We start from the raw sequence: 115,343 nt of genomic DNA, 5'->3' as shown, positions 1-115,343 counted from the left end.
GTGACGGCCGACCCGACGGCCCAGGTATGGACGTTCTTCGGACCACGGTCCGCATTGTTCTGGTTGCGGCGGATGGTGTCCGACGTGACGATCCACCACGCGGACGCAGCACTGGTGGACGGGGACGCGCCGGAGATCTCGGCGGAGTTGGCCGGGGAGGTCGTCACGGAGTGCCTGGAAATCTTCTCGGACCCGATCACGCCGTCGCTTCGCCCGGTCCTTCTTGAGTTGCGGGGAACAGGGCAGACGATTCTGTTCCGGACAATCGAAGGTGAGGGGTGGTTGGTCACCCGGGAGCCTGGGGAGATTCGGGTTGGTCGGACGTCGGAGGAGGGGGCCGATGTGGTGGTGACCGCGCGGAGTCATGACCTGGTGTGGTTGTTCTCGCGGCGGCTGACAGCGGATGACCCGCGTGTCACTGTCACGGGCGACCGCGCGTTGCTGGACCACTGGTTGGAGCGCACCGCGTTCTGACACGCCTGGCTCTTGGCGCCACACCGCTCCAGGTCGTGGCGCCTTCCACAGCTCCGCACACACACCGGATAACTCCGAGACCTCGGGGACCGGAACATCCACTATGGACTAGAAGGTCACGGGTGGCGGTACGGGTGGGTGAAAGCGTGCAGGGCCGTTTGGGCTGCGGGGGCGAGGATCTGTGTGTTGATCGGGGTTCCCGCCGGGTGCAGGAAGTGGTCGATGCCGTCCAGGGTCACCAGGCCGGGGCCGCTGACATGGGCCTTCCGCAGTGCGGTGACGAACGGGCCCGTCGTCTCGCAGGGGACCTGTACGTCGGCCGTGCCACAGGTGACCGTCACCCGGGTGCCCGCCCGGACCTGGCGGGCCACGTCCGGTGGGTAGATGTTGTCGTCGCTGCGGACGAACCGGGCGTTGACGGGGCCGAGGATGCTTTGCAGGAAAGCCGCGAGGGGCGGGATCAGGCCGGTGGTGTCGATGGGGCGGCCCGCTCGGAAATCCGTGATGGCGGTGGCCACGGCGGTCTTGTTGGCGGTGGCCTGGTCCTCGGTCAGCTGGCCAAGCTGGACCGCCGCGTCCAGTTGTTGGTCGAGTTGGAGGCGGACGAGGTCGAGCAGGCGCAGGTCCTGGGGTGCCAGGAGGGCCAGGCCGGATGGGCGGGGATGGGCCTGGCGGGCGACGAGCAGGGCCTGGAGGCCGCCCTCGCTGTGGCCGACGATCAGCAGCGAGTGCGGGTCCGTCTCGGGTTGGCGGCGGAGGGTGTCGTAGGCGGCCAGGGCCTGGCGGGTGAACGCGGGCAGATCGATGCGGCTCGGGTCGTCGCGGTATGCGCCGGGGCCGGTGGTGCCGGTGAAGTACTTGTCGAAGCGCAGGGTGAGTACGCCGTCCTGACCGAGTTGGTCCGCGATCAGGCGCAGGGTGTCGGGGGTGATGGTGGGCGGCTCGTTGCCATTGCGGTCGGTGGGACCGCTGCCGGGGATCAGCAGTGCGGCGGCGAGTCGGGCACCACGGCGGTGCGCGGGGACGTGGACGGTGCCATAGGCGGTGGTGCCGTCGACCACGAACCGGATCTCGCGGTCAGTGGCCGGTATCGAACCCGGCTCCGCGACCGCCGGTACCGCCGTGCCCGCCACGAGTGCCACAGCCACCGCGATCGCGCGCCAACGCATGATCCCTCCCCCGTCTCGGCCTGACGCCATTCTCCCGTCGGAAATCCTTACCGTGCAACAAAATCCGCCATCAGCGAAATCGGGATCAGTCCGCGCGCAGGTGGGCGACCAGGTCGTCCGGCAGTGGGTACGGACGTTCGACCGGCAGGAGCGCGCTCGCCTCGGCGGTGCGGCCCTCGTCCACCAGATCTCCCACCGCGTGCATGACCTCGGTGACGTCCGAGATCTCGGTGATCCATTCGTCGATGTAGCGGCGGACCGCGTCCCCGCGCAGTCCGATCTGGATCGAGCGGTGCGCCAGCGGCTGGTGGCGGAGGCCGCGTTCCGGATCCCATTGCACGCGGACCGGCGACGCTTTCACACTCGCGGACCACGTTTCGCGATCTCCGTGGACATCGGCGACAAAGTGGCTGAGGGCCGCGTGCGCGAGTGCCCAGTGGAATCCGTCGCGGGTGATGTCGATGGCCAGGACCTTTTCCTGATCCGGTTTGCGCGCGTACCCGCAGCGATAGGCCATCCATAGGAACGAAGGCTTGATCCAGGTCATGCGTTCACGTTTGAACGGCGGCACGAACGTCCCCGCGGCCAGCGCCGGTTCGGCGATCGACGGCGAATATGCCTGGTAGACGCGGATAGTGTCGTCGGTGTAGTGGGCGCGTACGGCACGCGCGGGCTGGTCTGTCGACGCCATGGCGACATGGTGCCGGATCGCGCTCGGACGGACACGGGAATTTCCCGCGGCGCGTGATCGACAATTCGCGTGGGCGCCGGTCGCTTTCGGGTCCCGAGTCCCATTCACACCCCCGACCGGGTGTGAGGTTCGCGGCATGGACAGCCCGCACAAGGTGTGCCTCAGATCGACATGACCAGCGGTCAACCAACGCTTTAGGCGCGGTCACTACACTCTGCCCGGTCAGGGTCAACTACACTCAGGGGTTCGGTCGCGTGTTCAGTCGCATCGCCATCGTCAACCGGGGTGAAGCCGCGATGCGGCTCATCCACGCCGTACGGGACCTCGCCGCGGAGAGCTCGACCAGGATCGAGACCGTGGCCCTCTACACCGACGTCGACCGGACCGCGACGTTCGTGCGCGAGGCCGACATCGCCTACGACCTGGGGCCCGCCGCCGCGCGCCCCTACCTCGACCTCAAGGTCCTGGAGCGGGCGCTGGTCGACACCGGCGCGGACGCCGCCTGGGTCGGCTGGGGCTTCGTCGCCGAGGACCCCGCGTTCGCCGAGCTGTGCGAGAAGGTGGGGGTCACCTTCATCGGGCCGAGCCCGGACGCCATGCGCAAGCTGGGCGACAAGATCGGCGCGAAGCTGATCGCCGAGGAGGTCGGGGTGCCGGTGGCGCCCTGGAGCCGGGGCGCGGTGGAGACGCTGGAGGACGCGACCAGGGCGGCCGCGGAGATCGGCTACCCGCTGATGCTGAAGGCGACCGCCGGTGGCGGCGGGCGCGGCATCCGGGTGGTGCGCAGCGACGCCGAGCTGGCCGACGCCTACGAGCGCACCAGCCAGGAGGCGGCGCGCGCGTTCGGCAGCGGCATCGTCTTCCTTGAACGGCTGGTCACCGGAGCCCGGCACGTCGAGGTGCAGGTCATCGCGGACGGCCAGGGCAACGCGTGGGCGCTGGGCGTGCGCGACTGCTCGGTGCAGCGGCGCAACCAGAAGATCATCGAGGAGTCGGCGTCGCCGGTGCTCGACGCCGACCAGACCAACGAGCTGAAGACCTCCGCCGAGCGGCTGGCCGTCGCGGTCGGCTACCGGGGCGCGGCCACCGTCGAGTTCCTCTACCACCCCGGCGACCGGCTGTTCGCCTTCCTTGAGGTCAACACCCGACTCCAGGTCGAGCACCCGATCACCGAGTCGACGACCGGGTTCGACCTGGTCAAGGCCCAGCTGCACGTCGCGTCCGGCGGCAGGCTGGACGGCGCGCCGCCCGCCGAGCGCGGCCACGCCATCGAGGCCCGGCTCAACGCCGAGGACCCGGACCGCGACTTCGCCCCCTCCCCCGGCCGGATCGTCCGGCTGGACCTGCCCGCCGGGCCGGGCATCCGGGTGGACACCGGGGTCAGCGAGGGCGACACCATCCCGGCCGACTTCGACTCGATGATCGCCAAGATCATCGCCTACGGCCGGGACCGCGCGGAGGCGCTGGGCAGGCTGCGCCGGGCCATGGCGCGCACCACCGTGGTCATCGAGGGCGGCGCGACCAACAAGAGCTTCGTGCTCGACCTGCTCGACCAGCCCGAGGTCATCGACGCCAGCGCGGACACCGGCTGGATCGACCGGGTCCGCGCCGATGGCAGGCTGATCTCGCACCGGCACTCCGCGGTGGCGCTGGCCGCCGCCGCCATCGAGGCGTACGAGGAAGAGGAGCGGGCCGAGCGGCAGCGGCTGCTGTCCACCGCGTTCGGCGGCCGACCCCAGGTACGGCACGAGAGCGGCCGCCCGCTGGACCTCAAGCTGCGCGGCGCGGGCTACCGGGTGCGCGTGGCCAGGGTCGGCGCGCACCGGTTCCGGGTCGGCATCGAGGCAGGCGAGGACGTGCGCACCGCCGACGTGGAGCTGGAGCGGTTCGACCGGCACACCGGCCGGATCACCGTCAACGGCAGCCGCTACCGGCTGCTCACCGGCACCCACGGCCCGATCCACCTGGTCGAGGTGGACGGGGTGACGCACCGGGTGAGCCGGGACGAGGGCGGCGTGGTCCGCTCCCCCGCGCCCGCGCTGGTGGTGGCCACGCCGGTCGAGGTGGGCGCCGAGGTCGAGGCGGGCGCGCCGGTGCTGGTGCTGGAGAGCATGAAGATGGAGACGGTGCTGCGCGCGCCGTTCAAGGCCCGGCTCAAGGAGTGCGCCGTGGCCGTGGGCAGCCAGGTGGAGACGGGCGCGGCGCTGCTGCGGCTGGAGCCGCTGGCCGACGACGCCGACGCCGACGACGCCCAGGACGAGGCCGTGGAGCTGGACCTGCCGGTCGCCCCGGCGGCGGCGCCAGCGCTGCAGCGGGTGGTGCGCGGCCGGGAGAACCTGCGCAGCCTGCTGCTCGGCTTCGACGTCGACCCGCACGACGAACGCCGGGTACTGGCCGACTACCTGGCCGCGCGCGCCGAGGTCACCGAGGACGGGCACCGGCCGGTCGCCGAGGAGCTGGACCTGGTGACGGTGTTCGCCGATCTGGCCGAGCTGAGCCGCAACAGGGCGACCGGCGAGGACGGCGGTGCCGGGCACGTGCACAGCCCGCGCGAGTACTTCCACACCTACCTGCAGAGTCTCGACGTGGAGCGGGCCGGGGTGTCGGAGCGGTTCCAGGCCCGGCTGGCGACCGCGCTTGGTCACTACGGGGTCACCGACCTGGAGCGCACGCCCGAGCTGGAAGCCGCGGTGTTCCGGATCTTCCTGGCCCAGCAGCGGGCGACCACCGACGCCGCGGTGGTGTCCACGCTGCTGCGCGCGTGGCTGCGGGAGGCACCGCCGGACGAGGCGCTGCGCGAGCCCGCCGGTCTGGCGCTGGAGCGGCTGGTGTCCGCGACCCAGGTCCGGTTCCCGGTGGTGGCCGACCTGGCGCGCGGTGTCGTGTTCGCCTGGTTCGCCCGGCCGCTGCTGCGCCGCAACCGGGCCCGCGTGTACGCGGACGTGCGCCGGAACCTGCGTTACCTGGACGCGAACCCGGCCGCCGCCGACCGCGGCGAGCGGATCGCCGAGATGGTCCGCAGCACCGAGCCGTTGGTGCGGCTGCTTGGCCAGCGACTGGATCGGGACGAGCTCGACAACACCGCGATGCTGGAGGTCCTGACCCGCCGGTACTACGGCAACAAGGGCCTCACCGACGTGCGTGCCCGCGAGGTGTCCGGCTGTACCTTCGTGGTCGCCGAGCGCGCGGGCTCCAGCCTGGTGTCCGCGGCGGTCGGTTTCGAGAAGCTGGGCGACGCGCTGCGCGGTCTGGCGGAGCTGGCCGCGGGTGACGACGCCATCGACGCGGACATCTACCTGGCCTGGGAAGGCCAGCCGGACGACTCGGACGCGATGGTCGCCGCGCTGCAGGACGTCGTCTCCGCGCACCCGCTGCCCGGTCAGGTCCGCAGGCTGACCACCACCATCGCGGGCAGCCGCGGCGCGGTCATGCACCACCACGTCACCTTCCGGCCGTTCAGCGTGGGGATGACAGAGGAGCGGCTGATCCGCGGCCTGCACCCGTACATCGCGCAGCGGATGCAGCTGGAGCGGCTCCGCAAGTTCGACCTGACCCGCCTGCCGTCCTCGGACGAGGAGGTCTACCTGTTCCGTTGCGTCGCGCGGGAGAACCCGTCCGATGAGCGGCTGGTGGCGTTCGCGCAGGTCCGCGACCTGGCGGCGCTGCGCGAGCACGACGGCAGGCTGGTGTCGCTGCCGACCGCCGAGGACGTCATCGCCACCTGCCTCGACTCGATCCGGCGCGCGCAGACGCTGCGGCCGTCGAAGAAGCGGTTCCCGACCAACCGGATCGTGGTCTACATCTGGCCGCCGAGCGACCTCACCCGCGCCGAGCTGGAGATGATCGCCAACCGGGTGCTGCCCACCACGGCGGGCGCGGGCCTGGAGGAGATCCAGTTCATCGCCCGGGAGCGGGACGCGGCCACCGGCGAGCTGACCAAGATCTCGGTCCTGGTCCGCTACGACGCCACCGGCGGCACCGAGCTCAGCGTCGGCGAGCCGACGAACGACCCGGTCGAGCCGCTGGACGACTACCGGCTGAAGGTGCTGCGCGCGAGCAGCCGCAACACCGTCTACCCGTACGAGCTGACCGGCCTGCTCGGCGACTTCGTCGAACACGACCTGGACGAGCACAACGCGCTCGTGCCGGTCGAGCGCCCGAAGGGCCGCAACAAGGCGGCGATGGTGGCCGGTGTGGTGACCACGCCGACCGAGCGGCACCCGCAGGGCGTGACCCGGGTGGTGCTGCTCGGCGACCCGACCAAGTCCCTCGGCGCGCTGTCCGAGCCGGAGTGCCTGCGCGTGATCGCCGCGCTGGACCTGGCCGAGCGCACCCGGGTGCCGGTCGAGTGGTACGCGCTGTCCTCCGGCGCCCGGATCTCGATGACCTCGGGCACCGAGAACATGGACTGGGTGGCGGCCGCGCTCAAGCGGATCGTCGAGTTCACCCAGGCGGGCGGCGAGATCAACATCGTGGTGGCGGGCATCAACGTCGGCGCGCAGCCGTACTGGAACGCCGAGGCCACCATGCTCATGCACACCAAGGGCGTGCTGGTGATGACGCCGGACTCGGCCATGGTGCTGACCGGCAAGCAGGCGCTGGACTTCTCCGGCGGCGTGTCGGCGGAGGACAACTTCGGCATCGGCGGCTACGACCGGGTCATGGGCCCGAACGGCCAGGCCCAGTACTGGGCGCCGAACCTGCCCGCCGCGCGGGACGTGCTGATGGCCCACTACGACCACACCTACGTGACGCCGGGCGAGTCGGCGCCGCGCCGGGCGGCCACCACCGACCCGACCGACCGGGACGTCTCGGACTTCCCGCACGCCATCCCGGACAGCGACTTCGCCACCGTCGGCGAGATCTTCTCGGCCGCGGCGAACCCGGACCGCAAGAAGCCGTTCGACATCCGCACGGTCATGCGCGCCCTGTCCGACCAGGACCACCCGGTGCTGGAGCGCTGGGCGGGCATGGCGGACGCGGAGACGACCGCGGTGCAGGACATCCACCTGGGCGGCATGCCGGTGTGCCTGATCGGCATCGAGTCCCGGGCGGTCCCGCGCCGCGGCTTCCCGCCCACCGACGGGCCGGACACCTACACCGCGGGCACGCTGTTCCCGCGGTCGTCGAAGAAGGCGGCGCGCGCGATCAACTCGGCCAGCGGCAACCGGCCCCTGGTGGTGCTGGCGAACCTGTCCGGCTTCGACGGCTCGCCGGAGTCGATGCGCAAGCTGCAGCTGGAGTACGGGGCCGAGATCGGCCGGGCGATCGTGAACTTCCATGGACCGATCGTTTTCTGCGTGATCTCGCGCTACCACGGCGGCGCGTTCGTGGTGTTCTCCAAGGCGTTGAACCCGAACATGACGGTGCTGGCGTTGGAGGGCTCGTTCGCGTCGGTCCTCGGCGGCGCCCCGGCGGCCGCGGCGGTGTTCGCCGGTGACGTGGCGGCCAGGACCGCGGCGGACCCGCGGATCGTGGGGCTGGAGGCCCGGGTGGCGGCGGCTCCCGGTGGTGACCGGGGGGCGTTGACGGCCGAGCTGGACGAGCTGCGGGTGTCCGTGCGCGCGGAGAAGCTGGGCGAGGTGGCCGCGGAGTTCGACAAGATCCACAACATTCAGCGGGCGGTCGAGGTCGGCTCGGTGGACGCGGTGATCCGGGCGGCCGAGCTGCGGCCGCGCATCATCGAGGCGATCGAGACCACGCAGGCCCGATTGGGCTGATCTCGTCAGGGTTATCGCACCGAGCCCCGTCGCGGAATTGTTCCGCGACGGGGCTCGGTGCATTCCGGGAATCGGGGTTACGTCAGCACGTGGGTGATCGGTACGACCCGGTCGCGGCCGTCGGCTTTCGCGGTGAGCAGGGCGTGGTCGGCGGCGGCCAGGACGTGCAACAGGTCGTCGCCGTGGTCCGGGAAGGTGGCGACGCCGATGGAGGTCGTGGTGGCGAGGGGTTCCGGTCCGCGATCACCGAGCACGGCGCCCGCCGGTATCTGCACCCGGAGATCTCGGATCACTCGGCACAATCGCTCGGCGACCTCGATGCCCTCGCGGTAGCCGGTGTCCGGCAGCAGCACGACGAACTCCTCGCCCCCGTATCGGCCGCAGAGGTCGATATCCGCGCGGACGCCCCGCGAGATCTCCCCCGCCACGGCGCGCAACACCTCGTCGGCCGCCACGTGCCCGTAGCGGTCGTTGAGCCGTTTGAAGTGGTCGAGGTCCAGCATCAGCAGGGTGGCGTTGTCGTTGGCGCGGATCTCCTGTTCGGCCTGGTTGTGCCAGGTTGCCGCGTTCAGCAGTCCGGTCTTCTGGTCGGTCGATGCCGCTCGTTCCAGTTCGCGCAGCAGGACGGCGCGGTGCGGGACGAAGATGGGCGGCAGCACCAACACCAGCACGAACGCGTTGGACACCAGCGCGATCGCGGTCAACGCGCCCATGCACAGGGTGGCCAGTTCCAACGCGTTCTCGCGGCGGCCGCCCACTGCGCAGGAGAGAGAACCGCCTGCGCGGAGCATGACCATCGCGGTGGCGGACAGGAGTGAGTTGATGGCGACGTAGGTCGCGATCGCGAGTACCGCGCCTGCCGGCTGCCACCAGCCGGTGGCGCCGACCAGGCCGGTGGCGCGGGCGACGAAGCCGGTGGCCACGCAGCACAATGCGGTGTTCGCGGCCGAGAAGACGGCGCGGTAGGGCTGGGGACGCTGGCTGCGTAGCCACAAGTGGGCGTACAACACGGCGACAACGGTCAGGGAGAGTGCGGGTGGCAACACGATCGCGCCCGCGAGTGTCCACACTGAACTCATGTTGACGTGCACACCTGCCGCGTAGCGCCTGCGCACGCGCTCCGCCCGGCGGCCGCACTCGGCGGCGGTCATGCCCAGCACGACCAGCGCGGCACAGCGGATCCAGGCCAGGCCGGGGCCGAGGTCTCCGCCTGCGATCTCGATCGCCAGCGCGGTCGTGGCGGTGGTGTCGACGGCCAGTAGGAACAGCAGGCCCGGTCGCGGCAGCTGCCAGAGGCGCCACGCGCTCGGTCGCGCCGCCCGTGGTCCGGCGATCCGCGACCTCGCGGGGACCGTTCGCCCGTCGAACACCAGCATTCCCCCTGACAAGCACCGACCAGTGCCGCTGACGGTAAGTCTCCGGATGGAGAGGAATCCGCGCAGTCGGGGAAGATCACCCTGCTGTACCAACGCGTGGCGCGCACCGTGCGGTCGGTGTGGCTGAACGCGTGCGGTTCCGGAATCGTCCGCGGACCGTGGCTGAGACGAGCACTCCCCCGTGGTCGACTTTACCGGGTGTGAGTGGGTGTCTCGGGATGGCGCTTGACGGGGACCGGGCCGTGTTATCGAGGGCTGCGCGGGCTAGACGCAGGAGATTCCACGGTGGTTTCGGCGTTGGGCCGTGGGATGTGGGGGTTGAGCGAGGTTGCTGGGTGGCGGGCTGGGGAGTAGCCCGATCCGGTGATCTTGGTGTGCTCTGCCGGGGATCCGCTTTGCCTGACCTGTCACCGACCAGGCCACGGAAGACTCAATGCCAGGTGATTGACAGGCAGGCAGTGGGGTCGCCGGGTGGTGCGATGGATCCGAGGATGTAACCGGATCCGGTGATCCGGTCGATGCCCGTATCGCCCGGTATCCCGGGGAGGGTGGGCAGGTCGGTGGCGTGGCCCGCACGGTCCCAGACCACGGGGTGCGATGTGGTGCCATCGCCTACGGTGCCCGCGGACATGCCGCGGTCATCGATGCCGACCGCGTTCCACGAGCCAGTCGGGCTCCCTTCCAGCTTTCGGAGGGTGCCGTCGGCGTCCCAGCGGAGGCCCACTTCGCGGTCGACGGGTATGCCGATGACCCAGCCGGTGGCTTCGCCGTGCTCGTTGACGTGCGACGCGACCGTGTACAGGTCGTCCCCGCCGCCGGGCAGGCGGGTGGGGTGGCCGTCGGGGGACCAGCGAACCGGTACGGCAAGCCTGTCGACCTGTTCGTACCCCACCGCGACGCCGTGTTCGTTGATGTCGGAGATGGAGTCGTCGCCGCCCGGGGTCAGGGTGGGCAGGATGTGCGGGACGCCGTCGAGGGACCATAGAACGGGGACGCTCGGGCCGCGGTCCGACGCGCTGCCGTACACGATGCCGTGGCGGTTCATGCCCTGGATGTTGAGGTACGGATAGCCGTCGGGTGCCCGGAGTCGCTCGATCCGGCCGGATGGGCTCCACCGCACGGGGATGGACGGCCGCGAGTGCCGGGCGATGGACACGCCGAGTACCCAGCCGTTGTCGCTGATCTCCTCGGCCTGGCTGGTGCGGTCGTCGGGGAGCGTACCCAGGTCGTGCACGCCCGACTTGTCCCAGCGGACGGCGTGTGCGTCGCGGCCCGCGGCAGACTGCCCCACCACCACATGTGCGGAGTTGACCCCGTACGCGATGGCCCCGTCGCCGTCGAGAGGTGGCAGGGCGGTCGGGTGACCGTCGCGGTCCCAGCGGACCGCGGTGACCGGGCTGTCCGGCGAGGTGGCGAAACCGACGGCGGTCCCGTCCTCGGCGATGTCGTAGGCGAAGGTGCTCCGGGCGCCCGGCACCGGCGCCAGGGTCGTGATCTCGTACCGATGTGCCTGCCCGGTCGTCGCGACCGCGGGCGACGCGGTGATCAGCGACATGAGCAGGGCGGCCGCGAGCGCGCTTCTCCTGGACATCAATCCCCCGTCTCCTCCGGGCCGGGTCTCGACATTTCCCTGAGTTCCGTTGCCGGACAAGGGAACTAGGACCTGTGAACGCGGCACCCCCGAAGCTCCTGGGCCGTTCGCCGTAGTCGTGGTGGTGCCAGGGCCACCGGCGCGGGTCCCGGGTAGGCCACCGGTGATCGGGGTGCGGCCGGCATGGGAACGACGGCCGGGAGTTCGTACCGTGATGGCACCGGGAAAGAATCCACAATGGATCGAGGGGAACGACCATGCGCAGGACCAAGTCCGTGCTCGCCGCCGCACTGGCGGGCGTCGGGTTGCTCACGAGTGCGGGAGTGGCGACAGCCGACGCGGGGAAGTCGGGCCTGGAGAGGTTTCAAACCCAGCGGCTCACCTGGAAGCCTTGCGGCATCAAGGCTCTCGATGAGGCGGGGGGCCAGTGTGCCGATGTGACCGTGCCATTGGACTACGCGCGCCCGCGCGGGCGGACCATCACCGTGGCCATCTCGCGGTTGCCGGGTACCGCGCCCGAGCGGCGGGTCATGCTCGGCAACCCGGGTGGTCCCGGCGGGCAGGGGATCGACTTCATGGTGACGATCGGCAAGACGCTGGCGCCCGATGTGCGGGCGCGGTACGACCTGATCGGCATGGACCCGCGCGGTATCGGCCGGTCCACGCCGGTCGACTGTCACGCGACCTCCGGTGTCTCGCTGCTGTCGGCGGGAGTGGACCGGGCCGGGTTCGACGCGCAGGTGCGGTTCCAGGCCGACCTGGCCAAGCGGTGCGCGGCCAACGCGGGTGACCTGATCCCGTACATCTCCACCCGCAACACCGCCCGCGACATGGATGTCGTGCGGGCCGTGCTGGGGCAGCGGAAGATCAGCTACTTCGGCTGGTCGTACGGCACCTATCTCGGCGCCGTCTACACCCAGATGTTCCCCCGGCACAGCGACCGGGTCGTGCTGGACAGCGCCATCGACCCGAAGACGTACTACGTGGGGATGTCGCAGCTGATGGGCACGCCGAACGAGGCCGCGCTGGACGAATGGGCCGCGTGGGTCGCCGCCCGCGACAAGCAGTACCACCTCGGCGGCACCGCGAAGCGTGTGCGGGCGTCCGTGGAGGACCTTCAACAGCGGGTCGCGCGGCAGCCGATCACCATCGGCGGGTACCGGGTCGACCAGCACCTGCTGCCGGTCCTGTTGTTCATCCCGCTCGCCGACAGCCAGGGCAACGCGGGGCTGGCGGACGACGTGCGGGCCCTCACCGACGCGGCCGACGGCAAGAACCCGCCCATCACGTCCGGTCTGGCATTGGCCCTGGGACTCATCGACCGTCCGGTGCCCGCGAACCTGGGGTCCGCGCAACCGGCGGTGTTCTGCGGTGACGCGCCCGCGCCGCGTGACCCGGAGTGGTACTGGCGGCAGATCCAGCAGCACCGCAAGGCGCAGCCGGTCTTCGGTCCGCTCGCCTACGCCCCCTCGGCCTGCGCATTCTGGGCGCCGCCCCGCGAGCCGCGCACCGAGGTGCACAACTCCGTGCCCGCGCTGATCGTCCAGGCGACCCGGGACACCCGCACCGTCTACGAGTCGGGCGTGGCGCTGCACCGGGCCATGGACCGGTCACGGCTGGTCACGCTGGACACTCGCATCCATGTCGTGTTCGGCCACGTGGCCAACACCTGCGTGGACACGACCATCAACGGCTACCTTCGCGACGGGAAGCTGCCCGCCACCGACAAGACCTGCCGCTGAGTGATCCTCGAACAACGCGAACACGGTTCCGCCGCCCGCTCGGGGGTCTCCCGGGTGGGCGGCGGAGGTGTCAGGCGACGCGGTCGGTGGTCGGTTCGCCCCGGTACCAGGCGCGGGCCTCGGCCAGGCGCTGTCGGAACGGGGCCGGGGTCACGCCGGTGCGCGTCCAGATCCGGTCGGTGTCGTACCAGTGGTCCCGGGTCGCCAGTGACCACTGGTGGTCGGTCACCCCGGGTGCGGCCGCGCGGACGCGGGCCCGGTGCTCGGTCAACGACAGGTCGACGAGCGGTGTCGGCAGGTCCAGCAGGTCGCACACCGCGGTCAGCAGGTCGCGCATGACGACCGGTCGCGGGTCGGCGACGTGGAAGACCTCGCCCGAGGGGAAGTCCTCGGCCAGTGCCAGTGCGGCGATCGCGGCCGCGAGGTCGGTCACCGACACGATCGAGGTGCGGGCCGAGCCGCCCGCCGCCCATGCCGGGACCGCGCGCAGCAGTCCGGCCAGCGCGGGTACCACGTGCCGGTCGCCCGGTCCGAGGACGAGGTGGGGGCGCAGCACCGCCCCGCCCGCCGCGCGGACCAGGCGCTCGGCGGCCAGCCTGGTCGTGCTGGTGGCCGATACCGGGTCGGTGACCAGGCCGTCGCCCGGTTCGCCCGGACCGCGCACGGACTCCCGCGCGCCGCGGTGCTCGCCGTCCCGGTAGACCGCGCAGGTGCTCAGGTACAGCACTCGGGTGGTGCCCGCGCGGCGCGCCTCCGCGAGGAGGTTGGCCGTTCCGGTCTCGTTGACCTCGGTGCACAGCAGCGCGTCGCCGCCGATCCGGGACGCCAGGTGCACCAGGGTGTCGGTCTGCTCGCAGAACCCGGCGAGGCTGTCCGGCCCGGTGAGGTCACCCGGCCAGACGGCCACTCCCGCGTTCGTCATCCACTCCGGCACCGGCCCCCGCGCCAGCACCCGGAGCCTCGGTCCGGCACCGCGGGCCACCAGCGCGGCCACCGCGGCCGCACCGATGAACCCACTCGCCCCGGTCACCGCGATCCGGTTCACGCGCGCACCACGCCGCGCCCGTCGAACGCCCCCGGCACGGGGCTCCCGACAACACAGGCAGGCGCGGATCCCCGCGTCCCGCCGGTGGCACGACACGCACTGCCCGGTCGCGGTCCGGTGGTCACAGCGACCGCATCGCCAGGGTGCCCGCGGCGACCACGGCGCCGCCTTGCCGGAAGGACACGCGCACCTCGCGCACGCCGTCCTCGACATCGCACACGCCCTCGACCCGCAGCAGGCACTCGGAGTCGAACTCGACGTAGGACCGGTACTCGAAGTCGGTGCGCACGGGCAGCGCGTAGGGGTCGCGCACGGTGAGCAGCGCGGCCTGGCGGGCGGCCTCGGTCAGCACCATGCCGGGCACGTGGTCGACCGGGTGGTCGAACATCACCTCGTGGTCGGGGTCGATCTGCAGCGACCAGACCCCGTAGGTCTCGGTGGCGGCCACCAGCACGTCGCGCCCGAGGGCGCGGCCGACCAGGGCCGGGTAGACGGTGGCCCGGGTGCGGGCCCGGCGCGGGGTCGCGCCGTGGTGCTCGCCGCGCAGCCTGCGGTAGACCGCTGGCGACATGCAGCGCCAGGACTCGGACGCGGCACCGACGCGGTGGCCGTCGCGGAAGCACTCGAACTCCATCCGCCCGCCGACCACGTTCCGGCCGCGGCGGATCAGGTCGTGTGCGGCGATGCGCAGCACGACGTCGACCGGTTTGCCCACCGTGACCAGGCCCGCGACGTCGACGGTGCACTGCTTGCGGTCGGAGAGGAAGCCGTGGCCCAGCGGCACGCCGTAGGCGCGGTGGGCGATGAGCAGACCGGCCTGCCTGCACGTCTCGGCGTGCAGCATGGGGTCGTGGGTGTGTGGGGCGCCCGGCCCGAAGAAGCTGTGCCGCCGCGGCCATTGCGCGGCGATCTCGAACCGGTCCGGTCCGAGGGTGTTCATGTCGGTGACGAAGACCTCCGAGACCGCCGCGCGGTGCACCACGGCCCGCGGGATGGTCTGCTGGAAGTCGAGCGGTCGCGGGGCCGTGATGGGCTCCGCGCTGCCTAACTCGTAGGTTCCGTGGACTGGCTCCTGAAGTAACGTGCCGACCATGTCGGTCCTCCCAGAAACTGTGTAACCCCCGTGTCTCCCGGTTACTGTTGTAGCTGAAACGGAGCAACAAAACCATACCTACCTACCGGTTTTTTTTTGCTGGTCACCAGGGGTCGCAGCGGCTACACTGGCCACTTGACGCCATCGACTACCCCCGGGGCACGCACCGTCCGGTGTGGACCAGCACCCGGCTGCGAGAGGAGTGGGACGTGGCCCGCCAAGAGCGCGCGGAGCAGACTCGCAAGACCATCCTGGACGCCGCGGCCGCACGGTTCGACGCGGTCGGCTTCCTCGGCGCGAGCCTGTCGGACATCCTGGCCGAGGCCGGGGTCACGAAGGGCGCGCTGTACTTCCACTTCAAGTCCAAGGAGGACTTGGCGGACGCGCTGGTGCACGAGCAGTTCGAGGTGCTCGAACCCACCACGGTCCTGGAGAACCCCGGGCTGCAGACGCTGATCGGCTGGTCGGAGAACCTGGCCGCGGCGCTGCAGACCGACGTGCGGGTGCGCGCCAGCATCCGGCTCGTCATCGAGCAGGGGTCGTTCATCCGGCCCGCCAGCAACGCCTACAAGCAGTGGATCGACTCCGCGCACGCCTGCCTGCTGGCCGCGAAGGCCGCGGGCGACCTGCGCAAGGAGGTCAACCCGCACGAGCTCGCGCAGTTCGTGGTCGCCTCGTTCACCGGCATCCAGCTCAGCTCCGAGGTGCTGACCGGCCGGACCGACCTGCTGGAGCGGATCGGCTTCATGTGGCGCACGATCCTGACCGCGGTCGTGCCGCCGCGCAGGCTGCACCGGTTCACCCTGGCGGGCGGCGGCCTGACGAGCCCGCGGATCGAGGCGGTCTGAGCCTGGGGCAAGCGCTCGGACGACCGCTGCACCGGAAAACGCTGTACCCGGAGAACGGAGCGGGGCACCCGGATGGGGTGCCCCGTTTGTCTTTCCCGGCCACGGAGACCCGCGCCGCGTGAGCCCTCGTCAGTCCTCAGTGGATGGACGAGTCACGGCGTGCGGCAGGCCGGGTGCGAGAGGTCGACCAACCGCCAGAGCGCGGCCAGGGTGTCCACCAGGTCCGACTCCAGGGTGACCGTGTGCGAGGCGACCACGGACTCCAAGCCGACGCAGGTGACCACGAGCAGCAGCGTGACGATGTCCAGCGGCGCCGTGGCGGCCAGCTCGCCGCTCGCGCGGGCCTCCGTCACGTACCGGTGCACCTGGGCCAGCCAGGCCCGGGTGAAGGCCACGAACCGCACGTCCTGGGCGCCCATCTCGCGGGCCAGCCGGAAGCTGGCGCCCACCCTGGCGTCGGTGTCGATCCAGCTCATCAGGGCGTAGCCGAGGTCGGCGAGCCTGCGTAACGCGGGCGACGGGGTGGTCAGCTGACGGGCCACGAAGGCGTGCAGGACGGCCACGGCGGCGTCCTGCACCTCGTCGCAGATCTCGTCCTTGGACGAGAAGTGGAAGTAGAGGCCGCCCTTGGTGACCCCGGCGGCCCGGGAGATGTCCACCATGCTGGTGTTCGCGTAGCCGTCGCGGTGCAGCAGGTCGGCCGCCGCGTCCAACAGCAGACTCCTGGTCTGTTCCGCCCGCGCCTGCTTGGTCACCGTCGTCCCCATCCCTCGCGTCGAGCCCGGGGCACACCCGTGCCCCGGTCACACAAGGTCGACTTTACATACCAACCGCCCGGTTTACAACTGACCGTCGGAACGAACTGTTGTCAAGAAGGGGTTCCAGCAACCTACCTCGAAGTAAACAGACCGACCCCCCGGTTTTGTGTTGAAAACCGGGGGGTCGGTTTAGTACGCTCCGCTGCGTGGGGACCGGCGCTCGGCAGGCCACAGGCCGGGGCAAGAGGGCACCGGCGCCTGGCCGATCCACCGACGCGGACACCGGAGGGGCACGGGAATGTACTACGAGATACTCGGGCAGATCAGAGTCAGCGGGCGGCCGGGGGTCAGCGCGCCGCGGGCGCGCAAGGTCGAGACCCTGCTGGCGGTCCTGCTGGCCAAGAACAACCAGGTGGTCACCACCGAGCACCTGATCGGGGCGATCTGGGGCGACTCACCGCCCGCGCGCGCCAGCGCCGCTCTCTATGTGTACGTCTCGCAGCTGCGCAAGCTGCTGCGCGGCACCGAGGACGGCGAGAGCCCGCTGGTGACCAGCCCGCACGGCTACACACTGCACGTGGACGCGGACGAGCTGGACGCCGACCGGTTCACCCGGACGTACCAGCACGGCCGCGCGCTCTACCGGGACCGCCGCTACGGGCAGGCCGCCACGGTGCTGCGCGAGGCCTCCGACCTGTGGCGCGGCCCGGCGTTCGGCGGGTTCGTCGACTCCGCGGACGTGCAGACCTACGCCGCGCTGCTGGACGAGTCGCACCTGGAGTGCCTTGAGCTGCTGATGGAGACCGAGCTGCTGGTCGGGCGGCACCGGGAGATCGTCGGCCAGCTCTCCGCGCTGGCCAAGGAGCACACCCTGCGCGAGACCTTCTACGAGTACCTGATGACCGCGCTGCTGCGGTCCAACCGGCGGGCCGAGGCGCTGGAGACCTTCGCCTCCGCCCGGCAGCACCTGGTCCGGCAGCTGGGCATCGAGCCGGGCGTGTCGCTGCGCAGGCTGCACCACAGCATCCTGGTCAACGAGATGTCCGACGCGGTGTGAGCCCGACCCGATCGTCGGCCCGGCCTCCCTGGTGAAGGGGAGCCGGGCCGATCCGATTCTGGTTCCCTCAGCTTCGGTAGACCGAGACCACCGCGCCGCCGCAGCGAACGGGCTCGCCGTACCAGCCGCCCCAGCGGGCGTCCAGGGCCAGCTCGGCCAGCTCGGCCAGCAGGTCCAGCTCGGCGGGCCACACGTAGCGCAGCGGGCCGGGGTGGTCGGCGAGCAGCAGGCTCTGCCGGGTGGCGTCGAAGCCGACCACGGCCGGGTCGCCGTCCCACTCGGCCGGGTCCGGGTGCCGGTGCTGGATCACGAGCGCGCCGCCCGGCCGCAGCAGGGCGGCCAGCCTGCGCACCAGGCGCAGCTGGTCGCGCTGATCGCCCAGCCGGGAGAGCCGGTCGGCGCCCAGATACACCACGTCGACCCGACGGCCGCGCGGGCCGGTGCGCACCGTGTCGAGGCCGGTCACGCTCGCGGGGTAGCCCAGTCGGGTCAACCCCTCCCCCACCCCGGGGTCGTCGCCGACCACCAGAACGTGTCCGGCGGCCCGGCGGGCCACCCGGTCGGCGACCTCGGCCAGGAACGCCGCGGTCCCCGCCGGGTCGGTCACCAGCCCGGCGAACCAGGAGGGTCGGACGGCGGACTGCTCGGCGACGCGGGTCGACATGACGGCACCTCACTCCAGGCGGGCTCCGGAGTCACGGAACGCTCCGTGCTTCCATACGCAGAGTGCCGGATCGACCTAAAGCAGACCCAAGGAACACGAAAAAGGGCGGCTCGTACGGGTTGACCGCACGAGCCGCCCGCGGGGGGTGGGGAGTATCAGGACTTGGCGCGCTGGTGGAACTTGCGCACCGCGAGTGCCGCCGCCGCCACGGTGATCACCGACCACCAGGCCAGCGCGAGCCAGCCGTCGGAGCCCGCACCGGTGCCGTTGACCAGGGCGCGGACCGCGTCGATAAGGACCGTCACCGGCTGGTTGTCCACCACGGCCCGCAGCACGCCGGGCATCGAGCCGGTGGGCACCAGCGCGCTGGAGGCGTACGGCAGGAACACGATGATCATGCCGAGGCCACCCGCGCCCTCGACCGTCTTGGCAGTCGCGCCAAGCCAGGCCGCGACCCAGAACACGCCTGCCGCGAACAGCGCCAGCAGGCCGATGGCGCCCAGCCAGCCGACCAGCCCGCCCGCGGGCCGGAAGCCGACGGCCAGCCCGATCGCCACCGTGATCACCAGCGAGATCCCGGCCCGCAGCACCCCGGAGACGACGTGCCCGACCAGTACGGCCGGGCCTGCCATGGGCATCGACCGGAACCGCTCGACCAGACCGCCGGTGAGGTCGGCGGCGACCCCGATGACGGTGGAGGTCGCGTTGAACCCGATGGCGATCACGATCAGGCCGGGCACCAGGTAGTCGACGTAGGGCAGGTCCGGGACCGTGATGGCGCCGCCGAACATGAAGCGGAACAGCAGCAGCAGCACGATCGGCAGCGACACCGCCTGGAACAGCATCTCCGGGTTCCGGGCGATGTGCTTGACGTTGCGACCGATCAGCACCCGCATGTCGGACAGCGTCTGCCCGAGCACCGACCCCTGCGGCGCGGGCGGCGGCGTCGAGGGTGTCTCGGTCGGCTTGGACAGGGTCTGGGTCATGACTTCGCTCCAGCGGTTCCGGTCAGCGTGTGGAAGACGTCGTCCAGCGTCGGCTCGGCCAGCTCGACCGCGCTCGGCTCGAACCCGGCGTCGTGCACCAGGTTCAGCACCCGCCGCACCCGCGCCTGCTCGTCGATGGCGACGCTCACGGTGGCACCGAGCAGCACGCCACCGATGATGTCCGCCGCCCGCACCGCCTCGTCCGCCGAGCCGAAGGTCAACTTCAGCCGCTCGGTGCCGACCTTCCGCTTCAGCTCGGCCGCGGTGCCCTCGGCCACCACGTGCCCCTTGTCGATGACCGCGATGCGGTCCGCCAGCTGGTCGGCCTCCTCCAGGTACTGGGTGGTCAGCAGGATCGTGGTGCCACCGTCCAGCAGCTCCCGGATCGCCGCCCACATGTCCGCCCGACTGCGCGGGTCCAGCCCGGTGGTCGGCTCGTCCAGGAACAGCACCGGCGGCGCGGTGATCATGCTGACGGCCAGGTCCAGCCGCCGCCGCATCCCACCGGAGTACGTCTTCACCGGCCGCGTCGACGCCTCGACCAGGTCGAACCGCTCCAGCAGCTCGGTCGCCCGCGCCTTCGCGGCCGACTTGGACAGGTGGAACAGCCGAGCCATCATCTCCAGGTTCTCCCGGCCGGTGAGCAGCTCGTCCACCGCCGTGTCCTGCCCGGTGAGCCCGATCTGCGCCCGCACCGCCCGCTTGTTCCCGGCGACGTCGTGCCCGTTCACCGTCACGGACCCGCCGTCGGCGTCGAGCAGCGTGCTCAGGATCCGCACCGTGGTGGTCTTGCCCGCGCCGTTCGGGCCGAGCAGCGCGAACATCGTGCCGCGCGCCACGCTCAGGTCGACACCCGTCAGGACCTCGTGGTCGCCGTAGGACTTGCGCAGCCCCCGGGCTTCGATCGCGTAGCCTGTGACCATCGGTCACCCTCTCCTTGTTCGAATCTGGCCGGAATCTGGCCGGAAACTGTGTGCTCGCGACGGTCACCCGGCCGCTTTGTCTCCACTCCAGTTGGCCAGATGGGCCGGTGGGGCGGCAATAATGGCGGGGTGGGGCCGGAATAGGGGTGGTGGGCGGGCGGGAAAAGGAGTGGCGGGGCGGGCCGCCCCGGAACCATCAACCCGCCGAATCAGCCGATGGGCAGGCGGGTTCGGACGGCTGTCGGATGACAGCCGTCCGAACCCGGATCCCGGGATCAGTCGTCGTCCCCGCCACCGATGGCCATGCTGATCAGGGCATCCGCGTCGAGGTCGTCGATGCTCTCCGAGTCGACGGCCGGGACTTCCTCCGCCACCGGCTCCGAAAGACGAATACCGGCGAGATCCAGCAGCCCGTCCAGCAACCCGGCAGCGCGGAGCCTGTCCAACGGAATCTCCGCCAACGCCTTCCGGACGTCCTGTTCGGAAGTCCCTTCCGAAACCACGACGGCGGGCTCGGCGTCCGCGGGCACCAGCTCGGCGACCAGATGCTCGGCGAGTACCCGAGGCGTCGGGTAATCGAAGATCAAGCTGACCGGAAGCTTCAACCCGGTGACAATGCTCAACTTGTTGCGGAACCCGGTAGCCGACAGCGAGTCGAACCCGACCTCGTTGAACGACCGATCCGGCTCCACCACCTCGGTCCCCGAATGCCCGAGCAACGTCGCCGCGTGACTCCGCACCAACGTCAGCACAGTAGGAATCCGCTTGTTCACCGGCAACCCGGCCAGCTTCACCGCCAACGACTCCGTCGACTCGGCGGCCTCCTGGGCGGCCCGCCGACCAGGAGCGCCTGCAAGGCCACGCAGCACAGCAGGCAGGTCATCCGAACCGGTCAGCACCCGAGTGTCCAGCGCGATCGGCACCAGGAACGCCTCGGGAGCTCCGGCGGCGGCATCGAGCAGGCCCAATCCATCCTCAGTGGACAGAGCGGTGATCCCGGTATCGCCGAGTCGAGCGGTATCGGCGTCGGCCAAGGCCGCACCCATACCGCCTGCATCGGCACCCCACAGCCCCCATGCCAGCGACGACCCGGCCAGACCCGAGGCCAGACGCCGGACCGCGAGCGCGTCGAGATAGGCGTTGGCAGCGGCGTAACTCCCCTGCCCCGGCGAACCGAGCACGCCTGCGGCGGACGAGAACAGGACGAACGCCGTCAGGTCAAGGTCACGAGTCAGCTCGTGCAGGGTCCACGCGGCGTCCACCTTCGGCCGCAGCACCGTGTCCAGCCGGTCCGGCGTCAGCGAGGTCACGATGCCGTCGTCCAGCACACCGGCAGCGTGGATGACCGCGCGCAACGGAGCTTCCTGAGGCACCAAGGCCAGCAGAGCGGAAACCGAGTCGCGATCGGCGACATCGCACGCGGCCAACGTGACTTCCGCGCCTGCCGCGGTCAGCTCATCCCGCAACGCGGACGCACCGGGGGCATCAGCGCCACGACGGCTGGTCAGGAGAAGACTCCGCACGCCGTGGGTGGTAACCAGGTGGCGGGCGACGGCGGTACCCAGCGCACCGGTGGCACCGGTGATCAGCACTGTGCCCTCGGCGTCCCACACCGGCGCCGCCGACGTGCTCTCCTCGTCCGCCCGCGCCAAGCGCGGCACCAGAACCGTGCCCATCCGCAGAGCCGCCTGCGGCTCATCGGCAGCGGCCACGGCGGCCAGGGTACGGCCGCTCGGGGTGCCGGGACCGAGGTCGACCAGCGTGATCCGGTCCGGGTGCTCGGCCTGGGCCGAGCGCACAAGACCGGCGACCGCCGCACCGACCGGGTCGGGGTTCTCACCGGGTTCGGTGGCGACCGCGCCTCGGGTGACGACCAGGAGGGAACCGCCATCGGACCGGGTCAGCCAGGTGGTGAGCTGGCCCAACACGCGATGCAACTCGGCGCGGGCGGCAGTGGCATCCTCGCCCACCGCACCAGCCGACAGGACCAGGAGGCCACCACCGGCTTCGGCGAGATCAGCGACTGCCGTGGCGCCCAAGGCGTCGGTGAGGCCGTAGGGGTCGGGCCCCACCACGGTCCAGTCGGTCACCTCCGCGACCGCGTCGAGATCAGCCCGTTCCCAGGTCAGCCGGAACATCGAGTCGGTGCCGGTCGGGGCCGCCTGCGGTTGCGCCGACATCGGGCGCAGCAGCAGGGAGTCCACCGAGGCGACGGGCGCGCCCGTGGCATCGGCGATGTCGAGTGACACTGTACTTCCTTCCCCCAGTCCTCCCACCCCGGATCCTCCTGTCCCCGAAGGGCGAACATGTACGCGCAAGGTCGTTGCGCCGACTGCGTGCAGTCGGACGCCCGCCCAGGCGAACGGCAGGGACGGCTCGGTCCCGGCCGCGCCCGCGACGCCGATGGTGTGCAGAGCGGCGTCGAGCAGGGCCGGGTGGACGCCGTAGTGGTCGGTGTCGGTGACGGTCGTCGGAAGTTGGATCTCGGCGAACGCCTCGCCGTCGCGCTTCCAGGCGGCGACCAGGCCGCGGAAGGCGGGACCATACGCCAGACCGTCGGCGGCCAGCTCCTCGTAGGTGCCTTCCAGGCGCACCTGCTCGGCACCGGCGGGCGGCCAGGCAGAAAGGTCGAACGCCGCCGCGGTGGCCGACTTGGTGAGCCTGCCGATGGCGTGTCGGGTCCACGGCACGCCATCGGCGGCGCCTTCGGGTCGCGAGTGGACCGTGAAGGACCGGGCCCCGCCGTCCTCGGGACCCGAGATCGCGAACTGCACCCGCGCGCCGGAGCGGTCCGGCAGCACGAGCGGGTACTCCAGGGTCAGCTCCTCCAGGTGCGGGCAGCCGACCCGGTCGCCTGCGCGGATCGCCATCTCGACGAAACCGGTGCCGGGGAACAGGACCGAGCCGCCGACGACGTGGTCGGCCAGCCACGGCAGGCTGCCCGCGGACAGGCGTCCGCTGAACAGCAGGCCGCGCGAGTCGGCCAGTTCGGTGGCCGTGCCGAGCAGCGGGTGGTCCTCCTGGCCGGGCGCGCCGGTCGTGCTCTCCAGCCAGAACCGGCGCCGCTGGAACGGGTAGGTCGGCAGTGCGACCGTGCGTGCCCCGGTCGGCGAGTAGACCGCCGTCCAGTCGACGTCGACGCCGCTGACGTGCAGCTTCGCCACGCCGGTGAGGGCGGCGACGGCCTCGTCCTGTTCCTTGTGCGACAGCGCGGCCAGGACCTTGGGCTCGTCGAAGCAGTTCTCGGCCATGGCGGTGAGCGTGGTGTCCGGGCCAAGCTCCAGGAACCGGGTGACGCCGTCGGCCGCGGCCCTGGTGACCGCGTCGGCGAAGCGGACGCAGGCCGGGACCTGGGCGACCCAGTACTCGGCGGTGGCCAGGTCGGCAGGCTCGCCGGTCACGGTGGAGATCACCGGCAGCCGGGACTCGGCGTAGGTGAGGCTCTCGGCGACGGCGCGGAACTCGGCGAGCATCGGGTCCATCAGTCGCGAGTGGAACGCGTGCGAGACGCGCAAACGCTTGACTCGCTCGAACCTCGCCGCGATCTCGGTGACCGCCGCCTCGTCCCCGGAGATCACCACCGCGCTTGGCCCGTTCACCGCCGCAATGTCCACCGTGTTGCCCAAGGTGGAGTTGTCCAAAGCAGACTCGCTGAAGGCCGAGCGCACCGCTTCCGGTGTGGCGTCCAGGGAGACCATGGCGCCGCCTGTGGGCAGTGCCTGCATGAGGGCGCCGCGCGCGGTCACCAGTCGGGCCGCGTCGGCCAGGGAGAGCACGCCCGCGCAGTGCGCCGCCGCGATCTCGCCGATGGAGTGGCCGACCAGCACGTCCGGCTTCACACCCCAGGACCGCACCAACCTGAACAGCGCGACCTCGATGGCGAACAGCGCGGGCTGGGTGTAGCGGGTCTCGGCCAGTTCCGGACCGTCGCCGTCGATGACCGAGCGGATCGGGCGGTCAAGGTGGCGATCGATCTCGGCGCACACCTCGTCGTAGGCGGCGGCGAACACCGGGAACCGGGCGGCCAGCCCGGCGCCCATGCCGGTCCGCTGCGAGCCCTGGCCCGCGAACAGGAACGCCGTGCGCCCACCGGCCGTCGCCACACCGGTGACGACCCCGCGCACCTCCTCCTCGTCCACCAGAGCCGCCAGCCCCCGCACGAACTGCGGCGACCGGTTCCCGATCAGCACCGCCCGACGCTCGAACGCGCTGCGGGTGGTGGCCAGCGACAGGCCGATGTCGGCCAGGCTGCCGTCCGGCTCCTCATCCACATAGGACATGAGCTGTTCGGCCCGCGCCTTCAATGCGGCCGCACCGCGCCCGGACACCGGCCAGACGACCGGACCGTCGTAGTCCGTCCCGCCGGTGACCTCGCGCCGGTCGCCCTCCTCCAGGATGACGTGCGCGTTGGTGCCGCTCACGCCGAAGGAGGAGACGCCCGCGCGTCGGGTGTGCCCGTTGGGCAGCCACTTCACCGGCTCGGCCAGCACGCGCACGGCCCCGGACGCCCAGTCGATCTCGCTGGACGGGGTGCCCACGTGCAGGGTCGCGGGCAGCTCGCCGTGCCGCATGGCCATGATCATCTTGATCACGCCCGCGGCACCGGCGGCGGCCTGGGTGTGGCCGAGGTTGGACTTGACCGAGCCGATCCACAGCGGCGCGTCCGCGTCGGCGCGGTTGCCGTAGGTGGCCAGCAGGGCCTGGACCTCGATGGGGTCGCCGAGCTTGGTGCCGGTGCCGTGCGCCTCGACGGCGTCCACGTCGGTCGGGACGAGGCCCGCGTCGGCGAGCGCGGCCCGGATGACCCGCTGCTGGGCGGGGCCGTTGGGGGCGGTGAGGCCGTTGGACGTGCCGTCCTGGTTGACCGCGCTGCCCTTGAGCAGGGCGAGCACCGGGTGGCCGTTGCGGCGGGCGTCGGACAGGCGCTCCAGCACCAGCACGCCGACGCCCTCGGACCAGGTGGTGCCGTCGGCGGCGTCGGAGAAGACCTTGCAGCGGCCGTCGGCGGCCAGGCCGCGCTGACGGCTGAACTCGACGAAGGTCTCCGGGGTGGCCATCACCGTGACGCCGCCCGCCAGGGCCAGGTCGCAGTCGCCGCCGCGCAGGGCCTGGGCGGCCATGTGCATGGCGACCAGCGAGGACGAGCACGCGGTGTCGACGCTGACGGCCGGACCCTCCAGGCCGAGGGTGTAGGAGACGCGGCCGGTGACGATCGAGCCTGCGCTGCTGGCACCCACGTAGTCGTGGTACTGGACGCCCGCGTAGACGCCGGTGGAGCTGCCCTTGAGCGAGAGCGGGTCGATGCCGCCGCGCTCCAGCGCCTCCCAGCAGGCTTGCAGCAGCAGGCGCTGCTGCGGGTCGATGGCCGGGGCCTCCTTGGGCGAGATGCCGAAGAAGCCGGGGTCGAAGTCGCCCGCGTCGTGGACGAAGCCGCCGCGCGCGACGTAGGTGGTGCCGGGGCGGCGGCCGGTCGGGTCGAGCAGGCCCGCCACGTCCCAGCCGCGGTCGGTGGGGAAGTCGCCGATGGCGTCCCGGCCCTCGGCGACCAGCGCCCACAGCTGCTCCGGCGAGGTCACGCCGCCGGGCAGGTGGCAGGCCATGCCGACGATCGCGATCGGCTCGTCGTCGTTGGTGCGGACCTTGGTGGCCACGACGGTTTCCTCGCCTGCCGTCTCCGCGAGCAGGTGCGCGGCGAGAGTGGCGGGCGTCGGGTAGTCGAAGATCAGCGTGGCAGGCAGGCGGCGGCCGGTGGCGGCGGTGAGGCCGTTGCGCAGCTCGATCGCGGTGAGCGAGTCGAAGCCGAGCGTCTGGAACTGGGCGGTGGGCTCGATGTCGTGCGCGCCGCCGTAGCCGAGCACGGTGGCGGCGTGGCCGCGGACCAGTTCCAGCACGGCGTCGGCGCGGTCCTCGGCGGGCAGCGCGCGCAGCCTCGCGGCGAACGAGTCGACCGGGCCGTCACCGGCGGCGCTGACGGCGACGCGGCGGGTCGAGCGGCCGGTCAGGTCGGTGAGCGCCCGCGGGACGCGGTCGAGCCTGCGCAGCGCGGGCAGGTCCAGCTTGGCCGCGACGATCGCCGCGCCACCCGCGACAAGCGCCCGGTCGAACCGGACCAGGGCGTCCGAAGTGGACATCGGGACGATACCGCCCGACGCGAGCCGGGCCAGGTCCTCGGCGGACAGCGTGCCGCCCATGCCGCCGATCTCGCCCCACAGGCCCCAGTCGATCGACAGGCCGGGCAGGCCTGCGGCGACGCGGTGCACGGCGAGGGCGTCCAGGAAGGCGTTGGCGGCGGCGTAGGCGCCCTGGCCGGGGCCGCCGAGCACGCCGGAGACCGAGGAGAACAGGACGAACGCGGCCAGGTCGGCGTCCCGGGTCAGCTCGTGCAGGTTCAGCGCGCCGTCGACCTTGGGGCGCAGTACGGTGTCCACGCGCTCCGGGGTCAGCGAGGTCACGATGCCGTCGTCGAGGACACCGGCCGCGTGGATCACGGCGGCCAGCGGCGCGTCGGCCGGGATGGCGGCGAGGGCCGCCGCGAGGGCGTCCCGGTCGGCGATGTCGCACCGGGCGATCGTGACGGTGACGCCGACCTCGCCGAGCGCGGTGGCCAGCCGGGCCAGCTCCGGGGTCTCGCGGCGGCCGAGCAGCAGCAGGTTGCGGGCACCGTGCTCGGTGACCAGGTGCCAGGCCAGCTGTCCGCCGATCGCGCCGGACGCGCCGGTGATCAGGACGGTGCCCTGGGTGTCCAGGCGGGCGGGCTCGGCGTCGGTCGCGACCCGGACCACGCGGGGCGCGAACAGCTCGCCGCCCCGGGCGACGACCTGCGGTTCCCCGGTGGCCAGCACGCGCGGGAGCAGGGTCTCGGCGGGCGTGCCGTCGGTGTCGAGCAGCACGAACGCGTCCGGGTTCTCCTCCTGCGCCGACCGCACCAGGCCCCAGGCGGCGGAGGCGGCCAGGTCGGTGATCACGTCACCTGCCGCACCCCGGGTGACGATCACCAGTCGGGCCTGTTCAGGGTGCGCGCGGCCGAGCCAGTCCTGCACGGCGGCCAGCACGCGGTGGGTCAGGGCGTGCGTCTCCTCGGCCGTGCCGGTGGACCCGGTGACGTCCAGGATCTCCACACCGGCGGTGTCCACAGTGGAGTCTGCGGTGACCGGCCGCCATTCCACCCGGTAGAGCGGGTCGGTCGGGGCGGCGACGGGCGTGGTGAAGGCGCGGAAGACGGTCTCGGCGACGGTGGCGACCGGGGCGCCGGTGGTGTCGGCGAGGGTGACGCGGAAGTCGTCGCCGCTGGTCGGGGTGAACCGGACGCGCAGCGCGGACGCGCCGGTCGCGTGCAGCTCGACACCGGTCCAGCAGAACGGGACCCGGCCGACGCCACCGTCTCCGCCGCCTGCCACGCGCAGGGCGTGCGTCGCGGCGTCGAGAGCGGCGGGGTGCAGGAAGTATCGATGGACATCACCGGCAGTGTCACTATCACCAGGCAGCACGACCTCGGCGAACACCTCCCGATCCCGCTGCCACACGGCACGCAGCGACCGGAACAGCGGCCCGTAGCGCAGGCCGGTGTCGGCGAAGTCGTCGTACAGCCCATCGATCGCCACGGCCTCGGCACCGGCGGGCGGCCACTCGGTCAGCGCCTCGCCACTGTGCGTCTGGGGCGCGAGGGAACCACCGGCGTGCGAGGTCCACGGCTCGTCGGCCTCGGCGCTCTCCGGTCGTGAGTGGATGGTCAGGGAACGGATGCCCCGCTCCCCCGCCGCGCCCACGGCCACCTGCACCTGGACGCCGCCACGCTCGGGCAGCACCAGTGGCGCGCCGAGCGTCAGTTCCTCGATCCGGCCGCAGTTCACCTGGTCGCCCGCGCGGACCGCCAGCTCCAGGAACGCCGTGCCGGGAACGGTGACCAGCTCGCCCAGCCGGTGCTCGGCCAGCCATGGGTGGGTCTCGACGGACAGGCGCCCGGTGAGCACCACGCCGTCGGTGTCGGCGAGCGTGACGGCCGCGCCGAGCAGCGGGTGACCGGCCATGACAAGACCGGCGGCGGTGAGCTCGTCGCGGTTGGCGCGGGCGTCGATCCAGTAGCGCTTGCGCTGGAACGCGTAGGTGGGCAGGTCGACGCGCCGGGCGCCGCTACCGGCGAACAGCGCGGCCCAGTCGGGGGTGAGTCCGCTGACGAACAGCTCGGCGACGGCGGTGAGCGCGGCGCTTGCCTCCGCGCGGTCCTTGCGCAGCACCGGGACGGCGAGGCCGTCGATGTGCGGGCGGGCCAGCGCGGTCAGCACGCCGTCCGGGCCGACCTCGACGAACCGGGAGACGCCCTGGGCGGCCAGCGTGCTGATGCCGTCGTGGAAGCGGACGGCGGCCTTGACGTGCTCGACCCAGTACCCGGGCGTGGCGATCTCGGCCCCGGCGACCGTGCCGGTGACGTTGGAGACGATCGGGATCGTCGGCGCCTGGTAGGCGAGCGTGCCCGCGATGGCGGCGAACTCGGCCAGCATCGGCTCCATCAGCGGCGAGTGGAACGCGTGCGACACCCGCAGCCGCGAGGTCTTCCGGTCCGCGAACCGCGCGACCACGGCCTCCACGGCCTTCTCGTCACCGGACAGCACGACCGAGTCCGGCCCGTTGATCGCCGCCAGGCTGACGCCCTTGGTGAGCAGCGGGGTGACCTCGTCCTCCGTGGCCTGCACGGCGATCATCGCGCCGCCGGTCGGCAGCGCCTGCATGAGCCGGGCGCGCGCGGTGACCAGGGTGGCCGCGTCGGCCAGGGACAGCACCCCGGCGACGTGCGCGGCGGCCAGCTCGCCGACGGAGTGGCCGATCAGGAAGTCCGGCCGCACGCCCCAGGAGGCCAGTAGCCGGAACACCGCGACCTCGATGGCGAACAACGCGGGCTGGGTGTAGCCGGTCTGCGCGATCAGCTCCGGCTCGGCCGCGATGACAGTCTTGAGTGGACGGTCCAGGTGCCGGTCCAGCGCCGCGCACACCTCGTCGAATGCCTCGGCGAAAACCGGGAATGCGGCCGCCAGCCCCGACCCCATGCCGCTCCGCTGGGCGCCCTGGCCGGTGAACAGGAACGCGGTGAGCCCTTCCAGCCGGGTGCCGGTGACCAGCCCCGGGGCGACGCTACCCGTGGCCAGAGCGGCGATACCGTCCCGCGCCTCGTCGGCGGTCTCCGCCAGCACGACCGCGCGGTGAGTCAGCGGGGAGCGCGAAGTGGCCAGCGAGAACCCGAGGTCCAGGGTGGACGCAGCGACCTCGGACAGGATGCCCGCCTGTGCCGCCAGAGCCGTGGAACCATGGCCGGACAACGGAAGCGGGACCGGCACGTCCTTGGGCCAGCCCGCTTCCGTCTGCTTGGTCGGCTCCGTCGCCGGAGCCTCCTCGACGATCACGTGCGCGTTGGTACCGCTCACGCCGAACGAGGAGATACCCGCCCGCCGGGGCTTCTCCCCCGCCGCCCACGGTCGGGCGTCGGTCAACAGCTCGACATTGCCCGCCGTCCAGTCGACCGCCGTCGACGGCTCGGTGACGTGCAGGGTCTTGGGCAGCAGGCCGTTGCGTAACGCCAGCACCATCTTGATGACACCGCCGACACCGGCCGCCGCCTGCGCGTGCCCGATGTTGGATTTGAGGGAACCCAGGTAGAGCGGGCGTTCCCGATCCTGCCCATAGGTGGCGAGGACGGCCTGCGCCTCGATCGGGTCGCCCAGGGTGGTGCCGGTGCCGTGGCCCTCCACCGCGTCCACATCGGACGCCGACAGCCCCGCGTTGGCCAGCGCCTGCCGGATGACCCGCTGCTGGGAAGGGCCGTTGGGGGCGGTGAGGCCGTTGGACGCGCCGTCGGAGTTGACCGCGCTGCCCCGGATGACGGCGAGCACCGGGTGGCCGTTGCGGCGCGCGTCGGACAGGCGCTCCAGCAGGATCGTGCCCGCGCCCTCGGCCCAGCCGGTGCCGTCGGCGCTGTCGGAGAACGGCTTGCAGCGGCCGTCTGGCGCGAGGCCGCGCTGGCGGCTGAACGCCAGGAACGGGCCGGGCCGCGACATGACCATCACGCCACCGGCCAGCGCCAGCGAGCACTCGCGCTGCCGCAGTGCCTGCACGGCCAGGTGGATCGCGACCAGCGACGACGAGCACGCGGTGTCGACGGTCAGCGCCGGGCCCTGCAGGCCGAGCGCGTAGGCGACGCGGCCGGAGATGACCGAGCCCGCGTTGCCCGTGCTCAGGTAGTCCTCGACCTCGCCCGCCAGCACGGACGCGGGCAGCTCGTCGTAGTAGTCCTGGTCGCCGCTGCCGACGAACACGCCGACCTGCGCGCCCGCCAGCGAGTGCGGCGCGATGCCCGCCCGCTCCAGGCTCTCCCAGGCCAGCTCCAGCGCCAGCCGCTGCTGCGGGTCCATGGCCAGCGCCTCGCGCGGCGAGATGCCGAAGAACGGGGCGTCGAAGCGGGCCACCTCGTGGACGAACCCGCCCTCGCTGACATAGCTGGTGCCGGGGTTGTCCGGGTCGGCGTCGAACAGGGCGTCGAGATTCCAGCCGCGGTCGGTGGGGAACGGGCCGACCGCGTCGCCGCCGCCCGCCACCAGCTCCCACAGGTCCTCCGGCGTGCGCACCTCGCCGGGGTAGCGGCAGGCCAGCGAGACGACGGCGATCGGCTCGGCCGCCGCGGCCTCGACCTCGCGCAGCCGCGCCTGGGTCTGCTGGAGGTTGGCGGTCACCCGCTTCAGGTAGTCGACCAGCTTGCTTTCGTCAGTCATCGTGAACGCCTTCTTGTCGCTTCCGGGCGGGTGGTGCGGGCGGGCGGGGGAAGGAGAGCGTGGTGCGGGCGGGGGGAAGGAGAGCGTGGTGCGGACTGGGGAACCGGCGGGTGATGGCTGGAAAGCCGTCAGGCGCCGAGCTCGCTGTCGATGAGGGCGAACAGCTCGTCGGTGGTGGCGGTGTCGAGTGCGTCGCCCGCGCTGGTCTCGCCGCCCGCGAGGGTCTTGTGCACGGCGGAGACCATGGCCTGCAGGCGGGCCAGCACGCGGGCCCGGTCGATCTGCTCGGCGTCGAGCCCCGCGGTGAGGGCCTCCAGCCGGTCCAGCTCGACCTCCAACGGCACCTCGGTGGGGGCGTCGCAGAGGTGGGTCGCCAGGTGGTCGGCCAGGGCCTTGGGGTTGACGTGGTCGAAGGCGACGGTGGCGGGCAGCTTGAGGCCGGTCGCGGCGCCGAGCCGGTTGCGCAGGTCGACGGCGGTGACCGAGTCGAAGCCGAGTTCCTTGAACGCGCGGGTCGGTTCGACGGCGGACGCGCCGTCGTAGCCTGCGACGGCGGCGACCTGGCCGCGGACCAGGTCCAGCAGGGTCCGCTGCTGCTCGGGCGGGGTGCGCCCGGCGAGCTTGCCGCGCAGGTCGCCCGCGTCGGCGCTGTCGGTCTCCGGCGCCTCGTCGGCAGCCACCTCGGGCAGAGCGCGCAGCAGCGGACGCGGCCGGGCGAGCTGGTAGACCGGGGCGAACGCGGCCCAGTCGACGTCGGCGACGACCAGGTGCGCCTCGTCGTGGTCGATTGCCTGGCCCAGTGCGCGGACGGCCAGCTCGGGGGCCATCTCGGCGAGGCCCATGCGGTTGAGCATGGCGCTCGCCTCGGCGTCGACCATGCCGCCGCCACCCCAGGCGCCCCAGGCCACGGCGGTCGCGGGGCGCCCGGCGGCGCGGCGACGGCGGACCAGGGCGTCGAGGTAGGCGTTGCCCGCGGCGTAGGCGGGGCGGCCGGAGCTGCCCCAGACGGCGGCGCCCGAGGACATCAGGACGAACGCGTCCAGGTCGGCACCCAGCAGTTCGTCCAGCAGCGCGGCGCCGACGACCTTGGCGCGGGTGGCGGCGGCGAACTCCGCCGCGGTGACCTCGGCCAGCGGCGACTCGGCGGTGAGCACCCCGGCCGCGTGCACGACGGCGGTCGGCGGGTGCTCCGACAGCAAGGACTTCAGCGCCTGCTCGTCGGCGACATCGCAGGCCGCGACGGTGACGCGGGTGCCCACCTTGGCCAGCTCGTCCACCAGTTCGCGAGCGCCGTCGGCGTCGAGACCACGGCGGCTGGTGAGCACGAGGTGCTCGGCGCCGCGCTCGGCCAGCCAGCGGGCGACATGCCCACCGACCGCGCCGGTACCGCCGGTGACCAGTACGGTTCCGCGCGGCCGCCACGGTTCGACCGCCGTGTCCGGGCGCGGGGCGTGGACCATGCGCTTGCCGAACACCCCGGACGGCCGGATCGCCACCTGGTCCTCACTGTCCACACCGGACAGCACGGCGGCCAGCCTGGCCACCTCGTCGGGTGCGGCGGTGTCGCCGAGGTCGACCAGGCCGCCCCAGGTGCCGGGCCGGTCCAGGGCCGCGATCGTGCCAAGGCCCCAGACCGCGCCCGCGTCGGGGTCGGCGGCGGAGAACGGGTCGACGGCGACCGCGCCCCGGGTGACGACCCAGGCGGGGACGCCGAGTCCGGTGTCGGCCAGGGACTGGAGCAGGGTGATGGTCGCGGCGACCGGGGTGCCGAGCGCGGGGCCCAGCGGGTGTTCGCGGGTGTCGAGGGCCAGCAGCGAGAGCACGCCGTCGAAGGAGCCCGACGCGGCGGCGCCCGCGAGGAGGCCGGAGAGGGCGGACCGCTCGACCGGGGTCTCGGCGGTGACCGTGACGATGTCGCCCTGGTCGGCGAGCGCGTCTGCCAGGTCCGCGGCGGCGGGGACGTCGGACGGGACGACGACCAGCCAGCGGCCGGTCAGGCCGGAGGCGGGCACGCCGGTGAGCGGGACCCAGGAGACGCGGTAACGCCACGAGTCCACGGTGGACAGTTCGGTGCCCTGTCGGTGCCAGGCCGCCAGCGCGGGCACGACCTCGGCCAGTGGCGCGGCCTCCACGCCCAACCGGACGGCGAGCGCGTCCACGTCACCCTCAGCCACGTCCTGCCAGAAAGCCTGGTCGGTTGCGGCGGCCTCGGACAACACGGCCAGCTGGTCGGCGCCCTCGTCGTCGAGCCAGAAACGCTTGTGCTGGAACGGGTACGTGGGCAGCTCGACCGGGCGGGCACCCGGGACCAGCGCGGCCCAGTCGGCGGCCCCGCCGCGCACGTGCAGCTCGGCCAGCGAGGTGGCGAACCGGGGCAGGTCGCCCTCCGCGCGGCGCAGGGTGCCGACGACCACGCCGGTGTGGCCGCCATCGTCGAGCGTCTCCTGGATGCTCATGTTCAGCACCGGGTGCGGGCTGATCTCGACGAACCGGGTGTAGCCCGCCGCCGCGAGGCGCGCGACGACCGGCGCGAAGCGGACCGTGCGGCGCAGGTTGTCGAACCAGTAGCGGGCGTCGACCGTGTCCGCGCCGATCGGTTCCTCGTTCACCGTCGAGGTCATGGCGACCGCGCCTGCCTGCGGCGTGATCGGACCGAGGTCGGCGAACAGGCGGTCGGCGAGGTGCTCGACGTGCGCGGAGTGCGAGGCGTAGTCCACCGGGACCCGCTTGGCCCGTAAGCCCTCCTCGACCAACTGGTCACGCAGTTCGTCGAGCGCGTCCCCGTCGCCGGAGAGCACGGCGGAGGACGCGCCGTTGTCGGCGGCGATCGAGATCCGACCGTCCCATGCGGACAGTCGCTTGGCCAGTTCGGTCGCGGGCAGGCCCGCTGCGAGCATGCCGCCACCCAGACCGCCGAGCTTCTCGCCGATCGCCTTGCTGCGTAGGGCGACCACGCGCGCACCGTCCTGGAGGGACAGGGATCCGGCGACGGTGGCGGCGGCGATCTCGCCCTGCGAGTGGCCGATCACCATGTCCGGCTCGACGCCGTGCGCGCGCCAGACCTCGGCCAGCGACACCATGACCGCCCACAGCATCGGCTGCACGACGTCGACCCGGTCCTCGGGCGGGGTGCCCGGCTCGCCGTGCAGGACGGCGAGGACGGACCAGTCGGTGAACTCGCGCAGCGCGGCGTCGCACTCGGCCATGCGCGCGGCGAACACCGGCGACTGGGTGAGCAGTCGGGTCGCCATGCCGGTCCACTGCGAGCCCTGGCCGGGGAAGACGAACACGGTCTTGCCGCGCGTGTCGGCGGTGCCGGTGACCACGTCCGGGCGCGACCCACCGGCGGCCAGCTCGCGCAGTGCGGCGGCGGCCTGGTCGCGGTCCTGGGCGATCACGACGGCACGCTGGTCGAAGCGGCTGCGGCCGGTGGCAAGCGTGTGCGCGATGTCGGGCAGGGGGTCGGCCGAGCCCTCGATGTGCGCGGCGATCCGACCGGCGGCGTCCGCCAGCGCGGCGACGGTCTTGGCAGAGATCACCAACGGGCCGACCACGGACTCGATGGCCTCGGGTTCTTCGGTTTCCGGCGCCTGTTCGAGGATCACGTGCGCGTTGGTGCCGCTCACGCCGAACGACGAGACGGCGCCGCGCCGAGGCCGGTCCACCGCAGGCCAGTCACGGGACTCGGCCAGCAGCTCGACCGCGCCTGCCGACCAGTCCACGTGCGACGACGGGGTGCCCAGGTGCAGGGTCTTGGGCAGCCGGGCGTGCCGCAGCGCCTGGATCATCTTGATCACGCCCGCGACCCCGGCGGCGGCCTGCGGGTGGCCCATGTTGGACTTGATCGAACCGAGCAGCAGCGGCACGCCCGCGGTGCGGGTGCCGTAGGTCTCCAGCAATGACTGTGCCTCGATCGGGTCGCCCAGCGCGGTGCCGGTGCCGTGCGCCTCCACCGCGTCCACATCGGACACCGTGAGCCCGGCGTCGGCCAGCGCGGCCTCGATCACCCGGACCTGGGACGGGCCGTTGGGGGCGGAGAAGCCGTTGCTGGCACCGTCCTGGTTGACCGCAGAACCGCGCACGACCGCCAGGATCCGGTGGCCGTTGCGCTGGGCGTCGGACAGGCGCTCCAGCACCAGCACGCCGACGCCCTCGGCCCACGAGGTGCCGTCGGCGTCGTCGGAGAAGGACTTGCTGCGCCCGTCGGCGGCCAGGCCGCGGCGGCTGCAGAAGTCGATGAACATCTCGGGCGTGCCCATCACCGCGACACCGCCCGCCAGCGCGAGGGTGCAGTCGCCGCGGCGCAGGGCCTGGGCGGCGAGGTGCAGGGCGACCAGGGAGGACGAGCAGGCGGTGTCGACGGAGATCGACGGGCCCTCCAGGCCGAGCGTGTAGGAGACCTGGCCGGAGACGAGGCTGCCGTCCGGGCTGCCGCCGCTGTAGTCGTGGTACATGACGCCCGCGTAGACGCCGGTCGGGCTGCCCTTGAGCGAGCGCGGGTCGATCCCGGCGCGCTCGACGGCCTCCCAGGACGCCTCCAGCAGGATCCGCTGCTGCGGGTCGGCCCGGCGGGCGTCGCGCGGGCTGATGCCGAAGAACTCGGCGTCGAAACCGGCCGCGTCGTAGAGGAAGCCGCCGTGCCGGGTGTAGGTCTTGCCGGGCCGCTCCGGGGTCGGGTCGTAGACGCCCTCGACGTCCCAGCCGCGGTCGGCCGGGAACTCGCCGATCACGTCCCGGCCCTCGTCGACCAGCCGCCACAGCTCGTCCGGGGTGGCGGCACCGCCTGGGTAGCGGCAGCTCATGCCGACCACGGCGATCGGCTCGGTGTCCCTGGCCTCCAGCTCGCGCAGCCTGCGCCGGGCCTGCTGCAGATCGGTGGTGGCGCGCTTCAGGTAGTCGCGAAGCCTGTCCTCGTTGCCCATGGCGTTCCCGTTCATGCCGTGCCCAATTCGTCGTCCAGCAGGGCGAAAAGCTCGTCGTCGGTAGCGCTGCCCACATCTGTCTGCTGCTCGGTATTGCCGTCTGTCCATTTGCGAACGAGCGCGTCGAGCCGGGCCGTGACCTTGGCGGTTGATCCGTTGAGCGACCCGGTGACCTGGGCGAGCAGGACCTCCAGGCGGTCGATCTGGGCCAGCACCGGATCGGCCGCGCCGCCGACGGCACCGAGCAGCTCGTGCAGCCTGCGGGCCAGCGCGGCGGGCGTGGGGTGGTCGAACACGACGGTCGCGGTCAGCTTCAGACCGGTCAGCGCGCCCAGGTGGTTGCGCAGCTCGACGGCCGTGAGCGAGTCGAAACCCATCTCCTGGAAGGCCCGGTCCGGCTCGACGACCGCGGCCGACGCGAACCCGAGCACGGCCGCGACCTGCTCGGCGACCACGTCCAGCAGGTAGGGCTCACGGGCCTGCGTGGGCAGCGCGGCGAGCCGGGCGGCGACCGCGCCGTCAGGCCGCCCGGCCGCCCGCCGCGGCGCCGCAGTCCGGACCAGACCGCGCAGTGCCTGCGGCAGGTCGGTCCGGGCGCGCAGCGCGGCGAGATCGAGGGTCATCGGCGTCAGCACCGGCTCGCTGCTGACGAGCGACACGTCGAGCAGCCGCAACGCGTCCGCGGTGGCCATGGGCGGGGTGCCCAGGCGCCTGAGCCTGCGCCGGTCGGCGTCGTCGAGCTCGCCCGCCATGCCGCCGTCCTCGGCCCAGGCGCCCCAGCCGAGCGAGGTGGCCGGGAGGCCGTTGGCGCGGCGGTGGCGGGCCAGTTCGTCGAGGAAGCCGTTGGCGGCGGCGTAGGCGGCTTGTCCGGCGGCGAGGATGGTGCTCGCGGCGGAGGAGAACAGGACGAAGGCGGCGAGGTCGTGGTCCCGGGTGGCCTCGTGCAGGTGCCAGGCGCCGTCGACCTTGGGGGCGAACACCCGGTCGACCTCCGTGTCGGTGAGCGACTCGACCCGGCCGCCGGAGGGCACGCCCGCCGCGTGGATCACGGCGGTGAGCCGCGTGTCGGCGACGAGGGCGCGGACCGAGTCGGCGTCGGTGACGTCGCAGGCCGCGACGGTGACGTCCGCGCCCAGGTCGGTGAGTTCGTCGCGCAGGGCCTGGGCCCCGGGGGCGTCGATGCCACGACGGCCGGCGAGGAGGAGGTGCCGGACGCCGTGCTCGGTCACGAGGTGACGCGCGACGACGGCGCCCAGGCCACCGGTACCGCCGGTGATAAGGACGGTGCCGTCGGGATTCCAGTTCAGGTCACCCTCGGCGGCCTGCGCGGGACGCAGGCGGGGGACGTAGGCGCGGCCTTCGCGGACCGCGACCTCGGGTTCGCCGGTGGCCAGGCCCGGAGCGGGGTCGTCGTCGGTGTCGACCAGCACGAACCGGCCCGGGTTCTCCGCCTCGGCGGCCCGCACCAGGCCCCACACGGCGATCACCGAGGGGTCGACGTCCTCCCCGGCGACGGAGACCGCCCGGCGGGTGATCACGGCGAGCCGGGGGCCGTCGGGCTCGGCGAGCGCGTCCTGGATGGCGGCGAGCACCTGTCCGGCGGCCGCGCGGGCCGCACCCGGCACCGGTCCGTCCTGAGTGGACACCGCAAACCTGCGGAGGTCGGCGGTGGCGTCGGTGCCGGTCGCGGGTTCCCAGTTCAGGGTGAACAGGGAGTCGCGGCGGGCGGCCAGCTTGTCGGCGGTCAGCGGGCGGGCGGCGAGTTCGGCGACGGTGAGCACGGGGGCGCCGGTGTTGTCGGCGATCCGGAGCGAGATCGTGTCCGGGCCGGTGGGCGACACCCGCACGCGGACCGAGCCCGCGCCCGACGCGTGCGTGCTGACGCCGGAGAAGGAGAAGGGCAGCATGGGCGCGGCCTCGCCTGCTGTGTCGTTTTCGGACGCCGGGCCGAGCAGGTTGGCGTGCATGGCGGCGTCGAACAGGGCCGGGTGCAGGCCGTAGTCGCGGGCCTCGGCGCCGTCCGGCAGGGCCACCTCGGCGAACACGTCCTCGCCCGCCCGCCACATCGCGCGCAGGCCCTGGAAGGCGGGGCCGTAGTCGTAGCCGAGCTCGGCGAGCAGCTCGTACGGGTCGCCCAGCGGGACCTCGGCGGCACCGGCGGGCGGCCACTCGGCGAAGTCGAAGTCGGCCTCCGCTCCCCCGCCCAGGAAGCCGCTCGCGTGCCGGGTCCAGATGTCCCCGGTGCGGGAGTGGATGGCAAAGGGGCGGCGGCCATCGTCCTCGGCCTCCACGCTGATTTGCACCGACGCGCCCTCGGCCAGCACCAGCGGGGCTTCCAGCGTGAGTTCGTCGACGCCCGCGCAGCCTGCCTCCTCGGCGGCGCGGCGGGCGAGTTCGACGAACGCGGTGCCCGGCAGCAGTACCGATCCGAGCACCACGTGATCGGCGACCCACGGCACGGTCGCGGCGGAGAGCCTGCCGGTCAGCACAAGCGTGTCGGCATCCGGCACACGCACGACGGCGCTGAGCATCGGGTGATCGGCCGGGAGCTGGCCGTGGCCGGAGGCGTCGCCGGACGTGGTGATGGCGGGGAGCCAGTAGTGGTCGCGGCGGAACGCGTAGGTGGGCAGGGCGACGCGGCGGGCGCCCGGGTAGAAGGCCGCCCAGTCGACGGGGACGCCGCGTGCGTGCAGGGCGGCGAGGGCGGCGACGACGGTCGGGGCTTCCTCGCGGTCCTTGCGCAGGGCCGGGATGAACGCGACCTCGCAGTCCTCGGTGTCCAGCGCGGCCCGACCGGCTGCGGTGAGCACCGCGCTCGGGCCGATCTCCACGAACGTCCGGACCTCGTCGGCGACCAGCGCGCGCAGCCCCTCGTCGAACCGGACGGCCGACCGGACCTGGCGCACCCAGTACTCCGGGTCGGTCATGTCCACGCCCGGGGCGACCGTGGACACGATCGGGATCTCCGGCCGCCGGTAGGTGAGCTTGCGCGCGATCACCTCGAACTCGGCCAGCATCGGCTCCATCAGCGGCGAGTGGAACGCGTGCGACACTCGCAGCCGCGAGGTCTGGCGGCCGGTGAACTGCTCGACCACCGCCTGCACGGCCTCCTCGGTCCCGGACACCACCACCGAGTCGGGGCCGTTGATCGCCGCGATGCCCACGCCGTCGGTGAGCAGCGGCGTCACCTCGGCCTCGGTCGCGCGGACCGCCACCATCGCGCCGCCGGTCGGCAGGGCCTGCATGAGCCGGGCACGGGAGGCCACCAGCAGGCTCGCGTCGTCCAGCGACAGCACACCGGCGACATGCGCGGCCGCGATCTCGCCGATCGAGTGCCCGAGCAGGCAGTCCGGCCGCACGCCCCAGGACTCCAGCAGCCGGAACAGCGCCACCTCGATCGCGAAGATCGCGGGCTGCGTGGTCCCGGTCTGCTCCAGCGCTTCCGCGTCGTCGAAATCCAACGGCTCGTCCAGGTGCGGCGCGAGTGCCGCGCACACCTTCGCGAACTCCTCGGCGAACACCGGGTACGCGGCCGCCAGGCCCGCTCCCATGCCCGCGCGCTGGGCGCCCTGGCCGGTGAACAGGAACGCCGTGCGTCCGATCCCCCGCCGGTCCCGCACCAGGTTCGCCGCGTCGGCGTCCTCCGCCAATGCCGCCAGACCGGCGCGCAGCTCGGTCTCGTCGGCGCCCACGACCACGGCGCGGTAGTCGTGCTGCGACCGGGTCGTGACCAGCGACAGAGCGATGTCCGCGGCCGATCCGTCCACTGTGGAATAAAGCAGCGCGCGAGCCTGCGCGGCCAAGGCGTCCGGCGCGTCTGCCGACAACGCCCACGCGGCCACCGGCACGGTCCCGGAAGCCTGCTCCGCCTCGATCGGCTCGGCCTGCTCGATGATCACGTGCGCGTTGGTGCCGCTGATGCCGAACGACGACACCGCCGCCCGGCGCGGCCGGTCCACCTCGGGCCACGGCCGCGCCTCGGTCAGCAGTTCGACCGCGCCCGCCGACCAGTCCACGTGCGGCGAGGGCGTGTCCACGTGCAGCGTCCTTGGCATGACCCCGTGCCGGATGGCCTGCACGACCTTGATCACGCCGCCGACCCCGGCGGCGGCCTGCGTGTGCCCGATGTTCGACTTCAACGACCCCAGCCGCAGCGGCTCGACGCGGTCCTGCCCGTAGGTGGCCAGCAGGGCCTGTGCCTCGATCGGGTCGCCCAGTCTGGTGCCGGTGCCGTGCCCCTCGACCAGGTCGACATCGGCGGTGGTCAGCCCGGCCACCGCCAGCGCCTTGCGAATCACCCGCTGCTGTGCTGGTCCATTCGGGACGGTCAGGCCGCTGGACGCGCCGTCGGAGTTCACCGCGCCGGAGCGGACGATCGCGAGCACCTCGTGGCCGAGTCGATGCGCGTCGGAGAGCTTCTCGACGACCAGCACGCCCGCGCCCTCACCCCAGCCGGTGCCGTCGGCGGCGCCCGCGAAAGCCTTGCAGCGGCCGTCGTCGGACAGGCCGCGCTGCTCGCTGAAGTAGACGAAGGTGTCCGGGGTGGCCATCACGGTCACGCCGCCGACCAGGGCCATCGTGCAGTCGCCGCGGCGCAGCGCCTGCGCTGCCCAGTGCAGGGCGACCAAAGAGGACGAACAGGCGGTGTCCACCGAGACCGCCGGGCCCTCCAGGCCGAGCGCGTAGGCGACCCGGCCGGACACCAGGTTCCCGGCGGCCGCGTGGCCCGCGTAGTCGTGGTACATGACGCCCGCGAACACGCCGGTCGCGCTGCCGCGCAACGACTCCGGCACGATCCCGGCGCGTTCCAGCGCGGTCCACGCGGTCTCCAGCAGCAGCCGCTGCTGGGCGTCCATGGCCAGGGCCTCGCGCGGGGAGATGCCGAAGAACAGCGGGTCGAACTCGGCGGCGTCGTGCAGGAACCCGCCCTCGCGGGTGTTCGTGCTGCCCGGCCGTTCGAGCGTCGGGTCGTAGAGGGAGTCCAGCGCCCAGCCGCGGTCGGTGGGGAACGTGCTGACGGCGTCGGTGCCGGTGGCGACCAGGTCCCAGAGGTCCTCCGGGGAGCGCACCCCGCCCGGGTAGCGGCAGGCCATGCCGACGATGGCGATCGGCTCGGTGTCGCGCTGCCGTTCCCGCCGCAACGCCAGTTTGGCCTCACGCAGGTCGGTGGTCGCACGCTTGAGATAGTCGAGCAGCTTCTGCTCGTTCTCGGCGTTCGGATTCCCGGTACTCACGTAATCGACCACCTAACCGCGGAAGGGGTGGAACGTGTCACGCCGAAAACGCTACCTAGGGCTGATAAGCCGCCCCACCCCTAACGCGGGAGGGACGGCCCCACAATCGCCCACCCCGATCACCGTGCGAGTTCGGCCACCACCGCGCGTGGCGCGGGCAATGCCTCGATCTCACCACGCAGCACGGCCGCCGCGTCCCGGACGGTCTCACCGAGAAGCTCGGTCATGTGCTCGACACCCACGAATCCGGCGCCGGAACCGGCGATCCGGGCGGCGAAGGCGTTGTCGGCGAGGGAAAGCTGCGGGAGTCCATAGGAGACGGCCGCGTGCGCCAGGGCGACATCGCCGTCATGCACGACGGCGGCGCAGGTGGGCAGCAGCGCGGCGGGCGGGGCAGCGTCGACGATCTTCACATTGGCGGGCACGGTGATCCCGTCCGGCAACCGCTCCGGGTCGGCCGCACACACGACCTCGGCCGGGACCTCACCGATTGCCGCGAAAGCGGCCGTGAGCGGCTCGGGATCCCCTACGGACAGCAGCACACGCGCGCGCCGGGTCTTGCGCCGCAACCAGTCCGGCACCTCCGCGGGCCCGAAGTGCGGCACATGCCGGACAGCCCGCACACCCTCGCCGCCGCGCAGCGAGACGGGCACGGTGTCCAGCGTGATGTCCGCGTCGAACTCGTTGTCCCCCAGCACATCCGACGCGCCCAGGAACCGGACCGACTTCGCCCCGACAGCCCGTGCCGCCTGGACTCCGGCAGCGGCCTGCCCGTCCGCGACCACCACATCCGGCCGCCACAGCTCGGCGAACTCCACCAACGCCGTGGACTCCGACAACGAGCCTGCGTCACCGTCCTCCAGCTCGACGGCGACACAACCGGTGTCCAGGATGTCCCCGACGAAGGCGGACCGCCCGGCCACCTTCACGTCATGCCCCGCGACGCGCAACGCGAAAGCGAGCGGGACCAGGTTGCGCAAACGCGTGGGCGACGGGGGAACGGCCAGCAAGACGCGCATGGGAAACACTCCAGAAAGAGACCGGGCCGACCCGGTGCGGAATGGCCTCGTTCGAGGCTATCCACACCGGATCGGCCCGCACACCCCTATCGGTCGGGGTACTGCCTCGGCGCGTATCCGGGTCTATTGACCGGGCGCGCGCACTGCCTCCATCGGGCTGAGCCGCATGGCCAGCCGCGCGGACAGCGCGGTGACCGGCCAGACGATCAGCAGGATCGCCAGCACCACACCGAGGAACACCCAGACCGGTCCGGACGGGATGATCTCCCCGGTCGAGATCGCCATCGGCAGCACGGTGAACAGCGAGATCGCCGTGCCCAGCGCCAACCCGGTGACGCCGACGATGCCGCCCTCGACCATCAGCATCCGGCGCACCTGGCCGCGCGAGGCGCCCGCCAGCCGCTGCGCGCCGAACTCCCGGCGCCTGGCCAGCACGGCCACCGCGATGGTGTTCACCGCGGCGATCGCGGCATAGGCGATGGCCAGCACCGCCAGCAGGTAGTTGATCATCGCCTCGACATCGGCGCTGGCCTGGAAGTCCTGGGTCAGCGCGGCCGAGTCGCCGACGGTCACCCCGGGCCAGGCGGCGGCCTTGGCGGCGATCGCCGGGCCCACGTCGTCCGGGTCGCCGGAGGTCTTGACCAGCAGCTGGCCGGGCATGCCCGCGGTGCTGTGCGCGGCGAGCAGGTCGGCGGGCAGCACCATGCTGGCGTAGCTGGACGGGCTGTCCAGCAGCGCCACCACGGTCACCCGCGCCTGCGCGCCGTCGCCGAGCCGCATGGTGACCTGGTCGCCGAGCTTGATCTCCAGGTCGTCCGCGATGGCCTCGGGCAACGCCACCGTCTCGCCGGTCAGGCCCTTGAGCGAGCCCTGGGTGACCTCGGTGGCCAGCACGGTGCCGCCCTGGTCCTCGGCGGCCACGCCGAACAGCCGGAGCGGGTCGCTGCCGTTGCCGTCGTAGGGCTGCTCGATCCAGCCGGAGCTGACCACCAGCGGGGACACCGTGGCCACGCCCGGCGTCTGGCGCACCGCGTCCACCAAGTCCGGCCCGATGCCGCCCGCGGTGGTGTCCACCACGACATCGGCCTTGAGCTGGTCGGCGTAGGCGGAGATCTGCGCGGACTGCGCGGTGGTCTCGGCGTAGATGTTGCCCAGGGCGACCGCGCTGGCCAGCGTGATCGGGGTCAGCGCGGCGGCGAAGGCGACCGCGCGGGCCCGGGTGTTGATCACGGCCAGGGTGGCGTCCCGGCCTGCCAGGCCGCGGATGAACGGGCCGAACCGGTCGGCCACGAAGGTCATGACCTCCGGGGCCAGCAGCGCCACCGCGATCGCGCCGGTCAGCACGGCCGGGCCGCCGATGGCCGACGCGGTGTCCGCGGGCATGAACATCGTCGTGCCCGCGAGCAGCACGGTGGCGATGCCGAACAGGCCAGCGCCGGTGCGCCGCAACGGGTTCACCTTCGGGTTCGGGATCGATGCCTCGGCCAGCGCCTGGATCGGTCGCGACCGGGCCGCGGCCAGCGCGGAGAACCAGGCGGCGGCCAGCGTGATCCCCAGGGTGACCAGGATGCCCGCGGCGAACGCGATGATGTCCTGTTGGAACACCAGCTCCTCGGGCACAATGCCGATCGACGCGCTGGTGTCGAAGATCGCGTTGCCGAGCAGCACGCCCAGCACCGCGCCGAACAACGCGGCGGCGGCACCGACGGCCATGGTCTCGGCGACCACCATCCGGTGCACCTGCTTCGGCGTGGCACCGGTGGCCCGCAGCAACGCCAACTCCTGCTGCCGCTGCCGCACGGTGAGGCTGATCGTGGCGGACACGACCAATGCCATGACCACAAGGACCATGCCGCCGAAGACGGCCGCGAGCAGGATCAGCGGCAGCACGCTGGCCGTCACGCCGTGGAACTCGGCCGAGCCGCGGTCGTCACCGGTCAGCGCGGTGACCCCGGGGACCTGCGCGGCGATCCGCTCGGCCAGCCCCTCGGCGTCGACGCCGTCGGCGGGGAACACGCCCGCCAGGTCGACCTCGCCCTTGTGGGTGGCGAACTGCTGCGCGTCCGCGGGCGAGAAGAAGAACGCGGGCGCGTCCACCTGCCGCGCGGGCGTGGCGACACCGGTGACCGCGAACGTCTCCTTGCGACCGTCCACCGCCAGCTCGACCTGACCGCCCGGACCCACACCGGCGGCCTCGGCCGACGACGGGTCGAGCACGACCTGGCCGGAGCTACGCGGCTCGCCGCCCGCGACGGTGTAGCCGCCGAGCGCGGCGGACTCCCAGCCGTGCCCGGTGAGGGTGGGCACGCCGGTGCTCACCTGCTTGCCGTCACGCAGCAGCACGACCGGGAACGACACGTCCCCGACCACCCCGCGCACGCCCTCCACCTCGCGGATCCTGGCCAGCTGGTCGGCGGTCAGCCGCGCGCGCTCGGCGAACGGCACGACCTCGGACTCCTCGTCCGGCAGCTTGAACCCCGCGGACCCGCCGACGACCACCGGCGCGGACGCCAGCCGTTGCGGGTGCGCCTGGGCGACGATCGCGGTCTCGAACAGCCCCGCGCAGGCGATCAGCAGCCCGCACCCGATCAGCACCGCGACGAACGACGCCAGCGACGCCGCCGCGCGGTACCGCAGGCTGGACAGCGCCAGCCCGAGGATCACCCGCCGTGAGTTCACCGCTGCCCCCGTGCCCGCTTGGCCTTGGCCTGCTCGCCGAGGTGCGCCAGGGTCGCGGCGACCTGCTCCACGCCGGGCGAGTTCAGCTGGTTGACGATCTGGCCGTCGACCAGGAACAGCACGCTGTCGGCGAAGGAGGCGGCGACCGGGTCGTGGGTGACCATGACGATGGTCTGGCCCGCGCTGACCAGCTCGCGCATGAGCGTGAGCACCTCCAGCGCGGTGTTGGTGTCCAACGCGCCGGTCGGCTCGTCGGCGAACACCACGGAGGGCCGGGTGGCCAGCGCGCGGGCGATCGCCACGCGCTGCTGCTGGCCGCCGGACAGCTCGGCGGGCCGGTGGTGCACGCGCTCGGTCAGCCCGACCCGGTTGATCACCTGGTTCACCCAGGCCTGGTCGGGCTCGCGGCCCGCGAGCAGCGTCGGCAGGTTGACGTTCTGCTCGACGGTGAGCGCGGGCATCAAGTTGAAGGACTGGAACACGAACGCCACGTGCTGCCTGCGCAGCTCGGTCAGCGCCGTCTCGTCCTTGCCTGCCAGGTCGGTGCCGACCAGGGTGACCCGGCCGGAGGTGGGCGTGTCGAGACCCGCCGCGCAGTGCAGCAGGGTGCTCTTGCCGGAGCCGGACGGGCCCATCACGGCGGTGAAGCTGCCCGCCGGGAAGGTGATCGAGACGCCGCCCAGCGCCTCCACCGCGCTCGGGCCGGAGCCGTAGGTCTTGCGCACCGCGTCCAGCTGGACGGGCGACTGTACGGGGGTGGTCACGGGCACCTCGTTCACCTGGTCCCTTCCCCGCGCCGCGATGACCCGAAGTACCACCAGGCCAGCAGCACGACACCGCCGATGCCGACCGTCCACAGCCAGAACGGCGACTTCACGGACATGCTGATCAGGCTCATGAGCAGCCAGATCACGAATTGGACGCCGCTGACGATCGCCCACACGATCGTCACCACGCGACGGGCGAGGCCGCTGGACGAGCGGCTCTGTTCGGCGCTCTCCTGCATGGAGGCCCCCCATACTCGGCTCGGGTGGAGCGGGACGGATTAATTGTGCAAGTCTTGCACAGTTTACCCGATCCGGACCCGCCCGGTAAACCACCCCCGTACGGGTTCAGGGGGTACCCCTGCTCCGCATCCGGCGGTCCCGGTGCCGGGCGCCCCAGACACCCGCGCCGAGCAGGGCGCAGCTCATCAGCACCCACACCAGCCACTCGGGGTCCCACTGGCCGCCGATCAGGCCGATGGACAGCCAGATCAGGAAGTTCACCAGCCCCGCGACCAAGCAAAGCCCGCCGACGTAGGCGGGCGCAGCCTCCAGAACGGGTGGGATCAGGTCCACCCGCCCCACCACGGCCACCCGCAGCTCCGCGTGCGACCCCGCCACCCGCACCCGCGCCAGCCTGCGCGCGGCCTCGGTGCGGTCGTACTCGCCGTGCGAGCGCGCGTGCGCGATCTCGCCCGCGGCCAGCTCCCGGTCGAGCTCCGTCACCCGCCCCAGGCCGAATCGGTTGGTCTTACCCACACCCACTCGCCCCCAACGTCGATCAGTGCAAGACTTACACAGTTTACTGCCCGCGACCTCGGAGCGAAAGATGCCGACCGAACCAGACCCCCGGGACTTCCCCGAACTGCCCCCCGGCCTGGCCCCAGCCTGGATCGACACCCCGAGGCCCCGGCGCGGCCCGAAACCCGCGCACACCGTCCCCGGCATCGTCGCCGCCGCCGTCACCATCGCCGACACCGACGGCCTGGCCGCCGCGTCCCTGCCCAACATCGCCGCCGCGCTCGGCCTGACCACGAACGCGCTGTACCGGTACATCGGGTCCAAAGAGGAACTACTGGTCCTCCTGGCCGACGCCGGTTTCGGCCCCCCGCCCGCCGCGCTGGAGGGGTCCTCCTGGCGCCCGGCCGTGCGCGCCTGGTCGCGGGCGGCACTCGGCCGCTACCGGGGTCGCCCGTGGCTGCTGGACATCCCGTTCCGCGGCGATCCGGTGACACCCAATCGGCTGGGCTGGACGGAGTTGTTGCTGTCCGTGCTACCCGACCTGAGCGGCCCCGACGCCTTGCGCTGCGCGTCGCTGATCTCCGACGTCACAAGGGCGACGGCCGAACGGCAGCGGTCGTTCGCGGACCCGGACTCGGTGGACTCGCCGGACCGGGCGGCGGACATCCGCGCGTTCCTGCGCCCACTGCTGGTGGAACGCGGATACGCGCTCGTGGCCAGCCTCACCGCCGCGACCGGTTTCCCGGCGGCGGACGAGGACTACGGCCTGGAACGCGTGCTGGACGGCATCGCCACCCGCCTGCCCTGAAGATCGCTCACGCGGGTGGTATCACTGGCCTGAACGAGTGACGCCTCACTCACCCGGGGTAACGCGCCTGTCGACGCCATCGAATGCCTCTCGGTCAACCGAAACCACGGGAGGCGCCGTGAGGTTCGAGGACGTGGCCACCGCATCCGTCGACCAGGTGGCCGAGATGCTGACCCGCCGAGCCACCAACACCATCGACCACACCACCGACATCGTCGCGGACACCGTCCACCAACTGATCACCCAACGCCTGTCCCCCACCGCCACCGGCAGGCGACTCCTGGCCCGACTCGCCCAGGACCCGACCGACCGCGCGAACCGGACCCGACTCGCCGAAATGCTCACCGACGAGGCCGACAGCGACCCCCACTTCGGCGACACACTGGGTCGGTTCGCCGCCCAGGCGGGAATCCTCCCCCGGCCGACGCACAACTCGTCCGGCGACATCCACCACCTGCACGCCGACCACGGCACGATCCGGATCCGGCAACGCAAGTTCCACATCGGCCACTTCGAGTTCAACACCGGCGGCCTGATCGCCCTCATCGCCATCCCCCTCGTCCTCGCGGGCGGCACCACCGCATTCGTCGCGGGCACCATGAACACCGCCGACCTCTCCTCCGCCGTCGGCACCTGGACCCAACAACCCGGCGCCCAGATGATCTCCGGCTTCTCGATCGGCCCGATGAACCTGACCATCGCCGCCGATGGCGCGTTCACTTTCTCGATGCAAGCGAAAATGAACATCCCGAACGCAGGCACCGGCCCCTCCGCCCCACCCCCGGGCTTCGGCGACTTCAGCCTCGACTGCACGGGAACGGCGTCAGCAGACGGAGACCACTTCACCTTCCGCACCACGAGTGGGTTTTGCGGCACATTCGAGGCGAAACTCGCGCCCGATGGGAAGCTGCTCGACCTCTTCATCGACAACGGTTCCGTGGACGGCTCGGTCGCTCTCCGCAAGGTCCAATGACAATCACCGACCCACTATGGCGATCGCTCGTAGGGCGAAGGGAAACTCGTGGCTCGCGCGAAGACCGGCCTGTTTCTTCCTGTGCTGGCCACGGCCGGCCTGGTGGCCTACTTTGGCGTGGACACAGTCGTGAGCGCGGTAACCGATGCGTTCGATGGTTCCGACCCGGTACTCCTTGAATACGACGGCCACCGCCTCCTTGTCGGTCGTGACGGCGTGACCAAGGCCAAGCAGTGCAGTGCGCAAGTCGCTCTCGACACCCGGCAGTGCGGCGACGTGAAGGTGGTGGTCATCGACGCGGCCAGGATGCCCTTCATCGCCCGCAACATCCAGCTCGCCTGGGGCGACGGCATCACCTCGATCCTGACGCGCAACTCCGCCAAGCAGCCTACGAACCGTGCCGCGGCGTGCGGCTCCTTCGTCCCCAAACATGGCGGAAGTTGCGACGAGTACGCCTTCGCTACCACGGACGAAGGCGGGTCCGGCGCCCGCACCGAGGAGGTTCCCCTGCGCGAGCAACGGTGCCAGGGCGGGGCGATCACAGCAGGCTACGCCAAGGCGAAGATCGGCCAAGGGGACAGTTTCCTGGTAGTCATCTCGAACCCGGACAAGGTCGCCACCGGACCGTTCGGGGGTTCGGACGTCGCCGCAGAGCGGGTGGAACAATGTGCGCTGTGAATCGCTACGCCTGGGCAGACACGGCTTTCGACCTGGCCTGGACACTGGCCGTCGTCGCAGGCCGGACGGCTCGCGATGTGCTGGCTGCCTATGGGGCCGCCGAGGGGTGCCAGGCGGAGTGGTTGACGTTCCAGGCCGCGATGGATGAACGCAATGAGCACTTGGACGAACTCGGGCTCTTGCAGCTCAAGGAGCATGGCGAGCATCTACTGGTCGTCGAGCCGAATGGGTGGATCGGAAACGGCCCGGAGGTTGCCCGAAAGCTGTCCGGCCCGCAGGGGTTCTTCCTGTCCGTCTACTGGAGTGCCAACGGTGACCACCAGATCGTCCAGGCTCAGGACGGACAGCTCACCGCGCGTTTCGACCCGACGTTCATTGGTCGGCCTGCGGGGGCGAACGACATGATCCCCGGATGGGTGGAACCGGACGACTTCCTGCTCGAACACCTGAGATCCGCCAGCCTCCTCGCCATCGAACGCGTGACCGGCGTGGGCTTCGAGGACGCCTGGCTGAACGAGCCACTAATGACCTATCGCCTCCCCTATTCGGGCGACTGACCACTCAGGAGATGACCCGGCCCCCGCGTCGTGTGCGCGCGGGGGCCGGGGAGTGGGCACCGAGCTCGGATCGCCATGGCCACTCGTCGATGGGCCCGGTCATGGCAGGCCGCATCGCGTCCGGTCGGCGTGTGGCGTAGGAGTATGGGTGTGGTGACCGCAGTGGTGTTCGACGTAGGTGAGACGTTGCTGGACGATTCCCGCGAATGGGGTGCGTGGGCCGACTGGATCGGGGTCCCACGACACACGTTCTCGGCGGTCCTCGGAGCCGTCACCGCTGCCGGGCGGGACAACGCGGAAACGTTCCAGTATTTCAGGCCCGGCTTCGATGTGGCTACCGAACGCCTGCTCCGCGAGGACGCCGGGCTGGGCGAGCGAATCGAGGAGGCGGACCTCTATCCCGATGTCCGCCCCGCCCTGACCGCGTTGCGTGAGCGCGGCGTGTGGATCGGGATCGCCGGGAACCAGACCGCCCGCGCCGCGACGCTCCTGCGGGAACTCGGCCTACCCGCGGACGACCTCGCCACCTCCGGTGAGTGGGGAGTCGCCAAACCGTCCGGCGACTTCTTCGCGCGGGTGGCGGACATGGTGCCCGACGGTCCCGCCAAGACGGTGTATGTGGGGGATCACCGGGACAACGACGTCGTGCCCGCCAAGGCGGCGGGTTTCAAGACGGCATTGATCCGCCGGGGGCCGTGGGGGCACCTATGGGCAGACGATCCCGTCGTGCGCCGCGACGCGGACTGGGTCATCGAATCCCTTCACGAACTGCCCGACCTGTTGTGCGCGTGATCTACAGAGCACCGATCTCGCTCTTGTTCGAGCAGGGTGACCACAAGGCCCGGCTCCCGCATAGGCAACGCGGGGGCCGGGTTGGGGCTTAGTTCTGGCTGTTGAGCCATTCGTCGATGCCGCGATGGATGAAAGCAATGAGCACTTGGACGAACTCGGGCTCCTGCAGCTCAAGGAGCACGGCGAGCCCGGACCCACTCCTCGCTCTCGTCCGGGCCAATGACCACTCTGGCCATGACCCGGCCCCCGCGTAGTGTGCGCGCGGGGGCCGGGGAATGGCACTCAGTCCACATTGCGCTGCTCGCGTTCTGATCGGGATTCCGCGACGCGACGACACTTCCACGAATAGCCCCTGCCCAACCGACGATGAGCCTTCTATGCCGCGAGCCCCAGTACCTGCCGCGCCCGGTCGTTGAACGTCGCGACCTCGGGTGTCGTCGCGAAGGGCGCCAGCCGGTGTTGGAGGTCGCGGACCGTCTCGATGGCGCGCCAGGAGTTCACCGAGCCCGCGAGGTCGACGACGGTCAAGGCACGCGCCGCCGCCGTCTCCACGTCGTTCCGTTCAAGCGCGCCGACCGCGAGGGCCGCATGGCTGAGCGCGCCGCGTCGGGCCCGGCCCTGCGAGTCGGCGGCGGATGCCGACTCGGCGGCGAAACGTTCGCTTTCGGCAGGCATGCGCAGGTCGCGAAAAGTGTGCGCCAATTCTCCGAAGACATAGGGGAGGTCGATGAATCTTGCCCATTCGGGTTCGTTATCGGACTCGACCTGCCCGAAGACCTCTTCCGCCTTCACCGCCGACGACAATGCCGCCCGAGAATCGCCCAGCGAAGCGTGCGCGCGTGATTCGAGAACGCACAGGTCGGCAAAGCAGGCAGGCGAGTCGGCAATGGTGATGCCCGATCGGCCCGCACGCGCGAGGTTCAGTGCCTCGTCGTGGTGGCCGAGCAGGTTCGCCTGATCGGACATTCCCGCCAGGACGTGCGCACCGAGCACCGAGTTGCCCGACGCCTCGGCAAGCCGGAGGGCCTGGATCAGATACCGCTGGGCCAAGCCGTGCTGCCCGTCGTCATACGCCATCCAGCCGACCAGGTATGCCTGCTCAGCGGCGGACTCGTGGATCGCGCGCTGGACGGGTTCCGGGTGCTGTTTCCTGGTCAACGGCATGACATAGCTGTTCATGTACTCGATCAGTGCCGTCCGCGCGTGCCCGCCGCCACGCATGACGTCCATCTCCTGGAACAGGGCGAACATCTCTCGAATACCCGCCACCTGCCTCATCCCGACAGCACGCGGCCCACGTTCGTCCGCCGTCTCCTCAAGAGTCGAAATCAGCCAGTTCCGACTCGGCGCGGCCAACGCCGCCAACACGAACGGTGCCCTGACCACGCTTCGTCGACCGACATCGGCCTGGCCCAACTCGGCGATCGTCTCGACGGTACCGGCGGGACTCGACTGGTAGGCAAGGGAACGGGCAGCAAGTGAGTGCTCGTCGGACATGCCGAACTCACCCGGCCGCACCGGGCGGCCCAACTTCTCCGACAGCGCTTGGGCCAGCAGCTCCGGCACCGGCGGGCGCGGCTTCTCACCACGTCGCACCCACCGGTGGACGGCTGTGTAGTCATACCGAAGCGCCAGCCCCAGATCGGCACCGAGATCGTTGATCCGACGCGCGATGCCCGCCCACGAACATCGAGTACGCCCATTGGCCTCGATGATCAACGCTCCGAGAGCCTCGTTCGGCTCGCCCACGATCATCCTCCGTTCACCCGCCACCGCCATGTCCGGACCAGCTGCCTCAGGCCGCGAGACCCAGGAGGTGCCGCGCCCGGTCATTGAAGGTCGCGACCTCCGGGATCGACGCGAAGGGCGCCAGCCGCTGCCGCAGGTCGCGCACCGCGTCGATGGTGCGCGACGAGTTCACCGAGCTCGCGAGGTCGACGGCGCTCAAGGCATGCGCCGCCGCAGTCTCCACGTCGTTGCTGTCCAGCGCGCTCCGCGCGAGCGCGGCATGGCCGAAGGCGCTGCGTCGAGCGCGGCCTTGGGATCCGGACATCGCCACCGACTCACCGGCGAACCGTTCGACGTCGGCGGGCGAACGCAGGTCGCGGAAGGCGTGCGCCGCCTCCCCGAGGATGTATGGCAGATCGATGAACCTCGCCCATTCCGGTTCGTTCTCCGGAACGATACGACCGAGCATCTCCTCCGCCTTCGCCACCGCCGAAGCCGCCGCGCGGGAATTACTCAATGCGGCGTGCGCACGGGATTCGAGCACCCGCAGTCTGGCGACGCACGCCGCCGAGTCGACACCGGCGATGCCGGACTTTCCGGCGCGCGCGAGATGCAGTGCCTCGTCGTGATGGCCGAGCGAGTTCGCCAGATCGGACAACCCTGCCAGGACATGCGCACCGAGCACGGGATTGCCCGAGGCGTCCGCGAGGCGAAGTGCCTGGATCAGATACCGTTGCGCCAGACCGTGCTGCCCGTCGTCATAGGCCATCCACCCGACCAGATACGCCTGCTCGGCAGCCGCCTCATAGACCGCCCGCCGCACCGGCTCCGGGTGTCGTTCGCGGGTCAACGGCATCACATAGCTGTTCATGTACTCGATCAGCGCCGTCCGCGCGTGCCCGCCACCACGCATCACGTCCATCTCCTGAAACAGGGCGAACATCTCCCGAATACCCGCCACCTGCCTCATACCCACAGCACGCGGCCCACGCTCATCCACCGTCTCCGCAAGAGTCGAAATCAACCAGTTCCGACTCGGAGCGGCCAGCGCGGCAAGCACGAACGGAGCTTTGACCACGCTCCGGCGACCGATATCGGCCCGCCCCAGCTCGACAATCGTCTCGACAGTACCGGCGGGACTCGCCTGATAGCCGAGCGAGCGCGCGGCAAGCGATTCCTCGTCGGACATTCCGAACTCGGCAGGCCGCACGGTCCGCCCCAGCTTCTCGGACAAAGCACGAGCCAGGAGGGCGGGCACGGGCGGGCGCGGTTTCTCGCCGCGTTTCACCCAACGGTGGACGGCCGTGTAGTCGTAGCGGAGCGCCAACCCCAGGTCGGCACCGAGATCGTTGACCCGACGCGCGAGACCGGCCCAGGAACAGCGCGCACGCTCGGCCGCCTCGGCGATCAAGTCGGCCAGGGCCTTGTTCGGTTCGCTCACGACCAGTCTCCGTCCTACCCTCGCCACCATCATGCCCAGGCACGGGTGCCCGCGACACCCGCCGTCGCACCATGGTGCGACACACACTTCACATGGGTGCGCACATGGTGCGACAGACAGGACGGGCGCGATTGGCTGTCGCCATGGTCACGAGCGATTCGGGGAGCGCTACACCCGCCTGTCCCGAGGCGCGTTCCACCGCACCCGGCCACACCTGTCCGCCACCGTCGCCTACGAACTCGTCACGGCCATCCACCACACCCCTTGACCACAGGAGTCGCCCATGCCCACGTCTCGTGCTGTCGCTCTCGGGTTGATGCTTCGGCAACTGCGGGAGGAGAGGAACTACTCCATGCGGGCGTTCGCGGCCCGGATCGAGCGGGATTGTCCGACGCTTCTGCGGTGGGAGATCGGGGAGCGGGTGCCGAGGCCCGAGCAGGTGTCGCACGTCCTTGCCCATCTCGATGTCCGGGGTGAGCGGTTCCGCCGGATCATGGACCTGTGCGGAAACGTGCGCGATCCGTGCTGGATCGCGACCACGTCGGCGGAACACGCCCTTCAGCGCGACGCCTATCGAGTGCTGGAGGGCGTCGCGGAACAGGTCGTCGAGGTTTCGGCGCGGGTTGTTCCGCCGCTGTTGCGTACTCGGGCGATAGCGACGGCGATCGCTCATTCAGGGGAGGTTCGTAGCGATCAGGTCGAAGCCCATCTTGCCGATCTGCGTGATCGGCAGCGTGCCACTCGGTCCGGCCAGACAGTGCTGACCGCGTTCGTGGGGGCAGCCGCGCTCGTGCGGCCCATCGGGACTGCGGATATGTTCCGGGACCAGCTCGAACACCTGTTGATCCTCAGCAAGCATCCTCGCGTCGATCTGCGCGTCCTCCCGAAGGAGATCGGTTGGCAGGCCGATCTCCACCAACCTTTCACCCTCGCGCGCAGCCGGTACGCGACGGTGGCCGTGCAGCGGTCCCGACTGTCGGCCATCTGGTTGGACCGGGTGGAGGAAATCAGGAACCTCACCAAACGACATCGCGCTGATGGAGACGAAAGCGCTCTCCCGCGACGACACCATTGCCCACATCACCCAGGCCATGCGCCACAGCACCGATCTCGCTCTTGTTCGAGCAGGGTGACCACAAGGCCCGGCTCCCGCGTAGGCAACGCGGGGGCCGGGGAGGTGGCTCAGTTCAGGCCGTTGAGCCATTCGTCGATGGTGTGGGCGGTCGACTCGGAGGCGGCGTCCACGATGCTGAAGTGGTCGCCGGGGATGGTCAGGGTCTCGTCGGCGCGGTGCCAGGTGGTGCGCCACGACTCGTCAGCCGGGTCGGGGATGATGTCGCCGACCGAGAACCTGTGGGCCGGGCGGAGCAGGACGGTGTGGGACCGGACTTCATCCAGTTCCGCGGTTTCCAGCAGGTTCAGGTAGTGGGCCATGGCGGTGAGAGGGTCGCGGTCGAAGGGGCCGTAGTTCTCCTCGCGTTCCAGCATGCCGCCTGCCATGTCCGACACGGTGTCGGCCGTGGCGTCGCCGCCGCTGTCCATCTCGTAGCTGTCCAGCAGGATGACGGCGGTGGGGGTCAGGCCCGCGGCTTCGAGGCGGGAGGCCAGCGCGTAGGCGAGGACGCCGCCGGAGGAGTAGCCGAGCAGGGCGAAGGGTTCGGGGCTGGTCTGGATGGACGCGGCGAGGACCGCGTACACCGCGTCCAGATCGGTGGGCAGGGGCTCGCCCGCGGCGAAACCGGGCAGGGGAAGCACCGAGAAGGAGCGGTTGCCGCGTAGCCAGGAAGCCAGTTTGGCGTACTGGTAGGCACCGCCCAGGGCGGCGGGCGGTGGGACCGCCAGGAGACGCGGACCTGCTCCGACCGACAGCTCTACCGGGCGCGGGGGCACGGGCAGGTCTGCCGGGGTCTGGAAGGTAGGCCGCAGTCGGGCCGCCGCCCCGAGCAGGGCGATGCCTTCCTGCACCCGTCCGGCGCGGACGGCGTCGGTGAACATCTGCTTCACCGGGTCGTCCGTGGGAGCCACCGCGGTGCCGGTCAGTACGCCCAGCAGGTGGGTGGCCAGGCCCGCAGGAGTGCGGTGATCGAATACCACCGACGCGGGCAGGGGCACGCCTGTCGCGCGGGAGATGCGGTTGCGTAGTTCGACGGCGGTCAGGGAGTCGAAGCCGGACTCCAGGAAGTGGGCCTCGGGGTCGACCGCGTCGGCGTGGGCGTGGCCGAGTAGGGCGGCGGCCTCGGCCAGTACGACGCGACGGAGGCCCTTCTCGGTCGGTTCGATGGTGGCCGGAGCGGTGTCCTCGACCACTCGGCGGCGCGACTTTCGGCCGATCCGGGGCGACGCGGTGGCTTCGGCGACGCGGGGCGGGCGGGCGACGACGGCCTGGGCCTCGGCGATCGGGGTGCCGGTGTGGTCGGTCAGGAGGATGGCGACCTTGTCGGCGGCGATCGGGGTCAGGCGGGCGCGGACCCGGGACGCACCGGCGGCGAACAGGCGGAAGTCGTGCCACTCGGTGGGGATGCCGTCGGCGAAGGACTCCAGTGACAGGGACGCCGCGTGCAGGGCCGTGTCCAGGGCCAGCGGGTGCAGGCCGAAGCGGTCGGCGCCTGCGGACGGGTCCAGGTCGACCTCGGTGAAGACCACGTCCTCGACGAGCCAGGCCTGGTCGACGGCCGACGCACCGGCAGGCGGCCACTCGGTCAGGCCGGTTGGCTCGGCCGTCGAGTCGGCCGTCAGCAGGCCCTCGGCGTGCCGGAGCCAGGTCTCGCCGGTCCACGAGTGGATCGTGACCGACCGGCCGGACGCGCCGGGTTCGCCGACCACAACCTGCAACCGGATGGGCGAGTCACCGACCGCCAACGGCACGTCGGTCACGAGGAGGGCGACCTTGTCGAGACCGACCTCATCGGCCGCCCGCACCGCCAGCTCGACGAATCCGGCGTTCGGGAACACCGGCTCGTCCACCAGCCACGGGTGCGTCGCCGTCGACACCGAGCCGGTCAGGACCACGGTGGACGATCCGGCAACCGACAGCGTGCCGCCGATGATCGGGTGGTCCGCGCCGGTCAGACCGGCGTCACCGCTCTCCCGGCGGGCTTCCATGTCGACCGTCGGCCAGAACCGGGTGCGGTGGAAGGCGTAGCCGGGCAGGGCGACGGGCGCGGCCTGGCCGGTGTTCACCCGCCGCAGGTCGACCTCGGCGCCGGTGACGTGCAGGCGGCCCAGGGCCAGCAGGGCCGAGCGGACCTCGGCGCGGTCCTTGCGCAGGACCGGCACGAACTCGGCGGTGTCCACGATCTGCTGCGCCAGCGCGGAAAGCGTGCCGTCCGTGCCCAGCTCGACGAACCGGGTGGCGCCGGTCGCGGCCACCGCGTCGGCGAAGCGGACGGTCTCGCGGCAGTTGGCGACCCAGTGCGCCGGGTCGCGCAGCTCATCGGTCACGGCCGCGCCGGTCACCGTCGAGATGACCGTGAGGCGCGGCTCATCGTAGGTGAGCTCCTCGGCGATCTCGGCGAGTTCCGCCAGGATCTCCGCCAGCAACGGCGAGTGCACCGGCACGCCGATGGCGAGCTTGTCCGCGCGCCGACCGAGCGCGGTGAAGTGCTCCGCGATCGGAGTAATCGCGGCCGACGAACCGGATACCACGACCGAGCGCGGTCCGTTCACCGCTGCCAGAGCGGTGTCAGCAGCCAGCAGCGGCTCGACCTCGGACGCCGCCGCTTCGATCGCGAACACCGCTCCGGTGGGCAGTTCGTCCATCAGCAGCCCACGGTTGGCGACCAGCTTCACCGCGTCATCCAGGGACAGGACACCGGCCAGGTGCGCGGCCGCGACCTCGCCGACCGAGTGGCCGATCAGCACGTCCGGGCGCACGCCCCACCACTGGAGCAGCTGGAACTGCGCCACCGCCACGGTGAACACCGCCGCCTGCGCGAACTGCGGCCGGGCCAACAGCTGCGCGGCGACCGAGCCCTTCTCGGCGAACACGACCTCGCGCAGCGACCGGCCCAGATACGGGTCGAACTTGGCCGCGACGCGGTCGAACTCCTGCGCGAAGGCGGGGAACGCGGCGTGCAGACCGGCCCCCATGCCCGCGCGCTGCACGCCCTGACCAGGCAGGAGGTACGCGGTCGTGCCGCCGGAGCGGGCCCGGCCGGTCACCACGCCCGCCGCCGGTACATCCGAGGTGGACAGGCTCAGCAGGCCCTCGCGCACCTCGTCCAGGTCCGCGCCGACCACGGCGGCGCGGTGCTGGAACAGCGGGTTACGGGCGGCCAGGGCGTGCGCGACGTCGATCAGGTCGAGCCCCGGGTTCGCGTCCAGGTGGGCCAGCAGCGCGCGGGCCTGGTCCGGGACCGCGTCCGGCGTGCGGGCCGACACCACCAGCGGCGGCAGCACACCATCCACAGTGGACTCCGGAGCGGTGGTCTCAACCGAGGGGGCCTGTTCCAGGATCACGTGCGCGTTGGTGCCGCTGTAGCCGAACGCGGACACCGCCGCCCGGCGCGGCCGGTCGACCTCAGGCCACGGCCGGGTCTCGTCCAGCAGCCGGACCGAGTCCTCGGCCCAGGCGACGTCGACCGTGGGCTCGGCGGCGTGCAGGGTCGCGGGCAGCACGCCGTGCCGGAGCGCCTGCACCATCTTGATCACCCCGGCGACACCGGCGGCGGCCTGGGTGTGCCCGATGTTCGACTTCACCGACCCCAGCCACAGCGGCCGCCCCTCCGGCCGTTCCCTGCCATAGGTGGCCAGCAGGGCGCCTGCCTCGATCCGGTCACCCAGCGGCGTGCTCGCGCCGTGACCTTCCACGGCGTCCACGTCGGCCGGGACCAGTCCGGCGGCGGCCAGCGTGCGTCGGATCAACTTCTCCTGCGCCGGACCACTCGGCGCGGTCAAGCCATTGGACGCACCGTCCGCGTTGACCGCACTGGACCGAACGACCGCGAGTACGTTGTGCCCATTGCGCTGGGCATCGGACAGCCGCTCGACGACGAGAACACCGACGCCCTCACCCCAGCCGAAGCCGTCGGCCCCGGCCGAGTACGGCTTGCACCGACCGTCCCGCGCCACCGCGCCGTCCACGAACTGGGCGAACGGCGCGGGTGACACCAGCGCGGACACACCGGCGACCAACGCCAGCCCACAGTCCCCGCTTCGCAGCGCCTGGACGGCCTGGTGGAGGGCGACGAGAGAGGACGAGCAGGCAGTGTCGACCGACACCGCGGGCCCTTCCAGTCCGAACGCGTAAGCCACCCGCCCGGACACCACACTGCTCAGCGCACCCGAGCCCCGGTAGAGCCCACCGCCCTGCGCCATTGCCTGGTCGCCCGGGTCGTAGTCACCTTGCATCACACCGACGAACACACCGGTCGTGCTGCCGCGCAACGCGATCGGGTCGAGTCCGGCGTTCTGCAGGGCGGTCCAGGAGGACTCCAGCAGCATCCGCTGCTGGGGGTCCATCATCAATGCCTCGTTCGGGCCGATGCCGAAGAAGCCCGCGTCGAAGTCCGTCGCGTCCGGCACGAACCCGCCGCGCGGCGTGCCGCCGTCCGGCGCCACCTGCGGCAGCCAGTGCGCCATGTCCCAGGCCCGGTCGGTCGGGAAGTCACCCGTGCCGTCGGACGCGGACTCCACCAACCGCCACAGGTCCTCCGGGGTGGTCACGCCACCGGGGAACCGGCACGCCATCCCGACGATCGCAATGGGCTCGTCCGTGCCGATCGTGACAATCCGCTCGGACTCCTCGGTGTCTTCCACACCACCCAACAGCGACTCATACAGGTGAACAGCGAGGTCGCCTGCGGTCGGGTAATCGAAGACAAGGGTCGCGGTCAGGCTCAGCCCGGTGGCCTCGTTGAGGGCGTTGCGCAGGTCCACGGCGGTCAGCGAGTCGAAGCCCAGGTCCTTGAACGCCCGGTCGGCGTCGAACACCTCGGCCGACGCGTGCCCGAGCACCTCGGCCGCGTGCCGGATCACCAGGTCGCGCAGGTGCGCGAGCCGCTTGTCGGCGGGCAGCCGGACCAGCTTGCCGAGCAACGAGTCGGCGCCCACCTCGCGGTCGGCGACGGTCCGCCGGGCAGGCGGGACCAGAGCGCGCAGCAGGTCGGGCACGGCCCCGGCGGACCGCCACGCGGGCAGGTCCAGCTTCACCGGCACCAGCGCGGCCCCGGCGGAGCGCACGGCGGTGTCGAACAGGCCCAGCCCCTCCTCGGCGGTGAACGCGCCCAGGCCGCGCTTGCCGTGCGTCTCCCCCGCCATGCCGCCTGCGGACTCCCACATGCCCCAGGCCAGCGAGTGCGCGGGCAGGCCGACGGCCAGCCGGTGCGCGGTCAATGCGTCGAGGAACGCGTTGGCGGCGGCGTAGTTGCCCTGACCGGGTGCTCCGAGCACGCCCGCGGCGGAGGAGAAGGTGACGAACGCGGTGGCGTCGCCCGCCAGCTCGTGCAGGTGCCAGGCGGCCAGTGCCTTGGGGTCGAAGACGGCGTCGATCCGCGCTGGGGTCAGCGAGGTCAGCACACCGTCGTCGAGCACACCGGCGGCGTGGACGACGGCGGTCACCGGGTGCGCGGCGAGCAATTCGGCGACGGAGTCCCGATCGGACAGGTCGGCGGCGAGTGCGATCGCGGTGGCCCCCAGGTCGGACAACCGAGCGAGCAAGTCCGCCGCGCCGGGGGCATCCGCACCTCGGCGGCTGACCAGCACCAGGTTCTTGACGCCGTGCTCGCGCACCAGGTGTGTCGCGACAAGCGCGCCCAGCGCACCCGTGCCGCCCGAGAGCAGCACAGTGCCCACGGTCCAATCGTGGGCCGCGGTCACCGGCTCGGGCACCGCGCGCACCAACCGGGGAACCGTCACCTGGTCACCTTCGACCCGCACGGCGGACTCGTCGACGGCACAGATCGCCGCCAGCCGCTGGGCCGTGGTCTCCCCCTCGACGAGCACGATCTGCCCCGGGTTCTCCACCTGCGCCGACCGCACCAGCCCGGCCACGGCCGCCCCGGCGAGATCACCGCCGGTGGACACCACCAACCGGCCGGACGGCGCGGCCAACCACTCCTGAAGCGTGCTCAATGCACGGTGCACAGCGACCCGAGAAGACTCGGCGTCCACTCCGGGCAATGCCCGGTAAACCTGGACATCGGCGTCCGTCCCGTAGTCGGCAACGGTCAGCTCGGACCCCGAGGGCAACGTCAACGGCACCCAGTCGACCCGCCACAGCGCATCGGTCCCGCCAGGCACCGCACGAGCCGCCGCCAGCTGCTCCGCGCTGATCTGCCGCAGCCGCAGGGTCCCGATCCGGGCGACCGGGCTACCGGTCGTGTCGGCCAGCCGCAGCTCCACAGCCTGCTCACCGGTCGGCCGGATCCGCACCCGCAGCGCGGACGCGCCCGTCGCCAGCAGCTCGACCTCGGACCAGGCGTAAGGCAAGGTGGTGCCCTCACCAGCGGCCGCGCTCAGCCCGACCGCGTGCAGGGCGGCGTCGAACAACGCCGGGTGCAGCCCGAACGCCTCGGCGCCCAGCCGGTCCTGCTCGGGCAGCGAGACCTCGGCGAAGACCTCGTCCCCGACCCGCCAGGCGGCGCGCAGACCCCGGAACACCGGCCCGTACTCCGTGCCCGCCTCGGCGATCAGCTCGTACATCCCGTCCAGGTCGACGACCTCGGCCCCGGCGGGCGGCCAGGCGGCCAGGTCGAACCCGGCCCCGGCCTCGGCACGGGCCAGCGTTCCCTCCGCGTGCCGGGTCCATTCCGCCGTCGTGCCGAGCCCGTCCGGTCGCGAGTAGACACTCACCGGCCGGGCGCCGTCAGCGGCCGGGGTCCCGACCCGGACCTGCAACCGCACCGATCCCTTGGCAGGCAACACCAACGGCGCGTGCAGCGTCAGGTCACGAACCTGTCCACACCCGACCTCGTCCCCCGCCCGCACGGCCAGCTCGACGAAAGCCGTCCCGGGCAGCATGATCGAGCCCCCGACCACGTGATCACCCAGCCACGGATGCGTGGCCGGGCCGACCCGCCCGGACAGCACCACGCCGTCCGCGTCGGCGAGCAGCGTCGCCGCGCCGAGCAGCGGGTGGTCGACCGGGTCCAGGCCCATCGCGTCGGCGTCGCCGGACTCGCCGGTCAGCTCCAGCCAGTAGCGCTGGTGCTGGAAGCCGTAGGTGGGCAGGTCGGCGCGACGAGCACCGCGCGCGGCGAAATGCGCGGCCCAGTCGACCCGGACCCCACGCGTGTGCAGGGTGGCCAGCGCGGTCGTCAACGCGACATCGGCGGGCACGTCCTTGCGCTGGGCGGCCACCGCGACAACCGTCTCCGGCGCGGACTGCGGCACCACGGCGGTCAGCGGCGCGTCCGGCCCCAGCTCGAAGAACCGGTTGACCTCCTCGGCCGCCAGCGCGCGCACCGCGTCGGCAAAGCGAACCGGCTGCCGGACATTGCGCACCCAGTACTCGGGATCCGTCAGCTCGTCGTAGACCTCCGCGCCGGTGACGCTGGAGATGAAAGTCAGGCTGGGCCGCGAGTAGGTCAAGCCGGCGGCGATAGCGCGGAACTCCTCCAGCATCGGCTCCATCAACCGCGAGTGGAACGCGTGCGAGACGCGCAAACGCGTGGTCCGACGACCCGCGTCGGAAAACTGCCCCGCCAACGCGAGCACGGCGTCCTCGGGACCGGACAACACGACCGCGCGCGGTCCGTTGACGGCGGCCAGGTCGACTGTCCCGGACGGGTCGCGCTCGGCGACCTCGTCGGCGGTGGCCTCGACCGCGACCATCGCCCCGCCCTCGGGCAGCGCCTGCATCAACTTGCCCCGAGCGACGACCAGCTTCGCGGCCTCGGCCAGCGACAGCACGTCGGCGCAATGCGCGGCGGCCAATTCCCCGATCGAGTGCCCGCACACCGCGTGCGGCTCGACACCCCAGGACCGGACCAACCGGAACAGCGCGACCTCGAACGCGAACAGCGCGGCCTGCGTGTACCCGGTGCGCGCCAACGCCTCCGGGTCGTTGTCGATCACCTCGCGGATCGGCCGGTCGAGGTGCTTGTCCAGCTCGGCGCACGCGGCTGCGTAGGCCTCGGCGAACACCGGGAACGCGGCGGTCAGCTCGGCGCCCATGCCGGGCCGCTGGGAACCCTGGCCGGAGAACAGGAACGCGGTGTTGGTGCCGCCACGCGCCAGACCGGTGATCCCACCCGAACCATCGGCCAGCGCGACAAGGCCCGCCCGCAGACCATCCAGGTCATGGCCCACGATGGCAGCGCGGTGGTCCAGGTGTGTGCGGGAAGCGCCGAGCGTGTGTGCGATATCCAGTGCGGGAATGTCTGTGTTGGTCGTGAGGTACTCGGCCAGCCGGGCGGCCTGCGCGCGCAGCGCCTGCGGGGTGCGACCGGAAAGGACGAAGGGAATGGCGGCGGTGTCGCGAACGGACTCATCCGATGTGGACTCCGGCGCTTCCTCCAGGATGACGTGCGCGTTGGTGCCGCTGAGACCGAAGCAGGACACCGCGCCACGCCGGGGATGCCCGTTGCGCGGCCACTCACGACGCTCGGTGAGCAGCTCGACCTGCCCGGCCGTCCAGTCCACGTGCCGGGTCGGCTTGTCCACGTGCAACGTTCGCGGCAGCACACCGTTGTTCAGCGCCAGTACCATCTTCAGCACCCCGGCGACGCCGGAAGCGGCCTGCGTGTGCCCGAGGTTCGACTTCACCGACCCCAACCACAGCGGCTCCGCGCGCCCCTGCCCGTAGGTGGCCAGCAGCGCCTGCGCCTCGATCGGGTCGCCGATCTTGGTGGCGGTGCCGTGCGCCTCGACGACGTCGACCTCCGCAGGCGCCACCCGCGCGTTGGCCAGGGCCTGGCGGATCACCCGCTGCTGGGCGGGGCCGTTGGGGGCGGTCATGCCGTTGGACGCGCCGTCCTGGTTGATCGCGGTGCCACGCACGATCGCCAGCACCGGGTGGCCGTTGCGGCGGGCGTCGGACAGCTTCTCCACCAGCAGCATGCCGCAGCCCTCGGACCAGCCGGTGCCGTCGGCGGAGTCGGCGAACGCGCGGCAGCGGGCGCTGCGGGCGAGCGTGCCGTCCAGGCTGAACTCGACGAACGTGCGCGGGGTGGACATCACCGACACGCCGCCGACCAGCGCCAGCGAGCACTCCCCCGCGCGCAGGGCCTGCACCGCCAGGTGCAGCGCGACCAGTGAGGACGAGCAGGCGGTGTCGATCGTGACGGCCGGGCCCTCCAGGCCGAAGGTGTAGGCGAGCCGACCGGAGAGCACCCCGGAGGAGCCGTAGCTGCCCTGGTAGTTGTGGTACATGGTGCCCGCGAACACGCCGGTCGGGGTGCCCTTCACGGTGTCCGGGGCGATGCCCGCGCGCTCGAACGCCTCCCACGCGGTCTCCAGCAGCAGCCGCTGCTGCGGGTCCATCAGCAGGGCCTCGCGCGGGCTGATGCCGAACAGGTCGGCGTCGAAGTCCAGGGCGTCGTGCAGGAAGCCGCCCTCGCGCACGTAGCTGGAGCCCGCGCGCTCGCCGCTGGGGTCGTAGAGCCGGTCGAGGTCCCAGCCCCGGTTGGCCGGGAATGCGCCGATCGCGTCCACGCCGCCGTCGAGCAGCCGCCACAGTGCCTCCGGCGTGTTCGCGCCACCGGGCAACCGACAGGCCATGCCGACGATCGCCACCGGTTCCCTGGCGGCCTCGGCGAGCCTGCGGTTCTTCTCGCGCAGCCGTTCGGTCTCCTTCAGCGACGCACGGAGCGCACCGACCAGCTTGTCCTCGGAGTTGCCCACGTGTCCTCTTTTCCATCCCGTCGCCCGGTTCCCCCGCGGGACGCGTTAGCGCGCCCGCACGGCGATCTGCTGCCGACCATACGAGCGGCGGGCGGGCGTCCCCACCCCTAAAGGGCCGGGCGGAGCCGGTGCGGTGGGGTCGGCCAGGTCCGCTTTAGACGACCTTTAGGGGTTGTCGGTCGCCGGGCCGGGTGACAGATTTCCGGTATTCCCAAGGCAATTCCCGATCGCGTTTCCTCCTCGACCGACGTTCCGGGTCGGTTCACCCGGGAATGGGTCCGCCCCCGACGACAAAGGCTGGGATGGCTATGCACCGCAAGATTCGAAGGCTCCTGGTCGTGGGAGCGCACGGCGACGACGAGACCCTCGGCGCGGGTGGCACCATCGCCCGGCTCGCGGACGAGGGCGTGGTCGTGTCGCTGTGCGTCCTGACCAACGACGACGGCTCCCGCTCGGCCACCGGCTCGGGGGTGGTCAACCGGACCGCGTCGATCGAGCTGGCCGCCAAGACGCTGGGCGTGGAACGCGTGCGGGTGCACGAGTTCGGCGACAACCGGCTGGACACCGTCGGCAACCTGGAGCTCAACCGGGTGGTGGAGCGGGAGGTGCGCGAGTTCGAGCCGGACACCGTGTTCACCACCAGCATGTGCGACCTGAGCACCGACCACGCCCTGGTCAGCCGGGCCGCGCGGGTGGCGGGCAGGCCGGGCAAGGGCAGCGTGCGCGAGCTGCGCACGTTCGAGATCCGCTCGGCCACCGACGTCGGCGAGGCTTCCGGGCTGCCGGTCGTGTTCCGGCCCAACTGCTGGGAGCGGCTGGACGAGACGCACATCGAGCGCAAGGTCGAGGCGCTGCGCGCGTACGGCAAGGAGCTGGAGCCGTGGCCCGCGCCGCGCAGCGAACGCGGGGTGCGCGCGCTCGCCGAGTACCGCGGCTCCCAGGTCTCGGCCTGCCTCGCCGAGGCGTTCGAGATCGTCCGGATCGTCTACTGAGGACCCTACGTGAACCTGCACCGCGGGCCGGCCCCCGACCCGTGCCCCGTTGTCCGCAAGAATGGGTGTGAACCGGCATGACCAGTACCGTCGTGGAATTCGAGACCATCGCCGAGCTCAACAAGCTGACCTCGGTCGCCATCGTCGGCATGGGCTACGTCGGCCTGCCGACCGCGCTGGGGCTGCACGCGGGCGGCGTCGGCGTGATCGGCATCGACCTGTCGCAGAACCGGCTGGACGCGATCGGCGCGTGCACCGTCGACCTGATCGAGTCCGACCTGCGCAGGCTGGAGAAGTCCGTGCACCAGGCCGACTTCCAGCTCACCACCGACGCGGCCAGGATGGCCGAGGCGGACGCGGTGCTGGTGTGCGTGCCCACCGGGCTGGACGAGTACCTGATGCCGGACCTGCGCCCGCTGGAGAGCGCCTGCGCCGCGCTGGTGGCCAACGCCCGCCGCGGCCAGACCCTGATCCTCACCTCGACCAGCTACGTCGGCACCACCCAGCGGATGCTGGTGAAGCCGCTGGCCGCCAAGGGCTTCACGGTCGGCCGGGACATCTTCGTGGCCTCCAGCCCGGAGCGCATCGACCCGGGCAACATCACGCACACCCAGGCCGAGACCCCCAGGGTGCTCGGCGGCGTCACGCCCACCTGCACCGCCATGGCCCAGCGGGTGGTCAACGTGCTGACCCCGGCGGTGCACTGCGTCAGCTCGCCGGAGGCGGCGGAGATGACCAAGCTGTACGAGAACACCTTCCGCGCGGTGAACATCGCGCTGGCCAACGAGTTCGCCGAGATCAGCTCCGGCTTCGCGATCGACCCGATCGAGGTCATCGACGCGGCCGCCAGCAAGCCCTACGGCTTCATGGCCTTCCACCCCGGCCCGGGCGTCGGCGGCCACTGCATCCCGTGCGACCCGCACTACCTGCTGTGGCAGCTGCGCGCGACCACCAGCGAGGCCCCGCTGGTGACCCAGGCCATGAACGCCATCGCCGAGCGTCCGCGCCAGGTCGTCGACCGGGTACTGAACACCCTGTCCCGGGAGGGCCGCGGCCTGACCGGGGCCCGCGTGCTGGTGGCGGGCGTGACCTACAAGCCGGGCGTGCAGGACGTGCGCTCGTCGTCGGCACTGGACATCATCGACCTGCTCGCCGCCAAGGGCGCCAAGGTCGGCTACTACGACCCGCTGGCCCCCAACATCCGCGTCACCGGCGGCTCCCTGGACAGCGAGTACGACCCGGCAGGCGCCGACTGGGACGTGGTGCTGATCCACACGATCCAGCCGGACCACGACTACTCGTGGATCGCCCACTGCCCCATCGTGATCGACGCCACCTACCGCTTCGACCCCGCCCTGTTCGCGAACTGAGAGAGGACACCGACGTGCGCTACCTGATCACCGGCGGGGCCGGGTTCATCGGCTCCCACCTGGCGGAGCACCTGCTGGCGAGCGGCCACGAGGTGGTCGCCCTGGACGACCTGAGCACCGGCACGCTGGACAACCTGTCCACTGTGTCCAACCACGGCGCGTTCCGGTTCGTGCGCGGCTCCGTGACCGATGTCGCCGCCATCGAGTCCGCAATGGCCGGTGTGGACGCGGTGTTCCACATGGCGGCGGCGGTGGGCGTGTTCACCATCCTGGACAAGACCCTGGACAGCCTGCGCACCAACCTGCACGGCACGGAGAACATGCTGGAGGCGGCGCGCAAGCGGGACGTGCCGATCCTGGTGGCGTCGACTTCCGAGATCTACGGGAAGAACACGGCGCACGGGCTGACGGAGGACGCGGACCGGATCATCGGGTCGCCGCTGAAGAACCGTTGGTCCTATGCGGAGGCGAAGGCGCTGGACGAGACGTTCGCCTACCTGTACTCGCAGGAGCATGACCTGCGGACGGTTATCGTGCGGCCGTTCAATACCGTCGGGCCGCGACAGACCGGTCGGTACGGGATGGTCGTGCCTCGGTTCGTGACGCAGGCTTTGGCCGGGCAGCCGATCACGGTGTTCGGGGATGGGCAGCAGACTCGGTGCTTCTGCCATGTGCTGGATGTGGTGCCCGCTCTGGTGGCGTTGTTGTCGGATTCTTCGGCGTATGGGCAGGTTTTCAACCTGGGGAGCACGGAGCAGACGACGATCTCGCAGCTGGCTGAGCGGGTCATCTCGGCTACCGGGTCGAGCAGCACGATCGTGAAGATCCCGTATGAGGAGGCTTACGGGGACGGGTACGAGGACATGCAGCGTCGTATTCCGGACTGCACGAAGGCGTTCGACCAGGTGGGGTTCTCGCCGCGGCGGACGCTGGATGACATCATCGCGGCGGTGATCGCGGACCGGCGGGTCCGGGTCGGTCGCTGAGGTAACTCCTACGGCTCTCCCAAGAGGCCGCGCCCGCTCGGGCGCGGCCTCTTTCCGCGCATCGAGAGATTCGGCCATGGGCCCGCCCCTCAGGTTTGGGCGGGGGTTGTGCTCCCGAGGGGCGGGGGCAGAAGCAGGGTCAGGACGCGGAATCGGCTGGGGTCAGTTCGTCGGCCAAGGCGGCGCGACCCGGCACGCCCAGTTTGCGGTAGACGCGGGTCAGGTGTTGTTCGACCGTGCTTACCGTGATGTACAAGGCTTCCGCGATCTGCCGGTTGGTCCGCCCGTCCGCGGCCAGCTCCGCGACCCGCAGTTCCGCCTCGCTGAGCGCCGACGACGGTGCGGCCTCCACGCGCGGGACCGCAGGGCGGGTGGGGACGGCCCGGGGTACGGCGGGGGCCGGGCGGACAGGGCCGGTTCGGGGAACCTGCTTCGTGACGCCCGCCGGGCGAGGGCCGAGTTGGCTCATGGAGCGGAGCGTCTTGGCGAGTTCCAGCCGGTCGCCGCAGGCCTTGAAGGATTCCGCTGCGCGGTTGAGCATCCCGGGACGCGACGTGCTCTCGCCTGCCATGGCCAGGACGCGGAGGGCCGCGCCGCGGGTGGCGTGGTCGGTGGGGGCGGCCAGGGTGAGCTGTTGGCGGGCCAGTTCCAGGGCCGCGGTCGAGTTGCCCAGCATCAGGTTCGCCTCGGCCAGGTCGGTGCGCCAGGGGGCGATCAACGGCAGCGCGTGGTCGCCCAGGAGCTTGCCGCAGCGTTGGAAGTCGCTGACGGCGGCGAGGCCTCGGTTCGTGGCCAGGTGGAACTGACCGCGAGCGCGCAGGTATCGGATTCCGCCCAAAGTGGACAGTGCCACATCCGGAATCGGCGTGCGCAGCGCCGATGCGGCCGACTTCACCGCGCCCGCGGCCGTATGAGCGGTCACCAGGACGGCCAAGGGGTACCCGATGGCGGCTCCCCAGTTGGGAACGTCGAGCAGCACGAACGCGGCAGTCGCGTGTTCCTGCGCGGCCGACACATCCCCCCGGCGCAACATCAGATGAGCCGATACCGAACCCAGCAGAGCCTGCCAGGTAAGGGCACCCCGGTACTCGGCCTCCTCCAGCAGCGACGCGCACCAGCCCTCCGCCCGGTCCGGGCGGCCGTCATGGGACAGCGCGAGGATGGCGGTGGCCAGGGCCTCCAGGGACGTGTCCGACAGCGGGCAGTTGGCCAGGATGCGCTCGGCCGCCGACGAGATCATCTCCGCGCCGCCGGTGTGCCAGACGGCGGCCAGGGTGGCGGCGGTGTGCAGCCAGGGGTCCTCGCCCGGGTGACTCGGCGTCCCCGCACGGGCTGTGCCGTCCGGGAGCCCCGGGCCGACCGGGCTGGTCAGGACGTCGGCGGTGCCGAAGTGCCAGTGGCCCGCCAGGCCCAGCTCGGCCGCCGTGCGCGGGTCAAGCGGCTCGGTGTCGTGCACGAGCCGGTCCACCGCGGCGGTGAAGGTGGGCTGGTCGCCGAACCACAGGGACTGGCGGGCCAGCGCGATGCGGTCGGAGCGGTCCAGCGAGTCGCCCGCCTCACGCAGGGTGCGCAGGTGCGGGGCGGCGGCGGCCGGGGTGGTCCGCCAGGTGATCTTGGCGCGCAGCTGGGCGATGGTCTGCCGCTCCCAGGACGCGCTCGCCGCCGTCGCGGCCAGGTCCAGGCAGCGGGTGGCGAAGTCGACGTCGTCGGCCAGCATGACCTGCTCGGCGGCCTCGACCAGCACCGGCAGCGCCCAGTCGGCGGCCGCTTCCCCGGCGGCCACCAGGTGGCGGGCGACGTCGGCGGCGGCCAGGCCGCGCCGCTGCTTGACCTCGGCCGCGCGGAAGTGCAGCCCCACCTTCTCCGACCCGCGCAGACCACCCACCACCGCGGCGGCCGCGGGCGGCTGGCGGAAGCGGGAGCCGGTGACGAGGCCGGTGTCGGCCAGCAGACCCACGGACACCTCCACGTCCGCCGGGTCGACCCCGGCGACCGTGGCCACCGCGTCCGGGCTGACGTCGGTGTCCAGCACGGCCATGGCGGTGGCGACCTCGCGCAGCGGCGAGCCGTAACGGTGCAGCAGCCGGTGGACGGCCTGGGAGAACGCGATACCCGTGGTCACCGAACCGGTCGGCGCGCCGCCCCGGCTCGCGTCCAACAAGGCGTTGACCAGCAACGGGTTGCCCGCGCTCAGCGCGTGGATGCGCTCCGGCAGGTCGTCGTCGCCCTGGACGGCGGGGCACTCGTCACCGACCAGCTCGGCCACGGCCTCCACGGACAGCGGCAGCAGCCGCACGTGGTGGTGGGGCTGGGCCGCGAAGGCCAGACCCTCAAGGTCGTCGTACCAGGTCTCCGCGTGCGTCAGCACCAGCAGCAGGGCGGCCGATCGCGCCCTCCGCTGTAATCGCAACAGCAGTCTGGCCGACATCTCGTCGGCGTGCTCCACATCGTCCACCGCGATCAGCACCGCGCGCTCGCGGGCCAGCCGGTGCACCGCGGTGCACAGCCCGGTCACCGGGTCGTCCTCGGTGTACCGGTCGGCGGCCGCGCGCAGGATCGGGTTGGCCAGCAGCTGGTCGATGATCCCGCCTTCGACCTGCCGCTCGTCGGCCGCCCCGGCCGCGGTGACGGTCAGGATGCCCAGCTCGTCCGCGCGGGCGGCCAGCTGGTGCAGCGATCTCGTCCGGCCGCTCGCGGGTCCGCCGCCGACCAGGACGGTGGCACCGGTACCCGCGTCGCACTCGATCAGCGCGTCCTGCAGGTACGCCAGCGCGTCCCGCGGCTCGTACCGGTGGTCGCGTCCCCAGTTGTCACCCATCGCCTGCTCCTCGCCCCTGCGGCAAACCTCCCTGGGAAACCGAGACTCGCAGCCCCGCCATAAGCGCACCCAACCGCGATCTAAAGCGAGCCGCTCCCGACTCACCTCGTTGGCCCAGGACGACTACCCCGCGTCACGAAAGGGGCGGCCCCCCGGGTGGGTAGGGGTTGCCGGGGGTGGACGTGGGGCCGAACACTCCGAAGCTGTGACGAGAGCCGTGACTGACACCACGGGCCGCTGGGTCCGGCGTTTCCACCGGGTCGACGACGCGGGCACCCGCCTGGTGTGCCTGCCGCACGCGGGCGGCTCGGCCACCGCCTACTTCCCGTTCTCCCGCGCCGTCCAGGACGCCGGGGTGGACGTGGAGGTCGTGGCCGTGCAGTACCCGGGCAGGCAGGACCGCCGCGCCGAACCCTGCCTGGACGACCTGGACACCATGGCCGACGCGCTCGCCGAGGACATCGAGCCCTGGCTGGACCGTCCCGTGGCGCTGTTCGGCCACAGCATGGGCGCCATGCTCGGCTACGAGCTGACCCGCCGCCTCACCGCCGCCGGAACCCCACCGATCGGCCTGTTCGCGTCGGCCTGCCGGGCCCCGTCCGCGCAGCGTGTCGAGTTCGTCCACCAACGCGACGACAACGGCCTGATCGCCGCGCTACGGGAGCTGAGCGGCACCGACAGCGCCGTACTCGGCGACACCGAACTCCTGCGCATGGTCCTCCCGGCGATCCGAGGCGACTACACGGCCGTCGAGACGTACCGGCACCGACCCGGGATCGAGCCCGCCTGCCCGATCCAGGTCCTGGTGGGCGATTCCGACCCGGTGGTCGCCCTCGCCGAGGCGGCCGCCTGGCGCGCGCACACGACCGGGCCGTACGCGCTGGAAGTCCTGCCGGGCGGACATTTCTACCTGGATGACCAGCTTGTCCGAGTGATGACGACGGTGACCGCGCGACTACGGGAGTGGGGCACGCGCAACCCCGGATCACATACCGGCTAGGGGTGGGGAAACCCCATGACGTGTTCAGGAGTCTGCCCCATGGTTCGGCGGGTCCAGGACCGCGAAAATAGATACATCACGGAATACCGGACCCGCCCCACTCCCCGGAGGTAGTCATGATGGCCATCCAGTCCGCACCCGGCGTCACCCTGCGGATGCTCCCCAACGGCCACCTGGAGCTGACCTGCCGCACCACCCACCGCACCATCGACTGCGAGCCGGTCGCGGCGGCCATGTGGATCGCCCTCAAGCAGCACAACGGCGACCTGGACCGGGCCGCCGCCGTCCTCGCCGAACTGTGGGAGACCGACATCGAGGACACCAAGGACGACATGATCGCACTGGCGGGCTCGTTGTGCTCACTGGGGATGCTCGCCGAGGTCTGAGTCGCCCGCACCGGTATCCGTGAACCCCGCGCCTGGGGTTCCACCCCACCCCCATGAATCCCAGGCGCGTGCCGAAGGACCGTTCACCGCGAGCCATCGCGGTGAACGGTCCTTGGTCGTTTGCGCACTTTCGGGGAAGTGCTCGCAGGCAACCGCCGCCCGACAAGGCAATCGGCACCCCTGTCGAGGGGTGCCGATTGCCCTCCCCTCAGCTGTGGGCTTCCAACTCCTCGTCCAACAGCGCGAACAGCTCCTCGGCGCTGGCGTCCGCGATCTGCTCCTGAGCCGCCGACTCCGCACCGTCGACCGCCAGGCAGGACGCGACCAACGCACGCAGTCGGGCAACAGCATCGACCCGACCCAGGTCTGCCGAGGAAGCCTGGCGCAGGGATGTCTCCAGGCCGTCCAGCTGGGAGTCCAGGTCGACATCCGCAACAGTCGCCGGAGCACTGTCGAGCCCCTCACCCAACAACTCGGCAAGGGCACCGACAGTCGGGTGGTCGAAGATCAACGTGGCGGGCAAACGCTTGCCAGTCACCGACTCCAGCCGGTTCCGGAGCTCGATCGCCGTCAACGAGTCGAACCCGAGCTCGATGAACCCCTTGCGCGGATCCACCGCGTCCCCACGCTCATGCCCCAACACCACAGCCGCCGTCGAACGAACCAGGTCAAGCACGGCCCGATCCCGCTCAGCGACCGGCAAGCCGGCAATCCGCGACCACGAGTCATCGACCGACTCGGCCCGCCTCCGCACACCACCCCGAGCCAGCCCCCGCAACATCGCCGGAACACCGTGGGCAGCACCGCGAAGACCGGAAACGTCCAACCGGACAGGCACCAACGACGGCTGATCGGTCCCGAACGTCGCATCGAACAGATCCAGGCCATCCGCGAAGGACAGGCCGAACACACCCGACCGAGCCATACGAATCAGGTCAGTGTCCGCAAGGGCATTCGACATGCCCCCCTCAGTCCACAACCCCCAGGCCAACGACACCGAAGGCAACCCGAGCGCGGCCCGATGATGAGCCAAAGCATCCAGGAACACGTTCGCCGCCGAGTAGTTCGCCTGCCCAGCCGCACCAAGCGTGCCGCCCGCAGACGAATACAGCACGAACGCGGCCAGACCGAGATCCGCAGTCAGCTCATGCAGATTCCACGCCGCATCCACCTTAGGCCGCAACACAGCGTCCATCCGGTCCGGAGTCAACGCCAGCAGAACGCCGTCATCCACCACACCAGCCGTATGCACAACGACAGTCAACGGATGCTCAGCAGACACCCCCGCCAACAACGCAGACGCCGCCGCACGATCAGCAAGATCGCAGGCCGCGAAGGTGACAGTAGCGCCCAACTCCTCCAGCGAAGCACCAAACTCAGCCGCGTCAGGAGCATCAGCACCACGCCGACTGGTGATCAGCAAGTTGCGTACGCCGTGCGCGGTAACCAGATGCCGGGCGATCAGTCGACCCAGGACACCGGTGCCGCCGGTCACCAGGACAGTGCCGTCCGGGTTCAGCGTCAACGGTTCCGCAGGCGGCGGCACGAACTTGGCCAGCCGGTGCACCAGAACCGAGCCATCCCGCACCGCCACACCCGGCTCGTCCGCGTACATCGCGCCGAGCACAGCCGCCAGTGGCAACCAACCACCGTCCAGGTCCACGATCATGAACCGGTCGGGGTACTCCAACTGCGCGGTCCGGATCACGCCCCAGTACGCGGCATGCGTCAGATCGTCGACACCCTCCTCCGGCCGCGTCGCGATCGCCCGCTGGGCGACCACGACCAGACGCGAGGCCGCCAGCGCATCGGCGCCGACCCAGTTCTGGGCCAACGCGAGTAGTTCGTGCACGGCCTCGCGGGCGCCCTCGGGAGTGGCGTCCGTCGGCGCGACGAAAGGCGCGAACACGACCTGCGGTGCGGCCGTGCCTGCGTCGATGGCAGCGGCGAGAGCAGCGAGGTCCACATAGGACTCACCAGGCAAACCGAACGCGTCGGTGCCCAGGATCGCGGCCGAGACGTCGGCGGCGACCTCGCCCTCGTAAGTCCGCCAGTCGACGCGGAAGAGGGAGTCGTCCACGGCCGAGCGGGACGTTGCGAAGGCGGCGTCCGCCAGGGGACGCAGGGCCAGGGCCTCGACGGTCAGGACCGGTGCGCCGGTCGGGTCGGTGGCCCGCAAGGCAACCGTGTTCTCGACGTCCGAGGTGATCAACACCCGGAGGGTCGACGCGCCTGCCGCGTGCAGGGAGACGCCTGTCCAGGCGAACGGGAGTACCGGCTTGTCCTCGGTCGGACCGGCCAGCCCGATGGTGTGCAGGGCGGCGTCGAGCAGAGCCGGGTGCAGGCCGAACGCGCTGGTCTCGGCGTGTTCGGGGAGGGACACCTCGGCCGCCAGGCCGGTCTCGCCGACCTGCCAGGCGCGGCGCAGGCCAGCGAAGACGGGGCCGTAGTCGAAGCCCTGGGCGGCGAGTTCGTCGTACCGGCCGGTCACGTCGATCTCGATCGCCCCGGCCGGGGGCCACTCCCCCGGCTGCGTGGGCGTGTCGGCCGTTGGGGAGACTCGGCCGTTCGCGTGCCGGATCCAGTCGGCATCCTCGGCCTGGGAGAAGATCCCCAGCTCACGGGTACCGGACTCGTCCTCGGCACCGACGGTCACCTGGATGTTCAGTGCACCGCGTTCGGGCAGGATCAGGGGCGCGGCCAGGGTGAGTTCGTCGACCCGGCCGCAGCCGACCTCGTCGCCCGCGCGGATGGCCAGTTCGACGAAGGCCGTGCCGGGAAACAGGGCCGCGCCCTGCACCACGTGGTCGGCGAGCCAGGGCAGGCCGTGTCGGGAGAGTTTGCCGGTGAGCACCGCTCCGCCGGAGTCGGCGGCCACGACGACCGCGCCCAGCAGCGGGTGGTCGGCGTCGCGTTGGCCGACCTCGGCGACCCCGCGAACACGGACGCCGGTCGGGTTCTCCAGCCAGTAGCGCTTGCGCCGGAACGCGTAGGTCGGCAGCTCGCAGGTTCGGGCGCCCGCATAGAACTCGTTGTAGTCGAAAGAGATACCGCTGGTGAACAGGGTCGCGGCGGCGGTGGCGATCGCCTCGGCCTCGTCGCGGTCGGCGCGCAGGGTCGGGACGAACGTGGCCCGGTCGGACTCGGTGAGGCAGGTCTGGCCCATCGCGGTGAGCACCGGACTGGGGCCGACCTCCAGGAACGTGGTGACGCCCGAGTCGAGCAGTGTCCGCACCCGGTCGGCGAAGCGGACGGCGGCGCGGACCTGGCCGACCCAGTAGTCCGGGGTGGCGATGTCGGCGTCGGCGGCGACGGTGGAGGCGATCGGGATGCTCGGCGCTGCGTAGGTGATCCCGGCCGCGACCTGGGCGAACTCGGCCAGCATCGGCTCCATGCTGGCCGAGTGGAACGCGTGCGAGACACGCAGACGGGACTTCTTGGCGAAGTTCTCGGCGACGGTCAGCACCGCGGTCTCGTCGCCGGAGAGCACGACGGAGCTGGGGCCGTTGACCGCGGCGATATCGACGCCGTCGACCAGCAGCGGGGTCACCTCGGCCTCGGTGGCCATGACCGCGACCATCGCGCCACCGGCGGGCAGCGCCTGCATGAGCCGGGCGCGGGCGGTGACCAGCGCGCACGCGTCGTCGAGCGAGAACACGCCCGCGACGTGCGCGGCGGCGAACTCGCCGATGGAGTGGCCGAGCAGGTGGTCCGGTCGCACGCCCCAGGACTCCAGCAGGCGGAACAGGGCCACCTCGACAGCGAAGATCGCGGGCTGGGTATAACCGGTCTGCTCCAGGGCCTCGGGGTCGGCCAGGACCGTCTTGAGTGGACGGTCGACGTGCCGGTCCAGGGCGGTGAGGACGGTGTCGAACGCCTCGGCGAAGACGGGGTGCCGCTCGGCGAGCCGCAGGCCCATGCCCGCGCGCTGGGCGCCCTGGCCGGTGAACAGGAACGCGGTGCGGCCCGGGGTCGCCGTGCCCTCGACCAGGCCCGCGGGGGTACGGCCTGCCGCGTACTCGACGAGCGCGCGGGTGGCGGTGTCGCGGTCGGTGGCCACGACGGCGGCGCGGTGCTCGGCGAGGGTGCGGGTGGTGGCGAGCGAGAGGCCGATGTCGGCGGCCGGGGCGTCGGTGGTCTCGGCGAAACCGGCGAGCTTGGCGGCCTGGGCACGCAGGGCGTCGGTGTCGGCGGCGGAGAGCAGCCAGGTCACGGGGGCCTGCGGGGTGGTCGACGGCTCAAGCACGTCGCCCTGTTCGAGGACGATGTGCGCGTTGGTGCCGCTGATCCCGAACGAGGACACGGCCGCGCGTCGGGGATGGTCGGTCGTCGGCCACGGGCGGGTCTCGCCGATCAGCTCGACGGTGCCGTCCGACCAGTCCACGTGCGGTGACGGGGTGTCGGCGTGCAGGGTCTTGGGCAGCATGCCCCGGCGCAGGGACTCGACCATCTTGATCACGCCACCGACGCCTGCGGCGGCCTGGGTGTGGCCGACGTTGGACTTGAACGAGCCCAGGTAGAGCGGGCGTTCCTGGGTGGCGGCGCGGCCGTAGGTGGCGATCAGCGCCTGCGCCTCGATCGGGTCGCCCAGCTTGGTGCCGGTGCCGTGCGCCTCGACTGTGTCCACATCGGATAGTTGGAGTTGGGCGTCGGCCAGCGCGGCGCGGATGACGCGTTGCTGGGCGGGTCCATTGGGGACGGTGATGCCGCTGGACGCGCCGTCGGAGTTGACGGCACTGCCGCGCAGGATGGCGAGGACATGGTGCCCGTTCCTCCGTGCGTCGGAGAGGCGTTCGAGGAGGAGCATGCCCGCGCCCTCGGAGCAGCCGACGCCGTCCGCGTCGCCGCCGAAGGCTCTGCAGCGGCCGTCGGAGGAGAGGCCGTGCTGCTCGCTGAAGTACACGAACATGTCCGGCGTGACCATGACGGTGACGCCGCCCGCCAGGGCCAGCTCGCACTCGCCGCGCCGCAGGGACTGGATGGCCCAGTGCAGGGCCACCAGGGAGGACGAGCAGGCGGTGTCGACGCTGACGGCGGGGCCTTCGAGGCCGAGGGTGTAGGCGACGCGGCCGGAGACGAGGCTGCCGTCGCTGCTGCCCGCGCCGTAGTCGTGGTACATGACGCCCGCGAAGACGCCGGTCTTGCTGCCGCGCAACGTGTTCGGGACGATCCCGGCCCGTTCGACGGCCTCCCAGGCGGTTTCCAGGAGGACGCGCTGCTGCGGGTCGAGCGTGAGCGCCTCGCGGGGGGAGATGCCGAAGAACTCGGGCTCGAAGTCGGCGGCCTCGTGGAGGAACCCGCCCTGGTCGGAGTATGTCGTGCCGGGGCGGGACCCGGACGGGTCGTGGATACCCGCCAGGTCCCAGCCGCGGTCCTCGGGGAACCCGCTGATCGCGTCGACGCCACCGGCCACGAGGTCCCAGAGTTCGGCGGGCGTGGTGACCCCGCCGGGGTACCGGCAGCCCATGCCGATGATGGCGATCGGCTCGGTGACGGCGGCGGTCAACCGCTTGTTGTCCGCCTTGAGCCGCTCGTTGTCGGCCACCGACTGCCGCAGCGCGGCGACGATCTGCTCGGTGGAGGGCGTGCTGGTCACCGGGACTCACCTCGTTCACTCGGGTCGCCGCCCATCCCGGAGCGGACCGGATCGGCCTCGTACGTGGACTCCGGAACGGTGAGCTCCGGGAGCAGGTCCTCGGCCAGGTAGCGGATCAGCTGCTCCGGGCTGGGCGAGTCGAACACCGTGTCGGTCATCAGGACTCCTCGCCCATGGCGGAGCGGATCAGGTCGGCCAGGTCCATGGACTCGACAGCCGCGCCCGCGTCCACCGGTTCCGTACCGTTGGCCGCCAGGGTCTCCGGCTCGCCGAGCTCCGGGGCCAGCTCCTCCAGCAGGTACCGGGTGAGCGGCATCGGGCTCGGGTAGTCGAAGACCAGGGTGGCCGGGAGGCGCAGGCCGGTGGCGGTGCCGAGCCGGTTGCGCAGTTCCAGCGCCGCCAGCGAGTCGATGCCCAGGTCGGTGAAGCCCTTCTCCACCCCGACCGCCGACGCGTCGTCGTAGCCGAGTACGGCGGCGGCGTGTTCGCGGACCAGGTCCAGCACGGCCGCGTCGCGGTCGGTGGTGGACAGGCCGGTCAGCCGGTCGACGATGGTGACCACCGGGTCGGCGGCCTTGGGGCCGATGGCGGCACGCTTCGGGGTCGCCGCTGCCAGGTTGCGCAGCAGGGGCAGGCGGTCGGCGTCGAGGTCGGCGGCCAACCGCACCGGGACCAGGACCGGGTCGCCCACCGCGAGGGCCGCGTCGAACAGGGCCAGGCCGTCGGGGGCCGACAGCGAGGCGACGCCGGAGCGGGCCAGGTGGGCCTGGTCGACCTCGTCGCCGGTGCCGTCCCACGGGCCCCACACCAGCGAGGTGGCGGGGAGGCCGCGGGCGGCCCGGTGCTCGGCCAGCGCGTCGAGGAAGACGTTGCCCGCCGCGTAGTTGGCCTGGCCTGCGGTCAGCAGCAGGCCGCCGACCGACGAGTAGAGGACGAACGCGGTCAGGTCCAGGTCCGCGGTCAGCTCGTGCAGGTGCCAGGCCGCGTCGACCTTGGGCCGCAGCACCCGTTCGACCTGCTCGTCGGTGAGCGAGCCGAACACCGCGCTGTCCATCTGCCCGGCCGCGTGCACCACACCGGTGAGCCGGTCCAGCGAGCCGATCAACGCGGCCAGCTCGGCCCGGTCGGTGACATCGCAGGCCGCGACCTCGGCCGTGGCGCCCAGTTCGGCGAGGTCGGCGACCAGCGCCCGGGCGCCGGGCGCGGCCAGGCCCCGGCGGCTGGTGAGCACCAGGTGCCGCACGCCCTGTCCGGCCAGGTGCCGGGCCAGCAGCCCGCCGAGCAGACCCGCGCCGCCGGTGATCAGCACCGTGCCCTCGGGGTCCCACTCGACCGGCTCGCCGACCGCGGTCACCCGGGCCAGGCGCGGGACCCGTACCTCGCCGCCGCGCACGATCGCCTCCGGCTCGCCGGTGGCGACCGCTGCGGGCAGCGAGCGCACCGACTCGGCGGCGTCGTCCAGGTCGACCAGCTGGATCCGGCCCGGGTTCTCCGCCTGCGCGGCCCGCACCAGACCCCACACCGGCGCCTGCGTCAGCGCCAGGCTGTGCCCGGCCACGTCCCGCCCGCCCTGACCACGGGTCACCACCAGCAGCGTGCCCTCGGTGTACTCGGCCAGCCACGACCGCACCCGGGCCAACGTGTCCAGCACCGTCGCGTGGACCCGGGCGGGAACATCTCCCGCGCCGGTCGACACCGGCAGCACCAGCACCTCGGCCGCGACCAGCGCGTCCGACACCGGAACGCCGAGGCCCAGGTCGTCGGAACCCTGCACGACCCAGCCGGACAGCGAGCCCACCGGCCGCACCCCGGTCGGGGCCTGCCACTCGACCCGGTGCAGCCCTTCGGGCACCCGGGCGCCGAGCTTGCTCGCGGTCACCGGTCGGGTCAGCAGCGAGTCGATCCGGGCGACCGGCGCACCGGCCGCGTCGGCCAGGGCCAGCGACGTGCCGTGGACCCGCACCCGCAGGGTGGTGGCCCCGGCGGCGTGCAGCGAGACACCGTTCCAGGCGAACGGGATCGTGGTCTCGGTCAGTGCCTTCGGGCCGCCGGGCACCAGGAAGTCGGTGGCGCCCAGTGCCGAGTCCAGCAGACCCGGGTGCAGCCCGAACTCGCTCGCCGCCACGCCGTCCGGCAGCGTCACCTCGGCGAACACCTCGGTGTCCTGACCCTCGCCGCGCAGCCAGACGGCGCGCAGGTTGCGGAACGTCGGCCCGTAGCCGAAGCCCAGACCGGCCAGGTCGTCGTAGAGGCCGCCGATGTCCACCGGCTCGGCACCCGACGGCGGCCACGCCACCAGGTCGAACGCCTCGGTAGCACCGCCCGAGGCCAGCGAACCGGTCGCGTGCCTCGTCCAGGTCGCGCCCGGTTCATCGGTACGCGAATGCACCGACAGCTCCCGGCGACCGTTCGCGTCGGTTCCGCCGAGCACCACCCGGAGGTCGACCCCGCCGTCGGCGGGCAGCAGCAGCGGCTCCTGCTGGATCAGCTCGTCCAGCAGGTCGCAGCCGAGCTGGGCACCGGCGTGCAGGGCCAGCTCCACGTAGGCGGTGCCGGGCAGCATGATCCGATCCATGACCACGTGGTCACCGAGCCAGCCGTGGGTCTGCACCGAAAGCCGCCCGGTGAACACCGCGCCGCCGTCGGGGAGTTCCACGAGCGCGCCCAGCAGCGGATGTGCGGCGGAGCGGGCGCCGAGTGATCCGACGTCGCCGGTGCGCTTGGTCGCGTCCAGCCAGTAGGACTTGTTCTGGAAGGCGTAGGTCGGCAGGTCCACCCGACCGGCACCGCGACCGGCGAAGATCGCCCGCCAGTCCGGCGCCGCACCCCGGGTGAACAGGGTCGCCAGCGCGGTGAACAGGGTCGGCAGCTCGGCGCGGCCCCGGCGCATGGCGGGCACGTAGGTGACCCGGTCCGGACGCTGGGAGCCGGACGTGTCGCACTCGCGTGCCATCCCGGTGGCCACCGCGTCCGGCCCCAGCTCGACGAACCGGGTGACCCCGGCCGCCAGCAGGGTCCCGACGCCGTCGGCGAACCGCACGGCGGCCCGCACGTGGTCGACCCAGTACTCGGGCGAGCACAGCTGCTCGGCCGTCGCCATCGTGCCGGTCACGTTCGACACCACCGGGATCGTCGGCGCCGCGTAGGTCAACCGCGCGGCGACCGCCCGGAAGTCCGCCAGCATCGGCTCCATCAGCGCCGAGTGGAACGCGTGCGAGACCACCAGCTGCTTGGTCCGACGTCCGGCGTCCGCGAAGGTGGCCATGGCCGCCCGCACCGACTCCTCCGGGCCGGAGATCACCATCGACCGCGGCCCGTTCACCGCCGCGATGTCCACATCGGACGGAAGCGCGGCCCGCACCTCGTCCTCGGGCGCCGCGATGGCCGCCATCGCACCGCCGGTGGGCAGCGCCTGCATGAGCCTGCCCCGCGCGGCGACCAGCGTGCACGCGTCGGCCAGGGACAGCACCCCGGACACGTGCGCGGCGGCCAGTTCGCCGATGGAGTGCCCGGCCACGTAGTCCGGCGTGACGCCCCACGACTCGACGAGCCGGAACAGCGCCACCTCGATGGCGAACAGCGCGCACTGCGTGTAGGCGGTCTGGTTGAGCAGGTCGCCCTCGGCGGTGCCCTTGTCCGCCCACATCACGCTCTTGAGCGGCACGTCCAGCTCGGCGTCGAACAGCCCGCACGCCGCGTCCAGCGCCCCGGCGAAGATCGGGAACGCCGCGTGCAGCTCGCGGCCCATGCCGGGCTGCTGCGCGCCTTGACCGGTGAACAGGATCGCGGTCAGGTCGGCCGCGCTCACCGTGCCGGTCACGCTGCCCGCCGGGGTCTGCCCGATGGCCAGCCCGTCGAGCGCCTTCAGCGCGGCGTCCCGGTCGGACGCCACCACCACGGCCCGGTGGTCCAGCGCGGTCCGCCCGGTCGCCAGCGAGAAGCCGATGTCCACAAGGGACACGTCCGGGTTCGCCCGCAGGTGCTCGGCCAACCGCGCCGCCTGGTCGGCCAGTGCGGGCTCGGCGGCGGCAGCGAGTGCCAGCGGTACGGCGGGCAACGCGGATAGGTCGGCCGCGGCGCGCTTGGTCTCAACCGCGGGCGCCTCCTCGATGATCACGTGCGCGTTGGTGCCGCTGATGCCGAAGGAGGAGATGCCCGCCCGGCGCGGACGGCCGTTGGGCAGCCACGGCCGGGCCTCGGTGAGCAGCTCGATGTCGCCGGTGCTCCAGTCCACGACCGGGGTGGGCTCGGTGATGTGCATGCTCCTGGGCAGCAGGTTGTGCCGCAGCGACTGCACGACCTTGATCACGCCCGCGGCGCCGCCGGAGGCCTGCGCGTGGCCGATGTTGGACTTGACCGACCCCAGGTACAGCGGCCGCTCGCGGTCCTGCCCGTAGGTGGCCAGCAGTGCCTGCGCCTCGATCGGGTCGCCCAGCTTGGTGCCCGAACCGTGCGCCTCCACCGCGTCCACATCGGACGGGACGAGACCGCCCGCGGCCAGCGCAGCGTGGATGACCCGCTCCTGGGACGGCCCGTTCGGGGCGGTCAGGCCATTGGACGCGCCGTCCTGGTTCACCGCGCTGGACCGCACCACCGCGAGTACCTCGTGCCCATTGCGCTGAGCGTCCGACAGGCGCTCCAGGAGCAACATGCCCGCGCCCTCGGCCCAACCCACACCGTCGGAGGCGGCCGAGAACGACTTGGACCGACCGTTGGGCGAGAGCACGCCCTGGCGGCTGGAGTCGACGAACAGGTCGGACTGCGACAGCACCGTGACACCACCGGCCAGCGCCAGCCCGCACTCCCCCGCCCGCAGCGCCTGCACCGCCAGGTGCAGCGTGACCAGCGAGGACGAGCAGGCCGTGTCGACGGTCATCGACGGCCCCTCCAACCCGAACAGGTAGGAGATACGGCCGGAGACGACCGCGCCCGAGCTGCCGTTGGGGATGTAGGCGGCCACGTCGGCGGGCGCGTCGGGCGCCCGGCTGCCGTAGTCGTCGTACATGGCGCCTGCGAACACGCCGGTCAGCGTGCCGCGCAGGGTCTGCGGGTCGATGCCCGCGCGCTCGATGGCCTCCCAGGCGGCCTCCAGCAGCAGCCGCTGCTGCGGGTCCATGGCGGTGGCCTCACGCGGGCCGATGCCGAAGAAGGCCGGGTCGAACTCGGCGGCGTCGTGCAGGAAGCCGCCCTCGCGGGCGTAGGTCTTGCCCCGCTTGCCGCGCTCGGGGTCGTAGATGCCCTCGGTGTCCCAGCCCCGGTTGGTCGGGAACGGGCTCACCGCGTCGACCTCGTCGACCAGCAGCCGCCACAGGTCCTCGGGCGACCGGACGCCACCGGGGTAGCGGCAGGCCATGCCGACGATCGCGATCGGCTCCTGCATGGCGGCCGTGGTGGTGACCGGGCCGCGGGTGCCCGCGGCCTTGACCGCGCCGAGCAGCTTGCCCTTGACGAAGTCGGCCACGGCCTTGGCGGTCGGGTGGTCGAACACCAGGGTGGCGGGCAGCGGCAGGCCGGTCGCGGTGCCGAGCAGGTTGCGCAGCTCGACGGCGGCCAGCGAGTCGAAGCCCAGCTCCTTGAACGCCCTGGTGCCGTCCACCTCGGACTTGTCGGCATAGCCGAGGACGGTGGCCACCTGGGTGCGGACCAGGTCGAGCAGCAGGCGGTCGCGCTCACTGTCGGTGAGCCCGGCCAGCTCGGCGGCCAGCGCGTTGTCCGTGCCCGCGGAGCTCGCGGCGGCGGCCCGGCGGGCCTTCGGCGGGGCGAACCCGCGCAGCAGCGCGGGCAGCTCGTCCGACCGCGACCGCAGCGCGGGCACGTCCACCCGCAGCGGCGCGATCACCGCCGCGTCGGCGCCGAGGGCGGCGTCGAACAGGGCCAGGCCCTGCTCGGCGGTCACCGCGGGCAGGCCGAGCCGGGCCATCCTGGCCAGGTCGGCCTCGGCCAGCTCGCCGCCGAGGCCGGTGTTCTCCGCCCACAGGCCCCAGGCCAGCGCGGTCGCGGCCAGCCCGGCGGCGCGGCGCCGGTCGGCGAGCGCGTCCAGGAAGGCGTTGGCGGCGGCGTAGTTGGCCTGTCCGGCGGGCAGCACCTGGCCGCCCGCGGAGGAGAACAGCACGAACGCGGCCAGGTCGCGATCGGCGGTCAGCTCGTGCAGGTGCCAGGCCGCGTCCACCTTGGGGCGCAGCACGGAGTCGAGACGGTCGAGAGTGAGCGAGTCGAACACGCCAGAGTCGGCGGTGCCTGCCGCGTGCACGACGGCGGTCAGCGGCGCGTCGGCGGGGATGGCCGCCAGTAGCTCCGCCACGGCGGCGCGGTCGGCGACGTCGCAGGCCGCGACGGTCACCGTGGCACCCAGGTCGGTCAGCTCCTCCCGGAGCTGCCGGGCGCCGGGCGCGTCCAGACCGCGACGACTGGTGAGGACCAGGTTCCGCACGCCGTGCTCGGCGACCAGGTAGCGGGCGAGCAGGCTGCCCAGCCCGCCGGTGCCGCCGGTGATCAGCACGGTCCCGTCGGCCCGCCACGCGGCGTCGGTGGTGGACTCGGTCTTGGTGTAGCGGGGCACGAGGACCGAGCCCGCGCGGATCGCGGCCTCCGGCTCGTTGGCCGCGACCACGGCCGCGATGGTGTCCACGGTGGCATCCCGGTCGGCGTCGACCAGGAACACCCGACCCGCGTGCTCGGCCCGCGCACCACGCGCCAGCCCCCACAGCAGACCCTGCGTGACATCCACATCGGACTGTTCGACGGCGACCGCGTTCTCGGTCACCACAACGAGCTTCGTGTCCGCGAAGCGGGAGTCGGCGAGCCAACCCTGAATCTGGGTCAGCAGCCAAGCGGTGTTGGCGCGAGCCGCCTCCGGCACATCCCCGGTCTGCTCCGGCACGCTGACCGTGAGCAACTCGGGAACCCGCTCGCCCCCGTCGACCGCGCCCACCAGGTCGGCGAACACGGCGTAGGTGGCGGCGACCCCGACCCGGCCGCGACCGATGGCCACGACCTCGCCCGCGTTCGCGGTGCCGAGAGCGGCCTGCTGCCAGCCGATCCGCAGCAGCGAGCCCTCCGGCCCGTCGGCGGGCCGGGAGGACAGCTCGCGGCGGACCGGCCGGGAGACCAGTGACTCGACCGTGGCGACCGGGCGGCCCTCGCCGTCGGCGACCTCGATGGCCGACAGCTCGTCGCCGTCCAGCCGGACGATCCGCACCCGCAGCACCGAGGCGCCGACCGCGTGCAGGGTCACCCCGTTCCACACGAACGGCAGCAGCGTGGAGCCGTCCGGGTCGCCGAGCAGGTCGGCGTGCATGGCGGTGTCGAGCAGGGCCGGGTGCAGGCCGTAGGAGGCGGCCGTGGACGCGGCCGGTTCGGGCAGCGCGACCTCGGCGAACACCTCGTTGCCCCGCCGCCACGCGGCGCGCAGGCCCTGGAAGGCCGGGCCGTAGCCGTAGCCGCGGGAGTCGAGCAGCTCGTAGGCGCCCTCGACCGGGATGACCGCGGCCCCGGGCGGCGGCCACTCGGTCAGACCGGCGGGCTCGGCGTGCGCGGTGGCGGACAGCGTGCCGACCGCGTGCTGGGTCCACTCGCCGTCGACCGGCGCCTCGATCGGCCGCGAGTAGACCGTGACCGGCCTGCGCTCGCCTGCCGCCGGGCCGACCACGACCTGCAACGCGACGGCCTCGTCCTGGCCGAGCACGAGCGGTGCCTGCAGGGTCAGCTCCTCCACGGTCGGGTGGCCGACCTGGTCCCCCGCCGCGATGGCCAGCTCGACGAACCCGGTGCCGGGCACCAGGATCGCGCCCTTGACCACGTGGTCGGCCAGCCACGGCACGCCCGCCGCCGACAACCGTCCGGTGAGGACAGTGGTGTCCGTGCCGGACAGCCGCACGACCGCGCCCAGCATCGGGTGCGCCAGCGCCTGCTGGCCGACGGCCGCGACGTCGCCGGTCGGCGTGGCGTCGAGCCAGTAACGCTTGTGCTGGAAGGCATACGTCGGCAGGTCGAGCCGCACCGGCCCGTCGCCGATCAGTCGGCCCAGCTTCGCCGCGCCGCGCACGTGCACCCGTGCCACGGCGGTCAGCGCGGAGCGGACCTCGTCCTGGTCGCGCCGTCCGAACGGGATGAACGCGACCGCGTCCGGATCGGTGACGTTCTGCGCGCCCAGCGCGGACAGCACGCCGTCCGGCCCCAGCTCCAGGAAGGTGCGCACGCCACTGCCCGCCAGCGCGGCGATCGCGTCGCCGAAGCGGACGGCCTGACGGACGTGGTCGACCCAGTACTCGGCCGTGCCCAGCTCGCCGGTGACCAGTCGACCGGTCACGGTGGACACGATGGGGATACGCGGGGCGTGAAAGGTGACGCCCTGCGCGACCCGGCGGAACTCGTCGAGCATCGGCGCCATCAGCGGCGAGTGGAACGCGTGGCTGACCCGCAGCCTGCGCGTCCGCACACCGGACGCGGCGGCCTCGCGCTCGATCCGGGTCACGACCTCGTCCACCCCGGAGATCACCACCGACTGCGGCCCGTTGACCGCCGCGACGCCGACCTCGTCCTCGTGCCCGACCAGCAGCTCGCGGGCCTTCTCCTCGGCCAGCGTCAGCGACACCATGGCGCCCGGCGGCCGGGTCAGCGCGGCCATCAGCCGACCGCGCGCGGCGACCAGCTCGGCCGCGTCGGCCAGCGACAGCACCCCGGACACGTGCGCGGCGGCGAACTCGCCGATCGAGTGGCCCGCCAACACGTCCGGCACGATCCCCCACGACTCGGCCAGCCGGTACAGCGCGACCTCGACGGCGAACAGCCCGGTCTGGGTGTAGGCGGTCTGGTCGAGCAGGCCCCGGTCGGCGGGCGCGGTGGTGTCGAACACGACGTCGCGCAGTGCCACGTCCAGGTGCGGGTCGAGCGCGGCGCAGGCGGCGTCGAACGCCTCGGCGAACACGGGGTAGGCGGCGTGCAGGTCGCGGCCCATGCCGACGCGCTGCGCGCCCTGGCCGGAGAACAGGAACGCCAGCGCGCCCGGCTCGGCGGCGGTGGACCCGGTGACGACCTCGGCGGCGGGCATGCCGGACGCCAGCGCGTCCAGCCCGTCGGCCAGCTCGGCCCCGGTCGCGGCGATCACCACGGCCCGGTGCTCCAGCGCGGCCCGGGTGGCGGCCAGCGAGCGGGCCAGCTCGGCGACCGGCACGTCCTCGTGCTCGGCCAGGTAGGCGCGCAGCCGGGCGGCCTGGCCGCGCACCGCGGCGGCGGACCGGCCGGACAGCGGCACGGTCAGCACGGCATCCGGGTTCGACTCGGCCGGGGCCGTGATCTCGATGGCGGGCGCCTGCTCCAGCACGACGTGCGCGTTGGTGCCGCTGATGCCGAACGAGGACACACCAGCGCGGCGCGGGTGGCCGTTCTCGGCCCAGTCCTGCCGTTCGGTGAGCAGCCGCACCGCGCCCGCGGTCCAGTCCACGACGCTCGACGGCGTGTCCACGTGCAGGGTCCTGGGCAGCGCGCCCGCGCGCATCGCCATGATCATCTTGAGCACGCCCGCGACGCCCGCGGCGGCCTGGGTGTGGCCGATGTTGGACTTGATCGAGCCGAGCCACAGCGGTTTGTCCGCGGCGCGGCCCTGGCCGTAGGTGGCCAGCAGGGCCTGCGCCTCGATCGGGTCGCCCAGCCGGGTCGCCGTGCCGTGTCCCTCCACGACGTCCACATCGGACACACCAAGTCCGGCGTCGGCCAGCGCCTTGGCGATGACCCGCTGCTGCGACGGGCCGTTGGGGGCGGTGAGGCCGTTGGAGGCGCCGTCGTGGTTGATCGCGGAGCCGCGCACCAGGGCGAGCACCGGGTGGCCGTTGCGGCGGGCGTCGGACAGCCGCTCCAGCAGCAGCATGCCCGCGCCCTCGCCCCAGCCGGTGCCGTCGGCGGCGTCGGCGTAGGAGCGGCAGCGGCCGTCGGCGGACAGGCCGCGCTGACGGCTGAAGTCCACGAAGGTGTCCGGAGTGGACATCACGGTCACACCGCCCGCCAGGGCCAGCGTGCACTCGCCCCGGCGCAGCGCCTGGGCCGCCCAGTGCAGGGCGACCAGCGACGACGAGCACGCGGTGTCCACGGTGACGGTCGGGCCCTCCAGGCCCAGCGCGTAGGAGACGCGGCCGGACACGACGCTGGCGAGGCTGCCGTTGCCGATGTACCCGGCGATGTCGTCGGGCACCGCGCCGCCAAGGCGGGTGGCCCAGTCGTGGTACATGACGCCCGCGAACACGCCGGTCGCGCTGCCGCGCAACGACACCGGGTCGATGCCCGCCCGCTCGAACGCCTCCCAGGAGACCTCAAGCAGCAGCCGCTGCTGCGGGTCCATGGCGGCGGCCTCGCGCGGGCTGATCTCGAAGAAGTCGGCGTCGAACTGGGCCGCGTCGTGCAGGAAGGCGCCGTGCTTGACGTAGCTGCGGCCGGGCTTGCCTGGCTCGGGGTCGTAGAGCGCGTCCACGTTCCAGCCCCGGTCGACCGGGAACAGGCTCAACGCCTCCCGCTCGTCCGCGACCAGCCGCCACAGGTCCTCCGGCGTCTCCACGCCACCCGGGTACCGGCAGGCGATACCCACGATGGCGATCGGCTCCTCCGGGTCCACGGTGGTCACCGGGGCGATCGGAGTGCTCGGGGCAATCCCGGCGATGCGCCCCACGAGGTAGTCGGCGAGCGCCTTCGGGGTCGGGTAGTCGAACACCAGGGTGGCGGGCAGCCGGACGCCGGTGACCGAGTCGAGCAGGTTGCGCAGCTCGACGGCGGCCAGCGAGTCGAAGCCCATCTCGCCGAACGGCCGGGTCGCGGCGATGGCGTGCGCGCCGTCGTGGCCGAGCACGGCGGCGACGTGCGTGCGCACCAAGTCGAGCACGGCGCGATCGCGGTCGGCGTCGGTGAGGTGCGCGAACCGGGTGGCGAACTGCTGCTCCGGGGTGAGCTCCCCGGTGCTCGCGGCGGCCGCGCGGCGACGGGCGGTCGGGGCGAGGGCGCGCAGCACGGCGGGCAGGTCGTCGCCGCGCGAGCGCAGCGCGTTCCGGTCGACGCGGGTCGGGACGACGGTCGGCGCGCCGGTGGCGAGCGCGGCGTCCAGGGCGGCGAGACTCTCGGTGACGGTCAGCGGCGCCAGGCCGAGTCGGGCGATGCGGTTGCGGTCGACCTCGGTGAGCGTGGCGCCCATGCCCAGCGCGGCGCCCTCGTCCGGCATCCACAGGCCCCAGGCGAGCGCGGTCGCGGGCCGCCCGAGGGCGCGGCGAAGCTCGGCGAGGGCGTCCAGGAAGGTGTTGCCCGCCGCGTAGTTCGCCTGGCCCGCACCATCGGCCAGCCCGGCCGAGGAGGAGAACAGGACGAACGCGGACAGGTCGGCGTCGGCGGTCAGCTCGTGCAGCGCCCAGGCGGCGTCGACCTTGGTGGCCAGCACGCCGTCCAGGCGGTCCACGGTGAGGTCGCCGATCATGGCGTTGTCCAGCACGCCCGCGGTGTGCACGACGGCCGAGAGCGGCCGGTCGACGGGGATCTTCTTGAGCGCGGCGCCCAGCGAGCGCTTCCTGCTCACGTCGCAGGCCACGACCCTTGCGGTGGCGCCCTGCTCGGCCAGTTCGGCGACCAGCTCGGCCGCGCCCGGGGCCTCGATACCCCGGCGGCTGAGCAGCAGCAGGTCACGGACCCCGTGCGTGGCGACCAGGTGTCGGGCAACCTGCGCGCCCAGCCCACCGGTACCACCGGTGATCAGGACCGTGCCGTCGGTGCGCCAGACCGGATCCACAGTGGATTCAGAAACCAGGCGGACCAGGCGCGGCGCCACGACCTTGTCGCCGTCGACGCGCAGTTCCGGCTCGCCCGAACCGAGCACGGTGGCCAGGGTCGCCGAGGTCAGGGTGCCTTCGACGAGCACGATCCGGCCCGGGTTCTCGGCCTGCGCCGAGCGGACCAGGCCGCGCACGGCGGCATCGGTGAGCGTGCCCTCGGTGACGATCACAAGCCGGGACGCGGCGAACCTCTCGTCACCCAGCCAGCGCTGCAAGCCCGCGAGGACCTGGCGCGTGGTGATCTTGGTCTGCGCGGGGATGCTCTTGTTCCCTGGCGTGATCGGGAACAACACGGCCTCGGGCGCAGTAGGCATGCCGGTCAGCTCGAAGCCCACCACCGGCACGTCGAGACCGATCGCACCGAGCGAGGCCACCGTCGGCAGGCCCTCGACCGGCGCGACCGGCTGCCACTCGACGGTGTGCAGCAGCTCGTCGGCGCGAGTGCCGTGGTCGCCCCCGAGATCGGCAGCCTTGACCGGGCGGGAGCGGAAGGACTCGACCGACAGCACCGGCGCGCCGGTCGGGTCGGCGATCTCCAGCGCGACACCGCCGGTCGCCGGGGAGGTGATCCGCACGCGGACCTCGGTGGCGCCGGTCGCGTGCAGCCGCACCCCGGTCCACGCGAACGGCAGCCGGATCTCGTCGGCCGCGCGGGCCTCCCCCGGCGCGTAGTCGGTGGCGTGCAGGACGGCGTCGAGCAGCGCGGGGTGGATGCCGAACGCGTCGTCCCGGCCTGCGGCGGGCAGGGCCACCTCGGCGTAGACGACGTCGTCGCGCTTCCACGCGGTGCGCAGGCCCTGGAACAGCGGACCGTAGCCGTAGCCCTGGGCGGCCAGCTCCTCGTACAGCCCGGCGTCGGCGACCACCTCGGCGCCCGACGGCGGCCACTCGGTGATCGGGGATGCGTCGGTGTCCACGTCCGTCAGGGAGCCGATGGCGTGGCAGGTCCACTCGGCGTCCTGCTCGACCCGCGAGTAGAACTCGATCGCGCGGCGCCCGTCCTGACCGGCGCCGACCACGACCTGCACGGCGACCCCGCCCTCGGCGGGCAGCGCCAGCGGCACCTGGAGCGTCAGCTCCTCCACCGTCGAGTACCCGATCTGACCCGCCGCGTACAGCGCCATCTCGACGAACGCGGTGGCGGGCAGCAGCGCGGTCCCGGCGATGGTGTGATCAGTGATCCACGGGTGGGTGCGCGCCGAGATCCGGCCCGTCAGCACCAGCCCGTCGTGACCTGCCAGCCCGATGCCTGCGGTGAGCAGCGGGTGGTCGTGTGCGAGCTGACCGAGGTCGGCCGCGTCACCGTGGCCCGCGGGCGCGGTGAGCCAGAAGTGCTTGCGCTGGAACGCGTACGTCGGCAGGTCGAGCAGCTGGGCGGGGCCGAAGAACGCCGTCCAGTCGACCGTGACACCGCGCGCGTGCAGGGTGCCGAGCGCGTTCGCCAGGGTCGGGACCTCGGCGTGGTCGCGGCGCTGGGCAGGCGCGAAGGCGATGTCCTGCGCGCCTGCGGCCATGCCGGAGAGGATCGCGTCCGGGCCGACCTCGATGGCGGTGGTGACCCCGGCGGCGGCCAGCGCGGCGATGCCGTCGGCGAACCGGACGGCCGCCCGCACGTGCCGCACCCAGTAGTCCGGGCTCGCCAGCTCGGCCGGGTCGGCGATCCGACCGGTGACGTTGGAGACGACCGCGACAGTCGGGGTGGCGAACTCGACGACCTCCAGGGTCTCCCGGAACTCGGCGAGCATCGGCTCCATCAGCGGCGAGTGGAACGCGTGCGACACGCGCAGCTCGCTGACCCGACGCCCCTGCTCCCGGAAGCCTGCGACGACCGCCTCGACCGCGTCCCGCTCACCGGACACCACGACCGACTCCGGCCCGTTGATCGCGGCGATCGCCACCGCGTCGGTGAGCAGCGGCCGAACCTCGTCCTCGGTGGCCGCGATGGCGACCATGGCACCGCCGGTCGGCAGGGCCTGCATGAGCCGACCGCGCGCGGCGACGACCAGGCAGGCGTCCTCCAGCGTCCAGACACCGGCGAGGTGCGCGGCGGCCAGCTCGCCGATGGAGTGGCCGAGCAGCACGTCCGGCCGCACGCCCCAGGACTCCAGCAGCCGGGCCAGCGCCACCTCGAAGGCGAACAGCGCGCACTGGGTGTACTGGGTCTCGCCGAGCAGGTGGGCATCCGCGCCGAAGATCACGTCCCGGAGCGGCTCGGCCATCTGCAGGTCGAGGTGGTCGATCGCCTCGTCGAAGACCTCGGCGAACACCGGGTAGGCCAGGTAGAGGTCCTTGCCCATGGCCAGGCGCTGCGAGCCCTGGCCGGTGAACAGCATGGCGACCTTGCCGGGGGTGCGCGTGCCGGTGACCAGCGTCGCGTCCTTCTCCCCGGCGGCCAGCGCGCGCAGCCCGCGCACGGCCTCCTCGACGTCGCGCGCCGAGACGACCGCCCGGTGGTCGTGCGCCGCGCGGCTGGTGGCGAGCGAGAACCCGATGTCGTCCAGGTTCTCCAGCTCCACAGTGGACAGCAGGCCAGCGGCCTGTGCCCGTAAAGCCTCTTCACTGCGAGCGGAGATCACCAGCGGCACGATCGGCAGCGCCTCGCGCTCGTCGCCCTCCACGATCTCGGTGGCGGGGGCCTGCTCGATGATGATGTGCGCGTTGGTGCCGCTGACGCCGAACGAGGACACACCGGCCCGGCGCGGGCGGTCGGCCTCGGGCCACGCACGAGCCTCGGTCAGCAGCTCGACGGCGCCCGCGGTCCAGTCCACGTGCGGGCTCGGCGCGTCGACGTGCAGGGTGCGCGGCAGCACACCGTGCCGCATGGCCTCCACCATCTTGATCACACCGGCGACGCCCGCGGCGGCCTGGGTGTGCCCGATGTTGGACTTGACCGAGCCGAGCAGCAGCGGGGTCGCCCGGTCCTGGCCGTAGGTGGCCAGCAGGGCCTGCGCCTCGATCGGGTCGCCCAGCCGGGTGCCGGTGCCGTGCGCCTCCACAGCATCCACATCGGACACAGCGAGTCCGGCGTCGGCCAGCGCGCGGCGGATCACACGCTGCTGGGACGGGCCGTTGGGCGCGGTGAGCCCGTTGGACGCGCCGTCGGAGTTGATCGCCGAGCCACGGATCACCGCGAGCACGTCATGTCCATTCGCGACAGCGTCGGACAGCCGCTCCAGCACGAGAACACCCACGCCCTCGGCGAACCCGGTGCCGTCGGCGGCGGCGGCGAACGCCTTGCAGCGGCCGTCCTCGGCGAGGCCACGCTGGCGGCTGAACGCGGTGAACGTGCCGGGGCCGCCCATGACCGCGACACCACCGGCGAGCGCCAGCCGCGTCTCGCCGCCGCGCAGCGCCCGCACCGCGAGGTGCAGCGCAACCAGGGAACCCGAGCAGGCGGTGTCGACGGTCAGGGTCGGGCCTTCGAGGCCGAGCGCGTAGGCGACCCGGCCGGAGACGACGCTGGGGGCGTTGCCGGTGAGCATGTAGCCGTCGAGACCGTCCGGCGCCTCGTGCAGCCGCGGCCCGTACTCCTGGGCCTCGGCGCCGATGAACACGCCTGCCGGGGTGCCGCGCAGCGAGGTCGGGTCGATCTTGGCCCGTTCCAGCGCCTCCCAGGCGGTCTCCAGCACCAGCCGCTGCTGCGGGTCCATCGCGGACGCCTCGCGCGGGGCGATGCCGAAGAAGTCGGCGTCGAACTCGCCCGCGTCCGGCAGGAACCCGCCGACGGTGACGTAGCTGCTGCCGGGGCGGTCGGGGTCCGGGTCGTAGAGGCCGTCGAGGTCCCAGCCGCGGTCGGTGGGGAAGCCGCCGATGGTGTGCACCTCGTCGGCGACCAGCCGCCACAGCGCGTCCGGAGAGGACACACCGCCCGGGTAGCGGCAGCCGATGCCGACGATGGCGATCGGCTCGTCCGCCCCCGCCGCGGACAGCTCGGCGAGCGACGAGTCCACCTCGGTCCCGAACACCCTGGCGTGCAGCAGGCGCGCCACCGCGTCCGGGGTCGGGTGGTCGAAGACCAGGGTGACCGGCAGGTCCAGCCCGGTCGCCTCGGCGAGCCGCGCGTGCAGCTCCACCGCGGCCAGCGAGTCGAACCCGTGGTCGGAGAACGCCTTCGCCGGGTCGAGCACCGCCGGGACCTCCGGCAGTGCCGCGGCCAGCGCGGCCCGCGTGGCCTCGTGCACGACGTCGGCCAGGAACGCCGCGCGGTCGGCCTGCGGCACCGCGGTCACCCGCCGCACGAAATCGGATCGCCCATCGGTTTCCGCTCCGGTCGAAGACCCGGAGGACGCCTTCTCGAAATCACGCATTCCGCACTCCACCGCTTCCGCAAGGCAGCTCTCGACTGGTCTGCCGCTCGATCGTAGGTCGGCCCTGTCGCGGCCGTATCCCCTAAACGGGACGCCCCACTCCCGTCTAGGGGCAGGCGATTACCTTGGTATTGACCGGGTCTACCAGGTGACGCGCAACAGGGACGGCCCCCGCACGATCACGCCGTATTCCCATTTGACGCCCTCGCGCCCGTCCGCGAACCGCAGATCCGGGAAACGGTCCAGGATCGCGGTCATCGCCTCCTGCAACTCCAACCGGGCCAGCTGCGCGCCGATGCAGTGGTGCGGGCCGTGCCCGAAGGCCACGTGCGGGTTGGGCGTGCGGGTCAGGTCGATCTCGTCCGGGTTCGCGAACACCTCGGGGTCGCGGTTGGCCGCGTGCAGCGCGGGCAGCACCGGATCGCCCGCGCGCACCACCACGTCACCGATCCGGATGTCCTCGGTGGCGTAGCGGGCGAACATGGCGGCGGTGTTGATCGGCACGTACCGCAACAGCTCCTCCACGGCGGTCGGCATGATCTCCGGCCTGGCACGCAACAGCTCCAGCTGCTCGGGGTTGGCGAGCAGGGTGAAGATGAAGCTGGGCAACGCCGTCGACACCGTCTCCACGCCGCCGGTCAGCAGACCCGCGCCCGCGATGGAGATCAGCTCGTTCTCGGTCAGCTTGTCGCCCGAGTCGCGCGCGTAGACGAGCGCGCCGAGCAGGTCGTCGGTCGGCTCCTCGCGGCGCTGCGCCACCAGCCCGGCCACGTACTGGTCGAGCTTGTCGCCGTAGACGTCGAGCACGTCGCCCTTCGCGGTCGCGTCGCTGACCAGCGCCTGCGTCCACTCGGAGAAGATGACGTGGTCCTCGGCGGGCACGCCCAGCAGGTCGCAGATCACCGTGACCGGCAGCGGCCGGGCGATGTCCTCGACCAGGTCGCCCACCTTGGCGTCGCCGCCGCGCGCGACCATGTCGTCCAGCAGCCGGTTCACCAGGCCGCGCACGCCCTCGCGCATCGCCTCCAGACGGCGCGCGGTGAACGCTTTGGACACCAGGCGGCGCAGGCGGGAGTGGTCCGGCGGGTCCATCCCCATGATGCCGTCGCCCATCTGCTGGCGGCGCATCCGGGGCTGGTCGAGCCCCTGGGCCAGCTCGCGGCTGAACCGGGGGTCGGTGGTCACCAGCTTCACGTCGGCGTACTTGGTCGCCAACCAGGCCGGTTCGCCGAAGGGCAGCTGCACCCGGCTCATCGGCTCGTCCCGTTGCAGGATGTGGTACTGCTCGGACACGGAGATCTCCTCCATGTCGAACGGGTAGGCGCGGACGGTGCGGCGCTGGGTCATGCCTGGCCTCCAATCGCGACGGTCTCGTGGTCCCCGAACGCCAGGGCGTCGTGGGTGGACTGGACGTGGGACAGCGCCGACATCAGCGTCGACGAGGTGAGCGCGGCCTGCCTGCGCTGCTCGACCACCCCGCGCAGCGGCAGCGACCCCAGCTCGGACCAGCCGAGCCGACCCTCCGCGTCCAGGAAGCTGCGGGCCTGGCCCGCGTTGTCCGGGTGCAGGCAGAACGGCACGTCCAGCAGGCCGCGCTTGAACGCGATCACCAGCGCGCGGCCGAGGTCCTCGTGGCAGTTCAGCACCGCGTCGACCAGCGCGGCCGCCTCCCGGTAGACCTGGTTGTCGGCGGCCACGGTCGCGCGGTGGATGGTCGCGCGGGCGGCCAGGTGGGCGTGTTCGAGGGCGGCGACGTTCTCCGCGACGGTCGGGATCCGGTGCGCCTCGGCGGTGGTCTTCACGATCAACCGCTCCGACCCGGTCGTCACCGCCAGCTCGGCCGCGCCGGCCAGCAGGCTCAACGCGCCGACCTCGGTCCGGGGGAACAGTCCCATGTAGGCGTAGATGACGACGTGCCAGGTCGCCTCGGGCAGCAGCTCCGCGCACAGTCCGCGCAGCGCCGACACGGCTTCCTGGTCCTGCTCCATATTGGTCTGTTGCGCGTAGCTGACCGAGATGCTGCGCAAGCCGCGCCGGTAGAAGAACAACGCCTCCAGCACGCTGAGCGCGACCAGCTCGCTCGGCGGGCACAGCTGGCCCATCATGCAGCCGCCGAACGTCTCCACGTGTGGACGCCCGCCCTCGGGTTCCGCCGCCAGCAACAGATCCGTGCAGAACGCCCAGTTGCGTACGGCCTCGTCCAGCGGGGTGCGACTGTAGGGGAGGCAGTAGGAGACCGGGCCGCCCTCGGTGGCGTGCAGCCCGGCGGCGATCATGGCACGGAAGATGTCCGCCGGGCGGGCCGAGCCGTGCCGCACCTGCACCGGGAAGTCCGCGTCCATCAGGCCCGCGAGCATGCCCCGGGTGACCTCGGGCGGGTGGTTGACGATCGGATACCCGTTGAGCGGCAAGCCGTTGCGCAGCGCGTGCTCGGCGGAAGCCGTGTCCCGGACGCGGGTGTAGCTGTCGAGGGTGAGCGTGCCGACCGTGACGGCCCGCGCCGACCTGGTCGCGGCCAGCCCGGCCCGCATCGCCGTCGGATCGCCGAACCCCATGCGCGGCTGCACCACCAGCGCCCCGGCGGCGTGGCTGCGCGCGACGAACTCCTCGAAGCTCACGCCCCGGCCCCCTCCGCGGGCATGGGCAACACCCCGGCGGGACTGGGCAGCGCGGCCGCGAACCGGCGGAACGAGCCGGAGCCCTGCTGGTCGTCGAACACCGCGTCGAACCCGGCGAGCAGCAGCTGCCCGGTCTGCTCCTGGGTGAGCGCGCCGCCGGTGCCGAGCTTGCCGCCGAGCACCACCGGCATCCGGCGCAGCGGGCGGCACCCGCGCAGCCGCTGGATCACCCGCAGGCCGTCCTGGTAGCCGTGGCCGTTGACACTGCTCAGCACCAGCATCACCGGGCGGCGGCTGAGGCATTCGTACTCCAGCAGCTCGTCCGGCGCGCAGGCGCCCAGGTTCACCACGTCGAAGCCCAGCTCGCCGACCAGCAGCTCCAGGTAGACCAGGTTCCAGGTGTGCGAGTCCGAGGCCATGCTGCTGACGATCACCGTGCCGCGCCCGCCCGCCAGTACCTCGTCGGCGCGGTCGGCGCGGTCCGAGTGCAGGTCGTGTAACCGCTCGGTCATGGCGCGACCTCGTAGACGCGCTGGTAGTCCAAACGGGACACCGACACGATCTCGCCACCGCGGACCACGACCTCGGTGGGCGTGGGGCGGCCGAGGAAGCTGATCAGGCTGGCGGTGACCCCGTAGGCACCGACGTTCGGCACGGTCAGCACGTCGCCCGCCGCCAGCTCGGGCAGCGGTGTCGCCTTGGCCAGCGAGTCGCCGGGTGTGCACAGTGGACCGACCAGGCTGCCCGGCCCGGTGGCCTCGCCGTCGTACTCGATCCCGACGGCGGCGGGCAGCAGACGGCCGATACCGGACAGACCGCCCACGGCGTTGATGCCCGCGTCCAGGACCACGAACCGGCTGCCCCGGCTCTCCTTGACGTTGACCACCCCGGCCAGCAGCGAACCCGAGCTGCCCGACAGGTACCGACCGGACTCGCAGGCCAGCTGCACCTCGCCCGACCGCCACTCCGGCAGGTACAGGTCCAGCAGCATCTCCAGACCCAGCCGCAGCTTCGGGTAGTCGGTGCGCGGACCCGGCACCGCGTACGGAGAGGAGAACCCGCCGCCGATGTCCAGCAGCTCCAGCGGCAGGCCCAGCTCGCGGCGCAGCTGCGCGGCCGACTGGAGCACGAACTCGTACTCGCCGAGCAGCGCGTCCTCGTCCTGGGCGTTGCTCATGGTGAAGAAGTGCGCGCCTGCCACCCGGGCCCCGGGCACGGCGGTGAGCAGCGGCATCAGGTCGGGCAGGGTCTCCGCGTCGATGCCGAACTGCGAGGGGCGGCCCATCATCCGGATGCCGGTGGCCGCGCTGCCCGCGGTGGTGTTGACCCGCAGCAGGATGGACGCGGTGGTGCCGTGCTTCTCCGCGATCGCGCCGACGTGCTGGAGATCGGTGTACGACTCGACCGAGAACAGCCGCACCCCGGCCGCCATGGCCAGGTCCAGCTCGACGTCGGTCTTGCCGGGTCCGGTGTAGAGGATCTCGTCCGGGGCGAACCCGGCCGCCAGCGCGTTGGCCAGCTCGCCGGTGGAGCTGATCTCGGCGCGGCAGCCGCCCGCGCGCAGCTCGCGGGCGATCTCCGGGTGCGGGTTGGCCTTGAGCGCGTAGTACAGGTGGAAGCCCTCGGGCAGCAGCCCGAACAGCTGGTCGCGCGACTCGGCGACGACGTCCAGGTCGTAGACGTAGGTCGGGGTGCCGAACCGGGCGGCGAGGTCGGGGTACATGGTCACGGGCGCGCGCCTTCCACGAGCAGGGCGAGTTCCTTGGTGGCGTTCTTGCCGTGCGCGGTCAGCGGCAGCTCCGCGACCACGTGGCAGAGCGCGGGGACCTTCTGCGGTTCGAGCCGCTTGGCCAGCTCGCGCAGCACGGTGGTGGGGGCCAGGTCGTCGGCCTCGACGACCACGGCCAGGTCGCGGGTCTCGCCGGGCGGGATGGCGGCGGCCGCGCGCACGCCGGGGATGTCCATGGCCGCGGCCTCGATCTCCACAGTGGACATCCGCACGCCCTTGCGCTTGAACATGTCGTCGCGGCGGCCCTCGAAGTAGAGGTAGCCGTCCTCGTCCAGGCGGCCGTAGTCGCCGGTGTGCAGGCGGGCCTCGCCGGTGGCGGTGCGGCGGAACGAGCGGGCGCTCAGCTCGGGCGCGCGCCAGTAGCCGGGCATCACATGCGGGCCTGCGGCGACGATCTCGCCGACCTCGCCGCGGGGCAGCTCGTTGCCGTCGGCGTCCAGGATGAGCACGCGGGTGCCGGGCAGCGGCAGGCCGGAGGCGCCGGGACGGGTGTCGTCCTCGTCCGGCGGCATGATCGTGACCCGCTTGCACTCGGTCTGCCCGAACTGCCGCACCACCCGCACGCCGGGGAACGCGTCCCGCAGCTTGGCGATCGTGGTGTCGGGCAGCGCGGCGCCGGTGTTGGTGATCAGCCGGACCGGCGGGGCCTGCTCGGTCTCCCGCTCGGCCAGGGTGGCGATCATGGTGGCCAGCGACGGCACGATCGGCACCACGGTGGCGCCCACCTCGCGCATCCGGCGCAGCAGCCGCAGGTCCGACTCGGCGTCGGCGAGCACGATCTCACTGCGGCCCAGGGTGGTCAGCAGTACCTTGTACAGGCCGTAGTCCCAGGACATCGGGAACCGGCAGAACACCACGTCGTCGTGGCGGTAGCCGAGCACGGCCTGGATCGCGGCGGCGGCGAAGGTCACCTGCCGGTGTGGCCCGATCACGCCCTTGGGCGCGGCGGTACTGCCCGAGGTGTAGATCAGCACGGCCACGTCGTCCAGGTCGACCTCGGTCGGCTCGACCGTCTCCCCGGCCGCGTGCGCCTGGACCACCTCGTTCCACAGTGGACCGAACTCGGTCGGGGTGAGCACCAGCACCGGCTCAGCGTTGGCCACCACGGAGTCGAAGTGGAACGCCTTCATCGCCGGGTTCACCGGCACGAACACCGCGCCCCGGCGGGAAGTCCCGTAGAACAGGGCGACCAGCTCGCGGTTGGTGGGCAGTCGCACCACCAGCCGGTCGCCGGGCCCGACCCCGTGCCTGGCCAGCACCACCTCGACGGCCCGGCTCCACGCGTCCAGCTCGGCGTAGGACCAGACCCCGGCCGCGTCCCGCACCGCGGCGGACCCGCCCGCGTCCGCGACGGCCGCGTCGAGCAGGGAATGGACGAGCGACCCGCCCGGGGTATTGCCAGAATCGGCCATGACCGCAACTCCCGTGGAGAATCGAGGAAACCGGGCGTCAACCACTCCCGCCGCACGAAAACTAACCGCGCCCGAGCACGCGGCCACACCCCTACAGCGCCCCTAACACCGAGGTCCGGGGCAGTGTGCGGAGACGTCGAACGGCCTCTGCGGTGCGCACCGCAGAGGCCGTTCCGGTGAGTGTGGACTCTGCTCAGCCCACGGGGACGGGGTGCAGGATCTCGTCGGCGCGGGCCGCGAGGGACTTGCGGTCGATCTTGCGGTTGCCGTTGAGGGGGAACTCGTCGATGTGCCGGTAGTGGCGCGGGATCACCCCTTCCGGCAGCACGTTCCGCAACGCGCGGACCATCTCGATGGTCGGCCGTCGCGCGCCCGAGTAGAAGACGAACAGCTCGGTGCCCACCTCGGTGTCCACCCCGAGCACCACGGCGTCCACACCGCAGTCGCGCAGGGCGTGTTCGACCTCGGCGAGCTCGACCCGCCACCCCAGAACCTGCACCTGCGAGTCCAACCGGCCCAGGTAGGCCAGGTCGGTGTCGTTCAGCCTGCGGACCCGGTCGCCGGTGCGGTAGTAGCGCTTGCCGTCCTGCTCGAAGAACCGCCCCTGCTCGTCCGCCGGGTCCAGGTAGCCCGGGGTCAACTGCGGCCCCGCGATGCACAGCTCACCCTCGTTCTCGACGGGGATGTCACCCTCGCCGAGCAGCACGTGATCGTGCCCCGCGTGGACCTCGCCGATCGGCACCACGCCGTTGACCGCGATCCGCGGCGTCGCCACGTCGTCCCACCGGTAGCCGGACACCGTGATGGTCAGCTCGGTGGGCCCGTAGATGTTCTCGACCAGGGAGTTCGTCGCGGCGGTCCGCCAGTCGGCCGTGTCGGCGACCTTCAGCGCCTCGCCCGCGAAGAAGCTCCACCGCAGCCCCGGCAACGCACCCGGTGCCAGCCCGCCCGTGCGGCGCACGAGGTCGATCGCGCTCGGCGTGGAGAACCACACCGTCAGCCCCCGCTGCGCGGCGAAGGCGGGCAGGTCACGGTAGGCGCCCGCGGGCAGCACGACCGCCGGGGCGCCCGCACCCCAGGCGCAGAACAGGTCGAACAGGGAGCAGTCGAAGTTGAGGTCGAAGGTCTGCGAGAACACATCGTCCGGGGTGAAGTCATAGCGCGCGTCCAGCAGTCCGAAGTAGTGGTCTAGCGACCCGTTGCCGATCCGCACTCCTTTGGGACGACCGGTGGAACCCGAGGTGAACAGCACATACCCGCTGTCCCCCGGCCCCACGAGCCGAGGCGCCGCCAACGCCCGCGACTCGCGCGGCCGCAGCACCGCCGGGTGGTCACCGCATTCCGGCGCCAACACCGTCAACGCCCGATCCCCGGTCACCTCGGACAGACGGGAGAGGCCGCGCTCGTCCACGATGAGCGCGTCCACCCCCGCCGCCTCGATCATCTGCCTGGTGCGGGCGGTCGGGAAGTCCGGGCGCAGCGGCACCACGGTCGCCCCCGCGTACAGCGCGGCCAGGATCCCCGCGTACGCGGCGACCCCTTTGCCCGCCCACACCCCTACCGCGCCCGCCCCGCTCTCGACCAGGGCACCACCCCAGGTCAGGGCCAGCTCGTGCAGCTCGCCGTAGCCCAGCTCACGTTCGCCCACGTGCACGGCCACACCGTGCTCGGATCGCGCCAGGCCGCGCTGGAAACGCGCGGCCAGCCCGCCGGTCGGGTTCGTGTCCATCGTCGTCCTTCACTGTGAATAGGGGTGCCGTCGCCGACGAGCGCGTTGTCTGCGGGCGGTCACGGCAGTACTGTCGAGAACAGAACCGGGCGGTCGGTTTTCCAGTCCGGTCGGTACCGAACAAGCGATCCGGAGTAGCCATGTGGGACAGCGCTTTCGAGGAAACCCTTCGCTCCTACCTCCCGTTCCTGCCCGCCGACGAGGCGCTCGCCGCGGACACCCCGCTGCGGGAGTACGGCCTCGACTCGCTGGCGACCGTCGAGCTGCTCTCCGTGCTGGAGCAGGACTACGACGTGCGCTTCGAGGACGACGCGCTGAACCTGGAGACCTTCGAGAACCCGGGCAGGCTGTGGACCACGCTGACCGCGCTGCAGCCCGCTAGTGGTGCGACTCAGAACGTCGGCCGTGTATCGGCGGGTCCACGGCGTGGCTGACGGTGCCGCCGGGACGACCTCGTACTGGATGTACTTGGTCGTTTCCGGCGGTGCCGTCAGGCACGTCGTGGGCGGGTCGAGACATGGTCGACGTTCTGGGTCGCACCACTAGCTGACCCTGGACGGCCCGGCACCTCGACGGCGCGGTTGCAGGGCCATCCGCGGGTTTACCGTGACCACCTCGAACCGCGTGCGCGCCGCGCGCACCCGGCCGAAGAGCGTGTCCGGGCCGGAGATCCACAGCTTGCCCACGCCCAGCTCCTCCAGCGAGGAGAGCACGGCGGGCCAGCGCAACGGCTCGACGATGCTGTCCAGCAGCATCGTGCGCACCTCGTCGCCGGTGCGCAGCACGGAGCCGTCCTGGTCGGCCACGATCGGCAGCAGCGGATCGTGGAAGTGCAGGCCGCCCAGCACCTCGTCCTCGGCCTTGCGGCGCAGCGCGCCGAAGGCCCGCGAGTGCAGCGGCGGCCGCATCGTGTAGAGGGAGAGCCCGCCCATGCTGCGCACGACCTGCTTGAGCCAGTCCAGGTTCCGCTCGCGCACCGAGACCATGTAGAAGTCATGGTCGATGTAGCACGAGATGTCGGACCACTCGCCGCGGCCCGCCAGGTCGGTGAGCGCGTCGGTGAGCTTCTCCCCCGGCGTGCGCACGAACGAGTGGGTCACCACGTCGGTGTGCTCGGTGGCGAAGAACTCGTTGAGGCAGCGGGCGAGCTCGGCGGTCATCCACACCGCGTCGGCGAAGGTGAGCGACCCGGAGTACACGCTGGCGGGCTTCTCGCCGAAGCTGGGCCCGGTGCAGTAGTCGGGGCTCATCCCGTGCTCCTGCTCGGCCCACTCCGCCAGCGCAACGCAGGTCAGCATGAACCCGACCTGGGCGTACTCGGAGTAGTCGCCCTCGGTCTCGCGGAACCGGTCGACCAGCGAGTAGCCGAGCCGGTCGTTGGCCTCCGCGATGAGCCTGCGGGCGAACGGGTTGATGAGGAGGAACTTGCCGAAGTCGGCGAATCGGCACGGGCTCATCCCCGGGAACACGACGGCCGAGCCCGGCCGCACGGCGTCATCCATGGCTGGCGACCTCTCTGTCCACGACCCGACCCCCGGTCGGGTGGATGTCCTGCAGGAAACCGAGCAGCACCGCGCGGAACCGGTCGGGTTCCTCCAGGTGCGGCACGTGGCTGGAATGCTCGAAGACCTCCCAGCGGGCGTCGTGGATCCGCTCGGCGAACGGCCGCACGGTCACCGGCGTGGCCTCGTCGTGCCTGCCGGAGATGACCAGCGTGGGCACCTCGATGTCGTCGAGGTCGTCCACCACGGAGTAGTCCGCGAGCGTGCCGACGACGGTGAACTCGCTCGGCCCGTTCATGTTGGCGTAGACGGTGTTGTTGTCGGCCATCTCCATGAACGACGCCAGGTAGTCCTGCGGCCACGGCTGCACCCGGCACACGTGCCGGTCGTAGAACACGCGTTGCAGCTCGAAGTACTCCGGGGAGTCGGTCGTGCCCGCGGCCTCGTGGGCGCGCAGGCCCGCGTCGACCCCGGGCGGCAGCTGGGCGCGCAGCACGTCCATCTCCTGCCGCCACAGCACGTACGAGGCGGGCGAGTTCGCGATCACCAGACCGCGCAGCCCCTCCGGCCGCTCGGCGGCGTGCCTGGCCACCAGCAGCCCGCCCCAGGAGTGTCCGAACAGGACGTAGTTGTCCGCGATGCCGAGCCGGTGCACCAGGTTGTCCAGCTCGTCGGCGAACAGCTCGGGCGTCCAGAACCCCGGCCCCTTGTCCGGCAGGTGCGTCGAGCCGCCGCTGCCGAGCTGGTCGTAGTGCACGACCGGCCAGCCCTCCTCGGCCAGCTCGGCCAGGGCCAGCAGGTAGTCGTGCGTGCTGCCGGGGCCGCCGTGGGCCACCACCAGGGCGGGCAGCTCGCCCCCGACGACGCCGGTGACCCGGTACCACGTCCGGTACTCCCCGAAGGGCACCCAGCCCTTGCCGGTCGGCGGCACGGCCATGCTCATCACCTCACTCGCGTAGGTCCGGCCCAACGCGGCCGGATCCACCTCTATGTCTAACCGGGTAGTTGTCGTGCGAACAGCCCCCTAAGGGGCATCTAAAGCGGGTCTAACCGACGCCTGAATCCCTATCGCACGGCCGGTTTCACCCGAAAGACTCGTTCCGGGGAACAGGGGTCGGGGACCCCTATCCGGCCGTGCCGGGTCGGTTCCGCGCCGGGGAGTCCGTACCGTGCTGAGGTGACCGGCTGGATTGACAGCACTCACGCCCGAGTTCGGAGTGTGCGCCGATGCGCGTCATGTTGATGGTCTTTCCCACGAGGACGCACGTCTACAGCATGGCCCCGGTCGGCTGGGCGCTGGCCGCGGCCGGGCACGAGGTCCGCTTCGTCGGCCAGCGCAACCCGCGCGAGGTGGCGCCGTTCCTGGAGACCGGCCTGGACGCGATGTGGTTCGGCGACGATCTCGACGTCGCCCACCACCGGCAGCTCAACGCCGACGGCGACAACGCCATGACCGGGCAGCACCTGATCTCGGAGAGCCGCCCCGAGCGCTACACCGAGCAGTACGTGCGCAAGGTCTACGCGGACTGGGTGGACGTGTTCCGCTGGACCACCCCGGAGTCCCTTGTGGACGAGATGGTGCGGTTCGCCAAGCAGTGGCGGCCGGACCTGGTGGTGTGGGACCCGATCATCTACGCCGCCCCGATCGTCGCGCACGCCATCGGGGTGCCGCACCTGCGCATGATGTACGCGGCCGACCAGACCGCGCGGATCGGCGCTCAATACCGCGACCTGCGGGCGAGCCAACCCGAGGACACGAGCAGTGATCCGTTCGTGGACTGGATGTCGTCGATGGTCGGCCGCTACGGCGCCACCTACGACGACACCCTGCGCCACGGCGTCAAGACGATCGACTGCCACCCCTCGTACCTGCGCTACGACGGCGTGGACGTGGACTACCTGCCCGCCCGGTTCATCCCGCTGAACAAGCCGATGGCCATCCCGAGGTGGGTCCTTGCAGAGCCCGCGCGACCCCGCGTGCTGCTGACCCTGGGCATCTCCAACCGCCAGACGCTGGGCGTCGAGGAGACGTCCGTGGGCAACCTGCTGGAGGGGCTGGCCGACCTGGACGTCGAGGTGATCGCGACGCTGAACGCGGCCCAGCTGGAGTCCGTCGGCACGGTGCCGGACAACGTGCGCGCGGTGGACTTCGTGCCGATGAACGAGCTGCTGGCGAGCTGCTCGGCGATCGTGCACCAGGGCGGCGGGGCCACGATCGGCAACGCGGTCGTCAACGGCGTGCCGCAGCTGGTGATCCCGGGCACGACCTGGAGCGAGCGGGTGTCGGCGGCCGCACAGGTCAAGCGCGGCAACGGGTTGCTGCTCGACCTGGCGGACGTCACCGCCGCGTCGGTGCGGCAGGGCGTGCAGCGGCTGCTGACCGAGCCGTCGTTCCGGTCCTGCGCGCTGGCGGTCCGCGACGAGATGGCGGCCACGCCGACGCTGGACGAGCTGGTGCCGGAGCTGGAACGGATAGCGCGGTGTCGGTGACCGAGAAGCCGGTCCGGCCGCACCCGCTCCGCGTCATCGGCTTCCTGTTGGCGAGCTTCCCCTTGCGCATCGCGGCGTTCGTGCTCGTCGTGCTGGCGCTGGTGCTCGGCATCACCACCACCATGCTGTGGATCGGCATCCCGGTCCTCGTCGCCGCCACCTCGCTGACCCGCGTCTTCACCGACCTCGAACGCGGCTGGTGCCGGGTCCTGCTCGGGGTCGAGATCCCCACGCCCCGCCGCCTGCCGCACGGCCCCGGCCTGCTCGCCACCTGGCAGACCCGTCTCGTCGACCCGACCACGTGGCGGGAGCTGAACTTCGTGCTGTTGGCGCTGCCGCTGGGCATCGTGGAGTTCGTGGCGGGCATCGTGTCGGTGGCGGTTCCGCCGTTCGGCATCTTCGTCGCCCCGCGCATCGGCGCCATGCACGCGGCGCTGGCGCGGTCGATGCTGGGGCCGGACCGGGCATCCCAGCTGGAGGCACGGGCGCGGCAGCTGAAAGCCTCACGGGCCCGGGGAATCGACGCCGTCGAGGCGGAACGCAAACGCATCGAACGCGACCTGCACGACGGCGCCCAACAACGGTTGGTCGCCGTGGCGATGAGTCTGGGCCGCGCCCAGTTCAAACTGGACTCCGACGACGCGGCAGGCGCCCGCGCGTTGATCGGCGCCGCCCACGCGGACGCGAAACTCGCCGTGTCCGAACTGCGGGACCTGGCCCGGGGCATCTATCCCCCCGTTCTACAGGATCGCGGCCTGGACGCGGCCCTGTCGTCACTGACCGCGCGAATGCCGTTCCCGGTGGACGTGAGCGTGACCGTCGAACCACGCCCACCGGCCCCGGTCGAGACCACGACGTACTTCATCGTCAGCGAGTCGTTGACCAATATCGTCAAACACGCCCAGGGCGCCGACCGTGCCGCAGTCCGGGTCACCCGGGACGACGACACGGTGGTCGTCGAGATCGTCGACAACGGCCAGGGCGGCGCGTCCCTGCGCCCCGGCAGCGGCCTGTCCGGCCTGGCCGACCGCGCCGCGTCCATCGACGGCGTCCTCACCGTGGTCAGCCCCATCGGCGGCCCCACGGTCATCCGCGCCGACCTGCCCGTCCGCTGGTAACCCGGAGGCCCTTCCCATGCGTGTCGTGATAGCCGAGGACTCGGTCCTGTTGCGGGCAGGCGTCCAAAGCCTCCTCGCCGACGTCGGCATCGAGACCGCCGCCGCCGTCGACAACGGCGACGCCCTGCTGGACGCCGTCCGCGAACACAAACCGGACCTGGTGATAGCCGACGTCCGCATGCCCCCCACCTTCACCGACGAGGGCGTCCGCGCCGCCCTCGCCGCCCGCCGTGAGTTCCCCGGCCTCCCGGTCCTGGTTGTCTCCCAGTACGTCGAGGGCAGCTACGCCGTCGACCTGGTGGCGGGCGGCACGGCGGGCGTGGGGTATCTGTTGAAGGAACGCGTGGCCGACGTGGCCGACTTCCTGGAGGCCGTCCGCCGCGTCGCGGGGGGCGGTTCGGCCATCGACCCGGACGTCATCGCCCAGATGCTCTCCCGCAGCCGAGACCCCCTGGACGCGCTGACGGCCCGGGAGAAGGAAGTGTTGGGCCTGATGGCACAGGGCCTGTCGAACACCGCCGTGGCCAAGGCCCTGACGGTGACCCAGGGCGCCGTGGAGAACCACATCAGCAACATCTTCGCCAAACTCGGCCTGGAAGCCAGCCGCGACCAGAACCGCCGCATCCGCGCCGTCCTCACCTACCTGGACAGCACCGCCACCCGCACCTGACCGCCTGTTGGCGGTTCCCGAAGCACCAACCCGAAAGGCGGCAGGCCATGCCCACCCGCACCGACAACTGGCTACGCCGCTTCCACGCCTCCTCCGAGGCGAAGGCGAGACTCATCTGTCTCCCCCACGCGGGCGGCTCGGCAACCTTCTACTTCCCGGTCTCCCGCGCCCTGGCTCCCCACATCGAAGTGCTGGCCGTGCAGTACCCAGGCCGCCAAGACCGCCGCCACGAGCCGTTCCTCACCACCATCGACACCTTCGCCGAGCAGATCGCCACCCTGCTCCAAGACCGCCGAGACCTCCCCCTGGCCCTCTTCGGCCACAGCATGGGCGCGATGATCGCCTACGAGACCGCCCGCCGCCTCGAACACGCGGACATCCCGCTCACGACCCTGTTCCTCTCCGGCTGCCGCGCCCCGTCCCGACACCGCCCCGAAGGCGTCCACACCCGCGACGACCAAGGCGTCATGGCCGAGATGCGCCGTCTGGGCGGCACCGAGACGGACCTCCTCGGCGACGACGAGGTCGCCCGCATGGTCCTCCCCGTGCTACGCAACGACTTCCGCGCCGTGGAGACCTACCGCTACGAACCCGGCCTCCCCCTGAGCGCCGATATTCTCGCGTTCACCGGCACCGACGACCCCATCGCCCCGGTCCCCGACGTCGCCCACTGGCAGCACCACACGGCGGGCGAGTTCGAGATGGTCACGCTCGCGGGCGGCCACTTCTTCCTCACCCGCCACCAAGAGGTGATCCTGCGCCACCTCACCGACCGTCTACAGGAGCCTGCCCACGCCTGACCGGGTCGGCCGCCGAGGCGGCCGACCCGCCGCACTCAAGCCTTGGCGACCAGCACCGGCTCCCCGGACACCAACCGGTCGAGCAGCGCCTCACCGTCGATCCGGTCGCCGTCGAAGACCTCGGGCACCAGCAGCTCGCTCACCGGCACCCCACTGTCCGCCACGGTCGCCGCCCCGAGCTCCGCATAGGACGGCGCCACCAGGCTCCCCGCGAGCGTGCCCCCGACCTCGTCCGGCGCGCACTCGCCGTTCCACACCTGCACGGCCGCGCGCAGGTCACCCCGGAACACCAGGTACTTGTCCGTGTACTCCCCGAACACGACGTCCAGGCTCGTGTTCCCGGTGACGATGACCTTCGGGTCGCAGGTGGTGTAGAACCCCTGTGCGCGCAGATCCCCGAGGACGACCAGGGCCGCCGCGCCGTCGTCGAAGTCGTAGACACCACCGGAGACGGTCAGGTCGCCATCGACGATGAAGCCGATGTCCCAGTCCTCGCCCCAGGGGTGCTCCTCCCCCTGGTTGAGCGGAAAACTCCCGTCCACGGTCGCGTTGCCCGTGTACAGGATGTACTCCCCCTCGTACAGGTTCTGCCAGATCTCCTTGGACAGCCCCCGCTGCTCGAACAGCGCGACAGCCTCGTCCCATGTCACAGTCCGTGTGCTCACAGCCGGACGATAGCCGAACGCCTTCCTGTGGCGATCACGAGATCCCGAGCAGGGTCTACAGCGCGGCGTCCGTCCCCCGCAGACCGCCCTGCGCCCCGGAATCAGGCAGCGACCAAGGCCCGATGGAATTACTCACCGCATTGGGCGGCGCGGGCGTATCCGTGGCAATCGGATTCCCCAACTGCGCATTCAACCAATCCAGAATCTGCGGCAGATGCGCCTGTACGGCCCCCAGATTATGCCCGGCAGCCGGAAACACCCAGGTGGTCAACTCCACCGGCGGCGCGGCGGCAGCCCGCAACCGATCCAGCGCGGCCTTCTCCTCGCCGGAAGCCTCATCCGCGGTAGCCAACAACCGAAGCGGCGCAGGATGTTCCCGAAGCGCCGCGGACACGTCATTGGCGTGCCGGATGTCCTCACGCCCCCGGAACAGATCCCCGGTCTGCGCGTCCTTCGCCGCAGTGTCATACCCGCTCATACTGACCGCCACCGAGAACCACTGCGGATGCCGCACGGCCAGGTTCAACGCGCAGTAACCACCCGACGACCACCCGGTGAGCGCCCATCCCTCACGATCCGTACGAACGGCGAGTGTCCGGTTGGCCCACGACCGGATATCGGCCGAGAGATAGGTGTCGTTGGCCGTACCACCGACCGCGTCCACGCACTCCGAGTCGTGGGTCATCCGGGGCTCGCCATTGTAGTCGGGCACGATCACCACGGTGGGCGGCATCTGCCGGGACGCGATCTTGCGGTCGAGCAGGTCCGGCAGGCCGTAGAGGGTGGTGACCTGCCGGGGTTCGCCGGGGAAGTGCGGGATCCACTCGATCACCGGGAACCGGAACCCCCGGTACTCCGGCGCGGTGTAGCCGACCGGCAGGTAGACGTCCACGTCCCGGGTGATGCCGGTGCGCCTGCCGGTGACCGTCAGGTGCAGCATCGACCCGTGCCCGCTCGCCGCCCGGTCGGTCACCGTGGACAGTGCCCGGCCGAGATCGCGCCCGTCCGGCCCGGCGTCCGCGACCGTCCCCTCGCCGGGGTTGGGCGAGGTCCCGATCAGCGACCCGAGCGTCGGGTAGAAGCTCCCGGCCGCGTTCACCCCGAGCCCGCACGCCGCCACCACCATCGCCACGGCGAGCACGGTGGTGAGCACCCGGCCGAGCACCAGCCGCCGCCACCGGTCCCACCGCCACGGAACCATGGCGACCGCGACGACGGCGACAATCGCGGCGCCGAGAACGACACCGGTGGTGTCGATCCGAATGGTGGAAGCGTGCACCCGGCCGAGTGTAGCCGGCGCCGGGTGCCGAAAATGGGGGTTGCCTCGTGTGTCGATCGCCATTCGGAAAACTTCCGCACCGACCGATCGGACGGGCAACCCGGCTGCCCTTTCGGTTCTCCCGCCAATCCGCGCGCGGTCCACGAGCCACTGTCCACAGGGTGCACCCGATCGTGCACCCTCCGCCATTACCCGGGAGTACACCGCCGTTTACCGGACCTTTGACAAAGCGATCCCCACGTCCGAAGAATCGGTTTCGTTGCCTGTTGTGACGTATCACTCGCCTATTGCCACAAGGTCCGTTTACCGCCTCGAATGCCACAATCTCCGCACAGTGTAAGCAACTAACCACCCAGGCAAACAGTCCGTCTATCCGCTACGACGCGGACGGGAGAGCAGACGCGTGACGCAGGCACCGCAGGCGAGCGCGACCGTGGACAACCAGGGCATCAGGAGGACGACCACAGCGGACAGGCCGACACCGACCACCGCCAGGAACGCCAGTTTCAGCACCGGCCGCCAGGAGTCGTGCCGGACCGCGTCCCACACGTCGTGCGCGAGCCGCCAGCCGGGCGGGTCCGTCGCCTTCCCGGGCATGGTTCAGTCGGGTATCGCGGCGGCGAGGACCAGGTGCATGGCGTGCGACCAGAGCAGCGGGGTGGCGACCGGGCCCCATTTCGCCACCCACGGCACGACCATTTCCGTGTCCTGCGGGTAGTCGACCGTCTGTTCGGGCAGTTCGTCCGCCTCGGTGAACGCCTCCTCGACCCAGCGCAGCCGCGCGCGAGCGGTCTCCATATCGCCGGTCTCGGCGTGGTACCAGCCCAGCCAGGCGGTCGACAGGACCCACTCGCCACCGCCGTAATAGGTGTCGCCCCGGTATCGGAACACTCCCCCGGTCGGTCCGGTCAGCTCATCGGCGATCCGCTGCGCGGTGCGCACCATGACGGGTTCGTCGGCGGGGACCACGCGCAACGGAGTGGACAACCACAACAACGACGCGTCCACCCCGTCGGTCGCGTCGTGCTTCACGAACGAGCCGTCCCGCACGTGCTCGCCCAGCAGCTCGCGCAGCCCCGCGGCCGCGATGGCGGAGTCCTCGTCGGACAGCAGCTCCGCCGCGCCGGTCAGCCCGGCGATCACCGACCCGAGGGTGGCCGTGTGCCTGCGGTCCCCGTACTCCTCCCAACAGTCGTAACAGGACGCGGCGCCGTTCTCCCGCAGGTAGCGGGCCACCAGCCGGGCGGCGTCGAGTTCCGTCCCGGTCGGCGGGTGCCCGGTGCGCGCGTGCTCGGCGAGCGCCCACAGCCAGGTGCCGTAGCCGTCCAGCTGGAAGTTCGGCCACGGCTCGTCGCCCGGGTCCTCGATCCGCCCGTCGAGCGTGTACCGGGTGGGCGGTTCGACCACCCGGGACGCGCCGAACAGCTCGGCATGGTCGAGCACACAGCGTGCCGCGAACCGGTGGAACCGTCCCGCACTGTCCCATTTGTCATACAACCCCAGCGCGTACGCGCACCAGGCGCCGTCACGCAGCCACGCGTAGCGGTAGGTGGGGAAGGTCGGGCACGCCACGTAGGCACCACTGTCGTGCTGCCCGGCCAGGATCACCTCGATGCTCCGGTCGACGTGGGTCACGTCATCCTCCGTCCGGTAACCCGGGGGCGACGAACGCGCGCGAGCGCACCAGGTGCTCGATGGCCAGGCAGGCTGCCCCGGTAGCCCACCTGACCTGGTCGACCGGCACGGGAACGAGATCGCAGTCGACGCGCGCGGTGGAGAACGAATGCCCGCGCCAGGCCGTTTCCAACGCGGGTTCGAACAGGTCGTACTCCGTCATGCCCTCGCCGGACAGGATGATCCGTTCGAGGTTCAGCAGATTGCCGAGCACGGCCAGCGCCCGACCGACCGCGGTACCCGTGTCCGCGAAGACCCGGCGTGCGGCGGGATCGCCGTCCCTGGCCATCCGCACCAGGTGCGCGAACGACCGACAGGCGACGCCCTGCTCCCGGACCGCCCGCACCATCCCGTCCCGGGACGCCACCGCCTCAAGACAGCCCCGGTTCCCACAAGTACACAGTGGACCGTCGGGGAACAGCGGCAGATGTCCGATCTCCCCGGCCAACCCGGCCACCCCGACGTGCGGCTCGCCCCCCAGCACCAACCCGCAGCCGACGCCGACGCCGACCGTGACCACGGCGAACGACCGCATCCCGCGCCCCGCGCCGAACCACAGCTCCGCCACCGCCAACGCGTTCACGTCGTTGTCGACCACCACCGGCACCCCGACCTCGTCGGCCAGCCGGTCCGCGATCTCGACATCCCGCCAGCCCAGCAGGCCGGACCACACGCACACCCCACCGTCGACATGCCCGCCGAGCCCGACCCCGACGCCCGCGACCGGCGCCCCCTCGGCCCGGAACTCCGCGCACAGCTCCCCGACCGCCCGGATCGCCACTTCCGGATCCGAGCTGTCGAGCGCGCGCGACCCGGACCGCAGAACCCGGGAGTCCATGTCCGTGAGCACCCCGGTGACCCGTCGCGGCGCGAGCTTGACCCCCACGACCACACTCCGGTCCCGCCGCACGGCCAACATCCGCCGAGGCCGCCCCGGCCCGCCCTGGGCGACGCCCGCGCCCACCTCCTCAAGCACACCCGACTCCAACAACGGCGCCACGACCTTGGTGACCCGCGACGGCGACAGCCCGGTCCGCTCGGACAACTGCGCCCGCGAGATCTCCCCGGCACTCAGGATCACCGCCACCAACCGACTCTTCGCGTCGTCCCCCACCGCCATGGCCACCTCCCGGTTGAATAGTGTCCCCAGGAAACTAACCCGGGCAACCCCGCTCCCCCGATCGGCCGAACACCCCGTCGCCGCCATGGCCGTCCCGCACCCCTGATCCGTCCGATATGGACTGTCGACCCGAAGCTCGCCTTCGCGACGAACGACACGCGGGCGGGAGTTCCTCGGCCACGGCGCACGATGGGATGAAGTAGCCGTGACCCTGCGCGACCGCGACCCACTCCATAGAACCCCGAACAACTCCGGGCGAGGGAGCCGACGTCAGCGAAAGCACCCGCTCTGGTCCCATCGGACGAGGTCAGGGACATGGATGGGGTAAGCGCCCACGCACAGCACGCCAAGCACAACAATGGTGACCATCGTCACCGGCGGTTACCGTGCCAGACGGGAGCGAGGAGGCCCGCGTCGGGAGGAGATCGCCGTGGCCTGGCTGCTGTTCACGCTCGGTCGGTGGTGTTTCCGGCACCGGTGGCCGGTCATCGCGATCTGGGTCGTGGTGTTGGCGGGGACCGGGGTGGGTTCCGCGACGCTCGCCGGGACCACCAAGGACTCGTTCGACATGCCGGGCCTGGAGTCGACCCAGGCGTTCGCGCTGATCAAGGAGCGGTCACCGGACGCCAGCAGCGACGGCGCGACCGCGCGGATCGTCATGCAGGCGCCCGCCGGGCAGCGGCTGACCGACCAGGGACCGCGAGCACGGGTCGAGGCCGCGTTGAAGACCGTCACCACTCCCCATGTGAGCTACGCGGCAAGTCCGTTCGACACCGGCGCGATCGCGGGCGACGAGCGGACCGGTTACGCCACCGTGGGATACGACCGCCAGGCCATGGACCTCGACGCGGCCGACAAGTCCGCCATGGACGACGCCGTGCGGCAGCTCAAGGACGCGGGCCTGGTCGCGGCCGTCGGCGGCGACGCGTTCCCCGACCAGGGCGAGGCACCGGCGTCGGAGGCGGTCGGCGTGCTGATCGCCCTGGTGGTGCTGGCGATCACGTTCGGCTCGCTGCTGGCCGCGGGCATGCCGCTGCTGACCGCGCTGATCGGGGTCGGCATCGGGATCACCGGCATCACCACGCTGACCGGGTTCATCGAGCTGAGCTCCACCACGCCCGCGCTGGCCACCATGCTCGGCCTCGCCGTCGGCATCGACTACGCCCTGTTCATCATGTCCCGCTACCAGCACGAGGTCCGCGCAGGCCGCTCCCGCGCGGACGCGGCGGGCGTCGCCATCGGCACAGCGGGCTCGGCGGTCGTGTTCGCGGGCCTGACCGTGATCATCGCCCTGGTCGGCCTCGCCGTCTGCGGCATCACCTTCCTCACCGAGATGGGCCTGGCCGCGGCTGCCACGGTCGCGGTCGCCGTCCTGATCGCGTTGACCCTGCTACCCGCCATCGTCAGCCTCGGCGGCCTGCGGGTCGCCCGCGCGCGCAAGGGCCTCATCCGTCCCGCGCACCAACCGGGCGACACCGAGCACAAGACGTTCGGCAGGCGCTGGGGCGAGTTCGTCGTGCGGCACCGGGTGGTGGCGTTGATCGCCGGTCTGGCGGCGGCGGTCGTCATCGCCGTTCCCGTGCTGTCCCTGGAACTCGCCCTCCCCGACGACAGCACCGCCCCGGCCGACAGCGGCCGCAGGCAGGCCTACGACCTGATCTCCACCAACTTCGGCGCGGGCGCCAACGGCCCGCTCACCATCGTGGTCGACACCCGCGGCGCGGCCGACCCGGTGGCCGCGGTGGACCGCGCCGTGACCACCGTCCGCAGCGTCAAGACCGACATCGCCGCCGTCGAACCCCCGGTCGACACCACCGACCCCGCCTCGGTGGACCGCCTCCGCAAACAGCTCGCGGCGGTCGACTTCACCATCATCTCGGTCATGCCCAGCAGCGGCCCCGCCGACGTCGCCACCAAGGACCTGGTCGCCACCCTGCGCGCCGCCTTCGCCACGCTCCCGGCCCAGACCGGCGCCCGCGCCCTGGTCACCGGCACCACGGCGGTCGGCGTCGACATCGCCGACAGCCTGATCGACGTCTTCCCGACTTATCTGGTCGTGGTCGTCGGCCTGGCGTTCGTCCTGCTGATCCTGGTGTTCCGCTCGCTGCTGGTCCCGCTGAAGGCCGCCCTCGGCTTCCTGCTCTCGATCGGCATCGCACTCGGCGCCACGGTCGCGGTCTTCCAGTGGGGCTGGCTGTCGGGCCTGCTCGGCATCGAGGCGACGGCACCGGTCGTGTTCATCCTGCCGGTGCTGCTGACCGGCATCCTGTTCGGCCTGGCCATGGACTACGAGGTCTTCCTGGTCACCCGCATCCGCGAGGAACACGTCCACGGCGCCCGCGCCCACCCCGCCATCACCAACGGCTTCGCGCACAGCGCCCGCGTCGTCACCGCCGCCGCCATCATCATGATGGGCGTCTTCGCGGGCTTCGCCGCAAGCAACGCGATCATCCTGCAGACGATCGGTTTCGCCCTCACCGTCGGCGTACTGGCCGACGCGTTCCTCGTGCGAATGACCATCGTCCCCGCCATCATGGCCATCATCGGCGAACGCATGTGGTGGCTCCCGAAATGGCTGGACCGCGCCCTCCCCAACCTGGACATCGAGGGCGACTCACTGAAAACCCAGGTCCCCGGCCAACGCACCGACGCCACACCCATACCGAAACACGACAACGTCCGCTCCTGAGCAGACGGCGTAGGCGGCGCACCGCCAACGGCGGCCTGGGCAACGACACCTGCACCGTCGACACCGGAGACACCACTACCGGCTGCCGATGCCACTGTGGTGTGGTGGCCGCAAAACTCGGCCACCACACCACCACATCCTCAAGCACCCAGCGTCGCGTGCTCGTGGAACCAGCGCAGTGTGTCGCGGAACTCCCGCCGTGCCAACGGGTCCGCCAGCACGGACAGTGCGAACGATGGACGCAGCTCGGTCTTCGCGCGCGGGATCGACACCCCCGGCATCCGGTTGAGCCGCGTGCGCAGCTCCTCCCGCAGTGCCGGATCCGTGAACGGCGGGCGGACGCGCAGGTGCTGGAACACGATCTCCACCCGACCGGTCGCCGGATAGAGGACCACGGGCCAGATGTTGCCGTTCTCGTGGTCACGCCCACGCGCGAACAGGAAGCAGGACGTCTCGGTGCGCGCCGTGCCGAGTTCCACCCAGCCGCCCAGCTCGATCCACCCTTCGACCACTTCATCGA

Annotated in this window: 57 protein-coding genes and 4 pseudogenes (2 of these 61 only partly in view); 22 read left to right on the top strand and 39 right to left on the bottom strand. The window is 71.9% G+C overall.

Annotated features, from left to right (window positions below; genetic code table 11):
• Positions 1–474: the 3' portion of a maleylpyruvate isomerase family mycothiol-dependent enzyme gene (locus C503_RS0106300; RefSeq protein WP_018681346.1), read on the top strand. It extends 270 nt beyond the left edge of the window; the window shows 474 of its 744 coding nt (coding positions 271–744); its start codon lies beyond the left edge, outside the window; it ends in the stop codon at positions 472–474.
• Positions 475–590: 116 nt separating this feature from the next.
• On the opposite strand, the gene C503_RS0106295 is transcribed toward C503_RS0106300, so the two are convergent.
• Entirely contained in the window at positions 591–1,643 is a 1,053-nt protein-coding gene (locus tag C503_RS0106295) for a dienelactone hydrolase family protein (RefSeq protein WP_018681345.1), read from the bottom strand.
• 85 nt (positions 1,644–1,728) lie between these two features.
• Positions 1,729–2,334, bottom strand: a complete 606-nt coding sequence (locus tag C503_RS0106290) for a DUF4291 domain-containing protein (RefSeq protein ID WP_018681344.1) — start codon at positions 2,332–2,334, stop codon at positions 1,729–1,731.
• Positions 2,335–2,588: 254 nt separating this feature from the next.
• Between C503_RS0106290 and C503_RS0106285 the strand changes: the two genes are divergently transcribed.
• Positions 2,589–8,054: an ATP-binding protein gene (locus C503_RS0106285; protein ID WP_018681343.1), complete on the top strand. Its 5,466-nt coding sequence runs from the start codon at positions 2,589–2,591 to the stop codon at positions 8,052–8,054.
• Positions 8,055–8,131: 77 nt separating this feature from the next.
• Here C503_RS0106285 and C503_RS0106280 read toward each other — a convergent pair whose 3' ends face one another.
• Together C503_RS0106280 and C503_RS0106275 are read right to left on the bottom strand one after the other, a co-directional pair.
• Positions 8,132–9,424, bottom strand: a complete 1,293-nt coding sequence (locus tag C503_RS0106280; RefSeq protein ID WP_026316014.1) for a GGDEF domain-containing protein — start codon at positions 9,422–9,424, stop codon at positions 8,132–8,134.
• A gap of 436 nt (positions 9,425–9,860) precedes the next feature.
• Positions 9,861–11,021 carry a hypothetical protein gene (locus tag C503_RS0106275; RefSeq protein WP_033400256.1) on the bottom strand — a complete coding sequence of 387 codons (1,161 nt, stop codon included), beginning with the start codon at positions 11,019–11,021 and terminating at the stop codon, positions 9,861–9,863.
• A 257-nt stretch (positions 11,022–11,278) separates the two neighbouring features.
• Here C503_RS0106275 and C503_RS0106270 point away from each other — a divergent pair, with 257 nt between their 5' ends.
• Positions 11,279–12,763: an alpha/beta hydrolase gene (locus tag C503_RS0106270; protein ID WP_018681340.1), complete on the top strand. Its 1,485-nt coding sequence runs from the start codon at positions 11,279–11,281 to the stop codon at positions 12,761–12,763.
• 70 nt (positions 12,764–12,833) lie between these two features.
• On the opposite strand, the gene C503_RS38230 is transcribed toward C503_RS0106270, so the two are convergent.
• Both C503_RS38230 and C503_RS0106260 read right to left on the bottom strand, forming a co-directional pair.
• Positions 12,834–13,808, bottom strand: coding sequence for an NAD-dependent epimerase/dehydratase family protein (locus C503_RS38230; protein WP_018681339.1), 975 nt, complete (start codon positions 13,806–13,808; stop codon positions 12,834–12,836).
• A 121-nt stretch (positions 13,809–13,929) separates the two neighbouring features.
• Entirely contained in the window at positions 13,930–14,901 is a 972-nt protein-coding gene (locus C503_RS0106260) for a ScbA/BarX family gamma-butyrolactone biosynthesis protein (RefSeq protein WP_018681338.1), read from the bottom strand.
• A 209-nt stretch (positions 14,902–15,110) separates the two neighbouring features.
• On the opposite strand from C503_RS0106260, the gene C503_RS48435 reads away from it, so the two are divergent.
• Positions 15,111–15,749 (top strand): ScbR family autoregulator-binding transcription factor, encoded by a 639-nt coding sequence (locus tag C503_RS48435; RefSeq protein WP_018681337.1) that lies wholly within the window; start codon positions 15,111–15,113, stop codon positions 15,747–15,749.
• A 152-nt stretch (positions 15,750–15,901) separates the two neighbouring features.
• Here C503_RS48435 and C503_RS43055 read toward each other — a convergent pair whose 3' ends face one another.
• Positions 15,902–16,504, bottom strand: a complete 603-nt coding sequence (locus C503_RS43055) for a ScbR family autoregulator-binding transcription factor (RefSeq protein WP_169514501.1) — start codon at positions 16,502–16,504, stop codon at positions 15,902–15,904.
• 301 nt (positions 16,505–16,805) lie between these two features.
• Between C503_RS43055 and C503_RS0106245 the strand changes: the two genes are divergently transcribed.
• On the top strand, positions 16,806–17,564 hold the full coding sequence (locus tag C503_RS0106245) for an AfsR/SARP family transcriptional regulator (RefSeq protein ID WP_018681335.1): 759 nt from the start codon (positions 16,806–16,808) through the stop codon (positions 17,562–17,564).
• 67 nt (positions 17,565–17,631) lie between these two features.
• On the opposite strand, the gene C503_RS47255 is transcribed toward C503_RS0106245, so the two are convergent.
• The 11 genes and pseudogenes from C503_RS47255 to C503_RS44335 all read right to left on the bottom strand — a co-directional run bounded on the left by C503_RS47255 (position 17,632) and on the right by C503_RS44335 (position 46,271).
• The gene (locus tag C503_RS47255; protein ID WP_018681334.1) at positions 17,632–18,228 is read right to left on the bottom strand and encodes a hypothetical protein; all 597 of its coding nucleotides are present in this window, start codon (positions 18,226–18,228) and stop codon (positions 17,632–17,634) included.
• Between the two features lie 155 nt (positions 18,229–18,383).
• The gene (locus C503_RS0106235) at positions 18,384–19,214 is read right to left on the bottom strand and encodes an ABC transporter permease (protein ID WP_018681333.1); all 831 of its coding nucleotides are present in this window, start codon (positions 19,212–19,214) and stop codon (positions 18,384–18,386) included.
• Positions 19,211–20,137 carry a daunorubicin resistance protein DrrA family ABC transporter ATP-binding protein gene (locus C503_RS0106230; RefSeq protein WP_018681332.1) on the bottom strand — a complete coding sequence of 309 codons (927 nt, stop codon included), beginning with the start codon at positions 20,135–20,137 and terminating at the stop codon, positions 19,211–19,213. Before C503_RS0106230 ends, C503_RS0106235 begins: the two co-directional genes overlap by 4 nt.
• Before the next feature lie 275 nt (positions 20,138–20,412).
• Positions 20,413–30,894: pseudogene (locus C503_RS0106225) on the bottom strand (SDR family NAD(P)-dependent oxidoreductase); the annotation flags it as partial.
• A 128-nt stretch (positions 30,895–31,022) separates the two neighbouring features.
• The gene (locus C503_RS0106220; protein ID WP_425393505.1) at positions 31,023–35,786 is read right to left on the bottom strand and encodes a type I polyketide synthase; all 4,764 of its coding nucleotides are present in this window, start codon (positions 35,784–35,786) and stop codon (positions 31,023–31,025) included.
• Between the two features lie 41 nt (positions 35,787–35,827).
• A complete protein-coding gene (locus C503_RS0106215; protein WP_018681329.1) occupies positions 35,828–41,062 on the bottom strand; it encodes a type I polyketide synthase in 5,235 nt (1,744 codons plus the stop codon).
• Positions 41,063–41,169: 107 nt separating this feature from the next.
• Positions 41,170–42,069: a nucleotide disphospho-sugar-binding domain-containing protein gene (locus C503_RS0106210; protein WP_018681328.1), complete on the bottom strand. Its 900-nt coding sequence runs from the start codon at positions 42,067–42,069 to the stop codon at positions 41,170–41,172.
• Between the two features lie 123 nt (positions 42,070–42,192).
• On the bottom strand, positions 42,193–44,748 hold the full coding sequence (locus tag C503_RS0106205) for an ABC transporter permease (protein WP_156893007.1): 2,556 nt from the start codon (positions 44,746–44,748) through the stop codon (positions 42,193–42,195).
• Positions 44,745–45,512, bottom strand: a complete 768-nt coding sequence (locus C503_RS0106200; RefSeq protein ID WP_033400303.1) for an ABC transporter ATP-binding protein — start codon at positions 45,510–45,512, stop codon at positions 44,745–44,747. The genes C503_RS0106205 and C503_RS0106200 overlap by 4 nt, the downstream gene beginning before the upstream one ends.
• An 11-nt stretch (positions 45,513–45,523) precedes the next feature.
• Entirely contained in the window at positions 45,524–45,754 is a 231-nt protein-coding gene (locus C503_RS47730) for a hypothetical protein (protein WP_018681325.1), read from the bottom strand.
• Positions 45,755–45,860: 106 nt separating this feature from the next.
• Positions 45,861–46,271, bottom strand: a complete 411-nt coding sequence (locus C503_RS44335) for a hypothetical protein (protein ID WP_211222325.1) — start codon at positions 46,269–46,271, stop codon at positions 45,861–45,863.
• A 70-nt stretch (positions 46,272–46,341) separates the two neighbouring features.
• On the opposite strand from C503_RS44335, the gene C503_RS0106185 reads away from it, so the two are divergent.
• From C503_RS0106185 to C503_RS0106165, 5 genes are all read left to right on the top strand, one after another.
• Positions 46,342–47,061 carry a TetR/AcrR family transcriptional regulator gene (locus C503_RS0106185; RefSeq protein WP_018681323.1) on the top strand — a complete coding sequence of 240 codons (720 nt, stop codon included), beginning with the start codon at positions 46,342–46,344 and terminating at the stop codon, positions 47,059–47,061.
• Positions 47,062–47,179: 118 nt separating this feature from the next.
• Entirely contained in the window at positions 47,180–48,034 is an 855-nt protein-coding gene (locus tag C503_RS0106180; RefSeq protein ID WP_018681322.1) for a hypothetical protein, read from the top strand.
• 48 nt (positions 48,035–48,082) lie between these two features.
• The gene (locus tag C503_RS0106175; protein ID WP_018681321.1) at positions 48,083–48,712 is read left to right on the top strand and encodes a NucA/NucB deoxyribonuclease domain-containing protein; all 630 of its coding nucleotides are present in this window, start codon (positions 48,083–48,085) and stop codon (positions 48,710–48,712) included.
• Positions 48,709–49,269, top strand: a complete 561-nt coding sequence (locus C503_RS0106170; protein WP_018681320.1) for a DUF6461 domain-containing protein — start codon at positions 48,709–48,711, stop codon at positions 49,267–49,269. Before C503_RS0106175 ends, C503_RS0106170 begins: the two co-directional genes overlap by 4 nt.
• Before the next feature lie 150 nt (positions 49,270–49,419).
• Positions 49,420–50,061: an HAD family hydrolase gene (locus C503_RS0106165; protein WP_026316010.1), complete on the top strand. Its 642-nt coding sequence runs from the start codon at positions 49,420–49,422 to the stop codon at positions 50,059–50,061.
• A 375-nt stretch (positions 50,062–50,436) separates the two neighbouring features.
• Here the strand turns inward: C503_RS0106165 and C503_RS38215 are convergent, their stop codons facing one another.
• Together C503_RS38215 and C503_RS0106150 are read right to left on the bottom strand one after the other, a co-directional pair.
• Positions 50,437–51,816, bottom strand: coding sequence for an NsdA family TPR-like regulatory protein (locus C503_RS38215; protein ID WP_245572412.1), 1,380 nt, complete (start codon positions 51,814–51,816; stop codon positions 50,437–50,439).
• Between the two features lie 40 nt (positions 51,817–51,856).
• Complete coding sequence (locus tag C503_RS0106150) at positions 51,857–53,230, bottom strand: NsdA family TPR-like regulatory protein (RefSeq protein WP_018681316.1); 1,374 nt, start codon at positions 53,228–53,230, stop codon at positions 51,857–51,859.
• Positions 53,231–53,513: 283 nt separating this feature from the next.
• Here C503_RS0106150 and C503_RS48820 point away from each other — a divergent pair.
• Positions 53,514–54,203: pseudogene (locus tag C503_RS48820) on the top strand (Scr1 family TA system antitoxin-like transcriptional regulator); the annotation flags it as partial.
• Between the two features lie 209 nt (positions 54,204–54,412).
• On the opposite strand, the pseudogene C503_RS0106140 reads toward C503_RS48820, so the two are convergent.
• Positions 54,413–64,012 (bottom strand): annotated as a pseudogene (locus C503_RS0106140) (SDR family NAD(P)-dependent oxidoreductase); the annotation flags it as partial.
• Between the two features lie 338 nt (positions 64,013–64,350).
• Between C503_RS0106140 and C503_RS0106135 the strand changes: the two are divergent.
• The 3 genes from C503_RS0106135 (at position 64,351) to C503_RS0106125 (ending at position 67,360) form a co-directional block, all read left to right on the top strand.
• Entirely contained in the window at positions 64,351–65,004 is a 654-nt protein-coding gene (locus C503_RS0106135) for a PIG-L deacetylase family protein (protein ID WP_211222324.1), read from the top strand.
• A 77-nt stretch (positions 65,005–65,081) separates the two neighbouring features.
• The gene (locus C503_RS0106130; RefSeq protein ID WP_018681312.1) at positions 65,082–66,374 is read left to right on the top strand and encodes a nucleotide sugar dehydrogenase; all 1,293 of its coding nucleotides are present in this window, start codon (positions 65,082–65,084) and stop codon (positions 66,372–66,374) included.
• Between the two features lie 14 nt (positions 66,375–66,388).
• Positions 66,389–67,360, top strand: a complete 972-nt coding sequence (locus C503_RS0106125) for an NAD-dependent epimerase/dehydratase family protein (protein WP_018681311.1) — start codon at positions 66,389–66,391, stop codon at positions 67,358–67,360.
• Between the two features lie 139 nt (positions 67,361–67,499).
• Here the strand turns inward: C503_RS0106125 and C503_RS0106120 are convergent, their stop codons facing one another.
• Positions 67,500–70,178, bottom strand: coding sequence for a helix-turn-helix transcriptional regulator (locus C503_RS0106120; protein WP_018681310.1), 2,679 nt, complete (start codon positions 70,176–70,178; stop codon positions 67,500–67,502).
• 217 nt (positions 70,179–70,395) lie between these two features.
• Between C503_RS0106120 and C503_RS0106115 the strand changes: the two genes are divergently transcribed.
• Positions 70,396–71,178, top strand: coding sequence for a thioesterase II family protein (locus C503_RS0106115; protein WP_018681309.1), 783 nt, complete (start codon positions 70,396–70,398; stop codon positions 71,176–71,178).
• A gap of 116 nt (positions 71,179–71,294) precedes the next feature.
• Positions 71,295–71,564 (top strand): hypothetical protein, encoded by a 270-nt coding sequence (locus C503_RS38210; protein ID WP_018681308.1) that lies wholly within the window; start codon positions 71,295–71,297, stop codon positions 71,562–71,564.
• A gap of 208 nt (positions 71,565–71,772) precedes the next feature.
• Here C503_RS38210 and C503_RS0106105 read toward each other — a convergent pair.
• The 9 genes and pseudogenes from C503_RS0106105 to C503_RS0106065 all read right to left on the bottom strand — a co-directional run.
• Positions 71,773–77,148, bottom strand: a pseudogene (locus tag C503_RS0106105) (type I polyketide synthase); the annotation flags it as partial.
• 8 nt (positions 77,149–77,156) lie between these two features.
• Positions 77,157–77,318 carry a hypothetical protein gene (locus C503_RS45730; RefSeq protein ID WP_018681306.1) on the bottom strand — a complete coding sequence of 54 codons (162 nt, stop codon included), beginning with the start codon at positions 77,316–77,318 and terminating at the stop codon, positions 77,157–77,159.
• Positions 77,318–93,268 carry an SDR family NAD(P)-dependent oxidoreductase gene (locus C503_RS38205; RefSeq protein ID WP_018681305.1) on the bottom strand — a complete coding sequence of 5,317 codons (15,951 nt, stop codon included), beginning with the start codon at positions 93,266–93,268 and terminating at the stop codon, positions 77,318–77,320. The genes C503_RS45730 and C503_RS38205 overlap by 1 nt, the downstream gene beginning before the upstream one ends.
• Positions 93,269–93,409: 141 nt before the next feature.
• Positions 93,410–94,615: a cytochrome P450 gene (locus tag C503_RS0106090; RefSeq protein ID WP_018681304.1), complete on the bottom strand. Its 1,206-nt coding sequence runs from the start codon at positions 94,613–94,615 to the stop codon at positions 93,410–93,412.
• Entirely contained in the window at positions 94,612–95,886 is a 1,275-nt protein-coding gene (locus tag C503_RS0106085; protein ID WP_018681303.1) for a methylaspartate mutase, read from the bottom strand. The genes C503_RS0106090 and C503_RS0106085 overlap by 4 nt, the downstream gene beginning before the upstream one ends.
• A complete protein-coding gene (locus tag C503_RS0106080) occupies positions 95,883–96,398 on the bottom strand; it encodes a cobalamin B12-binding domain-containing protein (protein WP_018681302.1) in 516 nt (171 codons plus the stop codon). The genes C503_RS0106085 and C503_RS0106080 overlap by 4 nt, the downstream gene beginning before the upstream one ends.
• Positions 96,395–97,609: a type III PLP-dependent enzyme domain-containing protein gene (locus tag C503_RS0106075; protein WP_245572419.1), complete on the bottom strand. Its 1,215-nt coding sequence runs from the start codon at positions 97,607–97,609 to the stop codon at positions 96,395–96,397. The genes C503_RS0106080 and C503_RS0106075 overlap by 4 nt, the downstream gene beginning before the upstream one ends.
• A gap of 2 nt (positions 97,610–97,611) precedes the next feature.
• Positions 97,612–99,087 (bottom strand): class I adenylate-forming enzyme family protein, encoded by a 1,476-nt coding sequence (locus C503_RS0106070; RefSeq protein WP_018681300.1) that lies wholly within the window; start codon positions 99,085–99,087, stop codon positions 97,612–97,614.
• 193 nt (positions 99,088–99,280) lie between these two features.
• Entirely contained in the window at positions 99,281–100,816 is a 1,536-nt protein-coding gene (locus C503_RS0106065) for an AMP-binding protein (protein ID WP_018681299.1), read from the bottom strand.
• A gap of 140 nt (positions 100,817–100,956) precedes the next feature.
• Between C503_RS0106065 and C503_RS0106060 the strand changes: the two genes are divergently transcribed.
• The gene (locus C503_RS0106060) at positions 100,957–101,250 is read left to right on the top strand and encodes a phosphopantetheine-binding protein (protein ID WP_018681298.1); all 294 of its coding nucleotides are present in this window, start codon (positions 100,957–100,959) and stop codon (positions 101,248–101,250) included.
• A gap of 108 nt (positions 101,251–101,358) precedes the next feature.
• Here C503_RS0106060 and C503_RS0106055 read toward each other — a convergent pair whose 3' ends face one another.
• Together C503_RS0106055 and C503_RS0106050 are read right to left on the bottom strand one after the other, a co-directional pair.
• A complete protein-coding gene (locus C503_RS0106055) occupies positions 101,359–102,318 on the bottom strand; it encodes an ACP S-malonyltransferase (RefSeq protein ID WP_018681297.1) in 960 nt (319 codons plus the stop codon).
• Complete coding sequence (locus C503_RS0106050; protein WP_033400298.1) at positions 102,311–103,255, bottom strand: proline iminopeptidase-family hydrolase; 945 nt, start codon at positions 103,253–103,255, stop codon at positions 102,311–102,313. The genes C503_RS0106055 and C503_RS0106050 overlap by 8 nt, the downstream gene beginning before the upstream one ends.
• A gap of 290 nt (positions 103,256–103,545) precedes the next feature.
• Here C503_RS0106050 and C503_RS0106045 point away from each other — a divergent pair, with 290 nt between their 5' ends.
• The 4 genes from C503_RS0106045 to C503_RS0106030 are packed head-to-tail and all read left to right on the top strand — an operon-like array spanning position 103,546 to position 107,396.
• Entirely contained in the window at positions 103,546–104,808 is a 1,263-nt protein-coding gene (locus C503_RS0106045) for a nucleotide disphospho-sugar-binding domain-containing protein (protein WP_026316008.1), read from the top strand.
• Positions 104,799–105,926 carry a sensor histidine kinase gene (locus tag C503_RS0106040; protein ID WP_018681294.1) on the top strand — a complete coding sequence of 376 codons (1,128 nt, stop codon included), beginning with the start codon at positions 104,799–104,801 and terminating at the stop codon, positions 105,924–105,926. The genes C503_RS0106045 and C503_RS0106040 overlap by 10 nt, the downstream gene beginning before the upstream one ends.
• 16 nt (positions 105,927–105,942) lie before the next feature.
• On the top strand, positions 105,943–106,596 hold the full coding sequence (locus C503_RS0106035) for a response regulator transcription factor (RefSeq protein WP_018681293.1): 654 nt from the start codon (positions 105,943–105,945) through the stop codon (positions 106,594–106,596).
• A gap of 47 nt (positions 106,597–106,643) precedes the next feature.
• Positions 106,644–107,396: a thioesterase II family protein gene (locus C503_RS0106030; protein WP_018681292.1), complete on the top strand. Its 753-nt coding sequence runs from the start codon at positions 106,644–106,646 to the stop codon at positions 107,394–107,396.
• Between the two features lie 35 nt (positions 107,397–107,431).
• Here C503_RS0106030 and C503_RS0106025 read toward each other — a convergent pair whose 3' ends face one another.
• From C503_RS0106025 to C503_RS38200, 5 genes are all read right to left on the bottom strand, one after another.
• Positions 107,432–108,061: a hypothetical protein gene (locus C503_RS0106025; protein WP_018681291.1), complete on the bottom strand. Its 630-nt coding sequence runs from the start codon at positions 108,059–108,061 to the stop codon at positions 107,432–107,434.
• Positions 108,062–108,116: 55 nt separating this feature from the next.
• Positions 108,117–109,340 carry an alpha/beta hydrolase gene (locus C503_RS0106020; protein ID WP_026316006.1) on the bottom strand — a complete coding sequence of 408 codons (1,224 nt, stop codon included), beginning with the start codon at positions 109,338–109,340 and terminating at the stop codon, positions 108,117–108,119.
• A 369-nt stretch (positions 109,341–109,709) separates the two neighbouring features.
• The gene (locus tag C503_RS0106015; protein WP_018681289.1) at positions 109,710–109,937 is read right to left on the bottom strand and encodes a hypothetical protein; all 228 of its coding nucleotides are present in this window, start codon (positions 109,935–109,937) and stop codon (positions 109,710–109,712) included.
• A gap of 3 nt (positions 109,938–109,940) precedes the next feature.
• Positions 109,941–110,975 (bottom strand): glycoside hydrolase family 15 protein, encoded by a 1,035-nt coding sequence (locus C503_RS0106010; protein ID WP_018681288.1) that lies wholly within the window; start codon positions 110,973–110,975, stop codon positions 109,941–109,943.
• Between the two features lies 1 nt (position 110,976).
• Positions 110,977–112,134: an ROK family transcriptional regulator gene (locus C503_RS38200; protein ID WP_018681287.1), complete on the bottom strand. Its 1,158-nt coding sequence runs from the start codon at positions 112,132–112,134 to the stop codon at positions 110,977–110,979.
• A 430-nt stretch (positions 112,135–112,564) separates the two neighbouring features.
• Between C503_RS38200 and C503_RS38195 the strand changes: the two genes are divergently transcribed.
• The gene (locus C503_RS38195; RefSeq protein WP_033400296.1) at positions 112,565–114,823 is read left to right on the top strand and encodes an MMPL family transporter; all 2,259 of its coding nucleotides are present in this window, start codon (positions 112,565–112,567) and stop codon (positions 114,821–114,823) included.
• Positions 114,824–114,963: 140 nt separating this feature from the next.
• Here C503_RS38195 and C503_RS0105995 read toward each other — a convergent pair whose 3' ends face one another.
• A protein-coding gene (locus tag C503_RS0105995; RefSeq protein WP_018681285.1) for a GmrSD restriction endonuclease domain-containing protein crosses the window boundary here: on the bottom strand, positions 114,964–115,343 show its end. Its footprint extends 2,125 nt past the window's final position; only the last 380 of its 2,505 coding nucleotides appear in the window; its start codon lies beyond the right edge, outside the window — the gene reads right to left on this strand; the stop codon is at positions 114,964–114,966.

Origin of the sequence: Actinokineospora enzanensis DSM 44649, assembly GCF_000374445.1 — a bacterium.
In the GTDB taxonomy this organism is placed as follows: Bacteria; Actinomycetota; Actinomycetes; order Mycobacteriales; family Pseudonocardiaceae; genus Actinokineospora; species Actinokineospora enzanensis.
Note: the sequence above shows the minus strand (reverse complement) of the source record. Positions and strands in the feature narration are given on the sequence as shown.

What these genes read in the sequence shown, in the direction of transcription:
- C503_RS0106295 (WP_018681345.1), bottom strand. Translation starts at nt 1,643, where the DNA reads ATGCGTTGGCGCGCGATCGCGGTGGCTGTGGCACTCGTGGCGGGCACG.
- C503_RS47255 (WP_018681334.1), bottom strand. Translation starts at nt 18,228, where the DNA reads ATGTCGACCCGCGTCGCCGAGCAGTCCGCCGTCCGACCCTCCTGGTTC.
- C503_RS0106270 (WP_018681340.1), top strand. Translation starts at nt 11,279, where the DNA reads ATGCGCAGGACCAAGTCCGTGCTCGCCGCCGCACTGGCGGGCGTCGGG.
- C503_RS0106090 (WP_018681304.1), bottom strand. Translation starts at nt 94,615, where the DNA reads ATGACCCAGCGCCGCACCGTCCGCGCCTACCCGTTCGACATGGAGGAG.
- C503_RS38200 (WP_018681287.1), bottom strand. Translation starts at nt 112,134, where the DNA reads ATGGCGGTGGGGGACGACGCGAAGAGTCGGTTGGTGGCGGTGATCCTG.
- C503_RS0106130 (WP_018681312.1), top strand. Translation starts at nt 65,082, where the DNA reads ATGACCAGTACCGTCGTGGAATTCGAGACCATCGCCGAGCTCAACAAG.
- C503_RS47730 (WP_018681325.1), bottom strand. Translation starts at nt 45,754, where the DNA reads ATGCAGGAGAGCGCCGAACAGAGCCGCTCGTCCAGCGGCCTCGCCCGT.
- C503_RS0106030 (WP_018681292.1), top strand. Translation starts at nt 106,644, where the DNA reads ATGCCCACCCGCACCGACAACTGGCTACGCCGCTTCCACGCCTCCTCC.
- C503_RS38215 (WP_245572412.1), bottom strand. Translation starts at nt 51,816, where the DNA reads ATGATCGTGGGCGAGCCGAACGAGGCTCTCGGAGCGTTGATCATCGAG.
- C503_RS45730 (WP_018681306.1), bottom strand. Translation starts at nt 77,318, where the DNA reads ATGACCGACACGGTGTTCGACTCGCCCAGCCCGGAGCAGCTGATCCGC.
- C503_RS0106245 (WP_018681335.1), top strand. Translation starts at nt 16,806, where the DNA reads ATGTACTACGAGATACTCGGGCAGATCAGAGTCAGCGGGCGGCCGGGG.
- C503_RS0106075 (WP_245572419.1), bottom strand. Translation starts at nt 97,609, where the DNA reads ATGTACCCCGACCTCGCCGCCCGGTTCGGCACCCCGACCTACGTCTAC.
- C503_RS0106210 (WP_018681328.1), bottom strand. Translation starts at nt 42,069, where the DNA reads ATGCGCGTCTTGCTGGCCGTTCCCCCGTCGCCCACGCGTTTGCGCAAC.
- C503_RS0106185 (WP_018681323.1), top strand. Translation starts at nt 46,342, where the DNA reads ATGCCGACCGAACCAGACCCCCGGGACTTCCCCGAACTGCCCCCCGGC.
- C503_RS0106045 (WP_026316008.1), top strand. Translation starts at nt 103,546, where the DNA reads ATGCGCGTCATGTTGATGGTCTTTCCCACGAGGACGCACGTCTACAGC.
- C503_RS0106290 (WP_018681344.1), bottom strand. Translation starts at nt 2,334, where the DNA reads ATGGCGTCGACAGACCAGCCCGCGCGTGCCGTACGCGCCCACTACACC.
- C503_RS0106060 (WP_018681298.1), top strand. Translation starts at nt 100,957, where the DNA reads ATGTGGGACAGCGCTTTCGAGGAAACCCTTCGCTCCTACCTCCCGTTC.
- C503_RS0106080 (WP_018681302.1), bottom strand. Translation starts at nt 96,398, where the DNA reads ATGACCGAGCGGTTACACGACCTGCACTCGGACCGCGCCGACCGCGCC.
- C503_RS0106230 (WP_018681332.1), bottom strand. Translation starts at nt 20,137, where the DNA reads ATGGTCACAGGCTACGCGATCGAAGCCCGGGGGCTGCGCAAGTCCTAC.
- C503_RS0106235 (WP_018681333.1), bottom strand. Translation starts at nt 19,214, where the DNA reads ATGACCCAGACCCTGTCCAAGCCGACCGAGACACCCTCGACGCCGCCG.
- C503_RS38205 (WP_018681305.1), bottom strand. Translation starts at nt 93,268, where the DNA reads ATGCGTGATTTCGAGAAGGCGTCCTCCGGGTCTTCGACCGGAGCGGAA.
- C503_RS0106055 (WP_018681297.1), bottom strand. Translation starts at nt 102,318, where the DNA reads ATGGATGACGCCGTGCGGCCGGGCTCGGCCGTCGTGTTCCCGGGGATG.
- C503_RS0106275 (WP_033400256.1), bottom strand. Translation starts at nt 11,021, where the DNA reads ATGTCCAGGAGAAGCGCGCTCGCGGCCGCCCTGCTCATGTCGCTGATC.
- C503_RS0106120 (WP_018681310.1), bottom strand. Translation starts at nt 70,178, where the DNA reads ATGGGTGACAACTGGGGACGCGACCACCGGTACGAGCCGCGGGACGCG.
- C503_RS0106035 (WP_018681293.1), top strand. Translation starts at nt 105,943, where the DNA reads ATGCGTGTCGTGATAGCCGAGGACTCGGTCCTGTTGCGGGCAGGCGTC.
- C503_RS38210 (WP_018681308.1), top strand. Translation starts at nt 71,295, where the DNA reads ATGATGGCCATCCAGTCCGCACCCGGCGTCACCCTGCGGATGCTCCCC.
- C503_RS0106015 (WP_018681289.1), bottom strand. Translation starts at nt 109,937, where the DNA reads ATGCCCGGGAAGGCGACGGACCCGCCCGGCTGGCGGCTCGCGCACGAC.
- C503_RS0106050 (WP_033400298.1), bottom strand. Translation starts at nt 103,255, where the DNA reads ATGGCCGTGCCGCCGACCGGCAAGGGCTGGGTGCCCTTCGGGGAGTAC.
- C503_RS0106070 (WP_018681300.1), bottom strand. Translation starts at nt 99,087, where the DNA reads ATGGCCGATTCTGGCAATACCCCGGGCGGGTCGCTCGTCCATTCCCTG.
- C503_RS0106260 (WP_018681338.1), bottom strand. Translation starts at nt 14,901, where the DNA reads ATGGTCGGCACGTTACTTCAGGAGCCAGTCCACGGAACCTACGAGTTA.
- C503_RS0106065 (WP_018681299.1), bottom strand. Translation starts at nt 100,816, where the DNA reads ATGGACACGAACCCGACCGGCGGGCTGGCCGCGCGTTTCCAGCGCGGC.